Source organism: Adhaeribacter soli (assembly GCF_008727925.1).
Taxonomy (GTDB): domain Bacteria; phylum Bacteroidota; class Bacteroidia; order Cytophagales; family Hymenobacteraceae; genus Adhaeribacter_A; species Adhaeribacter_A soli.
In genome coordinates, this window is record NZ_VTWT01000014.1 from 57,672 (window position 1) to 158,502 (window position 100,831).

The 100,831-nt window shown below is 46.4% G+C and carries 74 protein-coding genes and 2 tRNA genes (1 of these 76 running past the window's edge); 30 read left to right on the forward strand and 46 right to left on the reverse strand.

From position 1 onward, the window contains the following. The 6 genes from hflX to F0P94_RS18965 form a co-directional block, all read left to right on the forward strand. On the forward strand, positions 1-241 hold the 3' end of the coding sequence (hflX, locus tag F0P94_RS18940) for a GTPase HflX (RefSeq protein WP_150906029.1). It extends 962 nt beyond the left edge of the window; the window shows 241 of its 1,203 coding nt (coding positions 963-1,203); its start codon lies beyond the left edge, outside the window; it ends in the stop codon at positions 239-241. A 221-nt stretch (positions 242-462) separates the two neighbouring features. Beyond that, the gene (locus F0P94_RS18945; RefSeq protein WP_150906031.1) at positions 463-735 is read left to right on the forward strand and encodes a hypothetical protein; all 273 of its coding nucleotides are present in this window, start codon (positions 463-465) and stop codon (positions 733-735) included. Positions 736-745: 10 nt separating this feature from the next. After that, positions 746-1,000: a hypothetical protein gene (locus F0P94_RS18950; RefSeq protein ID WP_150906033.1), complete on the forward strand. Its 255-nt coding sequence runs from the start codon at positions 746-748 to the stop codon at positions 998-1,000. Between the two features lie 83 nt (positions 1,001-1,083). After that, positions 1,084-1,755, forward strand: a complete 672-nt coding sequence (locus F0P94_RS18955; RefSeq protein ID WP_150906035.1) for a hypothetical protein — start codon at positions 1,084-1,086, stop codon at positions 1,753-1,755. Between the two features lie 179 nt (positions 1,756-1,934). Further along, complete coding sequence (locus F0P94_RS18960; protein ID WP_150906037.1) at positions 1,935-2,156, forward strand: hypothetical protein; 222 nt, start codon at positions 1,935-1,937, stop codon at positions 2,154-2,156. 190 nt (positions 2,157-2,346) lie between these two features. Next, a complete protein-coding gene (locus F0P94_RS18965; RefSeq protein ID WP_150906039.1) occupies positions 2,347-3,297 on the forward strand; it encodes an NmrA/HSCARG family protein in 951 nt (316 codons plus the stop codon). 492 nt (positions 3,298-3,789) lie between these two features. Here the strand turns inward: F0P94_RS18965 and F0P94_RS18970 are convergent, their stop codons facing one another. From F0P94_RS18970 to F0P94_RS18985, 4 genes are all read right to left on the reverse strand, one after another. Further along, positions 3,790-4,524, reverse strand: coding sequence for an alpha/beta hydrolase (locus F0P94_RS18970; RefSeq protein ID WP_150906041.1), 735 nt, complete (start codon positions 4,522-4,524; stop codon positions 3,790-3,792). Positions 4,525-4,645: 121 nt separating this feature from the next. Beyond that, positions 4,646-5,815 carry a DmpA family aminopeptidase gene (locus F0P94_RS18975; RefSeq protein WP_150906043.1) on the reverse strand — a complete coding sequence of 390 codons (1,170 nt, stop codon included), beginning with the start codon at positions 5,813-5,815 and terminating at the stop codon, positions 4,646-4,648. A 549-nt stretch (positions 5,816-6,364) separates the two neighbouring features. Beyond that, positions 6,365-7,597 (reverse strand): PepSY-associated TM helix domain-containing protein, encoded by a 1,233-nt coding sequence (locus F0P94_RS18980; protein ID WP_150906045.1) that lies wholly within the window; start codon positions 7,595-7,597, stop codon positions 6,365-6,367. A gap of 234 nt (positions 7,598-7,831) precedes the next feature. Continuing rightward, positions 7,832-10,249, reverse strand: a complete 2,418-nt coding sequence (locus F0P94_RS18985; protein WP_150906047.1) for a TonB-dependent receptor — start codon at positions 10,247-10,249, stop codon at positions 7,832-7,834. Positions 10,250-10,531: 282 nt separating this feature from the next. On the opposite strand from F0P94_RS18985, the gene F0P94_RS18990 reads away from it, so the two are divergent. From F0P94_RS18990 to F0P94_RS19000, 3 genes are all read left to right on the forward strand, one after another. After that, entirely contained in the window at positions 10,532-11,095 is a 564-nt protein-coding gene (locus F0P94_RS18990; RefSeq protein WP_150906049.1) for a SixA phosphatase family protein, read from the forward strand. A 180-nt stretch (positions 11,096-11,275) separates the two neighbouring features. After that, entirely contained in the window at positions 11,276-13,345 is a 2,070-nt protein-coding gene (gene ppk1 / locus F0P94_RS18995; protein ID WP_150906051.1) for a polyphosphate kinase 1, read from the forward strand. A gap of 111 nt (positions 13,346-13,456) precedes the next feature. Beyond that, positions 13,457-14,197 (forward strand): methyltransferase family protein, encoded by a 741-nt coding sequence (locus F0P94_RS19000; protein ID WP_150906052.1) that lies wholly within the window; start codon positions 13,457-13,459, stop codon positions 14,195-14,197. Positions 14,198-14,270: 73 nt separating this feature from the next. Here the strand turns inward: F0P94_RS19000 and F0P94_RS19005 are convergent, their stop codons facing one another. Further along, positions 14,271-15,314 (reverse strand): DUF6268 family outer membrane beta-barrel protein, encoded by a 1,044-nt coding sequence (locus F0P94_RS19005; protein ID WP_150906054.1) that lies wholly within the window; start codon positions 15,312-15,314, stop codon positions 14,271-14,273. A gap of 53 nt (positions 15,315-15,367) precedes the next feature. Then, positions 15,368-19,147 (reverse strand): metallophosphoesterase, encoded by a 3,780-nt coding sequence (locus F0P94_RS19010; protein ID WP_150906056.1) that lies wholly within the window; start codon positions 19,145-19,147, stop codon positions 15,368-15,370. Positions 19,148-19,591: 444 nt separating this feature from the next. Here F0P94_RS19010 and F0P94_RS19015 point away from each other — a divergent pair, with 444 nt between their 5' ends. The 4 genes from F0P94_RS19015 (at position 19,592) to F0P94_RS19030 (ending at position 27,666) form a co-directional block, all read left to right on the forward strand. Then, complete coding sequence (locus F0P94_RS19015; RefSeq protein WP_150906058.1) at positions 19,592-20,785, forward strand: Pycsar system effector family protein; 1,194 nt, start codon at positions 19,592-19,594, stop codon at positions 20,783-20,785. 206 nt (positions 20,786-20,991) lie between these two features. After that, a tRNA-Arg gene (locus F0P94_RS19020) sits at positions 20,992-21,063 on the forward strand. Positions 21,064-21,482: 419 nt separating this feature from the next. Beyond that, positions 21,483-26,573 (forward strand): SBBP repeat-containing protein, encoded by a 5,091-nt coding sequence (locus tag F0P94_RS19025; RefSeq protein ID WP_150906060.1) that lies wholly within the window; start codon positions 21,483-21,485, stop codon positions 26,571-26,573. Positions 26,574-27,018: 445 nt separating this feature from the next. After that, on the forward strand, positions 27,019-27,666 hold the full coding sequence (locus F0P94_RS19030; protein ID WP_150906062.1) for a tetratricopeptide repeat protein: 648 nt from the start codon (positions 27,019-27,021) through the stop codon (positions 27,664-27,666). A gap of 49 nt (positions 27,667-27,715) precedes the next feature. On the opposite strand, the gene F0P94_RS19035 is transcribed toward F0P94_RS19030, so the two are convergent. Together F0P94_RS19035 and F0P94_RS19040 are read right to left on the reverse strand one after the other, a co-directional pair. Next, the gene (locus tag F0P94_RS19035) at positions 27,716-28,573 is read right to left on the reverse strand and encodes an MBL fold metallo-hydrolase (protein ID WP_150906064.1); all 858 of its coding nucleotides are present in this window, start codon (positions 28,571-28,573) and stop codon (positions 27,716-27,718) included. A gap of 394 nt (positions 28,574-28,967) precedes the next feature. After that, the gene (locus F0P94_RS19040; RefSeq protein WP_150906066.1) at positions 28,968-31,391 is read right to left on the reverse strand and encodes an ABC transporter permease; all 2,424 of its coding nucleotides are present in this window, start codon (positions 31,389-31,391) and stop codon (positions 28,968-28,970) included. A 280-nt stretch (positions 31,392-31,671) separates the two neighbouring features. Between F0P94_RS19040 and F0P94_RS19045 the strand changes: the two genes are divergently transcribed. Both F0P94_RS19045 and F0P94_RS19050 read left to right on the forward strand, forming a co-directional pair. Further along, positions 31,672-33,051 carry a sigma-54-dependent transcriptional regulator gene (locus tag F0P94_RS19045; RefSeq protein ID WP_150906068.1) on the forward strand — a complete coding sequence of 460 codons (1,380 nt, stop codon included), beginning with the start codon at positions 31,672-31,674 and terminating at the stop codon, positions 33,049-33,051. After that, positions 33,041-34,396, forward strand: coding sequence for a sensor histidine kinase (locus tag F0P94_RS19050; protein WP_150906070.1), 1,356 nt, complete (start codon positions 33,041-33,043; stop codon positions 34,394-34,396). The genes F0P94_RS19045 and F0P94_RS19050 overlap by 11 nt, the downstream gene beginning before the upstream one ends. Before the next feature lie 117 nt (positions 34,397-34,513). Here F0P94_RS19050 and F0P94_RS19055 read toward each other — a convergent pair whose 3' ends face one another. Beyond that, complete coding sequence (locus F0P94_RS19055; protein ID WP_225307294.1) at positions 34,514-35,074, reverse strand: REP-associated tyrosine transposase; 561 nt, start codon at positions 35,072-35,074, stop codon at positions 34,514-34,516. A 367-nt stretch (positions 35,075-35,441) separates the two neighbouring features. Here F0P94_RS19055 and F0P94_RS19060 point away from each other — a divergent pair, with 367 nt between their 5' ends. Next, positions 35,442-36,662: a pYEATS domain-containing protein gene (locus F0P94_RS19060; RefSeq protein WP_150906072.1), complete on the forward strand. Its 1,221-nt coding sequence runs from the start codon at positions 35,442-35,444 to the stop codon at positions 36,660-36,662. 70 nt (positions 36,663-36,732) lie between these two features. On the opposite strand, the gene pheS is transcribed toward F0P94_RS19060, so the two are convergent. Continuing rightward, positions 36,733-37,758 (reverse strand): phenylalanine--tRNA ligase subunit alpha, encoded by a 1,026-nt coding sequence (gene pheS, locus F0P94_RS19065; protein ID WP_150906074.1) that lies wholly within the window; start codon positions 37,756-37,758, stop codon positions 36,733-36,735. 919 nt (positions 37,759-38,677) lie between these two features. Here pheS and F0P94_RS19070 point away from each other — a divergent pair. The 5 genes from F0P94_RS19070 (at position 38,678) to F0P94_RS19090 (ending at position 45,829) form a co-directional block, all read left to right on the forward strand. After that, on the forward strand, positions 38,678-39,343 hold the full coding sequence (locus F0P94_RS19070) for a TetR/AcrR family transcriptional regulator (RefSeq protein ID WP_225307295.1): 666 nt from the start codon (positions 38,678-38,680) through the stop codon (positions 39,341-39,343). A 9-nt stretch (positions 39,344-39,352) separates the two neighbouring features. Beyond that, entirely contained in the window at positions 39,353-40,699 is a 1,347-nt protein-coding gene (locus tag F0P94_RS19075) for a TolC family protein (protein ID WP_150906076.1), read from the forward strand. A 134-nt stretch (positions 40,700-40,833) separates the two neighbouring features. Beyond that, positions 40,834-41,967 (forward strand): efflux RND transporter periplasmic adaptor subunit, encoded by a 1,134-nt coding sequence (locus tag F0P94_RS19080; RefSeq protein WP_150906078.1) that lies wholly within the window; start codon positions 40,834-40,836, stop codon positions 41,965-41,967. 168 nt (positions 41,968-42,135) lie between these two features. After that, on the forward strand, positions 42,136-45,555 hold the full coding sequence (locus F0P94_RS19085; RefSeq protein ID WP_150906080.1) for an efflux RND transporter permease subunit: 3,420 nt from the start codon (positions 42,136-42,138) through the stop codon (positions 45,553-45,555). A 7-nt stretch (positions 45,556-45,562) separates the two neighbouring features. Further along, positions 45,563-45,829, forward strand: coding sequence for an acyl carrier protein (locus F0P94_RS19090; RefSeq protein ID WP_150906083.1), 267 nt, complete (start codon positions 45,563-45,565; stop codon positions 45,827-45,829). Between the two features lie 544 nt (positions 45,830-46,373). On the opposite strand, the gene F0P94_RS19095 is transcribed toward F0P94_RS19090, so the two are convergent. The 8 genes from F0P94_RS19095 to F0P94_RS19130 all read right to left on the reverse strand — a co-directional run bounded on the left by F0P94_RS19095 (position 46,374) and on the right by F0P94_RS19130 (position 59,038). After that, on the reverse strand, positions 46,374-50,339 hold the full coding sequence (locus F0P94_RS19095; RefSeq protein ID WP_150906085.1) for a CUB domain-containing protein: 3,966 nt from the start codon (positions 50,337-50,339) through the stop codon (positions 46,374-46,376). 281 nt (positions 50,340-50,620) lie between these two features. Then, the gene (locus F0P94_RS19100) at positions 50,621-53,554 is read right to left on the reverse strand and encodes a M4 family metallopeptidase (RefSeq protein ID WP_150906087.1); all 2,934 of its coding nucleotides are present in this window, start codon (positions 53,552-53,554) and stop codon (positions 50,621-50,623) included. A 185-nt stretch (positions 53,555-53,739) separates the two neighbouring features. Further along, positions 53,740-53,940 (reverse strand): helix-turn-helix transcriptional regulator, encoded by a 201-nt coding sequence (locus tag F0P94_RS19105; protein ID WP_150906089.1) that lies wholly within the window; start codon positions 53,938-53,940, stop codon positions 53,740-53,742. Between the two features lie 5 nt (positions 53,941-53,945). Then, positions 53,946-54,503 (reverse strand): hypothetical protein, encoded by a 558-nt coding sequence (locus F0P94_RS19110; protein ID WP_150906091.1) that lies wholly within the window; start codon positions 54,501-54,503, stop codon positions 53,946-53,948. A 260-nt stretch (positions 54,504-54,763) separates the two neighbouring features. Next, on the reverse strand, positions 54,764-56,266 hold the full coding sequence (locus tag F0P94_RS19115; protein ID WP_150906093.1) for a T9SS type B sorting domain-containing protein: 1,503 nt from the start codon (positions 56,264-56,266) through the stop codon (positions 54,764-54,766). A 138-nt stretch (positions 56,267-56,404) separates the two neighbouring features. After that, positions 56,405-57,166: a M48 family metallopeptidase gene (locus tag F0P94_RS19120; protein WP_225307296.1), complete on the reverse strand. Its 762-nt coding sequence runs from the start codon at positions 57,164-57,166 to the stop codon at positions 56,405-56,407. A gap of 218 nt (positions 57,167-57,384) precedes the next feature. Continuing rightward, positions 57,385-58,137: a YkvA family protein gene (locus F0P94_RS19125; protein ID WP_150906095.1), complete on the reverse strand. Its 753-nt coding sequence runs from the start codon at positions 58,135-58,137 to the stop codon at positions 57,385-57,387. 280 nt (positions 58,138-58,417) lie between these two features. Then, entirely contained in the window at positions 58,418-59,038 is a 621-nt protein-coding gene (locus F0P94_RS19130; protein ID WP_150906097.1) for a C40 family peptidase, read from the reverse strand. Between the two features lie 299 nt (positions 59,039-59,337). Here F0P94_RS19130 and F0P94_RS19135 point away from each other — a divergent pair, with 299 nt between their 5' ends. After that, positions 59,338-59,700 (forward strand): hypothetical protein, encoded by a 363-nt coding sequence (locus tag F0P94_RS19135; RefSeq protein ID WP_150906099.1) that lies wholly within the window; start codon positions 59,338-59,340, stop codon positions 59,698-59,700. Between the two features lie 73 nt (positions 59,701-59,773). Then, positions 59,774-60,292 carry an acyl-CoA thioesterase gene (locus F0P94_RS19140; protein WP_150906101.1) on the forward strand — a complete coding sequence of 173 codons (519 nt, stop codon included), beginning with the start codon at positions 59,774-59,776 and terminating at the stop codon, positions 60,290-60,292. A gap of 191 nt (positions 60,293-60,483) precedes the next feature. Here the strand turns inward: F0P94_RS19140 and F0P94_RS19145 are convergent, their stop codons facing one another. Beyond that, positions 60,484-68,046 carry an SBBP repeat-containing protein gene (locus F0P94_RS19145; protein ID WP_150906103.1) on the reverse strand — a complete coding sequence of 2,521 codons (7,563 nt, stop codon included), beginning with the start codon at positions 68,044-68,046 and terminating at the stop codon, positions 60,484-60,486. Between the two features lie 246 nt (positions 68,047-68,292). Between F0P94_RS19145 and F0P94_RS19150 the strand changes: the two genes are divergently transcribed. Continuing rightward, the gene (locus F0P94_RS19150) at positions 68,293-68,829 is read left to right on the forward strand and encodes a type 1 glutamine amidotransferase domain-containing protein (RefSeq protein ID WP_150906105.1); all 537 of its coding nucleotides are present in this window, start codon (positions 68,293-68,295) and stop codon (positions 68,827-68,829) included. Between the two features lie 102 nt (positions 68,830-68,931). Here the strand turns inward: F0P94_RS19150 and F0P94_RS19155 are convergent, their stop codons facing one another. The 4 genes from F0P94_RS19155 to F0P94_RS19170 all read right to left on the reverse strand — a co-directional run bounded on the left by F0P94_RS19155 (position 68,932) and on the right by F0P94_RS19170 (position 73,482). Continuing rightward, positions 68,932-69,609 (reverse strand): porin family protein, encoded by a 678-nt coding sequence (locus F0P94_RS19155; protein WP_150906107.1) that lies wholly within the window; start codon positions 69,607-69,609, stop codon positions 68,932-68,934. A 517-nt stretch (positions 69,610-70,126) separates the two neighbouring features. Next, positions 70,127-70,831, reverse strand: a complete 705-nt coding sequence (locus F0P94_RS19160; RefSeq protein ID WP_150906109.1) for a methyltransferase domain-containing protein — start codon at positions 70,829-70,831, stop codon at positions 70,127-70,129. Beyond that, entirely contained in the window at positions 70,824-71,933 is a 1,110-nt protein-coding gene (locus F0P94_RS19165) for a type III polyketide synthase (RefSeq protein WP_150906111.1), read from the reverse strand. Before F0P94_RS19165 ends, F0P94_RS19160 begins: the two co-directional genes overlap by 8 nt. 436 nt (positions 71,934-72,369) lie before the next feature. Then, positions 72,370-73,482 carry an NAD(P)/FAD-dependent oxidoreductase gene (locus F0P94_RS19170; protein ID WP_150906114.1) on the reverse strand — a complete coding sequence of 371 codons (1,113 nt, stop codon included), beginning with the start codon at positions 73,480-73,482 and terminating at the stop codon, positions 72,370-72,372. Positions 73,483-73,644: 162 nt separating this feature from the next. On the opposite strand from F0P94_RS19170, the gene F0P94_RS19175 reads away from it, so the two are divergent. After that, positions 73,645-74,031 (forward strand): T9SS type A sorting domain-containing protein, encoded by a 387-nt coding sequence (locus F0P94_RS19175; protein WP_150906116.1) that lies wholly within the window; start codon positions 73,645-73,647, stop codon positions 74,029-74,031. 81 nt (positions 74,032-74,112) lie between these two features. Here F0P94_RS19175 and F0P94_RS19180 read toward each other — a convergent pair whose 3' ends face one another. From F0P94_RS19180 to F0P94_RS19785, 7 genes are all read right to left on the reverse strand, one after another. Continuing rightward, positions 74,113-74,352 carry a hypothetical protein gene (locus tag F0P94_RS19180; protein WP_150906118.1) on the reverse strand — a complete coding sequence of 80 codons (240 nt, stop codon included), beginning with the start codon at positions 74,350-74,352 and terminating at the stop codon, positions 74,113-74,115. Between the two features lie 336 nt (positions 74,353-74,688). Further along, positions 74,689-75,747, reverse strand: coding sequence for an ABC transporter permease (locus F0P94_RS19185; RefSeq protein ID WP_150906120.1), 1,059 nt, complete (start codon positions 75,745-75,747; stop codon positions 74,689-74,691). Continuing rightward, positions 75,744-77,093 carry an ABC transporter permease gene (locus tag F0P94_RS19190; RefSeq protein ID WP_150906122.1) on the reverse strand — a complete coding sequence of 450 codons (1,350 nt, stop codon included), beginning with the start codon at positions 77,091-77,093 and terminating at the stop codon, positions 75,744-75,746. The genes F0P94_RS19185 and F0P94_RS19190 overlap by 4 nt, the downstream gene beginning before the upstream one ends. Before the next feature lie 2 nt (positions 77,094-77,095). Continuing rightward, positions 77,096-78,826 carry an ABC transporter substrate-binding protein gene (locus F0P94_RS19195; RefSeq protein WP_150906124.1) on the reverse strand — a complete coding sequence of 577 codons (1,731 nt, stop codon included), beginning with the start codon at positions 78,824-78,826 and terminating at the stop codon, positions 77,096-77,098. Between the two features lie 115 nt (positions 78,827-78,941). Beyond that, positions 78,942-79,103, reverse strand: a complete 162-nt coding sequence (locus tag F0P94_RS19775; RefSeq protein ID WP_191907108.1) for a hypothetical protein — start codon at positions 79,101-79,103, stop codon at positions 78,942-78,944. 83 nt (positions 79,104-79,186) lie between these two features. Further along, positions 79,187-79,345, reverse strand: a complete 159-nt coding sequence (locus F0P94_RS19780; RefSeq protein WP_191907109.1) for a hypothetical protein — start codon at positions 79,343-79,345, stop codon at positions 79,187-79,189. A 92-nt stretch (positions 79,346-79,437) separates the two neighbouring features. Then, on the reverse strand, positions 79,438-79,605 hold the full coding sequence (locus F0P94_RS19785; RefSeq protein WP_191907110.1) for a hypothetical protein: 168 nt from the start codon (positions 79,603-79,605) through the stop codon (positions 79,438-79,440). Positions 79,606-79,980: 375 nt separating this feature from the next. Between F0P94_RS19785 and F0P94_RS19200 the strand changes: the two genes are divergently transcribed. Then, positions 79,981-81,459 carry a hypothetical protein gene (locus F0P94_RS19200; protein WP_150906126.1) on the forward strand — a complete coding sequence of 493 codons (1,479 nt, stop codon included), beginning with the start codon at positions 79,981-79,983 and terminating at the stop codon, positions 81,457-81,459. A 104-nt stretch (positions 81,460-81,563) separates the two neighbouring features. Here the strand turns inward: F0P94_RS19200 and F0P94_RS19205 are convergent, their stop codons facing one another. The 3 genes from F0P94_RS19205 to F0P94_RS19215 form a co-directional block, all read right to left on the reverse strand. Beyond that, positions 81,564-82,352, reverse strand: coding sequence for a rhomboid family intramembrane serine protease (locus tag F0P94_RS19205; RefSeq protein ID WP_191907111.1), 789 nt, complete (start codon positions 82,350-82,352; stop codon positions 81,564-81,566). Positions 82,353-82,429: 77 nt separating this feature from the next. Next, positions 82,430-83,143: a hypothetical protein gene (locus F0P94_RS19210; RefSeq protein WP_150906130.1), complete on the reverse strand. Its 714-nt coding sequence runs from the start codon at positions 83,141-83,143 to the stop codon at positions 82,430-82,432. A 102-nt stretch (positions 83,144-83,245) separates the two neighbouring features. Then, on the reverse strand, positions 83,246-83,839 hold the full coding sequence (locus F0P94_RS19215) for a histidine phosphatase family protein (RefSeq protein WP_150906132.1): 594 nt from the start codon (positions 83,837-83,839) through the stop codon (positions 83,246-83,248). Positions 83,840-84,138: 299 nt separating this feature from the next. Here F0P94_RS19215 and F0P94_RS19220 point away from each other — a divergent pair, with 299 nt between their 5' ends. The 3 genes from F0P94_RS19220 to F0P94_RS19230 all read left to right on the forward strand — a co-directional run bounded on the left by F0P94_RS19220 (position 84,139) and on the right by F0P94_RS19230 (position 85,616). After that, on the forward strand, positions 84,139-84,999 hold the full coding sequence (locus tag F0P94_RS19220; protein ID WP_150906171.1) for a 3-hydroxyacyl-CoA dehydrogenase NAD-binding domain-containing protein: 861 nt from the start codon (positions 84,139-84,141) through the stop codon (positions 84,997-84,999). After that, complete coding sequence (locus tag F0P94_RS19225) at positions 84,983-85,411, forward strand: QcrA and Rieske domain-containing protein (RefSeq protein ID WP_150906134.1); 429 nt, start codon at positions 84,983-84,985, stop codon at positions 85,409-85,411. The genes F0P94_RS19220 and F0P94_RS19225 overlap by 17 nt, the downstream gene beginning before the upstream one ends. Before the next feature lie 131 nt (positions 85,412-85,542). Continuing rightward, positions 85,543-85,616: transfer RNA gene (locus F0P94_RS19230), tRNA-Asn, on the forward strand. Here F0P94_RS19230 and F0P94_RS19235 read toward each other — a convergent pair. From F0P94_RS19235 to F0P94_RS19290, 13 genes are all read right to left on the reverse strand, one after another. Then, positions 85,582-87,132, reverse strand: coding sequence for a recombinase family protein (locus tag F0P94_RS19235; RefSeq protein WP_150906136.1), 1,551 nt, complete (start codon positions 87,130-87,132; stop codon positions 85,582-85,584). The genes F0P94_RS19230 and F0P94_RS19235 overlap by 35 nt on opposite strands. Positions 87,133-87,376: 244 nt before the next feature. Beyond that, positions 87,377-88,210: a hypothetical protein gene (locus F0P94_RS19240; protein WP_150906138.1), complete on the reverse strand. Its 834-nt coding sequence runs from the start codon at positions 88,208-88,210 to the stop codon at positions 87,377-87,379. A 10-nt stretch (positions 88,211-88,220) separates the two neighbouring features. Then, on the reverse strand, positions 88,221-88,424 hold the full coding sequence (locus tag F0P94_RS19790) for a hypothetical protein (protein WP_191907112.1): 204 nt from the start codon (positions 88,422-88,424) through the stop codon (positions 88,221-88,223). A 2-nt stretch (positions 88,425-88,426) separates the two neighbouring features. Further along, positions 88,427-88,909 carry a hypothetical protein gene (locus F0P94_RS19245; protein WP_150906139.1) on the reverse strand — a complete coding sequence of 161 codons (483 nt, stop codon included), beginning with the start codon at positions 88,907-88,909 and terminating at the stop codon, positions 88,427-88,429. Positions 88,910-88,953: 44 nt separating this feature from the next. Next, positions 88,954-89,556, reverse strand: coding sequence for a helix-turn-helix domain-containing protein (locus F0P94_RS19250; protein WP_150906141.1), 603 nt, complete (start codon positions 89,554-89,556; stop codon positions 88,954-88,956). 611 nt (positions 89,557-90,167) lie between these two features. Next, positions 90,168-90,464: a hypothetical protein gene (locus F0P94_RS19255; protein ID WP_150906143.1), complete on the reverse strand. Its 297-nt coding sequence runs from the start codon at positions 90,462-90,464 to the stop codon at positions 90,168-90,170. 140 nt (positions 90,465-90,604) lie between these two features. Then, entirely contained in the window at positions 90,605-92,608 is a 2,004-nt protein-coding gene (locus F0P94_RS19260; RefSeq protein ID WP_150906145.1) for an NACHT domain-containing protein, read from the reverse strand. Between the two features lie 131 nt (positions 92,609-92,739). Beyond that, positions 92,740-93,201 carry a hypothetical protein gene (locus F0P94_RS19265; RefSeq protein WP_150906147.1) on the reverse strand — a complete coding sequence of 154 codons (462 nt, stop codon included), beginning with the start codon at positions 93,199-93,201 and terminating at the stop codon, positions 92,740-92,742. Between the two features lie 47 nt (positions 93,202-93,248). Next, on the reverse strand, positions 93,249-94,238 hold the full coding sequence (locus tag F0P94_RS19270; RefSeq protein WP_150906149.1) for a hypothetical protein: 990 nt from the start codon (positions 94,236-94,238) through the stop codon (positions 93,249-93,251). Between the two features lie 255 nt (positions 94,239-94,493). Next, positions 94,494-94,730 carry a hypothetical protein gene (locus F0P94_RS19275; RefSeq protein ID WP_150906151.1) on the reverse strand — a complete coding sequence of 79 codons (237 nt, stop codon included), beginning with the start codon at positions 94,728-94,730 and terminating at the stop codon, positions 94,494-94,496. A 3-nt stretch (positions 94,731-94,733) separates the two neighbouring features. Continuing rightward, on the reverse strand, positions 94,734-95,654 hold the full coding sequence (locus tag F0P94_RS19280; protein ID WP_150906153.1) for an STM4504/CBY_0614 family protein: 921 nt from the start codon (positions 95,652-95,654) through the stop codon (positions 94,734-94,736). Between the two features lie 5 nt (positions 95,655-95,659). After that, positions 95,660-96,016: a hypothetical protein gene (locus F0P94_RS19285; protein WP_150906155.1), complete on the reverse strand. Its 357-nt coding sequence runs from the start codon at positions 96,014-96,016 to the stop codon at positions 95,660-95,662. A gap of 556 nt (positions 96,017-96,572) precedes the next feature. After that, positions 96,573-99,959 (reverse strand): SNF2-related protein, encoded by a 3,387-nt coding sequence (locus tag F0P94_RS19290; protein WP_150906157.1) that lies wholly within the window; start codon positions 99,957-99,959, stop codon positions 96,573-96,575. Positions 99,960-100,401: 442 nt separating this feature from the next. Between F0P94_RS19290 and F0P94_RS19295 the strand changes: the two genes are divergently transcribed. Beyond that, the coding region (locus F0P94_RS19295; protein WP_225307297.1) for a GEVED domain-containing protein at positions 100,402-100,831 on the forward strand (430 nt) is incomplete at its 3' end.

Here is a 100,831-nt window from a genome sequence, read left to right on the forward strand (position 1 = left end):
TAATAAAATTGACCAGTACCGCGAACAGGAAATGGAAGAACTTAACGACATGGGAGAAGGCGCCGAAAAACCAACGCTGCAGGAAATGCGGGCTACCTACATGGCCAAAATGCACAACCCGGCCATTTTTATTTCTGCTTCCAAGCGTATTAATATCGAGGAACTCCGCGAAGAATTATTCAAACGCGTTTCCGAAGTACATTACCAGCGTTTCCCAAATAACCTGCCGCCGGAGGAATAAGGCTTCTTTTACTTTTTAAGCTGAAAAGCTACCGTTTTCTGAGAAGGAAGACGGTAGCTTTTTGTTTTTGGGAGTTTTGGTATTTGTGTTATATTGGATACTTAAATCCGGGTTTAATTATTGGACGGTAGGGTTTACAAGAGAAAAACCTACACACATAAGGCAGATAAGTGTAGTAGTGTTGTTTATATGGTAGTTGTGGTGCATTAAATAAAAAATAAATGCCAATAAAAATTTACATAGAAGAATCTGGCGAAGAATTGGATTGGCTCTGTGATAGCATATGGGATTTACCAAATCAAATTGACGCTCTTGAAAAATGGTTAGATTTAATAGGGGCAGCTTTAATCCCAAATAAATACGTGGCAGATATTGCGTTTGACATTCGTAAAGATGCTATTGGAGGAGGCGGAGTATTAAAATCAAAATCAATGAAGATTATGGGAACAATAGGAATGGACGTGTTTTTCTCAGAATACCCTTCAATCGATTAAATAAGTAAGAATGACAGAATTTAGAAATGATAACCTTACGGCTGAGGATGCCTTTTGGGTTATGTGGTACTTCCTGCAAGAACATTATGAACTCTCAAACAACACCTTTGACGTAAGTGATATCCTAAGCGCTTCAGAACCGATGGACTGGGACGGAAGCAGAATAAAAAGGCCTGCAGATAATGGTATGGTAGATTTCTGGAATGAAGCGGTCGAAAAATATAAAAGAGAAGGAAAACCAGATTGGAAGCAATTAAAAAAATAACGTACCACAACAAGGTATAAAAACCAAACTTCAGCTTCGCCTTGTTCGCTTTTTATACTAGACGTTGTACCAAATTTATAATTATGAAAAACCTGATGATAATGCTTATCCTATTTCTATTAACTGTAGGAGCAAAAGCACAGGTTGGAATTATTCAGGATGATGACGGTTACACAAATGTCCGGGAGAAACCAAATGGACAATCTTCTATCATTCATAAATTATATAATAATGAAGCGTTTTGGTTTGATTACGAAGAAGGGATAGACATAAATGAATGGATACCTATTTGTATCCCAAAGAATTCTTTTTCATTCAGTTCTACCCAACCAGATTGTATAAGTGGTTTTATACATAAATCAAAGTTAAAACCATTAGATAAACTACAGACTTTTAAAGGAGCTGACTTCAAATTTGAATACGTAATCGAGCCTTTTAAACTGAATAACAGAATTGTAGATAGGTATAATAATGCAGTAGTTGCTATCTCGGGTAGACCAGTTTGGGGAACTGATGGGGACTTTCCAAAAACGCAAGTTAAAAGTGTTAATGCCAGCGTAAAAGGTAAAAAGATTGAAATACACAGAGCTCTCTATAGCGACATTTACGAATGCACAAATACTTTTAAGGTTTATAAAAACGGGGATTCTTTTATAGTATATCAATGGAATAGTGATGGAGCAGGTGCCTATCAAATAGTTTGGGTATTTTCCAAGGATGAACTTAAGCAAAGATTGGTAGGAACAAGAATATAAAGAAAAACAAGGTACAACCACGTGTAAACTTTATGCTTCGGCTGAAGCCTCGCACACAGTTTACACAAGTACGTTAAAAATCCAATAATCCAAACGCTACTTTCACCGTAAAACATAACCAAAGCCTGTAATAAATAACTGGCTATTAATGTTTTACACCATAGAAGGAGGAAAAAGCCATGAGTCACAAAGAGGATATGGATTACAAAGAAGGCAAAAGCCTACGGAACCAGGATAGTACCGGCAAAGGGGTGGGCGTAAGCGGGCAACAGCCAGGCAAACACGAAGGCCCGGTTGCTGGCGACGCGACCAATACCAGGGGCCAGAACGTTCCCCGGGTTGAAGGGCACGGACGTGGCGCAAAAAGAGCAAAGCCAAAGCCGGATAACAATAACGCCTGAAACATTTACGCGTATAACTTATCAGGCAATATAATATAACCAGACAAAAGACCTGAGCAACCCTCGGGTCTTTTGCTTTAGCTCATCCTTTAACTCCACATTTCCGGCTTTCCACCTCCGGCAACATTCATCCATTTCTCCCCAAACCTTCCGGCCTGCATTATGTTTTAAGTCAGTAACGAAAAGCATTATGGCAGAAAAGAAAATTATTGCGGTATTCGGGGCTACCGGAGCGCAAGGCGGCGGTTTGTGCCGCGCCATCCTGAACGATAAGAACAGCGACTTTACGGTGCGGGCCATTACCCGGAACACCGGTTCGGAAAAAGCCAAAGCCCTGGCCGCGGCCGGCGCCGAAGTGGTGGAAGCCGATATCGACGATCCGGAAAGCCTGAACCGGGCGCTGAACGGGGCTTTTGGCACGTATTGCGTCACATTTTTCTGGGCGCACTTTTCGCCGGAAAAAGAATACGAAGAGGCCCGGAACATGGCTCAGGCCGCCAAAAGAGCCGGTTTACAGCACGTGATCTGGTCTACACTGGAAGATACGCGCCAGTATATTCCGCTTTCCGATAACCGCATGCCTACCCTGCAGGGCAATTACAAAGTACCGCATTTCGATGCCAAAGGCGCGGCAAACCAACATTTCCGGGACGCCGGCGTGCCTACCACGTTTCTGCTCACTTCTTTTTACTGGGAAAACCTGATCTATTTCGGAATGGGGCCTAAGAAATCGGAAGATGGCAAACTGGCGATCACGTTCCCGATGGGCGATAAAAAGCTGGCCGGTATTGCTTCGGAAGACATCGGCAAATGTGCCTACGGTATTTTCAAGCGAGGCAGCGAACTGATCGGAAAAACAGTAGGTATTGCGGGCGAATTGCTGACCTGCAACCAGATGGCCGACGCCCTTACCAAAGCCTTGGGCCAGGAAGTCCGCTACCAGGAAATTACGCCTGAAACTTACCGCAACCTGGGGTTTCCCGGAGCCGATGACCTGGGCAATATGTTCCAGTTTTACCGCGATTGTGAAGAAGTTTTCGAAAAGACCCGCAACGTAAAATTAGCCCGGGAACTGAACCCGGAGCTGCTGAACTTTGAAAGCTGGCTAAACCAGAATGCCCAACGCCTTCCGTTGGAGTAGTATCTAAAAGCTACCTCATAAATCCACCTGTTATGTTGAGCGATAGCGAAACAACTCGTCGGCTCCTTGTAGTGAAGTTTTCAACTCATAGCCAACGAGGTCCTTCGCTGACGCTCAGGATGACACTTGGCAAACGGCACCACTACCTACCCCCGGCCTGTCCCCCGACAGGCCGGACTATCGCTGCTCCATTCAGATTGGCAACCACCGGACAGTTTACCTTTTTTAGCCGTTTTCAGGAAGCTTACACAATGTTCATTCCGGCAGTGCTTCCGGACTGTCGGGGGACAGGCCAGGGTGGAGCCACCGTTTTAGGGTTTTCAAAGGGCTGCATTTATGTAAATAATGCAACCGAATAATTTAAACTCCCAGGATTGTGATCTTGTAAAAAATATGGGTTCAAAGCTCAGAAATCACAAGATTCTTCCAGAATGACAGAAATAGGGGAATGCCAAGTATTCAAATTAAATTTGTTCTGATTCTTATCTGCATTTATTGTAGCAGTTTCCGGATGGCGGCCAGGTAATCCGGATTTTCTGTCATGCCGTTGTGGGACTGGCCTTTTAGGGTATTTAATTGGTCGGTGGGCTTCAGGTGCTTTTGTAACTTTAAAGAGGAACCGTAATAGATCACCTCGTCCTGGTCGCCGTGGAAGATCACGATCGGGGCTGCCGTTTTTTCTACGAACTCGTAGGTTTTGAATTTGTATTTCAGAATGGCCGAAGGAATGATCGGGTACAGGTTTTTGCCCAGATCGGTAAGGCTGTAATAAGGCGCCTGCAGAATAAGCATTTGGGGTTTGTTCAGGGCGGCGGTACGGGCAGCCGCTGCCGTCCCGATGGAATAACCCAGCACAATGATCTTTTCTTCCGGGTATTCCTGCTTCATAAGATCATAAGCGGCCTGCACATCGTCGTAGAATTGCTGTTCGCTGCTTATTTTCCCTCCGCTTTTGCCGTAACCCCGGTAGTCCAGCATGAAAACGTCGTAGCCCAGGTTAGTGTAAATGCTCGCTACCGAACCCCACTCTTCCACCGAACCGGCATTGCCGTGCAGGTAAAAGATCAGCCCTTTCGAAGCTTCCACCGGAAACAAAAGGCCATGCAGTTTTATGCCGTCAGGGGCTGTAATATAGCGCTCCTGAAAGGATTCGCGGAAATGAAACGCATGATCAGGCGGCAGTTTAGAAGGGAAAAAGATTAAGCTTTCCTGTTGAAAAAAGAGCATGGTGCAACCGGTTAAATACAGTAATGCTAGTAGCGCAAAAATCCGGATGAAAGTTCTTTTCAGAAGATGCATTCTCCTACGACTGGTTTAAGGCAGTTTTCCGGCCTGTTCACCTACCGTTTTACGGCTTTTTGGGCTCATTCAGCCGGTTGTATTTGCGCATTACCTGTTGCAGGCGTTCGCCGGGAAGGGCGTAAATGGTATTTCCGTTAATGCCATCCATGGTTTCTGCCGCTACCATGGCGTTTATAATCGCTTCTTCGGTGGCTTCGGCAGTTGCCTGGTAAAAGGCATCAAGGTAGTCTTTGGGTATAGATTGCCAGGTTTCCATCGTACCTTTTTCGTTTTGCCGGGCACTTTGGGTGCTGAAGGCCAGGAAAATATCGCCGGAAGAATTACGGCCCAATCCGCCGGTGCGGGCTACGCCAACGGTAGCGCGTTTGGCAATTTGTTTTAACTGGGAAGGCAGCAGGGGTGCATTGGTCGCAATTACCACTATTATAGAGCCGTCCTTTTCCTTGGTGTTGATAATTGGCCGCAAATCGGATACCTCTTTCCCAACCGGCACCCCGGCTACCATCAGATCTTTCCGGCCGCCGAAATTACCCTGCACAAAAGCGCCTAAGGTATAAGTTGCCGTATCGAGCTTTACTACCCGCGAAGAGGTTCCGCTGCCGCCTTTGAACAAAAACAAACTCATGCCGGTGCCGCCGCCTACGTTCCCTTCGGCTACCGGACCGCTCTGGGCATTATCCAGGGCTTCGAAAACATCTTTTCTGGTTACGTGCAGGCCGTTAATATCATTCAGAATGCCATCGAAGGTTTCGCCTACTACGGGCAGCCCAAAAGAAAAATCGATGAAATCGCCGGAGGAAAAGTTTTTGATGTTCCACTCGCCAATCGCATCGCGTACTACTCCTACGCTGTTGGTATTGGTAATGCCGATTGGCCCGGAAGCAGTGCCGTAATCTTCCACGTAAGGCAGACCGGTCATTTCGCCGTCGCCGTTCAAACTGAACCATGCAGCAGGCACTGCCGCATTGCTTTTCCCTTTGGGCAGAATTACGGTTACGCCGGTACGCACCGGCCCCTTGCCTACCTTGTGTTTTCCTTTACCTTTAATCAGGGTTTTGTAGCCAACCAGTACGCCCGGCACATCGGTTATGGCATTATGTTTTCCCGGAGTACCGTCGAAGGGAACGCCAAGGTCGCGGGCGCGGGGCCTGGTTGTCTGGGCCAATAAAGTACCGGCAGATAATAAGGCAGCAGCTAACAAAACAGTGAACTTCATAAAAAAAACATTAGCGGGTAATACGTAAACAATCCGGTGCAAAAGTATGGTTAATTTCGAATACAGGAATAACCGGAACGCTTCAGACAAGCTTAGTCTTTGCAAACAGAAGAGTGTCGGATTTGGCTACACGGCACCGGAATGGTTTTGCAGGCCCCTAAAAGTTTTGTTTGCCAGGTAAAGGCAGACTGAATAAATGAAGCAGCATTTATCCTTATTTAATCATTCCGATACAAGGAAAAACCAAAGTTCTGCCTTACCAAATCCCGAAAATAAGGTGGTAAAGCCAGAATAAAAGGACAACCAACTTGATGAGATTTGGCTACGCCTAACCTTCGGTTTCTCCTGACGTCGAGATGACTGAATAGCTTTTTCCCTGCTAAGTCAGCTAGCCCTGAAGGAAGGGGGGGGCCTCGAAAGTCAAACCTTGCAAAAAAAAACAAAAGTCCTGGAAATCATAAAATCCGGAAAATCCTGATCCTGATTCAGACAAAAAAAAAAGGCCTGTCGTTGGGTGACAGGCCTTGGGTACGGAAATTCTGGAGCAAACTATGCATTGGTACCAGCGAGAACAGCTTTCTTCCGGGTCTTTTTCCGGCTCTTTTTCTTTTCTTTTTTCAAACGGTTGAGCCACAGAATAAGGCCCGTAATCGGGAAGGTGAAGCCGGCAATACAGGAAATAAACGCTATGATCCGGCCGGGCAAACCGCCGATGGAGCCAACGTGGATCGGGTAAAAGGCAGCCCGTATGCGTTGGCCCAGGTTTTTATCTTCGAGCGCTAATTTGCCTAATACGTTACCGGAATACTGATCGAGGAAGAGCTGGGTATTGGCGCGTTCGTGTGCGGCTTCTTTCGGCATCAGGTTTACCGTTAAGGCAGCGTCGGCTTCCTTTGGCGCGCTCAGGTTGTAGAAGCTGGCACCCGGAATTTCTGCTTTGGCAATAGCGTAAGCCTGTTCGAAGGAGATCGGTTTAGCGCCTTCCTGTACGGTTGAAAGCGGCGGCTCAGGGAGTTCTTTGGTGGTACCGGTTAAAGTGTAAATAGCGTTGTGGTACCATTCAAACGACCAGACCAGACCGGTAAAGGCAAAGGCGAACAGGAAGATGGCCGTGTAGAAACCAATTACCAGGTGCAGGTCGTGGTTTAGGCGCTTCCAGCCGCCATCCCACTTCATGGTCAGGCGCTGCTTCAGGATCTTTTTGTTTTTCGGCCACCATAAAACGATACCGGTAGCAATAATGAACAGGAAGAAAATAGTGCTCACGCCTACCACGATTTTACCCGGCCCCTGGACAAGTAACCAGCGGTGCAGGCCAAACATGGTCTGAAAAAACGGTGTTTTCTGGCCGGAAGTAGCGATCAGCTCGCCGGTATACGGATTGAAGTAAGCAACCTTCCCGTTCTTGCCCTTTCCTTTTTCGCCTTTTTGCTCGCCTTTCTCGCCGGTTTTGCTACCGTTTTCTTTTTCTTTACCTACTGCTCCTTTGTCGCCGGCTTTCTCCTTTTCGTCGGTGTAGCCAATTTCGATGGTGCGGGTCGGGTCGTTGAATACTTTTACGGAAGAAACTTTTACTTCGGGCTTCAGGCCTTTTACCACGGCCACCATCTGGTCGAGCGAGGCTTTTTGGGTGCCGACCTGCACATGGTAGCGTTCCGGGTAGATCCACGCATTCAGCTCTTTTTCAAACGTTAAGGCAGCGCCGGTAAAACAAACAACGGCAATTACCAGACCGGCTGCCAGACTCAGGTACAGGTGAATGTTGCGGAAAAAAATTTTCATGGAAATTAAACGCGGAATTGGGGAATTAGTATCGCTTGAAGGAAAAAAGTAACGGTTGCAACAATTAGGATTGGTTTAGGCTAACGATCCCGTTTTGAGGCTGTCGCTTCACTGAAGTTAAAGACTTCAGATTATTTGTAGGTCCAGGTTAAAAACTTGAACCAGCATTTACGGGAGCGAAAAAGCAACGGCCGGCAACCACCCTAAAAGTTACCGACCGAAGCAATTTACAAATTAAAATTTACAGGATAAGGTAGTGGTGAACTGGCGCGGCGCGATCGGGTTTACGCTATAGTTCTCGTGCACGTAGTAGTTCAGCTCGTTGGTTAGGTTAGAAAGCTTGCCCAGCAGAGAAAGATTTTTGTAAGTATAACCCAGGGTCACATCGAACGTGGTGAAACCGTCTACCTTAATTAAGCGGCTGAATTGTTCTTTCTGGCCAATAGCGTTATTCCAACCAGCATTGCGAGCACCGGTGTAGAAACCCGATACGCCAACTTTCAGGCCTTTCAGGGCAGTATTTTGAAGCGTGTAGAACAAGCTCGCATTGGCCGTATGCGCCGGATTGTTTACCAGCCGTTCGCCTTCCTTGTAGCTGCCCTTGGTATCCGGAGTGTTGGTGTAGCGCATAAAGTTGTAGCTGTAGCCGGCCAGAAAATTCAAACCGGTAATAAGCGTACCGTTCAGGTCAATTTCGGCGCCGTCGCTGGTGGTCTGGCCGGTTAATTCTTTATAAAGGTTACCGGTGTATTCGTTGCCTTCTTTATCGAAGCGGGCGGTTTGCGCCAGGTTATTGTTGACGATGCGGTAAACCGTGAAGTTGGCAGTCAGTTTTCCTTTTATCAGGTCGTTTTTTACTCCGGCTTCGTACTGGTCGATGATGGAAGGTTTCAGGTTGGCGCCGTAAACATCGATTCCGGAGTTAGGCACGAAGTTGTTGGAATAGCTGGCAAAGAAGGAGGTTGAAGTTACCGGTTGGTAAACCAACCCTACGCGCGGCGAAAATGCCTGATCGTACTTCGATTTTACCGTGCTGCTGTCGGTCCCTTTGTCCAGATCAAAAACCCTGTTGGCAGGCACCTCCTGATACGACCAGCGCAAGCCGGCCAGTACTTTCAGTTTTTCGGTTACCGTGATCAGGTCCTGCACGAAAACACCATAACGATACGTAAGGGCTTCGGTGCGGGCATTATTTTCAGCTTCCGGTAAATCGGTGCGCGGCTCATACAGGGTCGGGTCCAGGATGTTGATCTTATCGTAAACAGCTTTACCGTTATCTATTTTAAAGCCGTTTGTGCTATTCTTATAGCGTTCCGCATCGGCGCCTACCAGAAGATTGTGCGCAAGTAGACCGGTTTTAAAGGTACCGGTCAGGTTCAATTGACTATTGTAATAATCTTCGCCGATCCTGGAACGGGTCAGCTTTCGGTCCCAATCGCCGTTTGCTTTGGCCTGGATGCGCTCCGGAGAAAAATAATCCCGGTCGAAATCCTGGCGGGCAGCTACGAAGTTCAGTTTCCAGGATTCGGTTAATTGGTGATCTACGGTTACGGAAGCATTGGTTTGTTTTACGTTGTTGAAAGCCCAGGGCGTATTGAAAGTTGCCGTGCGGCTGGCTTTGGTGTTCAGCACGGTATCGGCCAGGGAGCCCACGCCAAAGTCCGGGGTAAGATCGTGTTTCAGGTAATCGGCCTGCACCAGGATATCGGTGCGGTCGCTGATTTTATAAAGCAAAGAAGGATTTACAAAGATCTTTTTGGATTCCACCCCTTTGCGGTAGCTGCCGGCGGTTTCGTAAGTTCCCACGGCGCGGAAAGCCAGATTCTGGCTGATGGGACCGTAAACGTCTACAATCGGTTTAAAGAAATTATAGCTGCCAGCGCGTAAAGCTACTTCGCCGCCGTACTCGAATTTCGGCTGTTTGGTTACCATGTTAATTACCGCGCCGCCGCTTACGTTACCGTATAATAAAGCCGCGCTGCCTTTCAGTATTTCCACTTTTTCCAGGGTGCTGGCTTCCGGAATTACGGCGGAGTTGGAACGCGCACCGTTTTTCATAATGTTGTTGGCACCCAGGTTATAGCCCCGGGCAAAAAAAGTTTCGGAAGTGCTGCCGCGGGTGGTACCCAGCGCTACGCCGTTCACGTTCTTAATGACATCGCTCAGTTTAGAGGCTTGCTGCTGCGCAATTACTTCAGAACCCACTACGCTGATGCTTTGCGGCAGATCCATGGGGCGGATGGCAATTTTACCTACGCTCACCGGGCGTTCGTTCTGGCTCCGGCGCGCAGTTACCTGCACTTCCGATAATTTCTCGCTGTTTTCCGATAAAACCAGATCCAGCGAAGTTACTTTTCCGGCCTCTACGGCTATCGTTTTTTCCAGGGGCTGCAACCCAATAAAGCTGGCAATAATGGTATAAGCGCCCGGCTTTACATTTTTCAGGGTATAGGTTCCGTCTTCGACAGTAGCCGTACCTTTTTTAATTTCCTTTAAATAAACGTTCACATAACCGGCCGGCTGACCTTCGTTCGTGCTGATCCGGCCCTGAATGGTTCCGGTCTGGGCAAAAGCCGAAATACTGAAGCAAAGCAATATCACGAGGCCGCTACAGACGCGAAGACAGGACTTAGCGGAAGTAAAGTTTATCATTAGAGTAGTAGGTTTAAGTTTGCTGGGGCAGTTTATTTAGACTCATTTTAAATAATGGCAAAACTACTACCTTATTTAGATTCATTCCAAATAAACTTTCAACTTTTTCTGAATTAATTTTCTGAACCTGTTTCTGAGGTGCCGGAGCTGTTTTTTATGGAGATAACCTTTGAATTGTTTTTGAGTAAAGAAGCCTACTCCGGCTCTTCAGAATGAAATCCGCTTTTTACAAGCCTTACTTTTTATGCCGGAAAAGCTACCATTTTCTACACACCAGACCTTATGAGAACCTTATACCTGATGCGCCACGCCAAATCGAGCTGGGATTACCCCGAACTAAGCGACCACGACCGTCCGCTGAACGCGCGGGGCCGCCGCGACGCGCCGCTAATGGGCCGGCAGTTGCTTTCGCGCGACGTTTCGATAGACCTGATCCTGAGCAGCACGGCGGTGCGTGCTCTTACCACCGCCACGCTGGTGGCCCGGGAACTGAACTACGACCTGGAAAAGCTGCAAACCGACCCTGAAATTTACCGGGCCGACCAGAAGGGCTTACTTCATATTATAAAGCAGGTACCCGACAGCATTGAATGCCTGATGCTGGTGGCCCACAATTATCCTATTTCGGAACTGGCCATAAAACTTTCGCCGGAAGGGATTATCGAAATGCCCACGGCTGCCGTGGTGGCGCTGGAGTTTAATTGCGATTCCTGGCTCGACATCGGCCCGCATAACGCCAGGCTTTTGTTCTTCGATTTTCCTAAAAACTATAAGAATAAGAAAAAAGATAAAGATAAGGGTAAAGGCGATAAAGGACATAAAGACCGGGAACCTGATGAGGAATGAATTAGCGAAGGACTGAATTAACCCTTATGTTTGCTGTAACTGCTTTCCTGCCTTATTAAGGTTGCAGATCCGGCAGTTGCGTTTAATTTCAATGCTGCCCTGCCGGAAAATGCTTTTTATTTACCGGCCACCTAAACTGCCCTGCTGCCAGGCCGTTGCCGTAAATGCCGCTTAATTTTTATGAAGAACCTTTCAGACCCGAAAATACCCCTGCTGAGCCGCGACGTAAGCTGGCTGGCCTTTAATTTCCGTGTGCTTCAGGAAGCCAGCGACCCGCGGGTACCGCTGCTGGAGCGGATCAAGTTCATGGCTATTTTCTCGTCGAACCTCGACGAATTCTTTAAAGTACGGGTAGCCACTTTGCGCCGGCTCCTGAACCTGAAAAAGAAAACCCGCAACCAGTTGTACGGCCACCCCTCTAACGAACTGAACCTGGTGCTGCAGGAAGTAGCGCGGCAGCAGCGTATTTTCGGAAACTTATATTACAACCAGATCTTACCCGAACTGCAGGCCAATAATATTTTCCTGCTCAACGAACGGGAGCTTTCGACTGAGCAACAGGCTTTTGCCCTCGAATATTTTAAAGAACGCCTTCAGCCGCTGCTCCGCCCGGTGCTGTTTACCGACGACCCCGGCCGCCTTTTTTTGAAAGATCAGGTGGTGTACCTGGTCGTGCCCCTGGCTACCCCAAGAGAAAAACGGACCGGCGCCAATAACTATGCTTTGCTGGAAATTCCTTCGAAAAAACACGCGGGCCGGTTTGTAAAACTTCCTTCCGCCGACGACCAGCATTGCGTAATATTTATTGATGATATTATCCGGTTAGGCCTGCCCGGCCTTTTTCCGGAATACGTACCTGACGAGGCGCATGCCATTAAAATTTCGCGCGATGCCGAACTGGATTTAGATGAAGACGTTACCGCCAACCTGCTCGAAAAAATAAAAGCGAGTATCCGGAAACGGGAAAAAGGCCGCCCCGCCCGCCTGCTCATCGACCCGGGCATGCCTGTGGCTTTGCTGGAATTGCTGCAACGCAAGACCGGCGTGAAGCCCGAAGAAACCATAACCGGCAGCTCTTACCACAATTTCCGGGACTTTTTCTCTTTCCCGGTTTCCGACCTTCCTCAGCTGAGCAACCCTCCCCTGCCGCCGCTTTCGCACCCTGATTTTAAAGAAGGTGAAACCATTTTTGACAGCATTTCCCGGAAGGAGATCCTGCTTTATTACCCGTACCAGAAGTTTTCGTATGTGCTCCAATTTTTAGAAGAAGCCGCTAAAGACCCGGCCGTGTCGGCCATAAACATTACGCTTTACCGCCTGGCCTCAAAATCGAAAGTGGCCAAAGCTTTAATGCTGGCGGCAAAAAACGGGAAACTGGTAACCGCCCTGGTAGAACTGAAAGCCCGTTTCGACGAAGAAATGAACGTATCGTGGGCGCGTAAACTGGAAAATGCCGGGGTGAACGTGATCTATGGGGTGCCGGGGCATAAAGTGCATTGCAAGCTGGCCCTGGTTACGCGCCGCGAAAACAACCTGCCGGTGAATTATGCCTATTTAAGCACCGGTAATTTTAACGAAGAAACTGCCCTCACCTATTGCGACCATGGTTTATTCACCAAAGACGAACGCCTGACCAAAGAAATGGAATTGATTTTCCAGTATTTTATGGACCTGGTACCCGTACGCACGTTCAAGTATTTGCTCGTAGCCCCGTTTACCCTGCGCAAAAAGCTGGAAGAATACGTAGACAACGAGATAAAGCAGGCCCGCAAGAAAAAACCGGCCTATATTTTATTTAAGCTCAACTCGCTGCAGGACCCGCGCATGGTGCTTAAACTTTACGAAGCCAGTCAGGCCGGCGTAAAGATTGATTTGATCGTGCGGGGTATTTGCACCCTGGTACCGGGCATAAAAAACCTGAGCGAAAACATCCGGGTGCGGAGCATTGTAGACCGTTTTCTGGAACACAGCCGGGTGTACGTTTTCGGCAACGGCGGTAAAGAAATGATGTATCTTGCTTCCGCCGACCTGATGACCCGCAACCTGAGCAACCGCGTAGAAGCAGCCTTCCCGATCTACGATCCGGGCGTCCGGCAGCTGATCCGGGAACAACTTAACTTACAGCTGCAGGATACGGTAAAAGCCCGCCGCCCCGACAACACGTATTACCTTCCGGAAAAGGGCCGGCCGGCCCTGCAGTCGCAACCTGCTACGTACCAGCAATTGCAGCGAATTGGCGGCAAGCCCTGAAAAACGTTCTCGCTCAGGTAGAAAAGCTATCGTTTCCGATCTATTTATAAACCGTTTTTTAAAATTAAAATCGGATATTGCACCTTAATATCCGGTAAATTCCGCTTACGAATGCCTTTAAAAGAAGAGATTGAATTATCGGGTAACTGGCTTTTCCGCCACCGGAGCTGGTTACCTTTGGTGCTGTACGTTTTTGCGTTGCTAATCATGTTTTTTTATGCCGATGACACCCACTTCTGCATGACCAACCAGGACTGGGGGCTTTTCTGCCTCGGCATTTCATTTGCGGGTTTGCTCATCCGGGCATTTACCGTAGGCTTTACGCCGAAAGGCACTTCCGGCCGGAATACCGAAAAACAGGTTGCAGAAACCCTGAACCAGACCGGTATTTACTCGGTGGTGCGGCACCCGCTTTATTTGGGTAACTTTTTAATGTGGCTGGGCTTGTTCCTTTTTGTAGGCTTGTGGTGGTTTGTGCTTATCTGCTGCCTGGCCTACTGGCTTTATTATGAGCGAATCATGTTTGCCGAAGAGGAATTCCTGCGCAAAAGCTACGGCAGCCGGTACGAAAACTGGGCCAGCCAGACGCCGGCCTTTATTCCGGCGCTTACCGGTTGGGTACCGAGCCCGGCAACTTTTTCCTTTAAAAATGTACTGAAGCGGGAATACAACGGCTTTTTTGCTACCGTATTTTCTTTTTCGGCGCTCAACGCCATCAGTTACTTAATGGCGGAGCAGCGGTTTTACATGGATACCATCTGGAAAATTATTCTGCTGGCTGGTACCGGAATTTTTCTGGCCTTGCGTTTTTTGCGGAAAAGCACGAAGCTTCTGGATGAGCCGGGCCGGTAACGGTACCAGTTTAAATGAAAAGTAAAAGCCTCTCCGGAATTCCGGGGAGGCTTTTACTTTTAAGGGCGTTTCCCTAGCGTTTCAGGAATACTCTGGGCACTACAAAATAGATCTCGGCCTGGGCAAAGGGCGCGGTTCCCACTTCAGATTCTATGAGGGTAACATCACGTTTGCTACCCTGTTCAAAGGCATCGTAGGCAATATTATACCGCAAACCTCCTTCAAGGCTGAACCAGATAAAATCGTAGATCTCCTGCTCCCAGCGCAACTTAAGCCGGAGATCGTTATGCCGAAGCTCGATGGTTTTGAGGTTAGCAAAGGCCGGGTCTGACGAGAACGGTGGTTTGTCTACTTTTATGATGTAGCTGAAACCATCGAGGTTATAACCGGCGTAGAATAAGGTTTTATCGGATTTGTTGTAGCGCATTACAGCAGCAGCCGGGAACACGGCCTCCAGGCCCCAGCGATCGTTAAAGGTGCGGTTATACAACACAGCCGGATAAATGGTTTTGCGGCCAAACTGGTAACCTAACTGCGCCCCAACCCCCCAGCTGAAGTCCTTGTTAATTTTCCAGCCGTAAATTGCTTCGGCAGTGGTACGGAGGTAGTCGCTGAAATTCAGTTCGGAAGATGTATAATCGCCGTTAAGTTGTCCTTTAACCCGTAATATCCAATAATTCCGGTAGTTTACGGGGCGCACAACGGCTAGCTGGGCACTTAACGACTTCAGGCCCTTATCCTGTAAATTCCGGAAATAGGCATAATCGGTCGTATAGCCGGTATTTTCTTTAAAGTTGAATTCTTCGCGCTCATAGCCTACCCCGAGCACGATTTTTAAGTGCGGCCGGTTCCAGAGCGGCACATAGCCTTTGATCTCAGCAATGTTGCTGTGCTTGATCGTGGCATCGCGGTCACCAACTTTCAACTGGTCTTGCCGGGCATTGAAATCGTAATTGAAGGTACGGTTATAGCGCAACAGGAAGAAGCGGCCGCGGGGCATTCCTTCTACCGATGGGTTGGCATATTCCTTATCCCGGCGGGTAGAGTCTTCCTGAGCGCTGGCACTGAACCCGCTTACGCAGACTAAAAAGATCAAAAAGGATAAAAATTGTTTCATAGTTTTACTTTTAATGCGTTTTATCCTACCATTTTCATGGCTACACTTCATGGTTAATACAAAAACCCGAACGTTACGTTAAACAGGTTTTCTTCGCCTTTGGAGTACGTACCTACCACTACCATCCGTTTGATAAACTCCAGCCAGATGCCGCCGCCGTAACCGGTATGCAGATCGGTAAAGAGCTTTTTACTGGCATCGTTATCGGAGAATACCCGGCCCATGTCGTAAAGCCCCACCACGCCGAAGCGGCCCGGCAGCAGGTAGAAATTGAATTTGAACAGTTCGGCCCGGAGCTCGATGTTCTGATACACGCTGCTGCGGCCGGCATAACGGGTACGGCGGTAGCCGCGCAGGTTGGTAGTTCCGCCCAGGGTATGCGCCTGGTAGAAACGGAAATCGCCGATGTTGTGCCCCACGCCTAAGCGGTAAGCAGCCGTAAGCTGAAAGGGCAGGTTCGGGCTGAAATACGCTACAACGGCCGAGCTAAAGCTGGTAAAGCGGCGACTTTCGTTCATCTGCCAATTTGTACTGATTTCGTTCAGCCAACGGATGCCCAGCCGGGGGTTTATTTCGCCTATTACCGATTCTACGTTGCCAAAGGCCCGGATGCCAAGGTAACGGTTTGTCATAAAATCGGATGGAAGTACCTGATTTTCAGAATAACGAATACCTTCTGCCTCCTGCCGGACGTACGGCCCCGAGTTTTCGTCAATCTGCACCAGGTCGAGCTGCGGCCCGATACCTACTTTCATAAAACTGAAAATGTCGGAATTAAGGGTGGGCGAGAGCAGGAACCTGGAAAAACGCACCCGGTAAAATTCGATGCCTTTATCCTGATCGAAAACGGTATTATTACCAATGCCAAAGTAGTTATAAAGCAACTGCGGGCCGAAGTAAGCAGCCTGAACCGTAGCATCGTACTTGTTGCGCACCACCTGGCTGAACTCGCCTTTGTAGCGGATATTGTAGGCCGAAGTTGCGGGGGCAAAATTAGCTACCAGGATGTGCTCCGCGGCAAAGGGCTCTTTCCGGAACTTGTACCTGCGATGGACAATACCGCCCCCCAGGTAAATTTTATCGTCTTCGTTATAGCCAAAATAAAGCTTGGGCCCGGTATAAGGGATTTTGTAGTTGTCGCGGTCGTAGTTGTTCACTTCCGCAGCTTCTTCGGTCCGGTCTTTGGTTTCGGAACCGAAGGCCAGGAAATTGTCTTTCTCGGTGTCATATACAATGGTTTTGCGCTTTAAGCCGCTAACTTTAGACTTGTCGCTGATGCTGTCGGGGTCGTTGCCACCGATTATGCGCACCAGGATGCCTTTCTTTACCTTGCCGTTCACTTTAAAGATGTCGTGGCCGTCGAGGCCGTAAAGCCTGATCTCATCGGTTTCGGAACGGTAAAACACCCGCTGGTAAAGCAACTGCGCTTCTGTGCCTTGTTTGGTTATTTTATGCACAATCACTTCGGTGCGTTCGTCATCGAGGCGGTTCACTTCAAATTTTTCGTGCTTGTCGCTCCCCACAACATCCACTTCGCGGGCCAGTACCTTATAATAATCCTGGGCAACCTGCGGCAACAGGTCGCGCCGCGATTTTAACTTGGCAATCATTTCCGGCGCGGAGATCGGGTAAATTTCCGGCGGCAAAGCCCGAACCGCTTCTTCGATAGCAGCATCGGTTATACTGCGTTTCATTTCTTCGGCAATACTTACCCATTGCTCTCTGGTTACGCCTGACAGGAACGTGCGGTCATTGTTTAAAGCACTCAGGTTAAGGCCCACATAATCGCCGTAATCGTAACCGAAGTTCTGAATGTTGCGCACCGCCCATTTGCGGCTCACCAGATACGGAATTAAACCATCGGTCTTAAAGAAGGCTACGTCACGGTCTTCGGGAACCGGCGTAAAGAGCCTCGATTTTTCCGTTTTATCTTCTTTCCAGCGCCACTGCCCTTCGTGCCGGTCCCAGTCGCCAACAAGCATATCGAAAAGGCGGGCGCGGGCAAACTCCTGCTGGTTTACTACGTTGTCGTTATCCTTGCGCAACCGCTCGAGCACTTTTTTGGTACCCACTATATTTTTGGCAAAGCCTAAGCTGGCAACCGTTTCCTGATTTTCGTCCGGGTCTTCTTCGAAATAAGCCGGCATGTTGCTGAAATCGGCTAAGTACTGGCGTAAAGCCGGATCGCGCGGAACCCACACCAGCCGGGGGTTGGTGTGCAGCACGCCGGCGGCATCGGCCAGTCTGGGAATGACCAGCGGGCCGTAAGGGTGCTGGGCCGAGATCTGGTCCTGCATGACGTCTTTCACTACGGTTTCGCGCAGGTCGGCCGGCAAAGCTTTTGCCGGGTCTTTATTTACCGAACGCAGCACAAATAACTGCCCGTTTTCATTGCGCAGCTTCAGCGATTTGGTTTGCTTGCCGCCACCCATTTTATACGGCGTAAGCCCTCCCTGTTCGGTATTCAGGTTTATGTAGGGCATGGTAACGGGGGTGATCCATTCTTTCCGGTAATGCAGCCCCAGCCAGAAGGAACGCGTTTTACCGGCGGCGTAATCCGGGTTCATGGCGCGGGTAATGGTGCTGTCGGAGAAATCGCGGACCGGTACATCGAGCCTGGCAATAGTCGGGGTTTTCTTGGCATACAGCGGGTAGCGGAACACCATTTCTCCTTCATTGCCATGGCCCTTTGGCTGCCAGAACTCCACCCATACTTCGCCGTTGGTATAGTAATTCAGAATGGAGTAGCCTTTTTCTTTGTACGAGAAAAGGGCATCGCCTTTGGCACGAAGGTGCTGCACTTTGCACCCCGAGCCGCTTACGATGTGGTGCAGGTTCTTGTGTTTGTAGTACTGCAGGTTATGCTCATGCCCGGCCGCATAAATGATATTGTCGTATTTCTCAAAAATATTGAGCAGGTTCTTAATATACGCCTGATAGGCCGGGTAGAAAATATCCTGCGAAACACCACCAAAACGCCGCGCCACCGGGTAAATAGACCCGATAACCGGCAAGGGAATCAGAGCCCATTTATGCACAATGGAAACCGGAAAGATGTGATCGAGCAGGGTGAAATAGCCGCCGTGTACGCCGTCGGAAAACATGGGATGGTGCGCCACTACCAGAATGTTGTTGCCCTGGTTTTTGCGGATAATGTCTTCGAGCTGCACGTAAACATCGTTTTCGTTTACGGCCGGGCAGGCGGTACCGGCTCCGTATGGGCGGTCTTCGTCCTGCAGCCACCACTGCGAGTTCAGGGCTATAATTACAATATCGTCCTGCACTTTTACTTCGTAAGGCCCGGGGCAGCCGCCGTCAGGCACGTAGAAATCGCCGCCGGTTACGAAAGCCGAATCTTTGAGGTAATTCTCTACATATTCTTCCTGGCGGAGCACGGCATCCCAGCCCCCTTTCAGGCCCTGGGCCCAGTCGTGGTTTCCGGGAATCATGTACTTTTCGCCGCGGTAGTTTTTCAGGATGTCGAGCTGGGTATTTAAGTGCCGCTCGGAAATTTTACGGTCGTAGGCGCCAGGTTTGGGCAAGCCGTAACTGTACACATTATCGCCCAGAAAAATAGCGGTACTGTTGGAGTCGGCCACTTCCAGCTGGCGGCGCATGAGCGTAAGGGAAGGTTCGCGCGGATCGACTTTAGGCGCCCCCACATCGCCGATCAGGAAAACAGAATGCTTCAGTTTCAAGCTGTCTTCGGGCTGCAGGGTGCGCCAGTTAGAAACAGCAGGCTTGTAGTTGGGCGGCGGATTGATACCGGCACACCCGGCGCCGGTCAGCAGCAGGAACAGGTAAATGAGCTTGGAAATGTATTTGTTCTTCATAAGTAACGGCGTTCGGCTGCAATGTGGGTGGTTATAAACAAGTCTTGTACAGCCCCTGCTAAACTGTAGCAGCCCTGTAAGCCCCGGCCTGGTGGAGGAAGAAACGAGAAGTTGTTTTTTGGGTTTGAGTTTAAAAGCATGTTATTCGGAACGCTTTTTTGGTAAAGAGATACGGTTTTAAGAATATAGCTTTTGACGTATAAAAACCTGAAATGTTTTCGGATTGCGGAAATGAAAGCCGGAACGGAAGCGTAACAATCGTTTGCCGTCCGGTTCTCTTAAGTAAAGCAACCGTCGCTTTTTGGGGCTTAAAGCATAGCGTTCCGGCAACTAAACCTTGTACCGGGAATTAGCGTTGAACCCGAAGCAGGAATTGAAAGAAGCCCTTAATAAACCTATCCGTGTATTTTCTTTTACGGCCTGCGCTTATCTGAAACGCCACTTATGAAAAACCCCGAAATTCTGACCAGAACGAGCGAGTTTGTCCTGAAGCTCTTTCACGAGAAACTTTCGAAAAAGCTGGTTTACCATACCTATAAACACACCACCGAAACGGTAAAGGAAGCGCGCATTTTAGGTGAAATGCACCAGCTCCCTCCCGACCAGATGGAAGTGCTGCTGCTGGCCGCCTGGCTGCACGACACCGGCTACGTAGACACCTACGAAGGCCACGAAGAAAACAGCGCCCGCATAGCTTCCCGCTTTCTGAGTGAACTGGATTATCCGAAGGAAAAGATTGACCAGATAGCCCACTGCATTACCGGCGCCGGCACAAAGGACGGCAATACCGAACTGCTGACCAATATTCTCTGGGATGCCGACCTTTCGAATTTAGGCAAGGATAGCTTTGAGGCCAATGCCGAGCTTTTGCGGGTGGAATGGGAAATTTTTCTGAACCGGTTCTATACCGACTATGAATGGGCCCAGCACCAGCTCGATTTTCTGCAAAAGCATGCCTTCCGGACCGAGTTTGGCCGGCAGCGGTTCGAGGCGCAACGGGAGAAAAACATTCTGCAGCAGCGGGAAAAGCTCCGGGAAACTTCCAGAAGCCAGAAAAAAGAAGAAGTAAAGGAACGCGAAACCCTGGCGCAGCCCAAGCGGGGCATAGAAACCATGTTCCGGAGCATGTACCAGAACCACATGGAACTAAGCGCCATGGCCGACAACAAAGCCAACATGATGATCAGTCTGAACGCCATTATCATGTCGGTAATTATTACCTATCTGGGCGCGAAAACCTCTATGCTGGGTGCACAGTTTACCAAAAACCCGATCCTGCTCGTGCCGGTGGGCTGTTTGCTGCTTTCTACTTTGGGCTCGGTGATCTTTGCCATTATGTCGGCCCAGCCGGAAGTAACCAGCTTTGCCGTGAAAACCACCAAAGTAGTGCCCCGCAAAGTAAACATGCTGTTCTTCGGTAATTTTACCCGCATCAGCCTGGAAGATTTCCAGAACAGCATCCACGAAATTATGCGCGAAAAAAACACGCTCTACAACAACATGATCACGGATATTTATTACCTGGGCGAAGTACTGAAACGCAAATATTCCCTGCTCCGGGTATCGTACACCATTTTCATGTTCGGGCTGATCCTGACGGTGGCTTCGTTTATCGTGGCGATGGTTTATAAGATCTGAGGATTTGGAGATTTGAAAATGGGTAGATTTTGGAATGAATAATTAGAACAACAGGACTATTGGTTCTTTTATTCATCCTTATTTTCAAACCAACCTGAATAAGCCGGTTTTCTGTAAATTCGGTTTGTTTTCTGGTAAATTGGGAAAGCCGGCTTGTTGCAACAGGTTGGTTTTTTTGTTAATTTTGGTACCGTTTTAACATAACCGGCTGCGTAGTTCAACGGATAGAATAGGCGTTTCCTAAACGCTTGATAGCAGTTCGATTCTGCTCGCGGCTACAATAAAAGAAGCCCTTAGAGTTTTCTGAAGGCTTCTTTTATTTTTCAGCAATATTTTTCAGCCATATTAAGAATACCCAAGCAGGATTCTTAAGCAAAGCAGGGTAAAACAGTCTGAAAGTCTTATTCAAAACTGATGCTCCACTAAGATTAAATCTTTTTAGCTACTTATCTATGCAGCTGTCTTCTCATTTCCTTCGGGGGTAGGCTGTTATTTTCATTCCTTTCTTTAAATTTCTTATTCCCTGCTCCCTTAGCTATGTGCCCTTTTCAGCTTTAGGCTAATCAGATATAGGAAAGCCTAATAAGTTTTTAATACCTACTTGTAACTGACCATGATTATAACCAGATTTACAAGAAGATTTGCATAATGTTCTTTAGTTATATACTACCTTTACAAAATATTTATTTAAATACTTATGAAGAAATTTTTACTCCTCTTTTCTATCCTTACTGTCTGGTTAATTTCTACCAGGGAATTGGAGGTTAGAGGACAAAATGTTCCACCTGATTTTACCTGGGTGAAGCAGGCGGCAGGCTTTGCCCCCGAAAACAATAATGAAACAGGACTGGCTATAGCCCATGATAAGTTTGGGAACAGCTACATTACCGGTTATTTCCAGGGGAATGCAACGTTCGGCAACATCACCCTTGCAGGTTACGGCGGGCAGGATATTTTTATCGCAAAATACGACTCCTTTGGAAACTTGATCTGGGTTCAGCATGCCGGAGGGGCCAGTGATGATAACGGCAATAGTATTGCTGTCGACAGCTCAGGCAATTGCTATATTACCGGCTTTTTTCAGGGTAATGCTACCTTTAGTGGCGTTACGCTTACCGGTAGCGGAACCCCAGCTGGTAGTGGAAGTGAAGATGTTTTTATTGCTAAATATGACTCTTCCGGCAGTCTGGTTTGGGCTAAGAAAGCCGGCGGGTTTAATACTGACATTGGCTATAGAATAGCCGTAGATGCAGCAGGCAATAATTATATTACCGGCGATTTTGTAGGAAACATTTCGTTTGGAAGTACTACGCTCACCAGCAGTGGAATGCTTGACGTATTTGTTGCCAAGTACGATCCGGCCGGGAATGTTTTGTGGGCACGCAAAGCCGGGAATAGTAGCTCGTTTAATGACAATAGCCGTGGTATTGGGGTTGACAGTTCGGGCAACTGCTACATTAGCGGTTATTTTGTAATGAACATTACTTTCGGAAGCACCACCCTTACAAGTAACGACCAGGACATTTTTATAGCCAAATACGACTCGCAAGGCAGTGTGCTTTGGGCAAAACAAGCCGGTGGTACAAACTTCCAATTTGTTAGAAGCTTTACTGTAGATCCTTCAGGAAATAGTTATGTAAGCGGTTACTTTAATGGTGCCATCTCTGTGGGAACTACTTCCTTAAATAGCAGCGGAGCCCATGATGCATTTATCGCTAAATTCGATGCTATTGGCAATGGTCTTTGGGTTCAAAAAGCAGGCGGGCCAAACGATGACTTTCTTCAGGATATAGCGGTGGATCCCTCCGGTAATGTTTATACTACTGGTACCTTCTCAGGCAGCGTTAGTTTGGGCAGCCATATCCTTACTGGTAGTGGTGGCCAGGATGTGTTTATTGCCAAGTTTACCAGCTCAGGCAGTGTTTTATGGGTAAAAAAAGCAGGTGGAACTGGAAATGAAATTGGGCAAAGCATTTCTGCCGACGCTTCAGGAAATTGTTACTTTACCGGAGGTTTTGCAAGCAAGGGAATCAATTTCGGCAGCACCTCACTTAGTAGTAAAGGAGGCACCGATATCTTTATAGCTAAATACAATGCCGTTGGAGATGAGGTATGGGTTAAAAGCCCGGGCTTTGGTTTTGGTTATGTAGTTTCCAATAAAGGCCAGGCAATTGCTGTAGACCCTTCCGGCAACAGCTACACCACTGGTCTTTTTACCGGTAATATAACCTTTGGCAACACCACACTCGAGGGAAATGGCGGACAGGAAGTTTTTATTACCAAGCATGATCCGGCCGGCAACCTGACATGGGCACAAAAAGCCGGAGGCACCGGCAATGATGTGAGTACCGGTATAGCCATAGATGCTTCCGGAAACAGCTACATTACCGGTCATTTTAGCGGCACTGCCACCTTCGGCACCATTACACTTACAAGCAGTGGCCAGCTCGATATCTTTGTTGCAAAATACGATATTGCTGGCAATCTCGTCTGGGCCAAAAAAGGTGGCGGAACTTCTGAAGATATCAGCAATAGCATTGCCGCAGATGCTAATGGGAATGTTTACATTACCGGTTACTTTAATGGCAGTGCCGTTTTCGGGAGCGCCTCACTTACCGGTTCAAACGGAAGTCAGGACATTTTTATAGTGAAATATGATGGTGCCGGCAATGTACTATGGGCTAAAAAAGCCGGCGGCGCAGACTATGACGAAGGCAACAACATTGGAATAGATGCTTCAGGCAATTGCTATGTAACGGGCTACATAAAAGGAAACGCCATTTTCGGCACCACAACTCTCTCTACTGCAGATACGGATATTTTTTTAGCGAAATATAGCCCTGCCGGAAACGTTATTTGGGCAAAAAAGGCCGGTGGCAGTTCCACTGACTTTGGTCATAGCCTTTCTATAGATGCCTCAGGTAGCTGCTATGTTTCCGGTTATTTCGTTGGTAAAGGAACCTTTGGCAGTATAACCCTTAACGGAAGCAGTAACGGAAATCTATTCATTGCCCGATACGATGCGTCAGGTAATGTACAATGGGCCAAGCAAATAAACGGGGTGGTTTCTGCTAATCGCGGATCGAGCATTAAAGCAGATTCAACCGGGAATTGCTTTATTACCGGGCAATTTGGCATTAGCGCAGCCTTTGATGGCTATACACTTACTACTGCTGTAGGACAATATGATGCTTTTATTGCCAAGTATGATGCTCTGGGCAATGTGGTCTGGGCGCAAAAGGCAGGAGGAACGATGGAGGAAAACAGCCAGGGCATTGCTGTTGACAAAATTGGGAACTGTTACATTACCGGATATTTTAAAGGCAACTCATTCTTTGGCAATACTTCACTTCTTACTTATGGAACAGAAGTTTTCTTTGCGAAAGTACAGGCTAACGGAATAGCTGTAACAAACCTCCCGGTTTCCAGCCTATGCCCTGGAGGTACGACGAATATTTCTTTTGCAACTTCGGGCGCATTTAATACCGGCAATATCTTTACCGCAGAACTAAGCGATGCCTCCGGCTCATTTATCAGCCCGGTGAATATTGGTACACTAGCTGGTTCTGGCTCCGGAATTCTAAATACCTCTATTCCTGCCAACACGTTAGCAGGTACTGGCTACCGCATAAGAATTATTGCCTCCTCTCCTGCAACTACGGGAGTAATTTATAACAGCAATATTACTATAATGAACAGGCTTGCAGCCCCTATTGCTTCGGCATCGCAAAACAACATCACTCAAGGGGAAAGCGTTACACTTTCTGTTGCAAATCCTGATCCTAATTTAACTTACAGCTGGAATGGGCCTGGTCTGGTAAATCAAAACGGCACAACTATTAATATAACTCCTTCGGTTTTAGGCATCAATACTTATACCGTTTCTGCACAGGCTAGCGCAAATCATTGTTCACCCTTAGATGCAGATTCAATTGACATTACGGTTACCCCTCCTGTAATCTCCTGGACAGGCGGCACTTCTTCGGCCTGGAATGTAGCAGGGAACTGGAGTAGCAACAGTGTTCCCACAGCCACGAGGGATGTAATTATCCCGGCCGGAGCCGGTCGCTACCCGGCTATTTCATCCGGCACGGCAACCGCAAAGGATTTGACAATTGCTTCAGGAGCTAGTTTAACGATTAGCGGCGGCACATTGGAAGTAAAAGAGAGCTTCATTAATAACGGCACTATTACTACTACCGGTGGCTCGGTAATTTTCTCGGGTTCGGTGATGCAGATAATTGGAGGAGCGAATCCTTCCACTTTCCACGATTTAACTATAAGCTCAGCAGGTGCTTCTTTAGCTGGCCCTGTTTCGGTTCAGCGGATGCTTACGTTAAATGGTAACCTGAACACGAATGGCAACACCTTTACCCTGCTTTCTAATGCATCGGGCACAGCCATGGTAGTAAATGCCGGTGGGGTAGTGAATGGCACGGCTAAAGTGCAGCGCTACATCGATCCTTCGCTTAACCTTGGCACCGGTTACCGCCACTTCGCTTCTCCAGTTACATCAACTACAATTTCAGATTTAGCAACAGGTGGCTTTACACCAGTAGTGAACCCGGCTTATAATACAGCTGCTAAGCCGGGCACGGTTCGTCCATTCCCTACCGTATTCCAGTACAACCAGAGCCGCTTAACCAACGACAGCGCTGCTACCATGGACTTCGGCTTCGGCTGGGAATCTCCTGCTTCCCTTTCTTCTGCTTTAACGCCAGGCAAAGGCTACTCGGTAAACATTCCAGCTTCCCAGACCGTGGATTTCACCGGTACTTTGAACAACGGCAACGTAACAGTTCCGGGTCTTGGCAGAGGAGCAACAACAGAGTCAGGCTGGCATTTGCTGGGTAATCCTTATCCTGCTCCAATCGACTGGGACAACATTACGATTCCTTCCGGAATGATGGATGCCGTATATGCCTTTAGATCATCTTCGGCCTACAACGGATCCTATGCTGCTTACGTGAATGGAGTAGGATCTTTAACCGGAGGCGTAATTCCAGCCATGCAGGCTTTCTTTGTGCGCACCACTGCTCCAGTAGCTTCCTTCAGTTTTACCAATGCGGCAAGACTTACTTCTTACCAGAACCCTTCTTTCCACAGAAGCACTGAAACCAGACCCTTGCTGCAGCTTTCTGCTTCTAAAGGGCAGCAGCAGGATGAAGCTTACCTGTACTTAGAGCAGGGCGCCACTGCTGCCATGGACAACAGCTTTGATGCTTTCTCTCTGCCAATGGGAGCCATTAGAGTTTATACCTTAGTCGGTACTTCTCAGCTTTCGATCAACGGTTTAGGTTATTCCGCTGCGCCGCAACTGGTACCACTAGTTGTAGAAGGAGCAGCAGGTACTTACAGCCTGAAAGTTGAACAGCTCTTAAACCAGTTTCAGGTACAATTAGAGGATAAGCAGTTAAATACCATGCAACTGCTTACGCCAACTACTATCTACTCCTTCTCACATGCAGGCGGAAGCACAGCTAACCGCTTTGTACTGCACGTAGGAGCCAGAATAAGCGGAGTTGCCGAGGCAGCAAAAGGAATGGAAGTAAAACTCTATCCGAACCCAAGCAACGGCAAGTTCCAGCTCCAACTCTCCGGCCTGAAAGCTGCTTCTGCTGACATGATCATTACCGACTTAGCCGGTAAGGTAGTAATGCAGAAGCAGGTGAAAGCTAGCAATGATAGCATTTTGGAAAATATAGAATTAAAAGCCGCTAAAGGAATTTATTTACTTCAGATCAAAGCCGATCAGCAGGTAATTACTTGGAAAATGGTAATTGAGTAAAACGATATAGTTTAAGATAAAAAAAGCCGTTCCGGATAAATGGAACGGCTTTTCTTTTAATAAAAATCCCAAAAGATAGATTCTCCTTTCAACTGATTTTTAAAACTCTTCTAATAGACTTGAACCCAGATTACTAAAATACACTACAGCTCTAATATTTTCTATAAATATCCAACAGCACAAAATTCATTCACATCCTTACACCACCCAAAACAGAGGTTCAACCAAATAATTTCATCGAACTTCCCAAGGGCGCCGAAACCGTATCACCTTTAAATACAAAACGCCCTAAATACAACTACCATTTATCAAAAGTAAGGGCGCCCCGCAATTTTAAAAATCCAAAAATAAACAAAATAAGCTTCTTACTTTCTTCATATCTGACAATTATACCCGTTCGTAAAAAGGAGAAATTTATTAACCGAATAGTATAATTATTAGCAGTATGAAAAACGTATTACCCATCATTGTTACCTTTCTACTTTCCTTATCTGCAAATGCCCAGAACCTGCTTGCCATCAGCCCGGAACTGATTACTGAAAACAGTATGGTGAAGGCCGAAAAAACAACCGTAGCTAAAACCAGCCTGAAAGCGGCCGACTATAAAAACCTGGTGAAAGAATACTCGGCTACGCTGAAAACAAACCCGAAAGATGCCGATACTTATTACAAACGCGGCGAAGCGTACCGGGCTCTGAAAGACTACAAAGAAGCGATTGCCGATTACAATGTGACCATAAAATTTAACCCAACCAATACCACCGCTATTTACAACCGCGGCTTATCCCGCATGCACCTCGGCGATTTCCGGGGAGCGTACGGCGATCTTTCCAAAGTAGTTAAGAGCAACCCCAACGATAAAGAAGCTTACTACAACCGGGCACTTTGCCGCATGAACATGGACAATGCCCGGGGCGCGATCTCCGATTTCAACATGGTACTGAAACTAGATCCGAACGATACGGAGGCGTATTACAACCGGGGCATTATGAAGTTTGAAACCAGCGACAACAAAGGCGCCTGTGCCGATTGGAATAAAATTGCGGAAAAAGATCCGCGGGCTGTCCGGGCGCTGAAAAAATACTGCAAATAAGCGCCGCGAAACTGAAGCCGAAAGTTACAGCCGCTTCAAAAACCACTAACTAGAACAAGGATAACTGCACAGCCGGACTGCTTTTTAGCGCCGGCTGTTTTTTCTTAATCACCCTCCGGATCTTTTTCTCCGGATCCGAGGAAGCGGTGATCATGAAAACCGGCGTCTCTTCGAAGCGGGAGGCGACTATGACTTCGGTTTCGCCGGCATGCTGCTGGAACAATTCCTTTGCCAACGAAGGTGAATTATTGTCTTTGGAAAGGTGCGACAGCAGCACGTGGCTCATGCCGGCAGGTTTGTACAGGGTAAAAAGGTCCAGCGCCTGTTTGTTGGAAAGGTGGCCTTTATTGCCTTTTATCCGCCGTTTCAGATGATATGGGTAATACCCGTTTTCCAGCATTTCATCGTCGTAATTTGTTTCCAGGAAAGCGGCGTTGCATTGCTGAAAGTATTGAACCACGTGTTTGCAGGGCGCGCCAATATCAGTAAATACGCCTATGGTAATATCGCTGTGAGCCACTATAAAACTGTGCGGATCGGAGGCGTCGTGAAATTTTGGGAAGCCGGTTATTTGCAGATCGCCTACCTGTACCGGTTCATGCGCCTGAAAGGTATGCACCAAATGCGGCTCCAGATTCAGACGCGAATACCGCAAGGTTGGCGGTGTAATATACACCGGCAATTGATATTTTTTGGCCAGTACTTCCAGGCCCCGGATGTGATCGGAGTGTTCGTGGGAAATGAAAACTGCTTTCACCTGGGTCATGGATAAATTCAGGCGCTTCATCCGCTTTTCGGTTTCGCGGCAGGATATACCGGCATCTACCAAAACAGCCTCGCGGCCGTTGCCGATGTAATAGCAGTTTCCGTTACTTCCTGAATTTAAAGAGGTGATAAACAATTGCATAAGGCTACAAAGGTACCAATATCCGGTTAGTATTCAATTTCGGTTAGTCGGTCCGATTAATGAAACGCCTTTGTGCCGGCAAAAATTCAGGTTAGCGCATTAAAAAGTATGATGGCTACTTTTTTTGGTTGCAATGACCCCGTAGCGTAGGGTTTAAACCCTATGCTACGGGGTCATTGCTTTCAGGCCGTTCTGTTATTCCAACCGCCCATGTTCATGAACAACCTTCACAGCGATAAACTTCTTCCCGGATTCATACCCACGGACAGGGATGTCCGCAGCAGGCATGGTTCCGGACAAAGATGTCCGGAACAGCATTCTAGTATTGTCCTGAAAATCCTTAAATTGGCTACGCCGAACTTCGTTTCTGAAAATCCTGATCCTGATAGCTCTCCTATTCCGTTTTGAGCGCCAGTACCGGATTTTTACGCGCGGCTTTTATGGCCTGAAAGGACATGGTAAGCAGGGCAATACTCATAGTAACCATTCCGGCAATCAGGAAGGCGGCAGGACTTAGCGTAATGCGGTATTCGAAATCCTGCAGCCACTTGTTCATGAAATAATAGGCCAGCGGCGCGGCAACCAGGAAGGCCAGCAATACCAGTTGAATGAATTCTTTTGAGAACAGGTAAGTAATATCCCACAGGGATGCGCCCATTACTTTCCGGATGCCTACTTCTTTGGTGCGTTGGGTGGCCATAAAAGAAACCAGACCATATAAACCCAGGCAACCAATGAAAATGGAAATACCGGAGAAGATCCTGAAAAGGGTGTTGCGGCGTTGGTCTTCCTTGTAAAAATCGGCGATGGTCTGGTCCAGGAACTGGTATTCGAAAATGTAATCGGGGTAAGCTTTCTGCCAGACTTTTTCCAGTCCTTGGATAGCGTTTTGGGTTTGACCGGGTGCAACTTTGGCTGCCAGAAAATAAATGTTCGAAGAAGCACCGCCCATGTTTACCATAGCGATCGGGCGGATCGATTCCCGGAGGGAGTTCTGATGGTAATCTTTTGCCACGCCTACTATAATTCCGTGCATGTTCCGGCCCAGCAGCATTTTCTTCCCCAAAGCCTCTTCCGGCGATTTCAGCCCTAGCTGGCGCTGCATGGTCTGGTTGATAACGATCTGCCGGATGGTATCGGTTGGGGGTTGGTGGGTAAAATCCCGTCCGGCAAGCAGTTTGATCCCGAATAGGCTTATATAATGCTCATCGCTTAATTTCATGTTTACCTGAAAGGCGGCGTTATGGGGTTGGTTATCGAAGGTGAAATTGGTGGTATAACTGAAATCGGAAGACGGCGGCGAGAAAATAAAGCTGGCCTGCTGTACACCCGGCAGTTTGGTGATCTCCTGGCGGTAGGCGAACATTTTTTCCGCCGAAGCTTTGTAAAGCGGCACCAGCACTACGGCCTCTTTATTGAACCCGAGGTCTTTATTTCGCATGTACCGCATTTGCTCCGATACCACCAAGGTACAGATAATGAGCAACTGGCAAATGGTAAACTGCACCAACACCAAGCCTTTCCGGAGGGAAATACCGGCCATCTGCTGCCGGGCCATTTTACTTTTAAGCGCCTGAATGGGCTGAAATCCGGACAATACAAAAGCAGGATACAAACCGGCAAACAAGGTTACGACCAGTAATTCCAGAAGGAAGAACAGCAGCAAACCGGGTTCTTCCAGCAAGCTGAAGGTTAATTGCAGATCGAGCAGGCGGTTCAGGAAAGGCAGGGTGAGCTCAGCCAGCACGACGGAAAAAAGGCCGGCGGCCAGCGTGAGCAGAAACGTTTCGCCCAGGAACTGCAGCATTAATTGTTTCTGGTTGCTGCCTAATACTTTCCGGATGCCGACTTCTTTGGAGCGTTTGGTAGCCTGGGCGGTTGCCAGATTTATAAAGTTTATGCAAGCCGTAGCCAATAAGAATACCCCGATCACCGCCATAATGCCCAACACCTCCATAGAAGTGGTGCGGCGGGAATACGTTTCGTAAGTAGAATCGTAATGCAGGTTCTTTAAGGGTTGCAGTACAAAGATCAGGCGTTCGCGTTTCTTTTCCGGCATTTGCGCTTTCAGCGTTTTAGTGATTGCGGTGCGTACCTGGGCCGTATCGGCATTTGCGGGAAGCTTTAAATACAGGTTCTGCTGGCTCGTAAGGGCACTCCAGGCGGTGAGATCGTAGTCGATGTAATTTTTCAGCGTGGGGTACGAAACAAATATTCCGAATGGGAAATCCGTATTCTTAGGCAGGTCGGGAATTACGGCTGCTACTTTCAGGTTGAGTTTATTATTCAGGGAAATAACTTTGCCTACGGCTTCGGTATCCGGAAAATATTTAGCGGCGTAGCTTTGTGTCAGAATAGCCATGTTCGGTTCCTTCAAAGCTTTCCCCTTATCCTGTAAATTGAGGCCAAAATCGAACAGGTGAAAAAACTCGGGTTCGATGAAGGCCACCGGATGCTCGGTATTGAAGTACTTGGGCGGCTCCTGCCCGTTTGCCGGTACGGTTACCTGCACTTCTTCTTCGCCGTAAACCTGGGCCATTTCTACAATGCCGGGGTTGTTGTTGCGCAACACACCCGCCGCCGGGAAATGCACCGAACCTGATCTAATCGATCCGGACTCGTAGTTTTCATGCACGGTGAGCCGGTAAATCTGGTCGGCCGCGGCGTGAAATTTATCGATGCTAAGTTCGTAGCGGATCACCAGAAAAAGCAGCAGGCTGCAGGTTATGCTCAACGACAAACCCAGAATGTTCAGGATGCTGTAACTCCGGTTGCGCAGCAAAGCCCGGTAGGCGGTTAGGAAATACGTTTTTAGCATAGCAGTTTTTTTTCTGAAGGGTAGAGAGCCGGCAATTTCAGGCAATTGTTTCCGGTTTTTACACGTTGCATTTTCAAGGCTTGTGCCAAACGGCAAAACCGGCTTTTTCCGCCTGAAAACCTATCGTTTTTCTGAATCACTGTCCACCGGTGGACAATACCTGGTCAGCCGTGGACAATGGAAAACGCTTTTTAGCTTAAAAAACGTTAAATTTAAGTGGTTTTCGGACTGGCATACTTTTTACGTTTAAAAGCCTACCGATTTCACTTAAAACCGACCAATGGAAAAGAACCTGGGCCGCATACTGGTAATAGACGACAACGAAGACGTACTTTTTTCGGCGAAGATGCTCTTGCGCAACCACGCCAAGGAAGTGATCATGGAGAAGAATCCGAAGAAAATCCCTTTCCTGGTTTCGAACGAAGACTTCGATATTATTCTGCTGGACATGAATTTTACCGAAGACATTACCAGCGGAAAAGAAGGTTTTTACTGGCTCAAAGAAATCCTGAAATACGACCCGAGTGCGGTGGTGGTCATGATCACGGCCTACGGTGACGTAGAGATGGCCGTGCAGGCGCTGAAAGAAGGCGCTACCGATTTTGTACTGAAACCCTGGCAGAACGAGAAACTGCTGGCTACCCTTTCGGCGGCTTCCAGGCTCCGGCACTCGCAAAAAGAAGTAAGTCAGCTGAAACAGGAAAACAGATTCCTTACTTCCGAACTGAACAATCCGCAACCCATAATTCAGGGGCAAAGCCCGGCCATGCAGCAGCTTTTCACCATTCTGGACCGCGTAGCCAAAACCGATGCTGACGTGTTGCTTTTAGGCGAAAACGGTACCGGGAAAGAAGTATTAGCCCGCGCCATTCACCAGCGTTCAGGTCGGGCCGATAAAGTTTTTGTGAGCGTGGACATGGGCGCCGTAACGGAAACCCTGTTTGAAAGTGAGCTTTTCGGGCATAAAAAAGGCGCTTTTACCGATGCCAAAGAAGACCGGATCGGTCGGTTCGAAGCAGCCAACGGCGGCACCCTTTTCCTGGACGAGATCGGCAACCTGAGCCCCAGTTTACAGGCCAAATTGCTTACTGTTCTGCAGCGCCGCGAGATAATAAGAGTGGGCACAAACAAACCCATTCCGATAAACGTGCGGCTGATCTGTGCTACCAACATGCCCTTGAAAGAAATGGTACTCAGCCGCGAATTCCGCCAGGATTTGCTGTATCGCATCAATACCGTGGAGCTGAACATACCGCCTTTAAGAAACCGCACCGAAGACATTCCGGTTTTGGCAGAGCATTTCCTGAGCCAGTACGCGCAAAAGTATAAGCAACCGCTGAAAAGGCTTTTGGATAATGCGCTGAACAAACTGAAAAAATATTCCTGGCCGGGCAACGTACGTGAACTGCAACATGCGCTGGAACGCGCTTCCATTATGAGCGACAACCGGGAATTAAAAGCCGAAGACTTTTTCTTTATGGAAGAGCACGAAACGGTAACTTTTGGCAATGCGCCGGAGGCTTTAAACTTGGATTCGCTGGAAAAAGACGCGGTTACGAAAGTGCTGCAAAAACACGACGGCAACATTTCGAAAGCGGCGAAGGAATTAGGGTTATCGCGCGGGGCGCTGTACCGGAGAATGGAGAAATATGCGCTTTAACGGTTACCGGTGGCAACTTATTTTGCGGCTGCTGCTGCTTACGCTTACCATTTTCCTGTTTGTCAAACTCAATTTCGATCCGGATTACCGTGGTACGTACATTGGCCTGGGTGCTTTCGCCTTGCTGCAGATTGGCCTACTGATCCGCTACCACGAACAGACTTCCCGGCAACTGAACCGCTTTCTGAACTCGGTAAGCTACGACGACTTTACCGAACAATTTCAGGTTGGGAAGGATGATGCGCTGCAGCAGGAACTGGCCTTGCGGCTGAACGAAGTAATGGCCAAATTCCGGGAAGTGCGCGCCGAAAAAGAAGCCAATTTGCATTACTTCGAAGCCATTGTGCAGCACATCGGTATCGGCATTATTACCTATAAACCCGACGGCACCATTCTGTTGCTGAACAAAGCTGCTAAAAAACTGCTGCAAACCGGCCAGGCCAAAACGCTTACCGAACTTGGTGAAATTGATGCTGCTCTGGTAAACAGCCTGCAGAATACTTCGCACAACGACAAAGCGCTGGTGCAGCTCCGGCAAAACGGACAACTGGTAAACCTTTCGGTACACGTTATTGAAATTGTGCTGCTCCGCGAAACCATCCGCATTGCTTCTGTGCAGAACATTCAGCCGGAGCTCGAAGAAAAGGAAATGGAAGCCTGGCAGAACCTGCTGAAAGTACTTACCCACGAGATTATGAATTCGGTTACCCCGATTGCTTCGCTTTCGGCCAGTGCGGGGGAAGAAATTCATACTTTAACCGATACCGAAGCCGAAGAAATTACAGTCTTAAAAGAAGAGCTTACCGATATCGGCCAGTGCCTGCAAACCATCAGCCGCCGCTCCGATGGCCTGATCCGCTTCCTGAACGATTTCCGGAGCCTGAACGCCAACACCAAACTGAAACTAAGCGTATTCAATGTGGTAGAGCTGCTGCAGGAAGTAAAAACCTTATTCCGGGAACAGCTGCTTCAAAACAATATCAGCATGGAACTGGATTTTCAAAACGAATCACTACTATTGGAAGCCGACCGGCAATTGGTGGAACAAGTACTCATAAACCTGATAAAAAATGCCGCCGAAGCCGTTGCCGATAACCCGGAAAAACGCATCGAACTGAAAGCCTTTCTCGATGACCGCAGCCGGGTGAATCTGGAAGTTTCCGATAACGGTTGCGGCCTTACGCCGGAAGCCCAAAGCAAGATCTTTATCCCGTTTTATACCACCAAAGCTACCGGTTCCGGCATCGGGCTGAGTTTGTCGCGGCAGATCATGCGTTTGCACAAAGGCGCCATTTCGGTGCAATCGGAAAGTGGCGTGGGTACGCGGTTTTTGCTGCGGTTTTAGTAGGGACAGGGCTTGACCTGTCCACAGCGTTAAGCGTAGAGTTAGCGAAGCGCTCTACGCATTCCCGGTCAGCCAATCTCCCGATTGGCGAATAAGGATTGGCATAAAAACCAAACTTCAACTTATAAACTTTACCGGCACCAACCCAGGCAAACCACTATAATCACGGGCGCTGCTGTAGAGGTAATGCTGTTCTTCCACCCAGCCTTCAACAACCGGATTCTGGTGAATATAATGCAGTTTCTGGTCGATAAATTTATTGCTTAAAAGCTCTTCGGCATGGTTGCTCTGCTGCCAGAACTGGTACGTATTATTGCGGCTGTTTCTGCTGGCGGCGTACTTAAATTTATCCAGCAGCCATTCCTTCCGGCTTTCATCCCTAGTTTCAATTTCCCGGATTATTTGCGAAGCGGTAAACTTTTTGAGATCCCGGAGAATATCCGAAAGATTTGACTTTTCAGGCTGGCTGGCAGAAATGATCAGGTGTACATGGCTGCTCATCAGGCACCAGGCATGCACCCGCAAGCCTTTATGAGTAATGCAAAACTTCAGGCTTTCCACAAAAATATCTTTGTAACGCCGCCGGATAAAAACATCGATCCAGAATACGACCGAAAAGGATACAAAATACATCCCTTCCGGATTACTCATGCTGTAAGGCCTTGGCGTTATTTGCATTGCTGAATAAGTTGTTTAATTGTGGTTTACGCCAATCGGGAGATTGGCTGTACGGAAATGCGTAGAGCGCTTTGCTAACTCTACGCTTAACGTTTGTTTTTCTTGGCGCCGGCTCTTTTTGAAAGCTGTTTTCTCAACCAAATTATCAATCAAAGAATAAGACACAGATATTCAGCGCATAACCCTTCTAAAACAAAGCTTCACCCGATGATAGGCCATTCTTACCAAATTTCATAACAAAACAACACCTTTCATCGAAAGAAAGCTTAATCTCACGCCTTTGATTTTTTATATCAAACCCTCGCCGATCCAATGCGATATTTCATTGACCACAGCATCCTTTCCTATTATTTTAACCCTTATCCCTATGAATAATCATGATAAAACCATAGAAATTAAAATAAAAGATCCTCTTGTAACTGTTAAAAATCAGGATGGCCAAATTGGGAAAAATAATAAAGGAAGTAAATTTCAAGGCAGGGAGAAGGCTCTTTTCGTATTAACGGGGTTAGCTGGAATTGTTATTTTGAGCATTGTTGCTTTTGGGGTTATTAATGAAACTAAAGAGTTCGCAAGCGCTACCATAATAGTAGCCTTCTGTGCCACTATTGTTGGAGGATTAATTGGTTTCCTGTTTGGAATTCCTAGAACTAATCAGGTTGATCAGAATGAAATAACAATCGTTAACAATTTTGGAAGAAATGGCCACAGGAATGTTGATGAACGATACAGTTTTAACACAAACTTGGAACAGATTTCAGATTGGCTAACTAAAATTCTGATTGGTGTTGGCCTTACTCAATTATATAAGTTAGGAGATACGATAGACAAAATATCCAGAAGTATTTTAGGTGATTTGAATGAAGGATCCCCAAAAACTGGTGCATCATTGCTTTCTGTCACGATTGTCTGTTTTTTGATTTATGGCTTTATGGTAGGATACCTTTGGACCAGACTTTATTATCATCACTTATTAGCAAAAGCAGACAACTCTTTTTTAGATGAAGTGAACAGGAAATTAGCTTCTCTAGAGAAAAAAACAAAAACAGCAAATGAAAAGGCAGAAACAGCAGAGACTATTGCTAAAAAAGCTAAATATGATGCTAAAAAAGCCCAGTCTACCGCAACCTTCGGTGTAGGCAAATCAACCACTTCAAATGTAATAAATGAGACTAAAAAGAAAAGGCTTGCTCTTCTTAATGAAAGCTTTGGAACGGCAAAACTTGACCTTGTAAAAAATGAAAAAGACCCTAATAAAGGTAGATTTGATGGTAGATCTGAAACAAAAGACCGAAAATTAACTGCACAAGTGACTCACTCTCCAACATTAGAGAATTTATTCAATGTCCATTTAAAGTTAGAATCGATAAATGAAAATAATCCATTATCAGGGGTTGCCAAGTTCTATCTTCATGATTCATTCCGGGAACCAGTATATCCCGCAAATGTAATAGATGGTAAAGCTGCCTTAGACCTAACAACCTTTGGAGCCTTTACAGTAGGCGTTATTGCAGATGGTGGTGAGACAAAATTAGAATTAGATCTAAAAGAATTACCCGACGCTCCCTTAGAATTCAAAAACCATTAAAAACAAAAAAGCAGCTTCCCTCCTGGCAAGCTGCTTTTCATTTAAAACAGTATCCTTTTCAGCTAAAAACCTAAACCGCGCTTTCGAACTGCCGCAGGAAACGCACGTCGTTCTCAGTGAACAGGCGGAGGTCTTTGATTTGGTACTTCAACATAGTAATGCGTTCGATGCCCATACCAAAAGCAAAGCCTGAATATTTCTCCGGATCAATCTTAGAACTTTCCAGTACCGCCGGATCGATCATTCCGCAACCGCCGATCTCTACCCAGCCGGAGTGTTTGCAGATATTGCAGCCTTCGCCTTTGCAGATTAAGCAGGTAATATCGATCTCGGCGCTTGGCTCGGTGAACGGGAAGAACGACGGCCGGAAACGGATCCTGGTATCCTTGCCGAACATTTCCTGGGCAAAGTGATAAACCGTTTGTTTCAGGTCGGCAAAGCTTACGTTCTCGTCAATAAAAATGCCTTCGAACTGGTGGAACATGCAGTGCGCCCGCGCCGAAATAGCTTCGTTGCGGAAAACGCGGCCGGGCATAATGGTACGGATAGGCGGCTGGTTGTTTTCCATGATGCGCACCTGCACCGTTGAGGTATGCGTCCGAAGCAGATAATCCGGGTTACGCTGCACAAAGAAAGTATCCTGCATTTCGCGGGCCGGATGGTTTTCAGGGAAGTTCAGGGCCGTAAAGTTGTGCCAGTCGTCCTCGATTTCCGGTCCTTCGGAAACGTTGAAACCAATGCGACCAAAGATCCGGAGCACTTCTTCGCGCACCAGGGACAGCGGATGGCGCGTGCCCAACGTATTTGGCACCGGCGGTAAAGTAAAATCCAGGTTCAGTTTTTCGCCGGAGGCTTGGGAACCCGCCAGTTTTTCCTGCATTTCATCGAAACGCTGCTGCGCCAGCTGCTTCAGGCCGTTCAATTGCTGCCCGGTGGCTTTTTTCTCTTCGTTCGGTACCGTTTTCAGATTGTCGAACAGATCGGCTAAGCGGCCTTTGCGGCCCATGAACGCGATCCTGAAAGCTTCGAGCTGCTCGTTATTTTCTATCGGGAAGGTGCGGATCTCTTCCGCTACCTGTTCAATTTTCTCCTTCATATACTGCAAAGATAAATATTTGAAAATTCGAAAATCTGAAAATTTAAAGTGAAGCTGTTAAGTAACGGGCAAAGGAGTAAATTCTGGTGTTTTCTTCAGAAAAATAAACCACATAAGTTTTAGTTATTGGGGAAAACACCATAGCCGTCAGGCTAAGATGATTTATGATTTTAGCCTGTAGAGACGTAATATATTACGACTCCATTCGGGGGTACAAACAATTGTGATTGATGCCAGAGCCAGCTACAAGGCGGGTACCAGCCGTTGCATATATCTCGCAATGCTGTGAAAGACGTAATATTTACGGCTATGGTGAAAACACCAACAACTGCTAAGTATTTGAAAATCTGGAAATGAATTAGCCATTAGCCAGCAGGTAGAAGCTGACTGCCCGGAACGCTGTTCCAGCTTGTAAAGCCTAAAATGCCGCTGCAAGGTTGCAAAAATGCTGTTCCGGATTTATAATCCGGAATTACTGAGTTGCGGATTTATAATCCGCCTTCCTTAGAGCAAGCCTTCCTGCTGCTCATGCGGATTACAAATCCGCAGCTCTGTGCATTCGGATTGTAAATCCGAATGAGCAATAAATTGAGCATAAATTGAGCATAAATGAGCAGATTGAAAGTCTGAATGAGCATAAGCTTCTAGATGAGCATAATGGGAGTAAGAAGCATAATTCTGTCAAGCCTGTTTTTTTACCTTCTACCCTACCCTTTTTCAGATCACCTTTTCAGCATTTAAACCAGACAACCCTTTCAAATTATCCGATTCTGGCTTAATAAGCCAGTTTTAGCGGGAAAATTAACAAACCTAAAAAAGGTACTTAACCCAGCTCAAATCAGAATAATTGTATTTTTTAGTAGAAAACAGGCTTTAAAAAAGAAGTTTTCTGAAGGCTAAAAATTTACTCTCGGAAACTTTGGGAACCAAAAACGTTTCCATAGTTTTGTCGCCGGAAAGAAAAATCTGGATGGAATTAAAGGATAAAATATTGGCGGTAGCTTTCGAAATGTTCCGGAAACGGGGCATCCGGAGCGTGTCTATGGACGACATTGCCCAGGAGATGGCTATCTCTAAAAAAACGATCTACAAATGGTATGAGAACAAAGATGCGATCGTTTTTGCCGCGCTGGATACCCACCTGCAGCAGATGCAGGCAGATTGCGAGCTTTGTGCCAGCCGCGGGGCAAACGCGATCGATGAACTTTTCAAAACCATGACCATGATCCGGGAAATGCTTACCAACATTCACCCGTCTATTTTCTACGATCTGCAGAAGTTTCACCCGAATTCATGGCAATTGTTTCAGGAGCACAAAAATGGCTACATCCTGGGCATGATCGTGCAAAATATTAACCGGGGCATTGAAGAAGGGCTTTACCGCCCCGATCTGGATCTGCCGGTGCTGAGCCGCCTCCGCCTTTACCAGATAGACCTGGCTTTCAGCTTCGATGTTTTCCCGCCCGATTCTTTCGATCCGCAACGCGTGCAGCAGGCTTGTTTAGAGCACTTTATGCTGGGCATTGCTACTTTAAAAGGTCACAAACTGATAAATAAATACAAACACGTTACCGAAGAAGAATAAATAAAATTTATGAAAACAAAATTTACCATCTTCCTGCTGGTGCTGCTGCATGGGTTTGGCGCTTCCGTCAGTCAGGCTCAGAACGCGCCGCAGGCGTTCAGCCTGCAACAGGCCATCGAGTATGCGTTGCAAAACCAGCAGCGCATGAAAATTGCCCACAACGACACCAAAATTGCCAAAGCCAAAGTAGGCGAGATCCGCTCTATCGGCCTGCCGCAGATCAACGTGGGCGCCGAAGTCGGCAATAACTTCGAGCCCATGCGCAACTTTTTCCCGGCCGAGTTCTTCGGCGGAAAAGCCGGGGAATATGTGCCGGTACAGTTTACCCCGAATTATACCGGTCAGGCTGCTATTTCGGCTTCCCAGCTGGTTTTCGACGGCACGTATTTAGTTGGCCTGAAAGCCGCCAGCACCTTTACCCAGCTATCCAAAAAAGCGCTTACCCAAACCGAGATCGAAATTACGGAGCAGGTAAGCAAGGCTTATTATGGTGTACTGGTAAGCCGCGAACGCATGAAGCTACTGGAACAAAACCTGAACCGTCTGGACACCTTGCTGAAGCAAACAACCGAAATGTACAAAAACGGCTTTGCCGAAAAGCTGGACGTGGATCGTTTGCAGGTAGCCTTCAATAATCTTCAGGTAGACCAGCAGCGGACCGACCGGCTGGTGGTACTCAGCGAAGACCTGCTGAAGTTCCAGATGGGCCTGAAACAAACTGAGCCGATCCTTCTAACAGAACAGCTTAGCAATGTGGAAGTAGATATGGCCAAAACCAATACCGAAGGCTTTAATTATTCCAATCGCATTGAATATTCTATTCTGGAAACGCAACGCGACCTGGCCTTACTCGACATTAAAGCGAAACGCGCTGGTTATTATCCGCAACTGGCCTTAAATGCCCGCTACGGCTGGAACACGGCCAACAATAACTTCGATGCCATAACCAAATCGGGCAACTGGCTCAACTTCGGCTATGTTGGCTTAGGCATAAATATTCCGGTTTTCGATGGCTTACGGAAAAGCTACCAGCTGCAGCAGGCCAAACTAACGCTGGAAAATACCAACGCTGGCCTGAAGCTAATGGAGCAGGGCATTGACCTGGAGCTTACCCAATATTCCACCAACCTGAGCAACAACCTGAAAGTGCTGGAATCGCAGAAACGCAACCTGGTGCTGGCCGAAGACATTGCCCGTGTTTCCAAAATTAAATACCAGGAAGGCGTTGGCTCCAACCTGGAAGTAATCACCGCTGAAACCGACCTTCGTGCCGCGCAGACCAATTATTACGCGGCCCTGTACGATGCCTTAATTTCCAAAGTAGACCTGGACAAAGCAACCGGCACGTTGAAGTAGATTATTCGATTGTTCGATATTCGATTGTTCGACTTTTTTTCAGGAGTAAGAAGATACTGAATATCCGAGAATCGAACAATCGAATATCGAACAATCGAACAATCGAATTAAAAAAATCGCACAACTTATATACAATGAAAAAACAGATTCAAATACTTTCCCTGGCTGTTCTGGTAAGCTTTGCGGCCTGCAACAATGGCGGCGGCGACAAAGCGGAGCAACTGGAACAACTGAAAAAACAACAAGCTGAAATTGAAAGCAAAATTACCTCGCTCGAAAGCGAACTGAAAGCTTCCGGCAAAGGCAGCGCTACCACCGAAAAACCGGTACCGGTTAACGTGCTCACCGTGAAGCCTGAGAATTTCAAACATTACCTGGAAGTGCAGGGCAAGGTAGATTTTGAGCAGAACATTATGGTAAGCGCCAAAGTACCGGGCGTGCTCACGAGCGTGCGCGTAGACCGCGGCGACCGCGTTTCTAAAGGCCAGATTTTGGCTACCATCGATGCTTCCGTTTTAGATCTGAGCATTTCCGAATTAAAATCGAGCGTGGAGCTGGCCAGAACGGTATACGGCAAGCAGAAAAATCTCTGGGACCAGAAGATCGGTACCGAAATTCAGTTCTTAACGGCTAAAAACAACAAGGAGTCTTTAGAAACCAAACTCAAAACTCTGCAGGAACAACGCGACCAGTACAACATTAAAGCGCCGATCAGCGGCGTGGTAGACGAAGTACTGCCGAAAAGTGGCGAAGCCGTTGCACCGGGCGTGGGCATTATCCGGGTAGTAAACCCAACGGGCACCAAAGTGGTGGCTGAAGTTTCGGAAGCGTATGCCGCCAAAGTGCGCAAAGGCGACGAGGCCGTGGTTTTCTTCCCGGACATGAACAAGGAAGTTCCCGCTAAAGTAACCGTGGTGGGTACCGCCATCAACTCCAGCAGCCGCGCCTTCACCATTGAATTAAGCCTGCAAAACGCCAAAGATGTAAACCTGAACCCGAACATGATCGCGGTGGTGCGCATCAACGACTATTCCCAGGAAAATGCTACCGTTTTGCCGGTTAACCTGATCCAGAAAGACGAAACTTCGCGCTACGTGTACGTGGTGGAACAGCAGGGCGACAAGCAGATTGCCAAACGCCGCGCCGTAACTACCGGCCAGAGCTACAAAGACAAGGTCGAGATCCTGAGCGGCATTAACGAGAACGATAAAGTAATAAGCTCCGGCTACCAGAACCTGAACGAAGGCCAGCCGGTGAGTTTTAATTAGAAATTAGAAATTATGAATTAGAAATTATTCTTTTCTCTAAAGGGATTTCTAATTCATAATTATGGGTAATGGCGCTGCATAGGAAGCCTTCACCTTGAAAACCATCAGCATTCATTATCCCGCTTACATTTCTAATTTCTAATTTTTAATTTCTAATTATTTAGAATCATGCAAGAAAAAGATAAAGGAAAAGAGTTCTGGCTTACCAGCTGGGCCATCGATAATAAGACCTCCGTGTACATCATGACGGTTATTATTTCCCTGGCCGGTATTTTTGCCTACAACAAGCTCCAGAAAGAGAACTTCCCCGACATTGTAATTCCTACCATCATGGTGGCTTCGGTTTACCCCGGCACGTCACCTTCGGATATGGAAAACCTGGTAACGCGGCCTATCGAGAAAGAGATCAAATCGCAGAGCGGGGTAAAGAAAGTGACCTCGTCTTCGAACCAGGATTTCTCTTTGATCACGGTGGAATTCAATACCGATGTGGAGGTGGCCGATGCGAAGCAGAAAGTAAAAGACGCGGTAGACAAAGCCAAACCCGACCTGCCAACTGATATGCCCAACGCGCCGGATGTACGCGAGATCAACTTCGCCGAATTCCCGATCATGTCGGTGAACCTTTCGGGAAATTACAGCGCCGAACGTTTGAAAAAATACGCCGAAGACCTGCAGGATAAAATTGAAGCCCTGCCGGAAATTACCCGCGTTGACATTATCGGTGCCCTGGATCAGGAAGTGCAGGTAAACGTGGACATGTACAAAATGCAGGCCGCCAAAATTGCCTTCCGCGACGTGATCCAGGCCATTTCCATGGAAAACATGACCATTTCGGGCGGTACCATTCCGGTAGGCGAAATGAAACGGGCCGTGCGCGTGGTGGGCCAGTACACCGATCCGAACGAGATCGGCAACATTGTAATAAAATCGGCTACCGGCGGCAACATTCCTTTGCGCGAAATTGCCGAAGTGGTAGATGGGTTTAAAGAACGCGAAAGCTTTGCCCGCCTCGATAACAAACCGGTAATTACCCTGAGCGTGGTAAAACGTTCCGGCGAAAACCTGATCGAAGCATCGGACAAGATCAACGGGATCGTAAAGGAAATGGAAGGAACCCAGTTCCCGAAAGACCTGAAAGTGACCATTACCGGCGACCAGAGTAACGAAACCCGCCATACGCTGAACGACCTGATCGGTACCATTATCATCGGTTTCGTACTGGTAACGCTTATTCTAATGTTCTTCATGGGCACGACCAACGCACTTTTTGTGGCGCTTTCGGTACCGTTATCCATGTTCCTGGCTTTCTTAATTATGCCAACCATGGGCTTCAGCATGAACATGATCGTGCTGTTCGCCTTCCTTCTGGCCCTGGGTATTGTGGTGGACGATGCCATTGTGGTAATCGAGAACACGCACCGCATTCACCACCAGATGCACCTGCCCATTATAAAATCGGCGAAACTCGCGGCCGGCGAGGTATTTGTGCCGGTACTGGCGGGTACACTTACCACCGTAGCGCCGTTTGTGCCGCTGCTTTTCTGGCCGGGCATTATCGGGAAGTTCATGTATTATTTGCCGATCACGCTTATTTTAACCCTGATGTCGTCGCTGATCGTGGCCTTTTTAATGAACCCGGTTTTTGCGGTAAGCTTTATGGGGAAAGAAGGCGAAGAAAATTCCCCGAAAGCGCACAAAACGTTCGTTTATGCCATGATCGCGTTAGCGGTGTTTGCCGGGATCTGCTACCTGGCCGGCTGGATTGGATTAGCCAACTTTATGGTGTTCGTAATGCTGTTCATTGCCCTGAATAAATACGTGTTCACGAAGTGGATAAACGGCTTCCAGACGAAAGTGCTTCCGGCTTTTATGAACGGTTACGAGCGCGTATTGCGCTGGATGCTGGTAGGTTACCGTCCAATTTTTGTAATGGTGGGCATGGTAGTTTTATTATTCCTTTCCATAGCGGTTACCATTGTGCGTTCGCCGAAGGTAGATTTCTTCCCGAAAGGCGACCCGAGCTTTATTTACACTTATATTGTGCTGCCGGTTGGCACCGACCAGACTACGACCGATTCCATTACAAAAATTGTGGAGCACCGCGTTACCAAAGTAGTTGGCGCCGATAACCCGGACGTGGAATCCATTATTTCGAACGTGGCTATTGCTGCCGGCGATCCGAATTCGCCTTCGTTCCAGGCCGAATCGCAAAAAGGCAAAGTGAGCGTGGCGTTTAAGGAATATCAGTACCGCACCGGCCCGAAAACCAGCGTGTACCTGAACCAGATCCGCGATGCGGTAAAAGGCATTCCGGGCGCTGAAATTGTGGTGGAACAGGAACAGAACGGTCCGCCGGTAGGTAAACCGATCTCCATCGAAGTTTCCGGCGAAGATTACCAGGGCCTGATCAAATTATCGAAAAAAGTGGAGCGCTACGTCGATTCGTTACAGATTGCCGGGATTGAAGATTTGCGTTCAAATTTAGAAGACAGCAACCCCGAACTGACCGTTTCCATCGACCGCGTACGCGCGAACCGCGAAGGCTTGAGCACCGCGCAGATCGGTTCGGAGATCCGGACGGCCATTTACGGTACCGAAGCCAGCAAATTCAAGCGCGACGAAGACGAATACCCGATCCAGGTACGCTACGCGGAAAAATACCGCAAAAACATCGACGCTCTGATGGATATGCGTATTACGTTCCGCGACATGAATACCGGCCAGTTGCGCCAGGTACCGATTTCTTCGGTAGCGAAGATCGAGTACAACACGACGTATGGCGGCATTCAGCGGAAAAACCTGAAGCGCGTGATAACCATCGGCTCGAACGTACTGGAAGGCCACAACGCCAACGAAGTGGTAGCCAACATCACCAAAAGCCTGAAGAATTTCGATACGCCGGAAGGCTTCGAAATTAAAATGGGCGGCGAACAGGAAGACCAGAAAGAAACCGGCGATTTCCTGGGGGTAGCCCTGTTAACTTCCCTGGGTTTGATCTTCTTAATTCTGGTTACCCAGTTCAACTCGGTTTCCAAACCACTTATTATTCTTTCAGAAATTCTGTTCAGTATTATCGGGGTGCTTTTAGGTTTCTCTATTTTCGGGATGAACATTTCGGTGGTAATGACGGGCGTAGGGATTATTGCTTTGGCGGGTATTGTAGTGAAAAACGGTATCCTGCTGGTTGAATTTACCGATGTGCTCCGCAGCCGGGGCATGGAATTGAAGGAAGCCATCGTAATGGGCGGTAAAACCCGTCTGAACCCGGTAATTCTTACGGCTACGGCAGCAATCTTAGGTCTTATTCCGCTGGCTATCGGCCTGAACATCAACTTCTTTACCCTGTTCTCAGAATTAGACCCGCACATGTTCGTGGGTGGTAACAGCGCCGTATTCTGGGGCCCACTTGCCTGGACCATTATTTTTGGCCTTGCTTTTGCCACCTTCCTTACGTTGTTAGTGGTGCCGGTTATGTATTTGCTGAATGAAAAGTTAAAAAATAAAATTTTCGGCAATAATAAGCCGGTAAACAGCGTTCAGAAACTACACGGCGCGCCGGTAAAAGAGCAAGAAGTAATAGTGTAGATGAGCCATGTTTGCCCATAAGAAGTCCAAGGTAATCACCCACGAAGTGATCAAAATTATCAGCAAAACCAAATCCATGCAGCCTTCGCGGCTACGGGTGCATTCCAACTTTAACCATGACCTCGGCTTCGATAACCTGGACGTAGTGGATATTATACTGGAAGTAGAACGAAATTTCCGAATAACCATTCCGGACGAAGTGCAGGTGTCTACTGTGGGCGACCTTGTAAAATACGTTTCTACGCATACGCAACGCCGTTTTACCTGGATCTGATTTTTCCCTATTATAGTTAGAAGTGCTAAAAATCCCTTTGGAAAGTTCCGGAGGGCTTTTTCATTTTTTTAGTAGTGCTTACTGTTATCAATATTCCTCCTCCCCGGTTGCCTCCCCTCCCCGGACTGTCCCCCGACAGGCCGGACTATCGCCGCACTATTCAGGTAACTCACCCACCAGACATTTTACCTTTATTAACCACTTTATGGAAGCTTCTGCACAATACTCATTGCTGCATTGCTTCCGGCCTGTCGGGGGACAGGCCGGGGTAGAAGATTAAAATTGCCTTTTATATAGTAAAAAGATGATATGTATATACCTGGGTCCCTTGACAGGACAGCGGAAGGGTTCCTACCTGTCAGGGGAACAGGACGGGGAATGAAGCGCAGGCCGGACAATTTCTCTAAGAGCAAATCAGGGCTAATGCAGAGCAGTTTACAGATTGTTTCATGCAGGGTTTATAATCCGCTGATAAAAAAACAGCTCCCTTTCAGGAGCTGTTTTTCATTTAAGCGAAGCGTTGGGCTAATTGCCTATCGCCAACTTATTCTACAATTAACTTGCGGATATACACCTGTTCGCCGGCATTTACCCGGATCAGGTATACGCCTTTGGCAACCGAAGAAAGATCCAGCGATAACTCCGTTTCCTTGCCATTGGTTTGTAACTGCCGGCTCAGGACTTCCTGGCCGAGGGTATTGAGTACCTGCAGGCTGATTTTTGAAGCAGCGGCATTGATCTTCAAATTCACCAATCCGGAAGTCGGGTTAGGGAACAAGGTCAGGTTTGCTGCAGCATTTGCCATTTCACCCATGCCGGAAACAGTGAACTGGAAGTCAGCTGAAACCGCCGATGGGCAGCCCGTGGCATCCGTAACTTTCACGGTATAGGTACCGGAACCGGTAGCTTTAATGGTGCGGGTAGTTGCCGGTAGTAAGAAAGTGTTCCTTCTCCATTCGTAGCTGGCGCCGGCAACAGAAGACCGGAGCGAATCGGTTGGTACCGGAATTACGGTTGGCGTTGCCGGAGCAGGTTTAACCGTCATGTTAAGCGAGGAAGTGCTGGTGCAACCATTCACCGTAACCGTATAGGTTAACGGGAAAATACCGGTACCGGAAACCGATGGATCGAATAAACCCTGTGGGTTAACCCCTACTCCGGCCCAGGTTCCGCCACCCGGCGTGAAACCGGTTAACTGCAGGGCTGCATCGTTGGCACAAAGCGATTGATCGGTACCGGCAGAAGCGGCAGGAGCAGCAGAAACGGTAATGGTTTTGGTTGCGGTTCCGGTACAGCCATTCTGGGTAACCGTGTAAGTAAGCGTTACCGTGCCTACCAGACCGGCCGACGGCGTAAAGATACCGCCAGCGCTAACACCGGAGCCAGACCAGGTACCGCCCGCCGGGCTGTAACCGGTTAACGTTACCGGAGCAGCATTGGCACAAACTGTCTGGTTGCTGCCTGCTACTACCGTTGGAATAGGGTTAATCGTAGCGATTGCAGCTGTTCTTGGGCCTTCGCAACCATATTCGTTTACCACCGCCACATAGTAAGTAGTAGTAGCCGTAAGCGCCGGCGTGGTAAAAGAAGCAGTAGTAGCGCCGGCAATGGCCGTTGCCCCCGAAGCCGTAGAATACCACTGGTACGCTCCGCCTGCAGGTGCGCCGCTGGCTGTTAAGGTGATTGCCGAATTCGGACAACCAGCTGCCCCGGTGGCAACCGCAGTTACTTTAGGCGCAACTGTTACAGAACCAGAGGCCGTTCCGGTGCAGGTACCGGAACTCACCTCTGTTAGCACGTAGGTAGTGGCAGAAGCTGGCGTTACGGTCAATACAAAAGGCGAAGAAGTAATATTGTTTGCAGTCTGTGGCGCGCCGTTAACCGTATAATTCACGGTCCAGGGTTGCTGGCCGGTAAGCGCAATGCTGATGGTTTGGCTGGCAGCACTGGTGCAGGAAGTTGAGATACTGGCAGTAGGCGTTACACACGGGTTGGTAACGGTAAAATTGCTGTTGCTTGTGGCAGTGCCTGCCGGAGTGGTAACCACAATTGGCCCGGTTACGGCGCCTATCGGGATGGTTAATACAATGGTAGTGCCGTTTACAACCGTAAACGTTACCGGAATACCGCCTACCGTTACCGAAGTGGCGCCGGTGAAATTAGTACCCGTTAAGGTAACGCTGGTTCCGGCCGAACCGCTATTTGGGGTAAAAGAAATAATAGTAGGTAAGGCTGGTGCTACGCAGGAAATAGTTGCTGCCCAGCCTGGTGCACTCACCGAAGCATTACTTGTAAAACGGAACGTTAGTACTCCGGAAGCATTCGTGGCAGTTATGGCCGCCGGAATGGTAGTACCGGTATAGGTACCGATCAAAGGTGAACTAATGTTCGGACCATCGTAAGCGTAGAGGAAGTCTCCCCCATTCTCCAGGTTAAAAGCACTGAAAGTAACCCGGGCTTTCTGTCCTGTAGTTAAAGGAGTAATAGTCTGGGTAAAATTCAGGTTATACCCATAGTTGAAACTGCTGCTGGAACCTGCCGGATCGTACCAGCTGGCATTACAGGTAGTTATTGGAGCGTTGGTCATAGAAAACATACCGGCCGGAACCGAAGTAACGCAGGCAATATTAGCCGACCAACCCGGCGCTGTGCCAGAGGCGCTGCTGTAAAATTCGAAGGTAAGCTGGCCCGTTGAATTGGTTGCCGTAATGGTGCCTGGGCTTACAGTGCCAGTATAAAAATTAATAAATGGAGAGGATGTATTTGGGCCATCATAAACAGCCAGGAAGTCGACACCATTTTCAAGTTCGAAGGAAGTAAAATTAAACTGCAGCTTAGAACCCGGAGTTGATGGGGTGAACGTTTGGGTTATAGCCTGATTGTTCAAATAATTTCCGGTACTACCCGGATCGAGGAACGTGCCGCTGCAGGTAGTAACCGGCGTAGCGCTCATTACCGTGGCTGTGGTTCCGGTTACGCAGCTAATATTGGCAACCCAGCCTTGTGCGCCGGTAGAGGCATCGCTGGTAAAGCGGAAGGTTAACACGCCGGAAGCATTCGTGGCAGTTACGGCAGCAGGCATAGTGGTGCCGGTGTAGGTACCGATCAAAGGAGAGCTGGTATTCGGGCCGTCGTAAACATAAAGGAAATCGAAGCCACTTTCGAGGTTAAAAGAACTGAAGGTAACGCGCACTTTCTGACCTGCTGTTGCCGGCGTAATCGTTTGGGTTAGGTCTAAGTTGTCGCCATAATTGAAACTAGTGCTGGAACCCGCCGGATCGTACCAGGTAGCATTACAGGTACTTATTGGAGCATTGGTCATACAAAACATTCCGGCCGGAGCAGAAGTTACACAAGCCACGTTTGCCGACCAGCCCGGAGCAGTACCTGAACCGTCGGTTATGAGTACAAGCGTGAGTTGCCCGGTAGCATTGGTGGCAGTAACCGTACCCGGACTAACCGTTCCGGTATAAAAGTTAATTAAAGGTGAACTGGTATTAGGCCCGTCATAAATGGCCAGATAATCATACCCGGTTTCAAGATCGAAAGAAGTGAAATTCAGCTGCAGTTTGGAACCCGAAGTAGAAGGGGATAGCGTTTGGGTCAAGTTTAAATTATCGGAATAGTTGCCAATTCCCCCCGGATCGAGATAGGTGCCGCTGCAGGTGGTAACCGGGCTAGCACTCATTACCGTGGCCGTGGTTCCGGTTACACAACCGATATTGGCAACCCAACCTGGTGCACCAACGGAAGCATTACTGGTAAAACGGAAGGTTAAAACGCCGGAAGCGTTGGCTGCGGTAATGGCTGCCGGAATACTAGTGCCTGTATAAGTACCAATTAACGGTGAACTGGTGCTTGGTCCATCGTACGCGTAAAGGAAGTCCCCACCGTTCTCCAGGCTAAACGAACTAAAGGAAACACGCACCTTCTGCCCCGCCGTTGCCGGTGTAATGGTCTGTACAACGTCAGCATTGTTTCCATAGATCAGGTCTGCACTGGAGCCGGCCTGATCGTACCAGGTAGCATTACAGGTATTAAGCCCCGCAGTTGTCATAGAGAAAGTGCCGGCAGGCGGAGTAGCCACGCAGGAGAAGGTTGCCGACCAGCCTGGCGCCGACACCAGTTCATCGCTTAGAAACAAGAAAGTAAGCTGCCCGGTAGCGTTGGTAGCCGTAATGGTTCCGGGACTTACCGTGCCGGTAAATATATTTATCAGCGGTGAAGTTGTGGTTGGGCCGTCATAAATAGCTAACAGATCGTAGCCGGTTTCCAGGGTAAAGGAAGTAAAGGTTACCCTCAACTTGGAACCAGTAGTAGACGGGGTAAAGGTTTGCAGATATTGCTGATCCAGGGGATAATCTCCGGTACCTCCCGGATCGAGGAAAGTGCCGCTACAGGTTGTAACTGGGCTTGAGCCCATGATGAACGTTTGCGCATGGGCTGGCACGATGGCAATTAAAGCCAGAAAACTGACCATAGCCATGAATGATAAGTAAAGTTTTTTCATGAATTATATAGTTATTAAAAGTAAAGGCAATATTAAGTAATGGTCCCCTGCCGGCAAGAAACAAATCCGATAAAACTATATAATTCCCAAGTATAATTTTATTAAATCATGGTGAATATAGCTTTTTTTCTATTAAACAGATTGCTCTTTCGTTTTTTTCATTTTTAACAATCAATGTTATTTAAACACTCAATATTCGGGGATTTCATCCTGAAAACCCGGGTACAAAAAAGCCTGCCCCGTTTCAGGAAGCAGGCTTTACTTTTTGAGCAGAAATGCTACTATTTCTGCAGGATCAATTTTTTAGTTACTAGGGCTTCGCCATCGGAGATTTGTAAGAAATACACCCCCGCAGCCATATTACGCACATCCAGTTCGGTGGCCAGCTGGCTGGCGGCGGTTACCTGTTTCTGCATAACCTTCTGGCCCAATGTATTTACAAGCATCACGGTAAGCGACTTTTTGCCGGTAAAACCGTACTGAATGGTTATCTTATCGGTAGCCGGGTTTGGATAAACGGTAAGCTGGTTTAATTCTGCCAGGTTTTCGGCCGTTCCGGTTACATTGCCAACATGTATATACGAGGCCCGGGTAAGCGTATCGGTTCCAAGCGCATTGCGGACAATAAGCCGCACACTATAAATACCGTTGCCTGGGTAAGCAATATTAGCAGGGTTCTGGTCGGTACTGGTGCTAGGGTTCCCTCCGGGGAAACTCCATTCCCAGCTGGTAGGCTGGAAATTACTGATATCGGTAAAATTAACCTTGTTGGTTGGCAATATATAGTTCCTGCTTGCCCGGAAATCCGCTTCCGGCGCTGCCGTCTGGGCAACAAACTCTACGCTATAATCCTCGAACTGCCCGGTCTGTAAAGGGCCGCATGGGGATGGCGAGGAATTAGCAACCTGGTCGGTAGCTATGCGCATTCGTAAAGGGGTATTCAGAACGGCCGTTGGCGAGGTACGCACGGGCATAATGGCTTCTACTACGAAAGGGGTAAAAACAGCGACAACCTCGTTTACCGGATCGAACGCTCCGTCGTTGTTGTAATCAATCCAGGCCCTTGCCCGCTGCGGCGTGGTTCCGGTACCAAGAGTCAGATCATACACGTTGCCGGCAATAAGCTGGGTCTTTTTATTGCAGGCAAAATCTTTGTATCCTTCCAGGGCATCGGCGCTTGTTTTAGTAAAAGTATTGAAAACAACCTTGGTGATACCCGCTCCGGATTGCGGATTAGCAGTAGCCGTCGGCTGACAGGCTGCAAGCGCCGATACGCCGTTCACCACCGTTATGTAACCGGTCCGCTCCAGCGTGTCTGAAGTAGCGCCGCAAACCGGTGCATTTGCCACGGCAATAAGTTTAACCGGGTAGATTCCGGGGGAATTATAAACGTGGGTAGGGTTTGCCTGCGTACTGGTCTGGCCGTCGCCAAAGTCCCAGATGTACGTATTGGCGTTAAAGCTTAAATTGGAGAACGTAACGGAAGCGGGTACTGAACAGTAATAATCGTTTTCTGCGGTAAAGGCTGCTTTCAGATTGTACGGTGTGCCCACTCCCACCGCATACCAGGCTTCCGAAACGGCCTTCGCCTCAGGAGAACATACGCCATAAAGCAGCTCTGCTTTAACCAGGCTCATGGTAGCAGCATCGGCATAATTAGAGGTAGGCGTTAAGATCATTAACGTGCTGTAGGCAATTTTTTCGGCCTTAGCCATTCCAATACCGGGAACATTATAACTATCGCCTTTATCGTTTATTCCCTGCCCCCCGTTCACCAGCAAGTAAAACCAGAAGTTTTGCACCCCGCTATTGGAGTGTACGCCGCCATTATCGGGCCCGTTCAGCGGTTTCCAGTGTTTCCCCATATAAGTATCCGGATCGGAGAACTGGTTCGGGTTCTGCATATTGCGCAAAGCCCCGCTGCCTACTACTATGTCTTCACCGATCAGGTAATTGGCATTGGAGCCCCGGCTATTAAAATCGATGGCGACGCCAAAGATATCGCTGAAAGATTCGTTCAGTGCGCCGGATTCATTGAAGTACATCAGATCCGCTGAATACTCGGTAACGCCGTGGGTAAATTCGTGCCCTACCACATCCAGGGAAGTGAGCGGATTCATGAAAGCGCCATCGCCATCGCCGTAGGTCATGCGGGTACCATCCCAGAAAGCATTGTTAAAGCCTTGGGCAAAGTGCACGTAAGAAAGCATTACCCGGCCGGCATTGTCGAAGCTGTTCCGGTTGTGGAGCGTTTTGTAGTACTTAAAGGTCATTTCAGCGCCCCAGTGCACATCCCCGGCTACATCGTCGTTCAGAGTGTTCCGGTTGGCCCAGATATTATCGGCGTCGGTAAATTCGGTTGCAGCCGCATACCCCATTTGGCGATTCATGTTTAAGGTCCGGATCCGGACGCCCAGGCTATCCTGGTCCAGGCGGTAAAGCCCGTTGCTTTTTTTGGTAAAAATGGTTTGCGTGCCGCTGTAGCGGGTTGTAACCGTGCCTACGTGGTGCGCATCGTGCAGGCGGTTTTCCTTGAAAAGCAGTTTGCCGGTGGCTGCGCTCAGGTAAACGATTGAACGCTCCAGGGGCTCGGTGGCATAAATATCCAGCTTATAGGCCGGCACAAAGTCGTCGGTTTCGAAATTGCCGCTAACGGGAGCATACACCAGTTCTGCCTTCGGGTAGTAAGTAGCAGCAGAATTATTAGTGATATTCTTCAGCAGTTGCTCTTCGGCCGGGTTTTGCCACATGTACGTTTTAGCGCCGATAATCCGAAGGGCTTCGCGGTAAGCATCCTGCGCCGATAAGGTTGTGCGCAACGGCGTGGCCGGCATTTGCTTATACTCGCCGTTGCAGGAAACAACTTCCCCGTTCTTAACATGGGCAATAAAAACCATTCCGGTAACCGGTACATTGTGGTGGTATTGCTGGTAACGTACAAGCCGGAAACCGGCCTGGTCTTCAAACGTACTGAATTCCCGCCACTCCGAGTCCGTAGTTTTCAGGTTGGTGCGCAACCATTCCGGGAAAGCGGCAGGCTGCAGGTAAGCGCCGGGTTTAAAGCGAAGGAACTGCAGCGCCTGGGTTTGCGGATCCAGTACTACTTTTTCGGCGTTTTTATAGAAGGAAGCCGCATTCCCGTTCACATCCGATTGGCTGAAAGCGCCAAAACAGGAAAAAAGCAGGCCGGCCAGAAGGGTAGATCTCTTTATCATAAAGCATTCATTTTTTTGGGTTTAAATATAGTTATTTAATGTTTACCTAACAACACTCAGACTAACAAGCCATTGACCGGAAGCTGCCGCAATTTTTACTTTTCAGGCCGTTTTACCTACCATTTTGCAGGGACAACCTTTTCCGGATATACCCCTATATTAGGGGTTAGAATTCTCGCTCAGGATCAATCGCCTTCTTCCAGTTCGAAGATTTGTTCGACGGGCATTTCAAAAACCCGGGCAAGTTTAAGCGCCAGCAAGGTGGAGGGTACAAATTTTCCGGTTTCTATGGCGTGAATGGTCTGCCGCGACACGCCCAGTTTTTCCGCTAATTCCGACTGCCCGATATTCTTAATTGCCCGCTGCACTTTTACCGTATTCTTCATCGGGTTTATTTAAGAACATTCAGAATTAATATGCCGGTAAGCAGTAGGGTTATAAAGATGATATAAAAAAGAAAAAATTTAGGATTCTTCTTGAGATTATCTTCTGCGCTTAAATCATTATATACCCAATCAGTATTTAGATGCAAACCAATATTGAAAATTACCTGGTAAGTAAGTAAAGGAGCCACTATCACCATTAGAACAAGCGCCAGCGTGGAGCCTTTAGCCATTAAGGACATTCCCAGATCATCTATCATTAAGGGAGAAAAAGATGAGAATAAACCAATAAAACACATCAGGACCATTCCGCGCAAGGCAGTATAACGAACGAGCTGTACGCGTTCGTCATCGATTTTCTCTTTACTGAAACTAAGCATAAATAACCCTATAGAGAAAAGCCACAATAGAGAAACCAATTGTTTTTCCGGTGAAAAGACTTTTAATAAAAAAGTGGGTCCAGCAAGAGTATAAATTAACAATAATAAAAGAGATACAATTGAAATAGCTAAGCCGACAAATTTACCCCAATAGCCTTGCAAAGGAAATAATGTGAAGTAGTTCATTGTTTTGTAAAGTTAATTTGTCTTACGTAAAGTTTGCTTTACAAATGTAATCTATAATTCACATATAGCAAATATTATTGTTTATTTTTTTTTACTTGTTATTTCAAGAAGATTCTCTGCTTATTTAGTTAAACAAATACACTTTCTGAAGGGTATTGGAAGCAGATACTAGTCAATAAAAAAGCCAGACCCCAAGGCCTGGCTTTTTTTATTGGAGAAGCTAGCGTTTTGCACCAGATCAAGAACCCGGATATAATTGGTTACCGCACAATGGTTACCGGCACCTTATAGGCAGCGGTTTCGCCGGTTACATAAGTAACTTTTAAATGAATATGGTAAACGCCATCGGAAACGTCTTTCCCATCCCATTCTTTGTCTCTTTGCTTGCTTTCGAAAATACGGACGCCCCAACGGTTAAACACCTGCAATTCGTAGGCAGTAGTAGCAGGCAGTTGCGGCCGGAAAGTATCGTTATGACCGTCGTTGTTCGGGGTGAAGATGTTGGGAATTTTTACTGCTACCGGAGCTGGTTCTTCTGCCACTACCACCCGCGCAAACACGGAATCGAGCGGGCAATTGGCGGCGGTTTTTACGGCAACTTTTACGTTGTAAATACCTTTAGCCCGGTAAGCATGTTTGGCTACCATCGTGCTTATCTGGTTTGGCGTGCCATCGCCAAAATTAAAATCACCGGTCAGGACTGCTCCCGGGCTTGCCGTTTGCAGGCGGAACGTAACGGTATCGCCAACTTTCGGGTTTTGAGGCGTAAAAGTGAGGCCAGCAGCTTTTTGCGTGGAGTCGCCATTTAAAATAATGATCTGGTCGGTAACCTGGCGGCAGCCGCTGGTAGCGCGAAGGGTAAGTTTTATGCGGGTAAAATCCTGCGGGCTTGGCGTATAGGTGGTATTTAAAGCATTCGGGTTACTGAATGTTCCCTTACCGCCACTCCATTCTACAACAACATTATTACCTCCGGCATTTGCGCCTGAAATAGCAATAGGACCCAGGTTTTTGCAAGCGAGCGTAATATCCGGTCCGGCATTAACCGTAGCCGTAGCTGCCGGCCAGGTATTGGTTAAGCAGACTGGGCTGGAAACTGTCCAACCGGTTACATTCGTGGTGCGGTTATTCGGCCAGATGTTTGGTCCATTGGTAACGTTCGGGTTGTAGGTTCCGGTGGTTAAAGAATAACGGGCCAGGTTACCCGGCGCGCGCTCAAGCTTTTTCTTAAAAAGCGCATCGTTTACATTATCTACTTTCTGGCTGTTGTCATTACCTGCATCATAACCAATGCGGCCAATGGCATCTATTACCTGAAAAGGATCGGTCGGGGCCGGGTTGGAATTTCCGGTAGAAGTAAGCACCACAATGTCGTTGCCATTTACACCAAAGGTAAATGGCGCAAAATTATTTACACTGGCAGTATTGCGGCAATTAGTATTAACATATGAATCGTTGCCAACCAGAATGGTGGCACAGGGTTGTAAGATGCCGCTCAGATTAGAAGTAGTAGTAGGCCCAGCCGCTAATGTAGCACCATTACCAAAAATCCTGAATTGGTACTTGCTTAAATCAACCGGGTTTGGCGTTGGGTTCCAGATTACTACACCTACACCCGATCCGCTGCTCCAATCCACGTATTTCACGATCATCAGGTTATCGGTCTGGGCTTGAACGGCCTGGTGCATACCGAAGAAACCTAAGACCACAAAAAGCACCCTCACCAGGCCCGTAAAAGGCGTAGTTAATTTACCAAAATTCATAAAAGCTTTATTTATTGATTACTAAACTATTTAACAGATTAAAAATTACCGGAGTTTGGCTTGGTGTGAGTTTAGGCGCCGACTAAAGCCGGTTAAGAGCAGAAATTATTTCGGGCTACAAATATAACAAAAATGATCTCAAAATATGTTTATTCTATATGTTTTCATTTCGTTATCTAATTTTTTCGAGCCGGGGCACATCCGTTCGAGCAAAGCCCAGAACTTTGGTCCGTGATTTTTCTCCGTAATATGAGCCAGTTCGTGCAGGATCACGTAATCGCGAAGCTGTTCGGGCAGGCGCATTAAGTGCAGGTTCAGGTTAATGTTGTTGGTATGCGAACAACTTCCCCAGCGGGTACTTGCTTTTTTAATGGTAACTTTTCCGTAGCGAAGGTTAAATCTTTGGGCCCAGAACGCTACCCTTTCCGGCAGGAAAAATTTGGCCTCGCGGCGGTAGGTTTCTTCCAGTACATAGCGAATGGCATGCTGTATTTCCGGATCGGCAACTTGTTTGAATTCGGGATAACGCACTTCTACCAGGCCCGGCCGGAAAAAAGCTTTGGTTTCCGGCTTGGCGTGGGCTACCAGTTTCAGTTCGTGGGCAAAGGTGCGGTAAACAGTGGTTTCGGTAAAAATGGTTTGCCGGTTTTCCTGTTTCGCTATTTTCTGCTGGTGGTGCCGGATCCAGTCGGCTTTTTCGAGCACAAAGGCCTCGGCTTTATCGAAGCTGCCGCGCAAAGGCAAGGAAACCCGTACTCCTTTTTCGGGCCGGATGCTGATGCGCATGTATTTGGCTTTCGGGCTTTTTTCGAGCAACACCGCGCCAATGCCATCGATGTGCAACTGAACAGATCTTAAAGGAGGAGAAACAGGCACTGCAAAAACTATAATGAGCTGCAAAGATAGGAATTACGCCTGGGTTTCCGCCTTCCTTAATTTTATTTTCCTGAAAACCAGCTCCAAACAGTAGTTGCCTTAAAAATAGCTGGGACCTTCCTGTTTGGGTTTGAAATTTTATTTTATGACCGGTTCACCAGCACTTCTGAAATAAAAAAAGCCGGTACTTAAAAAGCACCGGCCGTTACGCTTAAAATCGGCAGATTTAAGAGCGAAGGTCTTTAGCGAACATTCCCGCCTGCGGTATAATCGTCGTGGTTTTTACTGGGAATCCGGGTGCTGTCGGTAGTGGAGGCGCGCACGTTCGGTTCGCCGGAACCGGAAGAGGCGGCCCGTTTGGTGGCATGTTCTTCAGTTGGGTGTTCTTCTATGGGGTTCTTCTTGGCTGGAATATGTTTTACTTCGTGCGGCTCCGGCGTCTGGCTTTCTTTTCCGGAAGCAGCCGCCCCCCCGGTGTGTTTTTTTGCGCTGGTATTCTTCGCTTCAATGGAATGACCTTTGGCATCGGGGCCGCCGGTAGCCAGGGCATTCCGGGAAATATTCTGCGACACGCTGCCGGCAGCTTCCCATTCGGCAAACCTGTTCATTTCGCCTTTAATGCTGGTCATGAACCAGGCCAGCAAACTAACATCGTCGAGCAAGCCCAGCACCGGAATAAAATCGGGCACAAAATCGATCGGAGTCAGAAAGTAAAGCAGCACCGCTACGCCCCCTACCAGGGTTGGGGTTGGGATACCGTGATAATCGCCGGTTACCGAGGCTCTGATCATACGGGAAAGGATTTGCAGGTTTTCCCATACATCCTGAGCAATGGCACCGAAATCTTTCTTTTCGCTGGCTTTTTTGTAGGCGTCGTTCAGGAGCTGCTTAATGCGGAGGGGCTTCTTTATGTATTCCTCGGCCCGCTTTACAATTGCTTTAAATAAAGGGGAAGAAGCAATTGTTTTGCCCTGTTGGTTTGGTTGGCTTTCCATGGTTAATCGTTAATTAATAATTCAGGAGTTGAAGTTTGTCTGAACCAGTGCGGAAGAAGGCTTTTACAGCGGAAGAACAAGTGAAGAAAGTAGGTTTCCGGGAAAAAAGCATACCGTTTTGGCGTCATGACATATACTATTTCAGGCCCAAATTGTTTTACAAATGTAGCAGGACCTGGCACTTTTAAAACTATATATTTAACCTGAAATAAAAAAGTCCGGCCGGGTTGTTTAAAACCTGGCCGGACTTTTTTCCGGAAAACACTATCGTTTTTTAAATTTAATTTACGCGGCCGGCCGCATAGTAATTGCGCTGGTAATAAGGCTGCCGCAACGAGCTGATCATTACGCCGCCGTTGGTTGCCGAATGCACAAATTTGCCGTCTTTCAGGTAAATGCCTACGTGGTAAATCGGTTGCTTAGGCGAACGGCGGAAGAAAACCAGATCGCCGGTGCGCACGCTGTCTTTTTTAATGCGCTGTACATCCTGGAACATAGACCGGGAACTCCGGCTTAAGTTAATGCCGTAAACCTGCCGGTAAACCGCCGTTACGAAGCCCGAGCAATCCGTCCCCTTTTTCGAGCTTGAACCGCTACGGTATGGGGTTCCGATCCATTCGCTTACCGTTTCTAAAAGTTCTTTGTCTTCGGAATAGTCGAATTTAACGGCGAAGTTCTGGGAGTGATATTTATAGATTAAAGAATCTTTATAAGTAATGGGATGGGAAGTTTTGGCAAAAGGGTTGGCGGCATCATTTCCGTCGAGGGCAAACGGTACAAAAGAAGCGCTTTCGAATACCGGATTTTGAGTTTCTTCTGGGGCAGCTTCCGGTTTCACTTCATAGAAATAAGATAAGGCCAGGGCAACTGCAGCAAAAATGCACAAAATACTATTTTTCATTCCTTGTTAAATTGGTAAAACATCCTGCCCGGGTCCTTATAACCTTGGGTAGCTTTTACTTATTTATTATTTTTCCGAGGTTTAAAACCTGCGAAAACAGCCCGGGAAAGCAATTTTTCAGAAAATTATTTCCCGGCGAATAAGTAAATTTAGGTACAAACTGCCAAAAGACCAAATATTTAGATATATCAAGATGCTATATCCCAGGTAAAATTCTATTTATAAGGCTTTAATGCAAAACCAAACTTCATAATTTCAGTACAACTTAAAACAGGATTTAACCTATTTACCTTACCCGAATGCGGCAGAAAATTGAAGCAGCCGGCGCCCGGATCGTCGAAAATTCCCTTTTAGCCCGGATCGCCCGCCTGGTGCTGAAAAGCCCGAACGTAGCCATGGTTTTTGGAAAGCAGATCCATTTAAGCGGCGTAAGTACGGAAACCTTTCTGGAGGATACCTATTGGGTAGAGCACGAACTTTGCCACATCGAACAATACCGTTCGCACGGCACCCTGCGGTTTCTGGGTTTGTATCTGCTGGAGTCGTTCCGAAAAGGCTATTATGAAAATAGATTTGAAGTGGAGGCCCGAAGGCTGGGCCGCGAACGAGCGCTTGCCGCCGGTAAAGCCCCCCAAAGAGAGGAAACCGGAAAAAAGGTTTAATTTGCTTCCCGGATCCGGCAGGCAGTTTGCCGGTTTTTGTTTTAATCTAAAGCCCTAATTTTTTTTAATTAATATGAAAAACGGCACCCCGTTGGTAAAGACCCCGGAAAGCTCCTACGTCATTAAGTTTCAGGACTGTGACCCTTTAGGCCACCTGAACAATGTGCGTTACCTGGATATTTTCCTGAATGCCCGCGAAGAGCACACCATGCAGCACTACGCCCTGAACCTGATGCAGTTACTTCAACAGCACCGCACCGCCTGGGTCGTTACCAATCACCAGATCGCCTACATCCGCCCGTCGAACCACGGCAAAACGGTGCATATCCAAACCCGCATCATTCATTTCGATAATTCTACCATCGTTGTCGAAAGCGTGATGCTTAACGAAAGCCGCTCCAAATTAAAAGCAGTGCTCTGGACCACTTACCGCTATATCAGCACCGAAACCGGCCGCCCCACCGACCATTCCGACGACCTGATGGACCTGCTGGAGCAGTTAGACGACGATGCCATTTATTACGATCCGGACGGCTTTCAGGAGCGGATCAAGCGCCTGAGCAAACAACTGAAAGAAACCCAGGAAGATTAAGGACAAGACATTGGTATCTGGATATTGGTATCTGGACAAAAACACGCATTATCTAATAATTCAGCTGACTACATGCTTTAATTTCCCTCCGAATTAAGCGGTTGCTCAGGCCTTGATACTTAATTTTGCTGAAAAACAAAAAAGCCGCCCCACTTACCGGGACGGCTTTTTTACGCTTAAACGATAACGTTTTATTCTACTATTACTTTTCTGGTAATTACCTGCTGGTCGGCTTTGATCTGAAGCAGGTAAATTCCTTTAGCAGCTTTCAGTTCTATGTTTTCTGTGATGTTGCCGCTATTGGCTTTCACCTGCTTCTGCAGGATCGTTTTACCGGTCAGATCAGTAATGATCAATTCAGCAGAAGAAGCTTTCAGGCCGGAGAGCTGCAACTGGAACTTACCGTTGCTTGGGTTCGGATAGAGTTTTACTTCCATTCCTTTTGCTGTCTCGGGAACTCCGCTTATTCTGGCTCCTACGTGCAGTACAAAGCGGTTAGCTGTGCTTCCGCCTGCATGTGAGAAGGAGTAGATAGTAGCAGGCGTAAGCAGTTGCATGGTATTTAACTGCTTATCCTCTAATTGTAACTGAAACTGGTTTAAGAGCTGTTCAACTTTTAACTGATATGTACCGACTGTCCCTTCCACTACCAAAGGAATTAGTTGCGGAGTTGCTGAATAACCCAGGCCGTTGATGGAAAGCGGGGAAGTACCGGCTTGAGTAAATACCCTAACAGCTCCCATCGGCAAAGAAAAAGCATCAAAACTATTGTCCATACCAGCGGTTGCCCCTTGCTCTAAGTAAACGAATGCTTCATCCTGCTGCTGTCCCTTGGAAGCGGAAAGCTGCAGCAAGGGTCTGGTTTCAGTGCTTCTGTGGAAAGAAGGGTTCTGGTAAGAAGTAAGTCTTGCCGCATTGGTAAAACTGAAGGAAGCTACTGGAGCAGTGGTGCGCACAAAGAAAGCCTGCATGGCTGGAATTACGCCTCCGGTTAAAGATCCTACTCCATTCACGTAAGCAGCATAGGATCCGTTGTAAGCAGAAGAAGATCTAAAGGCATAAACCGCATCCATCATGCCGGAAGGAACAGTAATATTATCCCAGTCTATTGGAGCAGGATAAGGATTACCCAGTAAATGCCACCCTGATTCAGTTGTTGCTCCTCTGCCAAGACCTGTAACCGTTACTGTGCCGTTGTTCAGCGTACCGGTAAAGTCTACCGTTCTGGATGCAGCAATGTTTACTGAATAGCCTCTGCCAGGAGTTAAAGCCGAAGAAAGGGAAGCAGGAGATTCCCAGCCGAAGCCGAAGTCCTGGAACCTGGCACTGTCATTATTCAGTCTGCTTTGGTTGTAAGCTAACACGTTAGGGAAAGGGCGGACCGTCCCAGGCTTGACAGCCGTATTGTAGGCTGGGTTTACTACCGGAGTGAAACCTGCAGTAGCAAAGTCACTCACTGTAGTAGCAGTAACCGGAGAAGCGAAGTGCCGGTAACCTGCTCCTGCATTCAAAGCCGGGTTGATGTAGCGTTGCATTTTAGCCGTACCATTCACAACACCTCCATTATTCACTACCATAGCGGTACCTGTGGCATTGGAAAGCAAGGTAAAGGTGTTGCCGTTGGTAGCTAAGTTACCATTTAAAGTAAGCACGCGCTGAACCGAAACAGGACCGGCTAAACTAGCGCCGGCTGAGCTGATGGTAAGATCATGGAAAGTGGAAGGGTTTGTTCCGCCGATCACCTGCACTATCGAGCCCGAGAAAGTAGCAGAACCGCCCGTAGCTGTGAAGGTGCCGTTGTTGGTAAAGTCTTCTTTTACTTCCAAGGTTCCGCCGTTTATCGTTAAGCTCGCTCCTGAAGCAATGGTCAGGTCTTTAGCAGTTGCCGTACCGGAAGAAATAACCGGGTAACGCGACAATCCTGCCGGAATGGTGACATCGCTGGTGGCCGAAGGAACTGCATTCCCGCTCCAGTTAGAAGCCACGTTCCAATCTGTGGAAGTGGCGCCTGTCCAGGTGAAGCTGCATGGGTTTACCGTTACTGTGGTTTGGGTGCGGGAACTGGCACAGCCATTAGTCCAGACACCAACCCAGTAACTAGTTGTGGCATTTAAAACCGGAGTAGTAAAGGAAGTACCAGTATGGACATCCACGGAGCTGGCAGCGCTCGTAAACCAGCGGTAAATACTACCAGGTGCTCCGCCGGAAGCAGTAAGGGTAGCGGTTCCGGAGCAGTTTACAGTGGCACTAGTTACCGTTGGCGCCGGCACCGTAGTAAAATTAACCGAGGCAGTAGCCTGGGAAGAGCAGCCGGTTGCGAGATCGGTTAAGGTAACAGTGTAGGTTGTATTGGCAGTTACATTCGTTACTCTTGGATTAGCTACGGTGGTACTACTCAGACCGGTGGCCGGAGACCAGGAATACGAGTATTGCGGGTTAAGGGCAACCGGGAAATCAAGGATCATATTGCCGTTGCAATTATTAGAAGCACCTGCAAAATCGACTTGTACCCGCATCCGCGTTACGATATTATAACCGGCAGGTACAATAAAATTATCATTTACGAAGGTATAAGGGGCTCCATAAACAGGAATCTGGCCGGAGAACATTTGTTCTGTAAAATCATCAAAGACACCATCCTGATCTAAGTCGATAAAAATTCTCAGATCCCCATAACTGTAATATGGTGAAGGTACTTCAACCGAAAAATCGAATGGCACCACCCGGTTTTCCGTTAAAACTATTGGCGCAAGGGTTTGGGTATAATTATAATAACTCTGAGTAGCAGGCACCGGGTTTAACGTTTGTGAGTTTAAACCAAACTGAACGCTAAGCGGAGTATTTGTGACAGATGGCGCACAGTACGTAGCGGTTCCTGTGGCACCGGTATAAGCTGCCAGCCGAACGGGGGAACCAGGACAAATCGCGCCAGTATTAGCGGCTGCCGAGGCTCCTAATGCCTCCTTTATATTAAGATCCACGCCATTATTCGTTCCGGTGGTGGCCGGATTAGAAGCGACTACTCTTATTCTGTAACCGGTTCCGGCAGCGGCACTGGCCGGAATAGTTGCCTGAATGGTACCTGAGTTGGTTCCGGCAAGGGTTCCGATTGCTACCGGATTGGCAAAAGAACCTGAAGCATTACTGAGCTGCGCGGTAAAGGTATTCCCGGCAGCAAAAGCACCGGTGGTGGTGAAAGGTACAATAACCGCAGCTCCTGCACACATACTTAAAGGCGAGATACTGCCGGTTGCAATGGTAGGGGCAGGCGGAACACCCAGCATGCCGGTAAACATGCTAAAACCACCGGAACCCGGCAGAGTAATACTTCCCAGAGTCATGGTTCCGAGATAATGTCCGGTTACGTAGGCATTTCCGGTTCCGTCCACGCCAATTCCTTCCGCAGTTGGCAAAGCAAAACCCGAACCACCACCATTCTGGGCCCAGATCACATTTCCGGATGAATTGTATTTTGCTACAAACACATCGTTCGCCTGAGCGGAAACCAAGGCAATGCCCCCGAAATCAGCTTCTCCCGAGAAGGCCCCTGTAAGGTAAAGGTTTCCGGATTGATCCAGTACAATTCCTTTGCTTTCCCGGCTTTTTGCTTCTCTTGCCCAGATTAAGCTTCCGCTTGAATTATACTTAGTAATAAAAGTATTGCCGTCAGCGCTCAGGGTTGCGCTCTCAAAGGTAGCCGGCCCAACATACCTGCCTGTAATAAAAGAGCTACCGCTGTTATCTACCGTAATGGCTAAGCCGGCATCGCCGTTACCAGTATCAACCCCTCCCGCTTTACGCGCCCAAGCTATATTCCCAGATCCATCTATTTTTACCAGGAAAGCATCCTGATTACCACTACTGGTGAATGTTGTACTCCCAAAGGTTGCTGTGCCTTCAAAAGCACCCGTTATATAGCTGTTTCCGGTGCCATCCACTGCAATGGCCCGGCTTTCATCCCAACCAGATCCGCCAACTTTCCGGCTCCAGAGGATAGTGCCGGCTGCATTATATTTTACTATGAAAGCATCTCTGCTGCCGCTGCCTGTAAGGGTGGTGCCTGAAAAAGTTGCCGAGCCTTCTATCGAGCCGGTAGCCAATACGTTACCCGTGGCATCTACAGCTATGCTAAAACCTGCGTCATTTCCGGAACTGCCGCCGCCTCTTACCCAAAGGAAATTTCCGGCAGCATCTAATTTTGCTACAAAAACATCGAGGTTCCCGGTGCTTGTAAGCGTGGTTCCGCCAAAAGTGGCGCTGCCCTGGAATTGGCCCGTAATAAAGATATTTCCGCTTCCATCTATAGCAATACCCCGACCATTATCGCTACCGGAACCGCCAGCCTTTTGTGCCCACAGTACATTACCGGCAGCATCAAGTTTAAGTACTACTATATCTGTAGAACCACTACTGGTAAGGGAATAACTGCCAAAAGTGCCTGTGCTATTAAAATTTCCGGTCACATAACTGTTGCCTGCTCCATCGGTGGCGATACTATACCCTCTTATATCTGAACCGCCCGTGCTTCTTGTCCCCCAGGCCCAATCGGGAGTGCTGGTTGCCTGAACATACACCTTTACAGCAGCACTTGCCTGACAACTTCCGTTTGAAGCCGTTACGGTATAGGTTTTGGTGCCCGTGGATGATGGGGTAGCTGTAACACTTGTACCGGTTGCTTTATTTAAGTTCGGTCCTACCCAGGAATAAGTGGTACCTGGTTCCGGGGAAGGAACGGAGAGCGTAACAGTTCCTCCCTGCTTAAAACTTTGCGGCAAAGCGCTTGCTGTAACCGAGGGCGTTACCTGCGATGAAATAGTAAGATTATTCCCATTATCTGTACCAACAACTGCAGGGGCATTGGCAACTACCCGAACCCGATAAGCAGTACCTGCAGGCAAACCGGCAGGAAGCGTAACCGGGATAGTGCCGGAAGAAGTACCGCTCAGATAACCAATATAATAAGGGCTTGCAAATGAACCAAGTTCATCAGAAAGTTCTACTTCGAAAGCATTGCCACTATTAAAGGTTCCTGAAATTGTAAAAGGAACATTAAACGTTGCTTCCTGGCAGAATTGAGTTGGGCTTATGGTTCCGGTAGTAATGCCTGTTACAGCCGCAAGCTGTGCCACAAACAACTCCGTACCTCCGCTCTCGAGCGTAATATTACCAAAAGAAGCGCTGCCGGTAAAATAACCAGTAACATTAACCTTTCCTGCCCCATCTGCGGCAATCCCTGCGCCACGGTCGTCGTTAGCACTACCGGTCTTTACCGCCCAGAGCGCATTCCCCGTGGCGTCAAATTTCGCTACAAACGCATCGAAGCTCCCGCTACTGGTAAGCGTTGTACTGCCAAAAGTAGCATTCCCCTGAAATTGCCCGGTTACGTAACTGTTCCCGGAGCCATCGAAAGCTACCCCGTAACCCTGATCATAATTGGCTCCGCCGCTTTTCTGAGCCCAGAGTACATTACCAGCAGCATCGAACTTTACAATAAAAACATCATCGCTTCCGCTATTAGTAACGGTAGCACTTCCAAAAGTAGCATTAGCCGAAAAATTACCGGTTACATAACAATTTCCGGCTCCGTCTACAGCTACTGCCTGGGCATAGTCACTGCCAAAACCTCCTCCCTTCCGGACCCAAATCACATTGCCCGACGGATCATATTTTACCAGGCACATATCGGTATTAAAGCTTCCGGTACCAGTAAGCGTGGTGCCGCTAAAAGTTGCGCTGCTATAGAAAAAACCCGTCATATAGCAATTACCGGCGCCGTCTACGCCTATGCCGGTTCCATTATCCTCGCCGGTACCGCCCCCTTGCCGCGCCCATTGCAGGGTTCCGGCAGCGTCGTATTTCGCAATAAAAATATCATTGCTTCCCCGGCTGGTAAAAGAGGAACTGCCAAAGGTTGCATTGCCGGAAAAATAACCGGTTATATAGCTGTTTCCGGAACCATCCAACGCGATGGCCGTCCCATAATCCCATTCAGTACCGCCTCCCGTTTTTCGCACCCATAACAAATTGCCGTTAGCATCATATTTCGCTACAAAAACATCTGAATTGCCGCTACTGGTAAGCGTGGTACTTCCAAAGGTTGCAGTGCCTGAGAAATAACCAATAACGTAGCTGTTTCCTGAAGCATCTACCGCTATTCCCCGCCCGATATCAACTCCGGTACCACCGCCTCTTTTTACCCATAAAAGGTTTCCTGACGGATCATACTTCGCTACAAAGACATTGCTGCCGCCACTACCGGTCAGATTTGTGGTTCCAAAAACAGCATTACCCGAAAAAAAGCCGGTTACGTAACTATTGCCGGAGGCATCGCGGGCAATGGCATGCCCGATATCGTTTACGCTATAACCGTATTGACTTTTAGCCCAAAGCGCGGTGCCGGAAGTATTGTATTTTGCCAGGAACATATCAGTCCCACCATTGCTATTAACCGTAATATTGCCAAAGGCAAGGTCATTCTGAAAATTACCTGTTACAAAAGCATTACCTGACCCGTCTACTGCAATGCCTCTGCCAATATCATCGCCGGCTCCGCCGGCTTTCTGCACCCATTGAAAGGCGCCCGAGGTATTTAGCTTTATGATGTAGGAATCGTTTCCATTGGCAGTAAGCGTAGTGCTACCGAACGTAGAGGTACCTGTAAAGTAGCCGGTGGCGTAGCTGTTTCCGCTTCCATCCACAGCAATAGCCGTTGGACGGTCGTTACCAGTTCCCGCGCTTCTTTGCACCCATTGAAAGGTACCGGCAGCATTGTATTTAACTACAAAAACATCGCCGGCACCGCCGCTGGTCAAATTAATGGAACCAAAGGTGGCGGTGTCCCAGAAAAAACCCGTTACATAACTATTCCCGGAGCCATCCATTGCCACGCCGTAAGCCTGGTCAGAATTGGCTCCTCCTGCTCTCCGGACCCACGCCAAATTCCCCGAAGCATCGTATCTGGCAATATATACATCGCTGGTGCCTGCACTGGTAATGGATGTGGTGCCAAAAGTAGCCGTTGCATTAAAATAGCCCGTTACACAAGTGTTGCCGGCTGCATCTGCGGCTATGGCATATCCATAATCGAAACTATTTCCCCCACCTTTTCTTGCCCAGAGAAAATTACCGGAAGCATCGCATTTGGCAATGAACATATCACTAATGCCGCTGCTGGTAAGCGTAGTAGAGCCAAAAGTAGCCGAGCTGTAAAAGTACCCGGTAATGTAACTGTTCCCATTAGTATCAACTGCAATGCCGTACCCCTCGTCCGTACTGGTTCCTCCCGCTTTCTTTGCCCACACCAGGTTCCCTGATGCATCGTATTTTGCGACAAAAACATCGTTGTTCCCACTGGTTGTAAGCGTAGTGGAGCCAAAGGAAGCAGAATTATAAAAGTAACCTGTAACGTAACTATTACCGGAACCATCCACAGCTATTCCTCTGCCGGCAGTATTATCCGCAATTTTTTTGGCCCATAAAATATTTCCGGAGGCATCGTACTTTACCACGAAACTACTGCCGCCATTGCTGGTAAGGGTAGTGCTGCCGAAAACAATGTTGTACGAAAAAGTGCCTATTACATAACTGTTGCCTGCGTTATCGCGCGCAACCGCCCAACCGGCTTCACTATTATCTAAATTGGTACCTTGTGCTTGCCTGGCCCAGGCAAAATCAGGAGCCTGCCCCCATGACGGTGGCAGTACCAATAGCAGGAAGCTCCAGCAAAGGAAGAAAATGTGGTAGATCTGTTTCATATAGGATGGGTTAGTGTGTTGTACCTGCAATAATTCCTTCTCCCTTAGCCGATGTCTAAAGTTCTCAGGATCTAAAGAAATTATTGGCTATACAAAATTAAACCACAAAAACATCCTAAAAAATACCCATTTTTAGGTATTTTGTTAACTCCCGGTTTTACTTAGCCAACACCTAAAATTTATGACCGAACCCCTACAAGCCCTCTCCCGTTTAACAAATTCGCTAAACCTAAAACGCTATAAAAAATGGATAAAAAACTGGAAGGAAAGAAAATTGCGATCCTGGCCACAGATGGCTTTGAGCAGGTAGAACTTACGGAACCAAGAAAAGCTTTGATGGAAGCCGGTGCCATTACTCACATTATTGCTCCCGAAAGCGGCAGCATTAAAGGCTGGAACCATACCGATTGGGGCGATGAGGTAAAGGTAGATGTAAAACTCTCCGATGCCCAGCCGAAAGACTATGACGGTCTGATGCTGCCGGGCGGCGTAATGAACCCGGACAAATTGCGCATGAACCCCGATGCGGTAGATTTTGTGGCTGCTTTTATGAAGGAGAACAAACCGGTAGCCGCCATCTGTCATGGCCCCTGGACGTTGGTGGAAACCGGCATGATAAAAGGTCGAAAAATGACCAGTTATGAATCGATAAAAACGGACCTGAAAAATGCCGGGGCGAACTGGGTAGACGAAGAAGTGGTGGTAGACAATGGCCTGGTTACCAGTCGAAAACCCGACGATATTCCTGCCTTTAGCAAAAAGATGGTGGAAGAATTTGCCTAAGGCCGGCATAACCGCTAGTTTTTCAGCCAAAACAGTACGGTTTTTAAACAGAAAAGCCCCGGATAGTACCGGGGCTTTTTTATTGAGCTTATAGAATGGGGCTTATTCAAAACCAACCCCTATGTATACTTGAAATGCACCGTTTTTCAAATCTGACACCACTTTATTATTCAATCGGTCCACAACTCTGGAATCTTTATAAATGTCATTTAAACCCAAATTGTAGCGCGCCCCTACCCGTGCAAAACTTATTTTGGCTTCTACTCCACCTGCAAGTCCATAGTTAAAGCTATTCATCATTTTTTTTACACTTTCGCCCTTTTCAACTCCATCTTCTTTAACTGTTAATAAAACGCCTGCATAAGGCCCTACATGTAAACTTACATTATCTAAAACATTAAATACGAATAACAGTGGCACTTCTAAATTATCCATTTTAACATCTAAACTATCGGAAGTAAAAGCGTGCCGGTTAAACAGCGCCTCCGACTGAATGGAGAAGAAGTTCGAGTTGCGTACCTGAAACTGTCCGTAGATACCCGCGTGCCAGGTTGTTTTATTGCTAAAATCATGCAAGTTGCTTTTATCGCTGCCGCGTAGCTGATTGAAATTTACGCCGCCTTTAATCCCGAAACCGGAATTATCGGCATCGCCTCCGCCTTCAAGGTTGTGGTTTTTAGGAAGACGGTTGGTTACATTCGAATTGCCTTCCGGATTACTCTGTGCCAGCGCGGAGAAACTGAAGGTAATTCCAAATAATAAGATGAAGATCTTTTTCATAGATTAGGTTAGTATAGAGTTCTGGTACTGATAAATATCTGCTTTTACTATATTGCACTTTGCCTCTTATACTTCCGGCCTCCGATAATGTTTCAATGCACTTTCCTGATGACCGGTCCTGCCTTCCGGTTTTCAAGCCGACACCAGGCAGTTACAGCTTTCAGGATCTCCAAGTTGAAAGGATTTTGTCTGAACACGATTTTTAGGATTGATATGACAAACAGGATTTGATTGGGGCAAGAATTAATTTGAATTCAGGAGAAAGGCAGGACTTGTTCAAAATATAGAATATTGCGGTTAAATCCTTTTGAAAGTTCCGAGACTAATACTGAGCTTAAAGCAGCAGACTCAGCTTCCTTTTAGCTTCTCTTTATTCTTCTTTTGCTCCGTATCTGAAATAATTCCTTTGGAGAAAAATCATGAAAATCCTTTAATCCTGTAAATTCTGATTCAGACGATTAAAGCCTTCGAAACATCAATAATTTTTAAGCAAACGCTACACTTCGGGAGAAAAAAACTACTTATAAAGAATAAGCTGCCAGCGAAAAGCCCATTTCCAGCGGAGTTCGTATTTATTTATTCCGGCAGCTTCAAGCAGAGCCACCAGTTCTTTCCGGCGGAACGCGCGGAGGACCGAAAGCGGACCGTCGTTCTTTACCATTGGGCTTCGGGAAAATAATTTTGTCAGGATTTTAATACTGTAATAGGCCAGCGGGTGCCGGTGCAGGTCGTTTATGATTACGGCCACCGCAGCCTGGTTGTAGCACTGCCGGAATAAGCGGATAAGCTGCTCATCGGGGAAGTGGTGGCAAAACAAGCTGCACATTACCACGTGGTAGCGCTGCTGCCTGAAGTCTTCCGAAAATACGTCGTGCTGCTGAAAATGAATATTCGGGTAGGCCTGGCATTTTTGGGCGGCATATTCCAGAATGTAGGCATTGGCATCGATGCCGGTAAGCGCCAGCGAGAGGTTTCGTTTTTGGGCCCATTTAGCCGTTTCCCGTAAAGTATCGCCGCCGCCGCAACCCAGATCAGCTACGGAAATAGGTTGTTTAATTTCCCGGAAGGCAGGCAGCAATTTATTCAGCGATTGCCGGATTACCTGGTAACCGCCCAGCCAGGTATTAATGGTTTCCAGTTCGTCGAGGGTTTTGCGCATGTGCCCATCGCCCAGACTCAGGTCGTCCATTATTTCGGCTTCGGTGGAACGGGTTTCAAACATAATTTATCTTTAACAGCATCGATTCCATGGTCAGGCCCGGGCCAAAGGCAAAACTCAACACCCGCTCCCCGTCGTTTTCCGGCCCCAGGCTTTTCATCACTTCTTTTATTACAAACAATACGGTTGCCGAAGACATGTTTCCGTAATCGCGGAGCACAGCGTAGGAAAAACGGTTTTCGGCTCTTCCGATGCCTAATTCCTGCTCAATGGCTTCCAGAATTTTGCGGCCGCCGGGGTGAATGGCAAACCATTTTATATCGGGCAGGTCCAGGTTCAGGCGGCTGAGCAAATTAACGGAAAGCTGCCGGATGCCTTTCTTGATCAGGTCGGGAATGTAGGCGGAAAGGGTCATTTCAAAGCCGAAATTGCCGATGTGCCAAGCCATATCTTTCTTACCCGATGACATTAGTTCGCAATGGAAAGCTTCGAAGGCCAGGCTTACTCCTTTAGGCGCCTTGCCCGAAACCCAGGCCGCGGCTGCTCCGTCGCCGAACAAAGCATTGGAAACCAAGTGGTCGTGTTCTTTCGATTTCTGAAAATGGAGGGAGCATAATTCGGTACAAACCACCAGCACGTTGGCTTCCGGCTGAGAGCGGCAAATGGTATTGGCCAGTTTCAGGGCGTTGAAAGCCGCGTAGCAACCCATAAAATTTACGGATGTCCGCTCAATGGTGGTGGGCAAACTGAGCGATTCGATGATCTCAATGTCGAGGCCGGGGGCATACATGCCGGTACAGCTGACTGTTACCAGGTGCGTTACCTGCTGCAGGTCTAAGCTTTCATTACTTTCCAGGCAATTTTGAATGGCTTTCAGCGAAAGCGGCAGGGCCTGTTCGCGGTAAACCTGCATGCGCGGGGCCACCTGGGGAAAGGGCTCCAGATCGGCGGTATTGGGAAAGAACTCGAAGCTGCCGTTGCCCCGGGTATAATCTTCCAGCACGGTGTAGCGGTTTTCGATACCGGAAACGCGGTAAAGGGCGGCCAGCTTACGGGCTTCGGCTGCATCGAACTGCAGCACATCGGCCATAAAACCGGAGGCCTGCATTTGCGGGATCTTATGATCGGGATTGGCCGTACCAACCGCACAGAGATAGCTTTTCATCGTAGTATTATAAGTAAAAAGCCCCTGAATTGTTTTGTAAACTGACGATTTGCAAGCGAAGGGAAAGTTACTTCTGAAAGGAGATGAAAGGAGAATTCTTTGAAATTAAGATCGGCTAATGTGTGAGCCTCCCCCTAATCCCTCCAAAGGCAGGGTTATTTCATTCTCACATAAGCTGGCTCAAGTTTGAGCGGAGCGGTAACCTGAACCTATAAATGAGTTGAAGTTTGTAACTTCAAGGAGGCGACAGCCTGAAAAATGCTATTGAAGGGCATTTGAAAGTAGCTTATACCTTTAACTGCAGTGCTTTGGCCTGGGCGACACAGGCCAAGGAGGAGGTTAATTTTTAGAAAGTGGGATTACAAATCCCACGACTCGGTTAAGACGGGATTTCAAATTCCGCCAAGCAAATTCTAAAAATTAAACTGGTCGAGCACTAGAATAGCCGGCCGTGGGTGCTTTTCATCAGCCTGTTTAAGGCAAAAGGCAGGTTGCGGAACAGGTACACACTGGCTTCCGACAATAGTTTCTTGCCGAATAACTGCTGTATAAACCGGCCGGAACGCAAGCGGTTGCCGAACTGCTTTTGCCAGGCCCGGGTGTAATTTTCTTCCAGTTGTTGCCGGTTGCCGTGTTCCAGAAAGTAGCTTTTTACGGCTTCAGTTAACATTTTCCCGGAATGTAGCGCCATGGCCATGCCGTTGCCGCACAAAGGTGTGATTAGTCCGGCGGCATCGCCGGCGCACAGAATATGATCGGTAACGGCGGTTTTCGGGGCAAAGGAAATTTCGTTTATCACTTCCGGGTGCCCGTAAAGGAATTCGCTTTCGCGGAACACTTCTTTTAGAAAGGGATTTCGGCTGAGCACTTTTTTCTCCATTTCCGGTATCGTTCCGTGGCGTTTCAGGTTGTTGCGGGTGGTCAGGTAGCAGAAGCAGAATTTTTCGTCTTCAATGGCGGAAATGCCGGCGTACCCGTTCTCAAAATTATGAAGCGCGATCAGGTCGGTGGGCATGGTGGTGCGGAGGTGGTATTTTACGGCCAGGTAAGGCGAACGGGAAGCAAAAAAGCTTCGGTTTAGTTGGCGGTCCAGGTTGGAGCGTTTGCCGAAAGCGCCTATGGTTACCTCACTTTGCAGTTCGCTGCCGTCGGATAAATATAGGGTGAACTTTCCGGCGGAAAAAGCTACCGTTTCTACCGTGGTGCGGAGTTTGAACTGCACCCCGGCCTTTTGCGCTAACTGGTATAGGTAATTATCCAGGGTGTAGCGGCTTATTCCAAAACCGCCCAGATCCAGGGGCGCTTCCAAAACCTTGCCTCGCGGCGAACTCAGCTGAAAACGCTGGATCCGGGCCGGATTCAGGGAATTTACATCGGCACCCAGGCTGGCCAGAAAGGGTAGCACTTCGTTAGAAACGTATTCCCCGCAAACCTTATGAAAAGGATATTCTTTTTTTTCGATAAGGGTTACTTCCAGGCCGCTTTTTGCCAGCCCGATGGCGCAGGAAAGCCCGGCAAGCCCCCCTCCGATTACTGCAATTCTACCCATAATTCACTTTAAACGCACTCTCTTCAATAAGTGCAATATTCTTAAGGCAATAATGCTGTACAAAAAGGTTCGACCCGGGTAAATTCAAAAACTACAAAAATTAATAAACGTTTATTTTTAATAAGTAAACCTTAAATGTATAACCGTTAAAAAATATTGTGTATGAAGAAAAACCTACTCTTTTTTCTCTCCTTTGTCCTGATGTCCGGCTCCTGGGCACAGGTGAAATCGGCGGCCGAACCGGCAGCGACCCGGCTGAAGCGCGGGGCTGAAATGGTACGGGTACAGGAACCGGAAGAAAAAACCCTTACGGTGTACCCGAACCCGACTTCCGGCATTATCAACCTTTCCCTGACGGGCTTCAGCGGCAAAAAAACGAGCCTTTCCATTGTAAACGTTATTGGTACTGTTATTTACCACGAAACGCTCCAAAATGTTGACGGCCGCTATACAAAAACCATAGATCTGGGTAAACAGGCCAATGGGTTGTATTATGTGAAATTAGAGGCCGACGATTACCACGAGATCCGGAAAGTAATTCTGAAGTAAACCTGCAGAAAGCAGAAAAGGCAAACCGGTGGGTTTGCCTTTTTCTTAAAGGGTAAAATAAAGGGTGAGATGATATTTTTATTAAATGGACAAAGAATAGCCGAATTCTGCCTCGGTGCTAAGCGTAGAGCCTACAAAAAAGCCTCCGATCATCAGGCCTTTGCCGGTTTTTAAGGCTGCATTCAGGGCTAAGTCGCTGATAATATCCCCGTCTATCGTCGCTGCTTCCTGTCTTACTTCGTTGGTTCTTGGTTTGCAAAGGCAATCTGCCAGGTAAGTTAAGAAGCCATTCTGCTGTTGGTTAAGGCTTACGCTTTCCATTTTTATATGCTTTTGGGTGAGATTATTTTTTAAAACACGAACCGCTTTCTATCGGTTCATTTATTTAATGATACAATATTAAGCCCTCACTAACCCAAAAACTAAGAAACATCGCCCCAAAACGCAACATGTAATTTTCAAAGCAACTATTTAGCCTTTTACTAACACTTCAAAATACAAAAGAATCACTAGGAACAAAAAAACCTCATTACAAGCAGAAAAAGCCACAATTAAGCGTTAAACCAGAAAATAGCAGGTTAAATATCGGAGGCGCTTATGCAAACAATTTCAGGATAAAACACACCCGAACGCAACACTAACACCGATTGAAATAAGCTAAATAAATTTCTGCCGAATACCATTTCCGATGGCCTGCACCGCCAGTATCGTTAAGCATAGGCAAAGCACCGGGAAAAAGAGCAGCCACCAGGCATCCGGATTCAGGCGAGCTTCAGCCAGCATCCTTCCCCAACTGGGCGTTTCGGGCGGCAGCCCTATTCCCAGAAAAGACAAGGTAGCTTCGAGGGCCAGCAGATTTCCCAAACCGAAAGCAAAAGCAGTGATCAACGGGCCAGCAGCATTGGGTAAAATATGACGAAAGAGCAAACGAAAAACGGGTACGCCACTAACCCGGGCTGCTTCGGTATAGGACAGCTCCTTAATTCGCAACACTTCTCCCCGCACCAGCCTGGCCGGGCCGGACCAATAAGTCAGGCTTAAAAGCAGCAGGATATTGCCAATTCCCGGGGAGCTTACCGCAGCCAGACTTAATACCAGAATCAGGCGCGGCACGGAAGTCAATACTTCGGTCGTTTTCAGCACCAGTTCATCGGCCGGCACAAAAACCTGCTTCCGGAAGAAAGGAAGCCGTTTCAGCAGCCACTTAAACCCTATACCAGAAACCACCAAGGCAGCCAGCAGAGCCAGTACAAACCAAAACCATTTTATTTCCCCGAACACGGAAGCCCCCAAGTACAGCCCATAATAATACCACAGGAACAGGCAAACTGACAACGCAAAAATTGCCCCCCTGCTAATCGTCAGCTTTCGGTTTCCGAAATAGGCGCCGATGCTTCCGAGTAAGATCCCGATAAGGAATGCTATACTTATTACCGGAATTGCCACCTGAAAACCGGTGCGGAAACCAAAGATTAAATTCGCCAGCACGTCGCGCCCCATGCTGTCGGTTCCGAACCAATGCCCTTGCCGGGCAGCCTCTTCATCCCAAAAAGCGGGCGGCAGCAAAACACTACTGGTTTGCAGCTCGTTGGCACCGAATTTAAGCGGCAGAACCGGCGCCGCGAGCGCCAGGAACAGTACTGCCAGCAGATAAAAAACTGCCAGCTTAAAACCCGGTCCGGTTTCCGAAAACAATTTCTTAGCCGCCTTTTTCATGAGCTAAAACGGATTCGCGGATCGGTAAACGCATACAGCAGATCGGCCAGTAAATGGGAAAGAATTTTCACCAATCCGACCAGCAGCACCAATCCGGTTACAACTTCATAATCGCGGGCCAGCACGGAAGAAACTAACAATTGCCCGGTTCCGGGTAAAGAAAAAATAACTTCCAACACCAAAGCGCCGGCCAGCAAGGCAGGGAAAAAGTCGGAAAGGGCCGTGATAACCGGTAGCAAACTGTTCCGGAGCGCATGCCGCACCAGGGCCTGCTGTTCCGAAAAGCCTTTGGCGCGCGCCGTAAGCATGTATTGCTGGCTCATTTCTTTTTGCAAGGCACTGTAACTCTGCCCCACCAGGTATGGCAAATTCACCAGCACCAGACAAAAGGTGGCCGAAAGCAAGGCTACCTCCTCCGGGAAATCGGTTAACCAGCCCAAGTAACTAACCAGAGCCAGGGCACCGAGGCCAATCACAAAAAGCGGCAGACTTTCCAGCACGTAAAGCAAATTCAGCAAGGCACCCCGGAAAGAGTTGCTAGATTTCAAACTCAAAACTATAGCGATTGCGGGCGCCAGGAAACAAATCAGTAGAAAAGAAACCAAGGCCAGCCAACCGGTAATGCTTAAAGCTTCCGAAATAATTTCAGAAACCGGACGGGCATCGCGGTAAGATTCACCAAGATCACCCTGCACCAAGTTACGCAACCACCGGTGGTACTGATTTTGAGTTCCGTACCAGAAAATTTTAGGGCTATAGTTTAAGGCAGGTGTTTGACTGGATTCTATTTGTTGAAAAGCAACTTCCGCCGAAGCAACGGCATTTTGCACTTTTGTTTCCGGCGAACTTAAGGCTGCACTTTTTAGCTCCAAAAAGGTACGGTTTATTTTTCCGGCTTGGCTTTCTTTTAAAAGGGCATTGGCATAAAAATTCAGGTCTTTCTTTACCGTTACCGGAACTTCGGAAACCGCAACAGCTTCTTTTAGCTTCTGAACGGTTTTATAGTATGCTGCTATTTCGGGCCAATTTCCATAGGTAAGCACCAGTTCTTTCAGCGTTTGCTGCTCCGTAACCGGGAAGATCTTGTATAAAGTATCCGGCTCGGCGGCTGAGCCGATGCGGAAATAAAAAAGCGGCAGATCCTGACCGGTTCGTTGCAGCATTTGCGCCTGAACACGCTTGCGGGCCTCGGCTTTGGCGTTGCTTATGGCGTTTTGCGCCGTTTCTTCGGCCTGCATTTCAGCCGCGGAACCCGGCACAGACCTGCTCAGCAGGAACACCGCCGAACCCAGCAGCCAGATGGCCGGAAGAAGCATTAAAAGCCGTTTCGCCGCAAACTTCAGCATGCTTAATCGGCTTCCGCACTTTTAAAGGCACTTACATCGTAGCCCGGTTTTATCCCTGAAATTTTGGTATCGGAGAATTGTTTATTAACTGCAATGCGGTCGCGGAGGAAAAAGAGGAATACCAGGTTGCTTTCCTCGTGAAGGATAGCCTGCAGGCGTTTTAAATTTTCGTTTTTTTCTTTTTCGGAATCCGGGTTGTACAGGGCTTCTATCAAACGGTCGCTTTCCGGGGTACCGAAACCGGTATAGTTCAGCCCGTCCGGACCAATGGATTCGGTGTGCAGAATGGGTTTGAAATTATAAACAAAAGGATTGCCGGTAAGGCTACGGATAAAAACTTCAAAATTCCCGCCTTTCAGGTTTTGCGTAAACAGGCCACTTTCCTGGGGCTGCAAAGTTACCGGAATGCCTGCTTTAGCGGCGGCCTGCTGAAAAAGCAGCGCCATGTTAGCAAACTCCGAATTACTGGCGTTGTAGCTTATTGAGAGGGTAAGCGGTACCATTTCATTCCGGACTTTTTTAGCCCAACCGGTACCGTTCTTTTGCCAGCCAGCTGCCCTTAAAAGCTTTTCGGCTTCGGCAGGGTTATAGGAATAAGGCGTAATTCCGCCGTTATAATATTCTTTTTGGAGGGGACTTACAGGACCTACTGTTTTCACTGCCAATTTGTGCTGCACCACGTTAATGAGTTCATCGGTATTCACCAGCTGAGCAAGCGCCTGACGGGTAACTTTATCGGCAAGTTTATCGGAACGACCGTTGAGGCCTAAATAGACGAAGGTATAGGTCTGGGGAGAGGAGAAATTATAGGCTTCGCTAATTTCTTTATCTTTCTGAATCTGGGTAAATACCGAGGCTGGTATATTCTGCCATACATCCAGTTGTTTGTTTTTCAGGGAAACCAAAGCGGCGGCATTATCCGGAATAATACGAAAAGCAATCTGGTCTGGCCGGGCGGTTATGTAGCCGGTTTCCGGAGCCTTTAGGTTGGTGCCCCACCAATCCTCTTTGCGCTTAAAGGTTAAACGCTGGCCGGTTGTCCATTTTTCCAGCACATACCCGGCGCTGCCTTGCAGGTATTTCGGGTTGCGGGTAAAATCGGCACTGTTAAAACGATCGGCAAACTGCTGAATGGCGGATTCGGCAGCAAGGGCGTCGAAATTGTTTGCGAATTGCGGAAGCGTAAACGAGCCGAGTTGGTTTTGCGGATCGAACAGGTACGCGGGCATCACAAAAAAGTCGCCGCTCAAGAGCAAATGCTCCGGCGAATATTGTCCGCAAACTAGGGTAAATTTCTTTGGATTGGATTTATCCGGGATAAGATCGAGAATAAATTCATAGTCTGGCCGGACTTTTTCATTATTCACCAACGGACATTTCCGTACTTTTAACGAGAAGGCTACATCGGTGGCCGTTACCGGCGAACCGTTTGTCCATGCAGCCTCTGGCCGGATGGTGTAGGTGATCAACGTTAGGGTATCTTTCCGCTCGATCAGAGGCATTTCCTCAGCCAGCAGCGGTTTTAATTTTCCATCTGCCAGGTCTACGGTGAGCAAACTCTGAAAAAGCAGGTTTATTAATTGCGCCGCATCTTTGCTGGTATAGCTTACCGGGTTTAACGATTCCGGATCCTGCATCAGCCTGACGCGTACTTCCTTGCCGGTTGGTTGCGGGCGCCGGCACCCCGTAATACAAAAGATAAAAAATACCAGGTAAAAAACTACTTTTTTCATACGCTTTATATCCGTTTACCGGATACAAGAGCAAAGTAAGAAAAAATTAACGGGAAGTCTTAACTGGCTCCAACAGGCTTTTCCTGCCGAATTATCTTTCTACCTGTAACAACAATTAGTTATTATCGTCCCATGAACCTGTTCCACCCGGAGCAGTAGTAGATGGTGCAGTTGCAGCCGTGCTGGTAATGGTTGCGTCGGTGGTTTCCGGAGCTGTAGTTACATCAGAAGAAAGGGTAGCTACCTGGATCAGGGCGGCGATTACTAATTCGATCATGGCTTTATGATAAGAAAAGTTTATTGATTTTTTTCAGTATTTATTTTCAGAAAAGCTTCAGCTCAAAGAATCTAACAACAGCATTAGTTATTATCGTCCCAAGAACCTGTTCCACCTGTAATTGGCTGGGTAGCGGTAGTAGTGGTAATAGTTGCATCGGTAGTCTCGGTAGTTGGAGTAGCAGTTACATCAGCAGAAAGAGTAGCTACTTGAATCATGGCGGCGATTACTAATTCGATCATGGCGTTTTATGGTTTAAGCCGAAGCTTGATTTAAAATTGATAAGAAACTTTAAGAGGAAGATCTTTAAGAGGGGACTGCGGACTATTCGGTCTTAGTTATTATCGTCCCAGGAACCTGTTCCGCCCGGAGTTGTAGTAACTGGTGCAGTAGCAGCAGTGCTGGTAATAGTAGCATCGGTGGTTTCCTGAGCCGGCATTGCAGTTGCATCGGCAGACAGGGTGGCTACTTGGATCATGGCGGCGATTACTAATTCTATCATGGCGTTTTATGGTTTATTTGCTAGTGGTTTGTTCTAACTACTATGCAAAGTTGAGCCAATAAACGCCCGCATAAAAGGACACAGTTGCCTTAAATGTAACGATAAAATTTTTAACCCCGAATTGTATATAAATAACAAAAAATCGAAATATTATGCAAATACAGCGTTTAATAACACTTACGCATTTTGATATTTCGTAATAAATCCTTTCTTTTGTAACAAATTAGTATAAAAACTCAAACTCAAAGCACGACATTTTCCTTCATCCTTAAAAGGAAAAAACAGCCTCAAACGCAACAGGGAAAAATCACTCCCCTGAACCGGCATGCCTATACATTACTTCCTGATATTCAGTAATTTAGCATTTTCCTTACAATGAGCGAATTAAACAAATTGGTGCAAATTGTAACAAAAAGGCATCAACGCAATGCCCCTTTACTTAGCTTTAATGACAAGAAAATAACCAAAGAGTTAAAGTTATTTTATGACATTCAGAGCGGCAACCTGAAACTTGTACCCCGTAACAAAAAGGTTCCGGATTCGGCCGAATTGCGTATGACCCGGGCCAGATTGCGTAAGAAACTACTCAACCACTTATTCTTTCTCAACTTCAACGACCCTTATATAAAGGTTTCGCACCGGTATGAACAGGAATGCCTTGATATGCTGCACCAGGCTCGCGTATTGATAAAAGAGGGTGAGTACCAGATCTCAGAAAAACTGTTGCGAAGTGCCCTGAAAATTGCCCAGCAAACGGAATTTACGCCACATATCCTTACGGCTATAGATCTGCTGCGGCAGGTTTACGTGCAAACCAGCCAGGTGTTGCATTTTAAAAAAATAAGCAAAAATTTAGCTTCCTATCGCAACCTGCTGCAGAAAGAACAGGAAGCGGAAGAACTTTACTATACGGCAAAGCTTGAAATTAACCGGTCGGTAAGTGCTAAAAAAAACTTCCTGACCAAGCTGGGCGATATTCTGCAGCAACTTAAGGACCTTTGGGAGCAGAACAGATCTTTTACCATTTACGACCTATACTATAAAACTAATATCTGGTACCACGAGCTTACCAACGATTTCGGCAAAATTATTACCGTTACTTCCGAAACGGAACAAATGCTGACCAACGGCGCGCTAAACGAACTTCGCTTCGATGACCGCTACAATAAGTACATAAAAACGTATTCGTACCTGCGGGACCGTCAATACGCCGAAGGCCTGCAATACGCCGGCAAACATGGTGAAATGTTTAACCGGGCCTCGAACAACTGGTTTGCGTTCATGGAGAATTATTTCCTGCTGGCAATGCACAACGGCAGCTACGATGTTGCTGCTAAAATCCTGGGCGAGGTTAATACCAACCCTTTTTACCAGAAGATCCGGAAAGCAGCCCAAGAAAGCTGGCAGCTTTACCAAGCTTACCTGCAATTCATTTATCCGGTTACCGCAATCACCAAACAGTTCAAATACCATTCGTTCGTAAGCTCCGTTCCGGAGTTCAGCAAAGACAAGCAGGGCTTTAACGTGGCTATTCTTATTTTACAATTCCTGCACTTCCTGAAGAACCGGGAGCAGGAACAGCTGCTTTACCGGATCGAAAGCCTGAAAAAATACGCGGGAAGGCACTTAAAAGGCGATTTCAGCATCAGAAGTCAGATGTTTTTTAAACTCCTGACACTGGTGGTAAAAGAAGACCTGCACCCTGAAAAATGCCGCCGTAAAGGCCTCGCCTTAGCAGACAAACTGGCAGCCACCCCGCCTCCCGGCGATGCCTTTGCCGAAATTGAAATTATTCCGTACGAGCACCTCTGGGAAGAAATACTCCGCATGCTGGCAAAACCGGAAAAGCCGTAAGGGTAAAACAGTAACGTAAAAACGGTAAAAACCCGGGTTACATTACCTTTCGCCTGATCGCTTTTAGTCCAAGCGAATGAATTTCATATTCCCGTTCATTTACATTAATTACCAAAATACCGGAAAGCATCATCTGCCTTCTCCAGCCCCGACTCCGGTTTTTCTTCAGGCTTACCGGGCACGAACGTATAACGCACCACTATTTGCGGCTGGCCGGTAAAAGAGGCATTTATATGGGGTGGTTGGGTAATGGCTTCCGGTTCTTCCGGCTCAGGAGCTAGCTCGGGCTCCGCCGGCACGACATCGGTATGGCGGAAAACGAAGGCAAAAATGAGCCCAGCAATACCACCCGCCAAATGCGATTCCCACGACACTCTTTCTTCGGTGGGGAAAATTCCGTAGAGCATGCTGCCGTACAAAAAAGAAATAACCAGCGAGTAAGCTACGGCGCTGCGGTCGCGGCGAAACATGCCCCCAAAGAAAATAAAACTGGCCAGGCTGTAAACAATGCCGCTGGCGCCAATATGATAAGCAGGCCGCGCCATGAGCCAGGCCAGAATACCGGTGCTAAAAAACAGGCACACCCAGATCCGTCCGGAAGAAAGCGGGAACATAAAAACCATAATGGCCGAAAGCAGGATCAGGGAAAAGGTATTGGAAAGCAGGTGCGCCCAATCGCCGTGCAGGAAGGGCGCCGTTAAAACTCCCAGCAAACCGTGGAGCCGGCGCGGATATAAGCCGTAACTCCCCAGATCCAGATCGAGAAAAAAAGCAGGCACGAAAACGAGCCACATGAGCCCGGCAAAGAGCAGACCCGGCAAAAAACTGCGGCGCAACCGGTTGCTTTCTTCCTGTATGGAACCTGGTAAAAAACGGGACTTTGCTGCAGCCAAGGCGAATACTTTTAAAGTTGAAAACCCTACCATTTTCCGGCAGCCGCCACCCCCTAAAAGATTGCTTGTACCGGAATTTATTCCGGTAGCAGTAATTGTACCTTACTTCCTTTCAGAGTAAGCTGGTCAATTTGTCCGATTTTTGAAGCCGTGGTTGTCATAAAGCCCATGATAACGTCGGAACCTGGCTCGGTAAAAATGCCCTGGTGTTTCTTCGAAAAAAAGCCCAGAATAATCACGTTGGCATCGGAGAGGGTATAATTGGTTTGCGGCCGTTTTTTATTGCCGCTTTTATTTTTCTTTTCCAGGTACGAAACGTGGTAATCGAGTTCATGAAAAGTCCCGGTTAACATAAAGGGGAAAGGTTTGCTGGTATCCAGGCCGCGTTTTACAGCCAATGCTTCCAGGTATTTTCCCAAAGAATGCTTGGTAACTACGCTATCATCGGGCAGTTCTGCTGCCTGCCAGTCGCGCACATGGGTATAAACCAGGTGCGAGGCATATATATCATAGGTCATCCGGATGCGGTTGCGGCCGGCCGCATTTACCTTGGAGGCATAAGGCCGGCCATCTATGATCAGGATCTCGCCGGAATTGCCTCTTAACCCCCCTAACCCGTAAAGGCGACGGTGCGGGTTTATGGTATCGAGGTAAATATGGGCACTGGTATCGCCTGCTTCAACCACATCCTGCATTGCCCCGGCATACCGCACAACCGGCAGCGTTTGAGGCTCGCGCTTACTGCAGGCCCACACCGAAAACAGCAACCCTAGAAAAAACAAATACTTCATAAACCAGTTCAGCATTACTCCACCCCCCAAACTGGAAAAAAGCCCGAAGGGTTGTGTTTCCGACAGAATTGTTATTCCGGGGAATCTTGCCTTCTCTTTTGTTCAGGTATTCCCGGCCGGCAACCGGGCATCAACAGCCTTTACCAGTTCGGTTACTCCCAGGTAGGCGTTACCGTCGTGCCGTACTACCTGCCAGCCCAGTTTCTTCAGGGCCTGCCGGATAAACGCGTTCAGAAAACCATGCGCCACCAGCACCACCACTCCCTCCTGTTCGGCTTTCAGAGCCAAGGTTTGGGCACAACGCCGCGCCCTTTCCCTGGCCTGCCCGAACGTTTCGATGCCCTTATCATTCAGCCCCAACAACCATAGCAAGCGGGCACCCGTGAGCCAGACCTCGATCGGAAAACGAAACAAAGGGAGGCGCAAGATCTTTCGTTCGAACTCATTAAAATCAACATTTTCAACCAGTTCAGCATCCTCGCCAAAAAGCAACCTGGCGGTTTGCTTCGCCCGGGGCAACGCGCTGCAATAAACTTTAACCAGCTGCTCGGGCAAACCGGCCGGACGCTGAAACCGGGTTTGTACCAGCCCGGCGGCATCGTAGTCGGTCAGAAATTTACAAGCCTCCCCCGCATTGAAATACCCGCTCCTTTCCACATCGGGCTCGTAATGCCGCACCAGGAAAATACGCAACATGCCAGCTGAAGCCTCCAAGCTATTCCTTTATTGGTTCTACAAATTTGAACGGATTAAGTTCTGAGGGGTTGGTTTAACGTGAAAATTTGAAGATTTGAAAATGAGGGAATTATTTGACTTGTACCCTTTAATGGTAAGAGTACATTTCAGTGCTTTTAAATTAACGGAGCCTGGCGTTTGCATTCTTTCGGCCTTTCATCTCCCCATTTCCAAATTCTCAAATCTTCAAATTTACAAATTTACTTTCCGTATTTTTACCCCGCACTTTTTTGCTTTAAACCTATACCCTTCCGGATATGATCTCATTTGAAAATATTAAGACCATTGGCGTAGTAGGCGCCGGCACCATGGGCCAGGGCATTGCCCAGATCTGCGCCCAGGCGGGCTACAATACCATCCTGTTCGACATAAATGCTCCCGTGCTGGAGAAAGCTCAGAAAACCACTGAAAGCAACCTGAGCAAAGCCGTGGAGCGCGGTAAACTCTCGGAAGAAGGAAAAACGGCTGCGTTGGCAAAGCTGCAGTTTACCGGCAACATGACCGATGTTCTGGCCGACCTTATAATAGAAGCCGTAGTGGAGCGTTTAGAAGTAAAACACAGCATTTTTCAGGAACTGGCCATGCTGAACGGCTCCGAAACCATTCTGGCTTCCAATACTTCCTCTATTCCTATTACCCGGATCGCGGCGAAAATCACGAACCCGGGCCGCGTAGTGGGCATGCACTTTTTTAATCCGGCGCACATTATGAAGCTGGTAGAAGTAATTTCGGGGGTTGCCACCTTGCCGGAAGTAGCCGAAACGGTATATAAACTGGCTGAAGAACTGGAGAAAGTGGCTGTGCACGCTGCCGATGCCCCAGGCTTTATTGTAAACCGAGTAGCGCGCCACTTTTACGTAGAGGGGCTTAAAATTCTGGAAGAGCAGGTAGCCGACCACGAAACGATCGATAAACTGATGCAAAGCAGCGGCTTTAAAATGGGACCGTTCCAACTGATGGACCTGATCGGGGTAGACACGAATTTTTCGGTTACTTCTTCCATGTTCGAGGCTTTTCATTACGACCCGAAGTTCCGGCCGAACCGTATACAACAGCAGAAGGTGGAAGCCGGGCACCATGGCCGCAAAACCGGCAAAGGATTTTATGATTACACGAGTTAAGACTTTTTTACTTCTTTTAGTACCGTTTCTGGCCGCCTGCTCCAAAGATTCGGAGCAGCGGCCGCAATACCTTCCGGAGGTAATTGTAAACGAACAGATAAACCTGACAAACCAGCAATACAATTCGCTACAAAGGGATTACGGTTTTGTCTCCATTCCGGGCGGCATCCGGGGCATTATAATCGTGCGGCACAGCGCCAACCGCTACCTGGCCTTCGAACGGAACTGCACCTACCAGCCTTACGACAGCTGCGCCACCGTAAAGGTAGACCAGTCAAGTTTGTTTCTGAGCGACCCCTGCTGCGGCTCACGCTTCGATTTTGAAGGCGGAATAATCTCCGGTCCGGCCGCTTACCCGCTGAAGCAATACGCTACTTCGCTTTCGGGGAATATGCTTTACATTTCGAACTAAATTTTTCAGCCTGATTTTCAGAAATTTGCAAAAAACTTAAAAATTTTTCAGGCCGGCACTTGCACAGAATAAAAAAAGCCTGTAATATTGCATCACAATTCAGCAGCACAACAGCAAACTGAAACGTAAATTCCTCCTTAGCTCAGTCGGTTAGAGCACATGACTGTTAATCATGGGGTCCTTGGTTCGAGCCCAAGAGGGGGAGCCCTGTAGTACAAGCCACTCTCCGGAGTGGCTTTTGCTTTTTTAAGCCCTTCTAACTCGTTGGTTCTCAGCATAATTACCTTAAAGAATTCATTGGGCTGGGTGGTTCGATATGAACTTTCTTTAAAAATCAATTTTTGAGGAAATATCGAACCAACTATTTTTTGCTTCACTTCCGGGCTGGAATAGCGGTAAAAGGTTCGAAGTTGCCCAATAAGGGTTATACCGAATTTAAAGTACTTCTGGAAGCTGGAATCAGTGTTTTGGAGCTCATCTTTTTTCCGAAGCAGATTTTCTACTTGCTCATTGTACCTGGCTTTATTTGTAAGGTAAGCGCCTCTGTCAATCAGATCATCGATAAACTTGTCTTCTAAGCTCTGCAAACGTTCCTGATATTTCTTAACCTCTGATTCTATAGCCTGAACTTCCTTCTCCATCTCATTTTCATCTCCTTCAGCTCTTTCCTCAACAATCTTAATAAAAAGCTCCTTCACTTCATCAGGGGGATTAAAGCTGGATAAATAATTCAAAAAGCTTACTTCAGCCTCATCTGCCCGGAAGCGCTCTTTACATCCATGCTGGCAATGGTAGTAATAGTACTTTATTTTAGCTCTGCCTACTGATCCGCTACCGGTCAGACCATTCCCGCACCTTGGGCAAATCAGATAGCCACGTAAAGGAAGGTTCTCATTGATGCAGCTTTTCTTCGGCGCTTTCCGCTTTCTGCCTGCCAGGGCATCCTGAACCTGGTAAAATAACTCTTCACCTACTAAAGGCGCGTGCTGCCCATTTACAATTTCCTCTGGCTCATCTTTAAAAGCTTCAATCCGAATTCTACCGATATAAATAGGGTTGCGGAGGATATTGTAAAACTGGTTCTTGGAACAAACAAAGCCTCGTTTTCTTAGGGCGAACCTGATCTGCTCAGTAGAGCTTAATCCTTTCGCTACTTCTTCAAATCCGGATATTACAAACTGAGCATCTGAATTAGGCACAAGCACCGGCCTTCCTCTTTCCTTTACAAAAGAGTAACCTTTCGGTGGTGTACCAACCCAACGCCCCTCCCTTTTCGCCTGCCGCATGCCTCGCTTGGTATTCAAACCCCTTCTTTCGTTTTCAACCTGAGGCAGTAGCATATTCAGAAAGAAAGGAATTAAATTTTCCGGCTGATCCAGGTTAACATCATTCTCGAGCGTTTTAAAAGTTATTCCGAACGACTTCAAAACCTTAATCATGGCAAGCGACTCTTCCACATTCCTGGAAAAACGGTCCATCCGAACGCAAAGGAAAAGATCCGGTTTAATTTCTTTGGCTTTAACAGCGCTTAGAAACTCCTTAAATTTCGGCCGGTTGAAGTTTTTAGCAGAATGATCGTCCTGATAATGTGCTTCAATTTCAATATTGTTTTCCCGGCAATACCTCCTAAGCCTGATTTCCTGGTCTTTAAGACTAAAACCTCTTTCAGCCTGATCGTCGGTGGATACCCTCGTATAAATTACAGCCTTTCTCTGTGCCATGCTGCATTACTTGTTTAAAATTCTGATAATCAATTTCGGCTAACTGGTATAATAACTTACGGATTCCTTTTACTTGTTCCTCGGTATATACCCGACCATTTTTTTCTAAAATTTGTTTGCATTCCTGAATAGAAAGCATTTTTAACTAAAAAGGACTCCCCTCCGCTTTTGCAGTCAGTTCGTCTATTGAAGTTTGCCCGGTTTTTTACCATAGCTTAAAGTTATTTGAAATGTAATTATACTGTTACCGGCACCTTGTTCTTCGGTACAGCTCAAAAGGCATCAAAGAACTTTGCATTCCATCCAGCACCAATCTGCCAAAATTCTGCTTCACCTCTTTGCGCATGTATTCAGCCTCACCATCGGTAACCGTTCCTACTTCCTTGGTAACAATATCCCAAACGTGCTTACTTCCTGGCTCAGGCTTTTCAACCAGTACACTGGTATTCTGCGGTTGTCTGATAGCGTTGAGAACTTCTGCTTCAGCTGTGGTTACCTCCGCTAAGAAAGTGGCAAGGGCAGGGACATTTGCTTTACCTATCAGTTCAACCAGCAACCGATATAGAGAGAAAGAAACCACAGGGCCATTCATAGTTCTCTGATCTGTTTCAACCAGGTTATGGCTATAAAGCAATCGTCCATCCTGGTTGAATTGCAGCTTAGTGTCTCTTTTATCTTTCAGAAGTTCAAGGATGATTAAATCCAAAAGAAAGAATGAGGTTATATTTTGCGTTGCATGATCCAGGGAAGTAACTACCTGACCATCGGTAAGGAAGGAATTAAAGCTCTCTTCTGATTCATAATACCAGACTTCTCTCATTATTCTTTGATTGAAAGAAGAAATTACCTTTTCACTAAAGTTACAGCTCTTAAGGCCATGCACCATTTTTAGCCAAGCAGCCTCAGAAAGCGTTAAGAGTACTCCTTCCTTAAGCTGATTGGGCCAAGGCATAAGATCCTCCTTCACCAGCTGCTGATACTCCAGCCATCTTAAACCAACTTGATCCAAAGGAATAGACCGCTCTAGAATTGATTTCAAAAGCTGATCCGGATTTGTCTTCAGACTTATGTTTAGCATAGCTATCCAGTTAGTAGATCAGATTAATTTTCTGCCGATTCTGCCCCTTCGCACTTTTTGCTTTTTGGTAAAGGCACCAGCAAATCAGTAGTACCCCAGCTAAAAGAAATAGAAAGAACAGCCATCGGGCATCAGATGAAACTTCACTGCCTTTATTTTGAAAAGGCAATGCCGGGCTATTGGGCCATTGAATAGGAATTAAGTCGCCGTGCATAATTATTTATTTAAAGGTTTGATAAAAACGGTATCGTTTTCGACATAAAAGCTCATGTTCAGAATGCAGAAATACTCTCTATCTTTTAAGCCTTTATGGGTTATGTAATGAAAATCAAAACCCTCCTGCTCCAGCTTCGATTTAGCTATAGAGCCTGCTGAGGAATATTTACTTAGCAGATCCCGGTTACGCTGGAGGATGCGGACTACCTGGTCATCCTGCCGGTAATCCGCCAGTTGTTTTTCTACATCCTTTAAATTCTGAGCCAGGCTGTTATTCTGCTGCTTTATGGTTTCCTTTGCCCGCAGCAGCAGGCTAACTTCTGCAGTTTGCTCTTGTGAATTCTGGTGGCAGGTGAGCAACAAATTCGCCCCATGCTGAGCCAGGCTAATCCCACGCAAAGCAGCTTCATCTCCAAGCTCTTTCTTCATCTGGGCACCTATCCGGAAGGTAACTGGCACCCCATACTTTTCTTCATTTTCCATATGTTTTATTAAATCATCTTTTTCTCTTTGACTTCTAACCTCAGTTAATATGTTACTATTTCGTCATCATCATCTTCAAGAGGTTGTGGCCCGTTCTTTATTCCTGTTAAAACCTTATCAACCATAGCTCCAATAGATTTTGCAATACTTTTGTGTACTGCATCTCTAAATGACTCAGTAAGGGGAAATTCTGGTCTCACATTTTCTGAATTGAGGATAAAGACCATTCCGGAGAGTTCACTAACAGCTTCAAGGGGGGTTTTAGGTAGTCGATCATCATTAAATGGATTTGCAGCCTTGCCTTCAATAATATCTTCAAATTGCTTTAAGGCGAAGGCAAGAAATGATTCTACTGCCAACTGCATCCGTTCGATTTGCTTTTCTTTTTCCAGAAGTGCCGCTTCCAAATCAACTGGCTGCTTCTCTTTTTTAATCTTATCCTGGGCCGACTCGAAGGAAGCAATTTCTTCTAAAGACATTTTAAAGTAGTCAGCAAAGATTTTCAGTTTTTCCGGCTTAAGGTTGACTGCTCCACTTTCTATGCGGCTTAGGTTAGCTTTTTTCATCCCCAGGACATCAGCAAGCTCGTCTTGGGTTAAGCCTTTGGACTTTCTAATTGCTTTTATTTGGCGATGTATTTCTTTCATGGCCCAAACATAAAAGAAAGATTATTACAAGCAAAACTTTAGTGGATATTTATTAAACTTTTAGATATAAATAAATACTAAAAAAAGATCTTGAGTCTGCACAACATAGCTGATACAAATTGTTTAGCTGGCGCTTCAATTTGTATCACCAGCAAAACAATTTGTTTCGACTGAAAATCAGAAACTTACATGTGACTCAAAAATAGCATCAACCTAAACTAATAGGTAGCCATCAAGACGGAATTGGACAACAAACAATCGTTAAAGGATTTGAAACTTATTATACAATATTTTGCTTTTGGAGAATTAAGCAAGCTGCGCGACTTGAATTCTCGATCCACAGCACAAAAATTTATTGTAACAGAAATTATTGTATCTAGCAGGTTAGTAAGATATGTTTGGCTTCCTTGATTAGGATCCTGATTATGTAGACGGGATACTTACATTCTTGGTATTCATTCATGCCAAAAGGAAAAAGGTCAATACTTAGAATGGTTTTGTTGTGTTCATAGAAACCACACAGGGTTTAATGTTTGTGCGTTAAGCTAGGATTGTTAGAACGGAAACTTTCTTGCCGGCATGAAATTTAACTTATTTTCAACTTTACTCAGCTAGGCTTCCACCCACTCCAGAATAGGCTTGATCGCCCGCTCCAGAGCTTCCGGTGCAGGCGGGTTCAGGTAATGCTCGAACGCAGCTTTCAATAACTTCTCGTTCGGGTCTTCTCCGGAGGTGTTTACGTATGCCAGCACCGCTTCGTAAGCGCTCTTGATGGCTTCTTTGGTAACTGGTTCCGGCAGATCGCTGAGGGTATTAAAAACAAATTCCAGTACGGCCTCCAGTTTATCGAGCTTGCCGTTTATGCGGAGGTAATAAGGTTCGCTGCCTTTAGCGCGTTCCTTCCGCACATCCCAGCCCTTTTCGCTTACCTTTTCACCGGTAGAGAGGGGGAGGCCATTAAAATGAAGAACCAGCCGAATCGGGAAGCGTCCTTCCTTTTCTCTGTCGCGGCGGAGGTATCGGGGAATTTACATTTTAAGTTAAAAATCTAAAAATCATTTAAGTCGTTAGCTTTCTTGTCATTAGCTAATTCGAGTTCTATTCTCCTAAGTTCAGCTTTAGCATCTGGATAAGAAAAATATGCATGTGCAAATGGACCTAATTCCATCAGCAAAGAATTGGTTTCTTCAAAATTTAGAATAGAATTAATAGGGTTTGTGGGGTCGTCATTTACTTCGTAAATCTGGTCTACTGGTAAATTAAAGTGAATTGGCCTTTCTTCGAAACCTGTATCTTTTATTTTTAAATATTTAAGGGTTGGTACTTTTACTACTATCTTGTGCAATAAATCTGATTTGAAGGAATTAATTACTAACGCATCAAGTTGGGTTAGATTAGATGGAAGAGGATAGTAATATCCGTTTTTCAGACCTTCGTTATAACCTTTAATTTTATTACTGGCAAAATCTTCAATTTCATCAGACGATAATGCAGAATTTTCTTTTGTGAATAAAACTTCAAGGTCATAAGTCAGTGTTCGCCTAATGTTTATTTCATCCTGTGGGATTTGAGAAATGTTGTTGTAAGAGGTCTCATAATGCCTAACAAAATCTTTTAAAAGCTGATAAATTATGACCTTTCTAAAGGTGATAAAATCTTGTTCAATATAAAAGTCAAGGATATTTAAGAAACCATCCTGCTTAGTTTCAAGGATCCAGTTTAATATATTTTCCTTTTTTGAGGAATATGTAATGAAGTCAGATGAGAAGAAATCCTGAATAGATTTATGCCCCCATTTGATTTTATGGCCTTCACGCTGAAATAATGGAACAGCTTTAAGTAAATCATCCAAAAAATCTTCAGCGTTAGTATTAATACCTGCGCATTTTCCTTTAGCAATATCTATTAAATCAAGTATTACTGATTCAGAATAAGAAACTGATCCTTTTCTGGCTGTATCAAATGCGAGTTGCCGTAATAAAATTCTAAATTGAAGTAAACTCAATTTGGACTTTTTAGGTCGGGTCCAGCCATTTTTAGATAAATCGTGCTTTTTATACAGAGCAGAATAGATTTCTTCATAGAAGGTTACCTTGTCGTCTGGAATATCTTTGTTAAATGCATACACACTATATAATAGCGATACCAAAAATGGATTTGCTAATAACTCATGTACTTGAGTTAGCCGTGTTTCTATATTCTTAATTAAGCTCTCTCCAACCTTTAAAGGGCTTACTTCATCATATTTTCTAATAAGGTTGAAAGCTTCTTGTAATCTTAAGGGCCTAATGTTAAACAGTTGAAAATCCCCGAACGCAGATAGGGCACCTTCAGGTCTGGAGGTCATGATAAACCAATTTTCATCGGTCCTATCAATGAACTTCCTTAAATCTTTTATAATAACTTCATTGTTCTCATACGGAAGTTCATCAAAGCCATCTAGAATAATAAGGAATTGGCCAAGTTCCAAGAATTTTACAATTAGGTCCCGATCAAAAATTTGATCTATGGGATTTAATTGGTCAAATATTTCATCAAGAATGGAGTGATTTACTGTTAAGTTTCTTAATTCTATAAGTATAGGAATGGCTAAGCTGCTTTCAAGAGTTTGTAAACAGATCCATTTTGTCAAAGTAGATTTGCCCATGCCAGCAGAATCAGATATAAGAATTTTCTGGAATGGGTCAATGTGTTCTTCTTTAAAGGAATCTAATCTTAATGTAACCTCAGAAATAGATCTTTTTCCTCTAGAATCTACTTTTTTGATTTTTGAATTAATTGATAAAGGCTCATAAATTTCTTGCAAATCGATCTGTAAACCTGGGAAGATTAAAATGTTTATTTGTTTTGCCTTTGAGTAAGTTCTTCCCAAATATTCTGCGAACTTATTTTCAAAAGTATTGTCAATTACTTTGTCTTTAATATCTTGTTTTTTAATCCAAGCTTTTAATCTCTCAATCTTTGGGGCAATCAATGCTGAAATAACTGGGTCTAAAATTGGTTTAGCAATTGTAAGAACATCTTTAATCCCTGTTGCTGTTGATTCGTCCATTCTAAGATTAGATTAATAAATTTTAAACTTTGATTCGATAATTATAGATTCTGAAGGGGAGTCATTTTTGAGTCCTTTTAAGACCAAAGCATGCTTAATAACTGTGAAGAATTTTATTAGGTATTTAATAATTACTTCTTTACAAACTGAAAATATATAGTTACAGCAGCACCAACAATCGTTATGATAGCTAATATAATATTAACCCAGTCAGATATTTTGTTCCTAAAAGGAGTGGCTTTCTCTTTTATCGCAGGGTTTACACTTGGAACGTTGAAGGAACGGTATAAATGAGAATTATCAGTAATAGTACTTGTATTCTGATTGCCATGATTGATGATCACATTCCGGCCTGACATATGCTGGCTTTTCTTCTCTTGGTCTTTAAGGTCGAAGAAACGCTCTATCCCAGTTTCTGCTGCTTTATAGCCTTCCCTTGTAAGTTCCGTGTAATAATCATCAGTTCCATAAAGCCTTAGCAGCCCTTCCGCAGCTAATAGTTTTCTTACTTTAAAAACTTCTAAACTGCAAACATCTTGCCCCTTGCTAAAATAAGATAGTTGATCGATATCTAATTGCTTATCTTTTTCCAATAGTAACTTTAGGAGAAAGTCGGATGCTTTTATTTGAGTTCTGGTCATTATTCCTTCTCCTTTTCTTTACCTCGTGCAGCTAAAAGTATTTCCTTTATTTTATCTAGTAGCCTTGGATCATGATCTTCCCCGGATCCAGGCAAGAAGGATGAGTTGCCACTAATATTCCAGTCCTTAAAAATTTCAACCAACTCACTTCGATTAACAGGCTCATTTGATGCCTTTAAAGCAAACTCACCAAAAGAAATAGCATGTCGCCTATCAGCTACCCTGCGTGATTCATTCATGTATTTACTAGCTAAATCCTTACTGTATTTTGAAACAGATACTGCTAAAAGTACAAGCACGATAGTTTTAAGTCCATAAAAAATAATGAGCCCGTAATTTTTTAAATCTACCCCTTTAAAAAACAACACTAAAGTAATTGCTAAAGGAATCAATACAGCGACTATGAGTGACCAAATCCCTAGACGATACCAACCTTTTGCAGATTGCTCTAATGTTTTTTCACGTACCGTAAGTTCTGTGCTAATAGGATGTAAATGGTCTGATACAGATTGCTTAATGGTTTCCTTGAATTCCTTTACTTTTTGCTCTTGAATATATTTGTCAAAAATATATTCTTCTATTTTCCTGCTTATTTGGTCTATAATAACCAAAAAATGGCCCTTCGTGAATTTAACTGGCGAGCCTTCAATGGGAATTGGATTGGGTAAAGAAAACTTGTTTGCTTTTGAATTTGGATAGCCTGTACTATCTACTAAACTAAGAATTAATTTGTAAGGGTATCTTAAGTAATATTTACCAAAAAATGATACTAACTTATAAAACTCAGGATTTTTTAAAACTGAAGGAGAAAATAAAAGGATAATAACCTCATAATCTTCCAGAGCAGCATCATTTATTGAATGCCTAAGGAGATTTATTGACCAGTTATGTGGTGGAATTTCTTTGGTAAAAGATTCAACTAATTCTTTAGCAAGAATGAAAAAGTCCTCATCATATATAATGAGAAGTTTAGAAGAGTCAATGCCCATTTTTAGTTTTTACAATTAAAATATCGAATTTTAAATTACCTACTTTTTTAACAAGTAGCAGTACCATTTTTATGTCCTTCCGGGCTTTAAATCTGTTTTATAGCTTTGATAAAAAACAAATCAATGCTGGTCAAGAAAAAAACAATAATCGACCTATATCCAACAATAGGAAAATAACCTTCTTTATTCTAGGAATACCAGTTTTCAAGGCAACCGAAGAAGATGTAAAAAATAGAAAGATGGCAGAGTACAAGCCTAGGCCTTCAATTCACGGACCTCAGACCGTAAGCTAGAAATTTGAGCTTGCAGTCTTTTTACTTCGTCTGTAAGTTCTTCAATCATACCGCCCAAAATGCGTACATTATTGAATGTTGGATCCATCTTGTCAATTAAGTTGGCATTCTGAACTCTTATTTTAAATGTTTCTTCAAAAACCTTGGTAAAGTTTTCTCTGGTGCTCTTTAACACATCTTCGTTTGTGATTTCTGACATGAACTATAGCGTTTTGTGTGCCTGGTAAGCGTCGGTGAATAGTTTAATTGAGGTGCCGGTTAAATGGAGCATGTAACTAGTGAAGTACTCAGGAATAACTTTCTGCTCTGCGCCAGCGCCATGTCCGCCATCTTTATTCCGGATGGTTGGAACTCCACTTTCTAAGGCTGAAATTAAGCTTGTATAATGCTGCTGGAGGTATTTTGGGATAAGCTCTTTTTCAAAGCAAATAGTTATAAGTTTTTTAGCTGTATCTCTAACTGGATCGAATTCCCACCCTTTTTTTGTTAGAATAATTTTTAGGGTAGACTCAAAGGCTTTCCCGCAATTAGTTAGGCAATCAGGGAAGTTGCCATGGCGAAAATGCTCAAAAGCCAACCTATACTCTTCATCTACTGCTTTAAAATCAGCATTGTGAATAAAATGAAGAACAGGCTTTACAATTTCAGCGTGTAAAATCTGTGAATCAATTTTAATTATTTCCTCATTAATAAATTCATAACCTAAACCATTTTGAGAAAAGCGACTATTAATCTTATCAATTCCTTCTTGAGCTTTTGCAGGGACTGTACTGTAAAAATTTGTCTCAAAATGCCAATTGGCCGCCCAATAAATTTCTCTACAGCAAATTTCAATTACATCTAATACTAATGTAATTTCTTCTAAGCTATCAAGATATTGTTCGATCCTATCAGATGTGTCCTCCAGGTATCCAGCACTAGGAAGAGATTTTAAGCCGTGATAATCAAGGATTTGATGGTAAATGTTTGAGAAAAACTTATTGCTTGAGCCGCTAAAATCAGTGCTATACAGAAATCCCTTAACAATTTTGATGAATTGGTTTTTGAATTTCTGAGGAATAGGTTCATAAGAATAAACATCAATAGCTGGTTTATTTCTTAGAGAATAAGGTACATACTCCATTTCCCTTACTTCCTCCCTTTAAGCTTACCTTCTAACAACTCCAACACCTTTCCGGCCACGGCTTCTGCCTTGTTGGATCTAATGCCATGTAGATCGAACCGGGCCAGGGAGCTGGAGGCATCGCCGTTTTTCTCCGTTATTTTTAAAAGATCTTCATTCAGCGGATTAAAAGCGCCTTTAGGTAAAGTATCCAGGATAGTGAAAGGAATGGTTAGATCTACGGTTTTAGAATCTGATGAAGAGGAGCCGACCAGGTAAAGAATTTTAAAACCTTCGTCGCTTTTAATCCAATTAAGTTCATAATCCTTGGTGCCAATGGTACCGCTTTCCGCTTTATAGTAAATGGTATAAGTTTTTTCCATAGTGGGTAATAGAAGCTGGTTTGGCTAAGTTGATTAAAGCAAAGCCGGACTTTAAATTAGCAATGTGCTAATATCATAACATTAAAGCAAAATGCCCTAATATTATAGTATTTAACTGTATTTTTTTTCAGCACCTCAATCATTTGCTCCCTGGAAGCCAGCAACTCTCCTGGCCAAACTTCTCCGCCTCATTGAAAACATATTTGCGGCTTTAATTACATTTTGCAGCATCATATAGTAACCAATGTACAATATGCTAAACCTTGAGGAAATAAAAAAGGACCTGTTCCAAGTCAATTACCAACAGTTAAGAGAAATGGTATTGAAAACGCGTGAAAAACCGTAGCGATTAGCTGGCCTTCGGTAAAGTTGGCTAAATAGAAATTGTCGTTACCAACTCTTACAAGTCTTCCCGATGATGGCACGGGAACTTATGTGACAAACAGCACACTGCGGTATAAAGCAATAGGTAGCTCATTTGGCTCATAATTAGAGACTGCAGGTTAATCCCAAGACAAAAGATATATTTAAACACCCCTCTTAAAAATTAATTTATTCAATTAGAATCGATTAAACAACCACTAGGAACAGCCAAAATACAAGCCGCAACTTGCTCCCACTCCGCACCCTTATTTGGTAAATGATCTAATAATGCCTGTATTTGTTCTTGAGGAATTAAAGTGTTTTTAGCAGGAATGTCAGAAAAACTGAACAACTTATTCGATTTAGGATTCCGTCTCTCCTGCTTATCCTGCAGCTCATGCAAATGGGGTCTTAACAGGTCAACCCATTGCTGAGCGCATAAATAAGGATCAGTTGCTCCGGCTACATTATTTAAGGGATCGGGCATTTTTTGGAGCAATTGGTAAGCAACGCTTTTATGCTCTTCTGAAACATCTTTCCTACTAGTGATACTTTGCAGAATTTGTCTACCTTTCTTTAATGCTCTTTCTTTAAGTGGCGGCAGGTGCTGCAACTGATGTGCCTGCATCGAAATGAGGTACTTATTCATTAAACTCTGAACACTTTCCCACCATTCAGGCCTCCACTCATCTAAAGTATACCAGTCTTCCAAAATCCGCATTTTCAATGTAAGAAAGCAGCAAATTTCTTCCAGGGCAGTTTCTATCCTGTAGCCTTCAACACTTTCCTGCAAAAGGTACCACCTTGGGGGTAAATCGTCAGTCGCTTTAAGTGCTACAAAAAGCCATCCTCTCTCATCTTGAGCAATGCTTAATTTGGTACGTACCCGCACATCCTGTTTTTTCAGGTTATCATAATCTTCCGGAGTAATAATGCCGCTTCCTCGCATAAATAAGGTCCTTACTGGTTTAAACGCATCCGAAGAAGCATCAATGGCATTTTCTTCTCGAAGATGCTTCCGGTAAGAATTCATAAAATCAGCCCCTTCAGCCGGCAGGTCCCGCTCCTCTATTTCCTGGTGTAATAAATCTTCTGGAATTGAAATATTAGAACCATAAACGAAGCGAGCTGCATAATTGGCTTTAAACAGCCTTAAGTCCTTTCTTAGCGTAAACGGCGACTTATCTCCGGGCCATAGAATCTTAACTTTTTCAAACGGGCTATTCAAGCGGTCAATACGACCAATCCGTTGCTCCGCTAACCGCAGAACTGAAGGCATATCCAACATAAGCACCACATTCGCGCGGGGTAAATTTATTCCTTCAGACATTGAATCCGACAACAAAGCCAGGTGTTTATCAGTGCTGGTTGATTTAAACCCAAACTCATCTAAAACTTTCTTCTGAGAGCTACTATTTCTGGGCACATGGCAAATAAATTGGTTATTTAACCGGTTAAGGAATTTATCTTGCAGATAGTCTAAGGTAATTAGGGTTGAATCAAAAGCCAGGACATGAGTATTGGCTTGCATAAGTTGGTGTAGCATTTCAGCCTTGCCTTTCTCCCGATCATCCGACATAGCTACTGCCAACTCCATAATCTCAGAATATAATTTCAGCTCTTCATCAACTGCCTTTTGATACAAAGTCAGATCCGCCAACCACGGATACTTAGTTAGTGCATCACTTTTCAGATCAGTTTCCGGCAGGATATCTCTACCCTCCTTCAGGACACGGATCATATCCCCTGTGTTCATTTTCTTAGATCGCTGAAAAGCTAGTCTTCTAGCGGCTTCGTCTGTTCCTGCAATATGCTCAACGAGCGCCGCTCTTGAGGAGCGAAGTAATGCCCGGATCTTATACTTCGCAATTGCCTTTGCCGCACCCGTTCTATTTGCTACATATTGTTCATCGGTTTGATCTCTTTTGCGGTATTTTTTCTTGAATAGTTTCTGCAGAAACACCAACCCTTTTAGATTATCAGCACATTTCAAAATTTGCTCAGCTTTACTTATATCTTCTGGTCTGCAATCTGTTTTATAAATTTCATTTTCCTTCTCAGGATACCGGCAGTTCTTATCCGGGCAATACTGATGAGCCACTGGATTAGCATCTAGGTAGGTATTTATTTGCTCTTTAGTCAGTCTGACAATCAGGTGTTTTAGATAATCCCGCAAGAGAATTAAATCCTGATCATTATAATTATCCAGATTCTTTCGCAAACGATTAAAAGCTTCTAATTGATTATCAGGCAGCACATCTACACCTAAAATTTCAACTATTCTTACCAAGTCTTTAGGCTTTTTACTTAAAGGAGTAGCTGTAGAAAGAATAAGATAATCAGCTCTGTGCCTTCTTATTTGGCGGGTACGGTTAGTATCAGGATTTAAAAACCGATGTGCTTCATCTATTACCAGAACATTGGCCTGCCGGAGTCTCTCCACTGCCCGTTCCCGATTCTCATCACTTCCCCCGCTAATAGCACCATCAGAAAAAGCGTGCCGGGGAATAAAACGGATTGCATCTGCTTCATGCTGCCAGGATTGCACTACTAGCTTTGGACATATTGTTTCAATTCTGGACCTAAACATATGCCCTTTTCTCCAGAGCCAATGCGTTAGAATAAGGCCTAAAGTAGAAATAAGCTTGGTTTTCCCAGAACCGGTAGGATCTGCAATTAAAACACAATGGTGTTGTTGAAGGGTTTGTAGTGCCTGGTTAATACCCTCCTTCTGAGTTGGCCACAACGAAAGTTTTCCTAAATAATCCTGCAGCTCACTTACCTTTTTATACCAAGGCCGCTCCAATAATTCTGCAATTGCACGGGCAAGTGTTTCCTGCCATCTGGTTAATTTAAGTTGTTGTTTAAGGAGGGCTACTAAAACATCATTACAAGGTTTAGCCTCATAAAAGAAGAATTGGGCCAGCTGTTTAAATGCTTCATACTGGCTAGCTTCTATTGATGTTCCAAACCGACTAACTCTGACATTTGCCTCAGGCTGTTGCGTTAAGCCACTTGTTGAAAAATTTGAGGACCCCAATGTTGCAAATGAATCGCCAACATAAATTTTGGCGTGGAGCCGGTCTAGGAATCTTGCTTCTACAACATCGCTCTCCAAAAGTTTGATTAACCTGAATAAATTACTCCAATTCTGAATAGAAAAACCTTCTTCCAGTAAAGCAGCCTCTTCCTCAAACGTTGGAAGGTCGGCATTTCGGGGTTTGGTTAATTGCTTTCGAGGCTCAAACCCAAAAGCCAATTTTATTTTTTTTCTTTTCTCCCAACCAGAGCGGGCTCCCAAGAACTTTACTAAATATCCCAACGAGGAGAATCCAGTAACAATCCAAGGCTCTCCCGAATCTTGTAAGTCTGGTTCTACGACTTTACCAACTTTTAAATCAGATCGCTTGCGATTTATAGGAAACCTCTCTTGATCCGGAAGTTCTTGTGGCTGGTCAAATAAGGAACCTGTACAGCTTGCAACCTCTTTCGTTGATTTTTTCCGATTGCTAGCCATGCAGATAATTTTGGGGAAGATTTCGACAAGTAACTTTAACGCCCATAATACAAATAAACCCATTGTTAAACAATAGATTTATTTGTATTATTTATTTTTTTACTACTCAAGTAATTTATAAAGGCAGCCTCTCAAACCTCTTTTCTAATGTTAACGCTAGCCCCTAAAAGAACTATTGAACTAAGTCTTTTAATATTTTCATCAACTGCATTCCTTGCTTTTTTTCTTTTTTAGACAAGCCTCCCGCGTCCAATTTGCATCAATGCAGCTCAAATACGGCTATACCCCCAACAATATAAGCAGCTAGATTCTAGGTTAGACCTACCGAGCGTGAGTTGCTGATTATAAATTTAGTGGTCCTCCTGCCGTTAATTTTCAGACTTCTACTGATCACAAAAAGGAATAAATTAAAGAAAAGTATTTGGCTTCCAATATCTCTAGTTGCATGCCAAAATAAATTAATATATTAGCTACAAAATATTGTTATTCAGGAAAGCTCATTCCGATGAAATTCTATTTTCTCTTATTTCTAAGCTTATTTAGTCAATTAAGTTTTGCCCAGTGCCCGGTAGCCAATAGCTGCACGCCTGGCATTGCTCCGGCCGGCAATCATATCTTTGGCATGGGAATCCTGAGCGTAACGGTAGGCAGCGGACCAAACGGCTTTAGCCATACGACCAGCGGCGTTACCGATGGCTACCAGGATTATTCCTGCACCAAAAGGGCTACGGTTTCTGAAGGAGTTCCTACTGCTATTTCCGTTACAACGAATCCGAATGTAAATGAAAATGTGCGGGTGTGGGTGGATCTGAACAACAACGGCACTTTTGAGGCGGCTACGGAGTTACTGTTCTCTTCTACTAATGCCATAAACCATACCGGCACGTTCACCATTCCAGTCTCGGCTTCGGTGGTAAAAAACCAGGTGCTGCGGA

What these genes read in the sequence shown, in the direction of transcription:
- F0P94_RS18945 (WP_150906031.1), top strand. Translation starts at nt 463, where the DNA reads ATGCCAATAAAAATTTACATAGAAGAATCTGGCGAAGAATTGGATTGG.
- F0P94_RS18950 (WP_150906033.1), top strand. Translation starts at nt 746, where the DNA reads ATGACAGAATTTAGAAATGATAACCTTACGGCTGAGGATGCCTTTTGG.
- F0P94_RS18955 (WP_150906035.1), top strand. Translation starts at nt 1,084, where the DNA reads ATGAAAAACCTGATGATAATGCTTATCCTATTTCTATTAACTGTAGGA.
- F0P94_RS18960 (WP_150906037.1), top strand. Translation starts at nt 1,935, where the DNA reads ATGAGTCACAAAGAGGATATGGATTACAAAGAAGGCAAAAGCCTACGG.
- F0P94_RS18965 (WP_150906039.1), top strand. Translation starts at nt 2,347, where the DNA reads ATGGCAGAAAAGAAAATTATTGCGGTATTCGGGGCTACCGGAGCGCAA.
- F0P94_RS18970 (WP_150906041.1), bottom strand. Translation starts at nt 4,524, where the DNA reads ATGCTCTTTTTTCAACAGGAAAGCTTAATCTTTTTCCCTTCTAAACTG.
- F0P94_RS18975 (WP_150906043.1), bottom strand. Translation starts at nt 5,815, where the DNA reads ATGAAGTTCACTGTTTTGTTAGCTGCTGCCTTATTATCTGCCGGTACT.
- F0P94_RS18980 (WP_150906045.1), bottom strand. Translation starts at nt 7,597, where the DNA reads ATGAAAATTTTTTTCCGCAACATTCACCTGTACCTGAGTCTGGCAGCC.
- F0P94_RS18985 (WP_150906047.1), bottom strand. Translation starts at nt 10,249, where the DNA reads ATGATAAACTTTACTTCCGCTAAGTCCTGTCTTCGCGTCTGTAGCGGC.
- F0P94_RS18990 (WP_150906049.1), top strand. Translation starts at nt 10,532, where the DNA reads ATGAGAACCTTATACCTGATGCGCCACGCCAAATCGAGCTGGGATTAC.
- ppk1 (WP_150906051.1), top strand. Translation starts at nt 11,276, where the DNA reads ATGAAGAACCTTTCAGACCCGAAAATACCCCTGCTGAGCCGCGACGTA.
- F0P94_RS19000 (WP_150906052.1), top strand. Translation starts at nt 13,457, where the DNA reads ATGCCTTTAAAAGAAGAGATTGAATTATCGGGTAACTGGCTTTTCCGC.
- F0P94_RS19005 (WP_150906054.1), bottom strand. Translation starts at nt 15,314, where the DNA reads ATGAAACAATTTTTATCCTTTTTGATCTTTTTAGTCTGCGTAAGCGGG.
- F0P94_RS19010 (WP_150906056.1), bottom strand. Translation starts at nt 19,147, where the DNA reads ATGAAGAACAAATACATTTCCAAGCTCATTTACCTGTTCCTGCTGCTG.
- F0P94_RS19015 (WP_150906058.1), top strand. Translation starts at nt 19,592, where the DNA reads ATGAAAAACCCCGAAATTCTGACCAGAACGAGCGAGTTTGTCCTGAAG.
- F0P94_RS19025 (WP_150906060.1), top strand. Translation starts at nt 21,483, where the DNA reads ATGAAGAAATTTTTACTCCTCTTTTCTATCCTTACTGTCTGGTTAATT.
- F0P94_RS19030 (WP_150906062.1), top strand. Translation starts at nt 27,019, where the DNA reads ATGAAAAACGTATTACCCATCATTGTTACCTTTCTACTTTCCTTATCT.
- F0P94_RS19035 (WP_150906064.1), bottom strand. Translation starts at nt 28,573, where the DNA reads ATGCAATTGTTTATCACCTCTTTAAATTCAGGAAGTAACGGAAACTGC.
- F0P94_RS19040 (WP_150906066.1), bottom strand. Translation starts at nt 31,391, where the DNA reads ATGCTAAAAACGTATTTCCTAACCGCCTACCGGGCTTTGCTGCGCAAC.
- F0P94_RS19045 (WP_150906068.1), top strand. Translation starts at nt 31,672, where the DNA reads ATGGAAAAGAACCTGGGCCGCATACTGGTAATAGACGACAACGAAGAC.
- F0P94_RS19050 (WP_150906070.1), top strand. Translation starts at nt 33,041, where the DNA reads ATGCGCTTTAACGGTTACCGGTGGCAACTTATTTTGCGGCTGCTGCTG.
- F0P94_RS19055 (WP_225307294.1), bottom strand. Translation starts at nt 35,074, where the DNA reads ATGCAAATAACGCCAAGGCCTTACAGCATGAGTAATCCGGAAGGGATG.
- F0P94_RS19060 (WP_150906072.1), top strand. Translation starts at nt 35,442, where the DNA reads ATGAATAATCATGATAAAACCATAGAAATTAAAATAAAAGATCCTCTT.
- pheS (WP_150906074.1), bottom strand. Translation starts at nt 37,758, where the DNA reads ATGAAGGAGAAAATTGAACAGGTAGCGGAAGAGATCCGCACCTTCCCG.
- F0P94_RS19075 (WP_150906076.1), top strand. Translation starts at nt 39,353, where the DNA reads ATGAAAACAAAATTTACCATCTTCCTGCTGGTGCTGCTGCATGGGTTT.
- F0P94_RS19080 (WP_150906078.1), top strand. Translation starts at nt 40,834, where the DNA reads ATGAAAAAACAGATTCAAATACTTTCCCTGGCTGTTCTGGTAAGCTTT.
- F0P94_RS19085 (WP_150906080.1), top strand. Translation starts at nt 42,136, where the DNA reads ATGCAAGAAAAAGATAAAGGAAAAGAGTTCTGGCTTACCAGCTGGGCC.
- F0P94_RS19090 (WP_150906083.1), top strand. Translation starts at nt 45,563, where the DNA reads ATGTTTGCCCATAAGAAGTCCAAGGTAATCACCCACGAAGTGATCAAA.
- F0P94_RS19095 (WP_150906085.1), bottom strand. Translation starts at nt 50,339, where the DNA reads ATGAAAAAACTTTACTTATCATTCATGGCTATGGTCAGTTTTCTGGCT.
- F0P94_RS19100 (WP_150906087.1), bottom strand. Translation starts at nt 53,554, where the DNA reads ATGATAAAGAGATCTACCCTTCTGGCCGGCCTGCTTTTTTCCTGTTTT.
- F0P94_RS19105 (WP_150906089.1), bottom strand. Translation starts at nt 53,940, where the DNA reads ATGAAGAATACGGTAAAAGTGCAGCGGGCAATTAAGAATATCGGGCAG.
- F0P94_RS19110 (WP_150906091.1), bottom strand. Translation starts at nt 54,503, where the DNA reads ATGAACTACTTCACATTATTTCCTTTGCAAGGCTATTGGGGTAAATTT.
- F0P94_RS19115 (WP_150906093.1), bottom strand. Translation starts at nt 56,266, where the DNA reads ATGAATTTTGGTAAATTAACTACGCCTTTTACGGGCCTGGTGAGGGTG.
- F0P94_RS19125 (WP_150906095.1), bottom strand. Translation starts at nt 58,137, where the DNA reads ATGGAAAGCCAACCAAACCAACAGGGCAAAACAATTGCTTCTTCCCCT.
- F0P94_RS19130 (WP_150906097.1), bottom strand. Translation starts at nt 59,038, where the DNA reads ATGAAAAATAGTATTTTGTGCATTTTTGCTGCAGTTGCCCTGGCCTTA.
- F0P94_RS19135 (WP_150906099.1), top strand. Translation starts at nt 59,338, where the DNA reads ATGCGGCAGAAAATTGAAGCAGCCGGCGCCCGGATCGTCGAAAATTCC.
- F0P94_RS19140 (WP_150906101.1), top strand. Translation starts at nt 59,774, where the DNA reads ATGAAAAACGGCACCCCGTTGGTAAAGACCCCGGAAAGCTCCTACGTC.
- F0P94_RS19145 (WP_150906103.1), bottom strand. Translation starts at nt 68,046, where the DNA reads ATGAAACAGATCTACCACATTTTCTTCCTTTGCTGGAGCTTCCTGCTA.
- F0P94_RS19150 (WP_150906105.1), top strand. Translation starts at nt 68,293, where the DNA reads ATGGATAAAAAACTGGAAGGAAAGAAAATTGCGATCCTGGCCACAGAT.
- F0P94_RS19155 (WP_150906107.1), bottom strand. Translation starts at nt 69,609, where the DNA reads ATGAAAAAGATCTTCATCTTATTATTTGGAATTACCTTCAGTTTCTCC.
- F0P94_RS19160 (WP_150906109.1), bottom strand. Translation starts at nt 70,831, where the DNA reads ATGTTTGAAACCCGTTCCACCGAAGCCGAAATAATGGACGACCTGAGT.
- F0P94_RS19165 (WP_150906111.1), bottom strand. Translation starts at nt 71,933, where the DNA reads ATGAAAAGCTATCTCTGTGCGGTTGGTACGGCCAATCCCGATCATAAG.
- F0P94_RS19170 (WP_150906114.1), bottom strand. Translation starts at nt 73,482, where the DNA reads ATGGGTAGAATTGCAGTAATCGGAGGGGGGCTTGCCGGGCTTTCCTGC.
- F0P94_RS19175 (WP_150906116.1), top strand. Translation starts at nt 73,645, where the DNA reads ATGAAGAAAAACCTACTCTTTTTTCTCTCCTTTGTCCTGATGTCCGGC.
- F0P94_RS19180 (WP_150906118.1), bottom strand. Translation starts at nt 74,352, where the DNA reads ATGGAAAGCGTAAGCCTTAACCAACAGCAGAATGGCTTCTTAACTTAC.
- F0P94_RS19185 (WP_150906120.1), bottom strand. Translation starts at nt 75,747, where the DNA reads ATGAAAAAGGCGGCTAAGAAATTGTTTTCGGAAACCGGACCGGGTTTT.
- F0P94_RS19190 (WP_150906122.1), bottom strand. Translation starts at nt 77,093, where the DNA reads ATGCTGAAGTTTGCGGCGAAACGGCTTTTAATGCTTCTTCCGGCCATC.
- F0P94_RS19195 (WP_150906124.1), bottom strand. Translation starts at nt 78,826, where the DNA reads ATGAAAAAAGTAGTTTTTTACCTGGTATTTTTTATCTTTTGTATTACG.
- F0P94_RS19775 (WP_191907108.1), bottom strand. Translation starts at nt 79,103, where the DNA reads ATGATCGAATTAGTAATCGCCGCCCTGATCCAGGTAGCTACCCTTTCT.
- F0P94_RS19780 (WP_191907109.1), bottom strand. Translation starts at nt 79,345, where the DNA reads ATGATCGAATTAGTAATCGCCGCCATGATTCAAGTAGCTACTCTTTCT.
- F0P94_RS19785 (WP_191907110.1), bottom strand. Translation starts at nt 79,605, where the DNA reads ATGATAGAATTAGTAATCGCCGCCATGATCCAAGTAGCCACCCTGTCT.
- F0P94_RS19200 (WP_150906126.1), top strand. Translation starts at nt 79,981, where the DNA reads ATGAGCGAATTAAACAAATTGGTGCAAATTGTAACAAAAAGGCATCAA.
- F0P94_RS19210 (WP_150906130.1), bottom strand. Translation starts at nt 83,143, where the DNA reads ATGAAGTATTTGTTTTTTCTAGGGTTGCTGTTTTCGGTGTGGGCCTGC.
- F0P94_RS19215 (WP_150906132.1), bottom strand. Translation starts at nt 83,839, where the DNA reads ATGTTGCGTATTTTCCTGGTGCGGCATTACGAGCCCGATGTGGAAAGG.
- F0P94_RS19225 (WP_150906134.1), top strand. Translation starts at nt 84,983, where the DNA reads ATGATTACACGAGTTAAGACTTTTTTACTTCTTTTAGTACCGTTTCTG.
- F0P94_RS19235 (WP_150906136.1), bottom strand. Translation starts at nt 87,132, where the DNA reads ATGGCACAGAGAAAGGCTGTAATTTATACGAGGGTATCCACCGACGAT.
- F0P94_RS19240 (WP_150906138.1), bottom strand. Translation starts at nt 88,210, where the DNA reads ATGCTAAACATAAGTCTGAAGACAAATCCGGATCAGCTTTTGAAATCA.
- F0P94_RS19790 (WP_191907112.1), bottom strand. Translation starts at nt 88,424, where the DNA reads ATGCACGGCGACTTAATTCCTATTCAATGGCCCAATAGCCCGGCATTG.
- F0P94_RS19245 (WP_150906139.1), bottom strand. Translation starts at nt 88,909, where the DNA reads ATGGAAAATGAAGAAAAGTATGGGGTGCCAGTTACCTTCCGGATAGGT.
- F0P94_RS19250 (WP_150906141.1), bottom strand. Translation starts at nt 89,556, where the DNA reads ATGAAAGAAATACATCGCCAAATAAAAGCAATTAGAAAGTCCAAAGGC.
- F0P94_RS19260 (WP_150906145.1), bottom strand. Translation starts at nt 92,608, where the DNA reads ATGGACGAATCAACAGCAACAGGGATTAAAGATGTTCTTACAATTGCT.
- F0P94_RS19270 (WP_150906149.1), bottom strand. Translation starts at nt 94,238, where the DNA reads ATGGGCATTGACTCTTCTAAACTTCTCATTATATATGATGAGGACTTT.
- F0P94_RS19275 (WP_150906151.1), bottom strand. Translation starts at nt 94,730, where the DNA reads ATGTCAGAAATCACAAACGAAGATGTGTTAAAGAGCACCAGAGAAAAC.
- F0P94_RS19280 (WP_150906153.1), bottom strand. Translation starts at nt 95,654, where the DNA reads ATGGAGTATGTACCTTATTCTCTAAGAAATAAACCAGCTATTGATGTT.
- F0P94_RS19285 (WP_150906155.1), bottom strand. Translation starts at nt 96,016, where the DNA reads ATGGAAAAAACTTATACCATTTACTATAAAGCGGAAAGCGGTACCATT.
- F0P94_RS19290 (WP_150906157.1), bottom strand. Translation starts at nt 99,959, where the DNA reads ATGGGTTTATTTGTATTATGGGCGTTAAAGTTACTTGTCGAAATCTTC.